General features: G+C 71.8%; 111 protein-coding genes, 1 tRNA gene and 1 pseudogene (2 of these 113 only partly in view). 63 read left to right on the top strand and 50 right to left on the bottom strand.

Going from position 1 to position 111212, the window contains the following annotated elements:
• The 7 genes in view from rfbD to BLW32_RS21655 are tightly spaced (at most 31 nt apart) and all read left to right on the top strand, a layout consistent with a single transcriptional unit that may run on beyond the window.
• Positions 1-58, top strand: the end of a protein-coding gene (gene rfbD / locus BLW32_RS21685) for a dTDP-4-dehydrorhamnose reductase (protein WP_139286283.1). The gene continues 851 nt to the left of window position 1, outside the view; only the last 58 of its 909 coding nucleotides appear in the window; the start codon falls outside the window, past its left edge; it ends in the stop codon at positions 56-58.
• A gap of 9 nt (positions 59-67) precedes the next feature.
• The gene (locus BLW32_RS21680) at positions 68-961 is read left to right on the top strand and encodes a glycosyltransferase family 2 protein (protein ID WP_082791553.1); all 894 of its coding nucleotides are present in this window, start codon (positions 68-70) and stop codon (positions 959-961) included.
• Complete coding sequence (gene manB / locus BLW32_RS21675) at positions 961-2064, top strand: mannose-1-phosphate guanylyltransferase (RefSeq protein ID WP_068742957.1); 1104 nt, start codon at positions 961-963, stop codon at positions 2062-2064. Before BLW32_RS21680 ends, manB begins: the two co-directional genes overlap by 1 nt.
• A 12-nt stretch (positions 2065-2076) precedes the next feature.
• A complete protein-coding gene (locus BLW32_RS21670; protein WP_068522248.1) occupies positions 2077-2883 on the top strand; it encodes an SGNH/GDSL hydrolase family protein in 807 nt (268 codons plus the stop codon).
• A 31-nt stretch (positions 2884-2914) separates the two neighbouring features.
• The gene (locus tag BLW32_RS21665; RefSeq protein ID WP_068522246.1) at positions 2915-3121 is read left to right on the top strand and encodes a hypothetical protein; all 207 of its coding nucleotides are present in this window, start codon (positions 2915-2917) and stop codon (positions 3119-3121) included.
• Positions 3122-3541, top strand: a complete 420-nt coding sequence (locus BLW32_RS21660) for a type II toxin-antitoxin system VapC family toxin (RefSeq protein WP_068742956.1) — start codon at positions 3122-3124, stop codon at positions 3539-3541. It abuts the gene before it with no gap.
• Entirely contained in the window at positions 3538-4500 is a 963-nt protein-coding gene (locus BLW32_RS21655) for an aminoglycoside phosphotransferase family protein (RefSeq protein ID WP_414929967.1), read from the top strand. The genes BLW32_RS21660 and BLW32_RS21655 overlap by 4 nt, the downstream gene beginning before the upstream one ends.
• 4 nt (positions 4501-4504) lie before the next feature.
• Here the strand turns inward: BLW32_RS21655 and BLW32_RS21650 are convergent, their stop codons facing one another.
• Positions 4505-5158: an O-methyltransferase gene (locus BLW32_RS21650; protein ID WP_068626415.1), complete on the bottom strand. Its 654-nt coding sequence runs from the start codon at positions 5156-5158 to the stop codon at positions 4505-4507.
• A gap of 242 nt (positions 5159-5400) precedes the next feature.
• Here BLW32_RS21650 and sigE point away from each other — a divergent pair, with 242 nt between their 5' ends.
• The 5 genes from sigE (at position 5401) to BLW32_RS21625 (ending at position 9784) form a co-directional block, all read left to right on the top strand.
• Positions 5401-6054 (top strand): RNA polymerase sigma factor SigE, encoded by a 654-nt coding sequence (gene sigE / locus BLW32_RS21645; RefSeq protein WP_068522235.1) that lies wholly within the window; start codon positions 5401-5403, stop codon positions 6052-6054.
• Positions 6055-6174: 120 nt separating this feature from the next.
• Positions 6175-6555, top strand: coding sequence for a hypothetical protein (locus BLW32_RS21640; protein WP_068522232.1), 381 nt, complete (start codon positions 6175-6177; stop codon positions 6553-6555).
• Between the two features lie 73 nt (positions 6556-6628).
• Positions 6629-8038 carry a S1C family serine protease gene (locus BLW32_RS21635; RefSeq protein ID WP_068742955.1) on the top strand — a complete coding sequence of 470 codons (1410 nt, stop codon included), beginning with the start codon at positions 6629-6631 and terminating at the stop codon, positions 8036-8038.
• Positions 8039-8123: 85 nt separating this feature from the next.
• A complete protein-coding gene (gene tatB / locus BLW32_RS21630; RefSeq protein ID WP_068742954.1) occupies positions 8124-8624 on the top strand; it encodes a Sec-independent protein translocase protein TatB in 501 nt (166 codons plus the stop codon).
• Positions 8625-8863: 239 nt separating this feature from the next.
• Positions 8864-9784 (top strand): type IV toxin-antitoxin system AbiEi family antitoxin domain-containing protein, encoded by a 921-nt coding sequence (locus tag BLW32_RS21625; protein ID WP_074851054.1) that lies wholly within the window; start codon positions 8864-8866, stop codon positions 9782-9784.
• 196 nt (positions 9785-9980) lie between these two features.
• On the opposite strand, the gene BLW32_RS21620 is transcribed toward BLW32_RS21625, so the two are convergent.
• The 3 genes from BLW32_RS21620 to BLW32_RS21610 form a co-directional block, all read right to left on the bottom strand.
• Positions 9981-11117 carry an Mrp/NBP35 family ATP-binding protein gene (locus tag BLW32_RS21620; protein WP_068626410.1) on the bottom strand — a complete coding sequence of 379 codons (1137 nt, stop codon included), beginning with the start codon at positions 11115-11117 and terminating at the stop codon, positions 9981-9983.
• A 45-nt stretch (positions 11118-11162) separates the two neighbouring features.
• On the bottom strand, positions 11163-12494 hold the full coding sequence (locus BLW32_RS27240) for a lytic transglycosylase domain-containing protein (RefSeq protein ID WP_068742952.1): 1332 nt from the start codon (positions 12492-12494) through the stop codon (positions 11163-11165).
• Positions 12495-12594: 100 nt separating this feature from the next.
• Positions 12595-13233, bottom strand: a complete 639-nt coding sequence (locus BLW32_RS21610; protein ID WP_068522216.1) for a dTMP kinase — start codon at positions 13231-13233, stop codon at positions 12595-12597.
• A gap of 52 nt (positions 13234-13285) precedes the next feature.
• Here BLW32_RS21610 and mtrA point away from each other — a divergent pair, with 52 nt between their 5' ends.
• The 4 genes from mtrA to BLW32_RS21590 all read left to right on the top strand — a co-directional run bounded on the left by mtrA (position 13286) and on the right by BLW32_RS21590 (position 18192).
• Positions 13286-13972 (top strand): MtrAB system response regulator MtrA, encoded by a 687-nt coding sequence (gene mtrA / locus BLW32_RS21605; protein WP_068522213.1) that lies wholly within the window; start codon positions 13286-13288, stop codon positions 13970-13972.
• A gap of 94 nt (positions 13973-14066) precedes the next feature.
• Positions 14067-15677: an MtrAB system histidine kinase MtrB gene (gene mtrB / locus BLW32_RS21600; protein ID WP_225535710.1), complete on the top strand. Its 1611-nt coding sequence runs from the start codon at positions 14067-14069 to the stop codon at positions 15675-15677.
• A complete protein-coding gene (gene lpqB, locus BLW32_RS21595) occupies positions 15670-17466 on the top strand; it encodes an MtrAB system accessory lipoprotein LpqB (protein ID WP_068522210.1) in 1797 nt (598 codons plus the stop codon). The genes mtrB and lpqB overlap by 8 nt, the downstream gene beginning before the upstream one ends.
• 45 nt (positions 17467-17511) lie before the next feature.
• Positions 17512-18192, top strand: coding sequence for a ComF family protein (locus tag BLW32_RS21590; protein WP_225535588.1), 681 nt, complete (start codon positions 17512-17514; stop codon positions 18190-18192).
• Between the two features lie 101 nt (positions 18193-18293).
• Here the strand turns inward: BLW32_RS21590 and BLW32_RS21585 are convergent, their stop codons facing one another.
• Complete coding sequence (locus BLW32_RS21585; RefSeq protein ID WP_225535587.1) at positions 18294-18686, bottom strand: type II toxin-antitoxin system VapC family toxin; 393 nt, start codon at positions 18684-18686, stop codon at positions 18294-18296.
• Entirely contained in the window at positions 18680-18934 is a 255-nt protein-coding gene (locus BLW32_RS21580) for a hypothetical protein (protein WP_068522207.1), read from the bottom strand. Before BLW32_RS21580 ends, BLW32_RS21585 begins: the two co-directional genes overlap by 7 nt.
• Positions 18935-19211: 277 nt before the next feature.
• On the opposite strand from BLW32_RS21580, the gene hpf reads away from it, so the two are divergent.
• Both hpf and secA read left to right on the top strand, forming a co-directional pair.
• Entirely contained in the window at positions 19212-19937 is a 726-nt protein-coding gene (gene hpf / locus BLW32_RS21575) for a ribosome hibernation-promoting factor, HPF/YfiA family (protein WP_068522205.1), read from the top strand.
• A 79-nt stretch (positions 19938-20016) separates the two neighbouring features.
• Positions 20017-22770, top strand: coding sequence for a preprotein translocase subunit SecA (secA, locus tag BLW32_RS21570; RefSeq protein ID WP_074850757.1), 2754 nt, complete (start codon positions 20017-20019; stop codon positions 22768-22770).
• A 28-nt stretch (positions 22771-22798) separates the two neighbouring features.
• Here the strand turns inward: secA and BLW32_RS21565 are convergent, their stop codons facing one another.
• The 3 genes from BLW32_RS21565 to BLW32_RS21555 form a co-directional block, all read right to left on the bottom strand.
• Complete coding sequence (locus tag BLW32_RS21565) at positions 22799-23470, bottom strand: hypothetical protein (protein ID WP_068742951.1); 672 nt, start codon at positions 23468-23470, stop codon at positions 22799-22801.
• Between the two features lie 4 nt (positions 23471-23474).
• The gene (locus BLW32_RS21560; protein ID WP_068742950.1) at positions 23475-24155 is read right to left on the bottom strand and encodes a lysophospholipid acyltransferase family protein; all 681 of its coding nucleotides are present in this window, start codon (positions 24153-24155) and stop codon (positions 23475-23477) included.
• Between the two features lie 66 nt (positions 24156-24221).
• On the bottom strand, positions 24222-24785 hold the full coding sequence (locus BLW32_RS21555; RefSeq protein WP_068522198.1) for an Rv3235 family protein: 564 nt from the start codon (positions 24783-24785) through the stop codon (positions 24222-24224).
• A 108-nt stretch (positions 24786-24893) separates the two neighbouring features.
• On the opposite strand from BLW32_RS21555, the gene BLW32_RS21550 reads away from it, so the two are divergent.
• The 5 genes from BLW32_RS21550 (at position 24894) to BLW32_RS21530 (ending at position 29949) form a co-directional block, all read left to right on the top strand.
• On the top strand, positions 24894-26297 hold the full coding sequence (locus tag BLW32_RS21550; protein ID WP_068742987.1) for a WS/DGAT/MGAT family O-acyltransferase: 1404 nt from the start codon (positions 24894-24896) through the stop codon (positions 26295-26297).
• Positions 26298-26840: a DUF6912 family protein gene (locus BLW32_RS21545; RefSeq protein WP_068742949.1), complete on the top strand. Its 543-nt coding sequence runs from the start codon at positions 26298-26300 to the stop codon at positions 26838-26840. It begins immediately after the preceding gene.
• A 31-nt stretch (positions 26841-26871) separates the two neighbouring features.
• Positions 26872-27306 (top strand): META domain-containing protein, encoded by a 435-nt coding sequence (locus tag BLW32_RS21540; RefSeq protein WP_082791552.1) that lies wholly within the window; start codon positions 26872-26874, stop codon positions 27304-27306.
• Positions 27307-27376: 70 nt separating this feature from the next.
• Complete coding sequence (locus tag BLW32_RS21535; protein ID WP_068742947.1) at positions 27377-28522, top strand: ferredoxin reductase; 1146 nt, start codon at positions 27377-27379, stop codon at positions 28520-28522.
• 164 nt (positions 28523-28686) lie between these two features.
• The gene (locus BLW32_RS21530; protein ID WP_068742946.1) at positions 28687-29949 is read left to right on the top strand and encodes a fatty acid desaturase family protein; all 1263 of its coding nucleotides are present in this window, start codon (positions 28687-28689) and stop codon (positions 29947-29949) included.
• A 78-nt stretch (positions 29950-30027) separates the two neighbouring features.
• Here BLW32_RS21530 and BLW32_RS27235 read toward each other — a convergent pair whose 3' ends face one another.
• The gene (locus BLW32_RS27235) at positions 30028-30369 is read right to left on the bottom strand and encodes a hypothetical protein (RefSeq protein ID WP_139286282.1); all 342 of its coding nucleotides are present in this window, start codon (positions 30367-30369) and stop codon (positions 30028-30030) included.
• Positions 30370-30626: 257 nt separating this feature from the next.
• Here BLW32_RS27235 and BLW32_RS21520 point away from each other — a divergent pair, with 257 nt between their 5' ends.
• The 3 genes and pseudogenes from BLW32_RS21520 to BLW32_RS28475 form a co-directional block, all read left to right on the top strand.
• Positions 30627-31913, top strand: a complete 1287-nt coding sequence (locus tag BLW32_RS21520) for a fatty acid desaturase family protein (protein ID WP_068522184.1) — start codon at positions 30627-30629, stop codon at positions 31911-31913.
• 33 nt (positions 31914-31946) lie between these two features.
• Positions 31947-33365, top strand: a complete 1419-nt coding sequence (locus tag BLW32_RS21515; protein WP_068742945.1) for a fatty acid desaturase family protein — start codon at positions 31947-31949, stop codon at positions 33363-33365.
• A gap of 60 nt (positions 33366-33425) precedes the next feature.
• Positions 33426-33899: pseudogene (locus tag BLW32_RS28475) on the top strand (NAD(P)-binding protein); the annotation flags it as partial.
• 906 nt (positions 33900-34805) lie between these two features.
• Here BLW32_RS28475 and BLW32_RS21505 read toward each other — a convergent pair.
• Entirely contained in the window at positions 34806-36362 is a 1557-nt protein-coding gene (locus BLW32_RS21505) for a carboxylesterase/lipase family protein (protein ID WP_068742943.1), read from the bottom strand.
• Positions 36363-36397: 35 nt separating this feature from the next.
• On the opposite strand from BLW32_RS21505, the gene BLW32_RS21500 reads away from it, so the two are divergent.
• Positions 36398-36877 (top strand): GNAT family N-acetyltransferase, encoded by a 480-nt coding sequence (locus BLW32_RS21500; protein WP_068522173.1) that lies wholly within the window; start codon positions 36398-36400, stop codon positions 36875-36877.
• Positions 36878-36939: 62 nt separating this feature from the next.
• Positions 36940-37476 carry a peptide-methionine (S)-S-oxide reductase MsrA gene (msrA, locus tag BLW32_RS21495; RefSeq protein WP_068742942.1) on the top strand — a complete coding sequence of 179 codons (537 nt, stop codon included), beginning with the start codon at positions 36940-36942 and terminating at the stop codon, positions 37474-37476.
• A 1-nt stretch (position 37477) separates the two neighbouring features.
• On the opposite strand, the gene rsgA is transcribed toward msrA, so the two are convergent.
• Positions 37478-38470 carry a ribosome small subunit-dependent GTPase A gene (gene rsgA, locus BLW32_RS21490; protein WP_068742941.1) on the bottom strand — a complete coding sequence of 331 codons (993 nt, stop codon included), beginning with the start codon at positions 38468-38470 and terminating at the stop codon, positions 37478-37480.
• A gap of 3 nt (positions 38471-38473) precedes the next feature.
• Positions 38474-39763, bottom strand: a complete 1290-nt coding sequence (aroA, locus tag BLW32_RS21485; RefSeq protein WP_068522163.1) for a 3-phosphoshikimate 1-carboxyvinyltransferase — start codon at positions 39761-39763, stop codon at positions 38474-38476.
• 71 nt (positions 39764-39834) lie between these two features.
• On the opposite strand from aroA, the gene BLW32_RS21480 reads away from it, so the two are divergent.
• From BLW32_RS21480 to BLW32_RS21470, 3 genes are read left to right on the top strand one after another with little or no spacing between them, the layout of a single operon-like run.
• Positions 39835-40710 (top strand): hypothetical protein, encoded by an 876-nt coding sequence (locus BLW32_RS21480; RefSeq protein ID WP_068742940.1) that lies wholly within the window; start codon positions 39835-39837, stop codon positions 40708-40710.
• 33 nt (positions 40711-40743) lie between these two features.
• Positions 40744-41196: a redox-sensitive transcriptional activator SoxR gene (gene soxR / locus BLW32_RS21475; protein WP_068522157.1), complete on the top strand. Its 453-nt coding sequence runs from the start codon at positions 40744-40746 to the stop codon at positions 41194-41196.
• Between the two features lie 44 nt (positions 41197-41240).
• Positions 41241-41999, top strand: coding sequence for an SOS response-associated peptidase (locus BLW32_RS21470; RefSeq protein WP_068742939.1), 759 nt, complete (start codon positions 41241-41243; stop codon positions 41997-41999).
• A gap of 8 nt (positions 42000-42007) precedes the next feature.
• On the opposite strand, the gene BLW32_RS21465 is transcribed toward BLW32_RS21470, so the two are convergent.
• The 4 genes from BLW32_RS21465 to BLW32_RS21450 all read right to left on the bottom strand — a co-directional run bounded on the left by BLW32_RS21465 (position 42008) and on the right by BLW32_RS21450 (position 44987).
• Positions 42008-42487 (bottom strand): FAS1-like dehydratase domain-containing protein, encoded by a 480-nt coding sequence (locus tag BLW32_RS21465; RefSeq protein WP_068522151.1) that lies wholly within the window; start codon positions 42485-42487, stop codon positions 42008-42010.
• A 169-nt stretch (positions 42488-42656) separates the two neighbouring features.
• A complete protein-coding gene (locus tag BLW32_RS21460) occupies positions 42657-43016 on the bottom strand; it encodes a hypothetical protein (RefSeq protein ID WP_068742938.1) in 360 nt (119 codons plus the stop codon).
• 134 nt (positions 43017-43150) lie between these two features.
• On the bottom strand, positions 43151-44503 hold the full coding sequence (locus tag BLW32_RS21455; RefSeq protein ID WP_068522145.1) for an NAD-dependent succinate-semialdehyde dehydrogenase: 1353 nt from the start codon (positions 44501-44503) through the stop codon (positions 43151-43153).
• A gap of 91 nt (positions 44504-44594) precedes the next feature.
• Positions 44595-44987, bottom strand: coding sequence for a VOC family protein (locus BLW32_RS21450; RefSeq protein ID WP_068522143.1), 393 nt, complete (start codon positions 44985-44987; stop codon positions 44595-44597).
• Positions 44988-45047: 60 nt separating this feature from the next.
• On the opposite strand from BLW32_RS21450, the gene BLW32_RS21445 reads away from it, so the two are divergent.
• Positions 45048-45701, top strand: a complete 654-nt coding sequence (locus BLW32_RS21445) for a helix-turn-helix domain-containing protein (protein ID WP_068742937.1) — start codon at positions 45048-45050, stop codon at positions 45699-45701.
• On the opposite strand, the gene BLW32_RS21440 is transcribed toward BLW32_RS21445, so the two are convergent.
• Positions 45691-47802: an SDR family oxidoreductase gene (locus BLW32_RS21440; protein WP_068522138.1), complete on the bottom strand. Its 2112-nt coding sequence runs from the start codon at positions 47800-47802 to the stop codon at positions 45691-45693. The two genes, BLW32_RS21445 and BLW32_RS21440, sit on opposite strands and share 11 nt — an antisense overlap.
• 67 nt (positions 47803-47869) lie before the next feature.
• Complete coding sequence (ybaK, locus tag BLW32_RS21435; RefSeq protein ID WP_068522136.1) at positions 47870-48358, bottom strand: Cys-tRNA(Pro) deacylase; 489 nt, start codon at positions 48356-48358, stop codon at positions 47870-47872.
• 50 nt (positions 48359-48408) lie between these two features.
• Between ybaK and BLW32_RS21430 the strand changes: the two genes are divergently transcribed.
• The 3 genes from BLW32_RS21430 (at position 48409) to rsrA (ending at position 49931) form a co-directional block, all read left to right on the top strand.
• Positions 48409-48876: a nitroreductase family deazaflavin-dependent oxidoreductase gene (locus BLW32_RS21430; protein WP_068523245.1), complete on the top strand. Its 468-nt coding sequence runs from the start codon at positions 48409-48411 to the stop codon at positions 48874-48876.
• 102 nt (positions 48877-48978) lie between these two features.
• On the top strand, positions 48979-49653 hold the full coding sequence (locus BLW32_RS21425) for a sigma-70 family RNA polymerase sigma factor (protein WP_068522133.1): 675 nt from the start codon (positions 48979-48981) through the stop codon (positions 49651-49653).
• A complete protein-coding gene (gene rsrA, locus BLW32_RS21420; protein ID WP_074850750.1) occupies positions 49650-49931 on the top strand; it encodes a mycothiol system anti-sigma-R factor in 282 nt (93 codons plus the stop codon). Before BLW32_RS21425 ends, rsrA begins: the two co-directional genes overlap by 4 nt.
• Before the next feature lie 103 nt (positions 49932-50034).
• Here rsrA and BLW32_RS28470 read toward each other — a convergent pair whose 3' ends face one another.
• Positions 50035-50109, bottom strand: coding sequence for a 50S ribosomal protein bL37 (locus tag BLW32_RS28470; protein WP_372456759.1), 75 nt, complete (start codon positions 50107-50109; stop codon positions 50035-50037).
• 86 nt (positions 50110-50195) lie between these two features.
• Between BLW32_RS28470 and BLW32_RS21415 the strand changes: the two genes are divergently transcribed.
• Entirely contained in the window at positions 50196-51689 is a 1494-nt protein-coding gene (locus BLW32_RS21415; RefSeq protein ID WP_068742936.1) for a sensor histidine kinase, read from the top strand.
• Between the two features lie 74 nt (positions 51690-51763).
• On the opposite strand, the gene BLW32_RS21410 is transcribed toward BLW32_RS21415, so the two are convergent.
• The gene (locus BLW32_RS21410) at positions 51764-52018 is read right to left on the bottom strand and encodes a WhiB family transcriptional regulator (protein WP_013125780.1); all 255 of its coding nucleotides are present in this window, start codon (positions 52016-52018) and stop codon (positions 51764-51766) included.
• Positions 52019-52391: 373 nt separating this feature from the next.
• Positions 52392-53387, bottom strand: coding sequence for a diacylglycerol/lipid kinase family protein (locus tag BLW32_RS21405; RefSeq protein ID WP_068522126.1), 996 nt, complete (start codon positions 53385-53387; stop codon positions 52392-52394).
• A gap of 40 nt (positions 53388-53427) precedes the next feature.
• Between BLW32_RS21405 and BLW32_RS21400 the strand changes: the two genes are divergently transcribed.
• On the top strand, positions 53428-53898 hold the full coding sequence (locus BLW32_RS21400) for a hypothetical protein (protein ID WP_068522123.1): 471 nt from the start codon (positions 53428-53430) through the stop codon (positions 53896-53898).
• A 6-nt stretch (positions 53899-53904) separates the two neighbouring features.
• On the opposite strand, the gene BLW32_RS21395 is transcribed toward BLW32_RS21400, so the two are convergent.
• A complete protein-coding gene (locus tag BLW32_RS21395; RefSeq protein ID WP_068742935.1) occupies positions 53905-54519 on the bottom strand; it encodes an acid phosphatase in 615 nt (204 codons plus the stop codon).
• Between the two features lie 37 nt (positions 54520-54556).
• Between BLW32_RS21395 and BLW32_RS21390 the strand changes: the two genes are divergently transcribed.
• Complete coding sequence (locus BLW32_RS21390) at positions 54557-55360, top strand: ParA family protein (RefSeq protein WP_068522118.1); 804 nt, start codon at positions 54557-54559, stop codon at positions 55358-55360.
• A gap of 10 nt (positions 55361-55370) precedes the next feature.
• Here the strand turns inward: BLW32_RS21390 and BLW32_RS21385 are convergent, their stop codons facing one another.
• From BLW32_RS21385 to BLW32_RS21375, 3 genes are all read right to left on the bottom strand, one after another.
• Positions 55371-56609 carry an Rv3212 family protein gene (locus BLW32_RS21385; protein ID WP_068742934.1) on the bottom strand — a complete coding sequence of 413 codons (1239 nt, stop codon included), beginning with the start codon at positions 56607-56609 and terminating at the stop codon, positions 55371-55373.
• 36 nt (positions 56610-56645) lie between these two features.
• A complete protein-coding gene (locus tag BLW32_RS21380) occupies positions 56646-56873 on the bottom strand; it encodes a DUF3107 domain-containing protein (RefSeq protein ID WP_068522112.1) in 228 nt (75 codons plus the stop codon).
• Between the two features lie 65 nt (positions 56874-56938).
• On the bottom strand, positions 56939-57610 hold the full coding sequence (locus BLW32_RS21375) for a ferritin-like fold-containing protein (RefSeq protein WP_082791558.1): 672 nt from the start codon (positions 57608-57610) through the stop codon (positions 56939-56941).
• 204 nt (positions 57611-57814) lie between these two features.
• On the opposite strand from BLW32_RS21375, the gene BLW32_RS21370 reads away from it, so the two are divergent.
• Complete coding sequence (locus tag BLW32_RS21370; protein ID WP_068742986.1) at positions 57815-59431, top strand: DEAD/DEAH box helicase; 1617 nt, start codon at positions 57815-57817, stop codon at positions 59429-59431.
• 89 nt (positions 59432-59520) lie between these two features.
• Positions 59521-60684, top strand: coding sequence for a DUF418 domain-containing protein (locus BLW32_RS21365; RefSeq protein WP_068742985.1), 1164 nt, complete (start codon positions 59521-59523; stop codon positions 60682-60684).
• A gap of 18 nt (positions 60685-60702) precedes the next feature.
• Here the strand turns inward: BLW32_RS21365 and fasR are convergent, their stop codons facing one another.
• Entirely contained in the window at positions 60703-61374 is a 672-nt protein-coding gene (gene fasR / locus BLW32_RS21360) for an HTH-type transcriptional activator FasR (protein WP_102103370.1), read from the bottom strand.
• Positions 61375-61477: 103 nt separating this feature from the next.
• Between fasR and BLW32_RS21355 the strand changes: the two genes are divergently transcribed.
• The 3 genes from BLW32_RS21355 to moeZ all read left to right on the top strand — a co-directional run bounded on the left by BLW32_RS21355 (position 61478) and on the right by moeZ (position 64788).
• Entirely contained in the window at positions 61478-62437 is a 960-nt protein-coding gene (locus BLW32_RS21355) for an alpha/beta fold hydrolase (RefSeq protein ID WP_068742932.1), read from the top strand.
• 60 nt (positions 62438-62497) lie between these two features.
• Complete coding sequence (locus BLW32_RS21350) at positions 62498-63511, top strand: DUF3152 domain-containing protein (RefSeq protein ID WP_068522100.1); 1014 nt, start codon at positions 62498-62500, stop codon at positions 63509-63511.
• Between the two features lie 95 nt (positions 63512-63606).
• On the top strand, positions 63607-64788 hold the full coding sequence (gene moeZ / locus BLW32_RS21345; RefSeq protein ID WP_173677395.1) for an adenylyltransferase/sulfurtransferase MoeZ: 1182 nt from the start codon (positions 63607-63609) through the stop codon (positions 64786-64788).
• Here moeZ and BLW32_RS21340 read toward each other — a convergent pair whose 3' ends face one another.
• Both BLW32_RS21340 and BLW32_RS21335 read right to left on the bottom strand, forming a co-directional pair.
• On the bottom strand, positions 64789-66315 hold the full coding sequence (locus tag BLW32_RS21340) for an acyl-CoA synthetase (protein ID WP_068742931.1): 1527 nt from the start codon (positions 66313-66315) through the stop codon (positions 64789-64791).
• Between the two features lie 133 nt (positions 66316-66448).
• The gene (locus BLW32_RS21335; RefSeq protein ID WP_139286281.1) at positions 66449-67036 is read right to left on the bottom strand and encodes a hypothetical protein; all 588 of its coding nucleotides are present in this window, start codon (positions 67034-67036) and stop codon (positions 66449-66451) included.
• A 38-nt stretch (positions 67037-67074) separates the two neighbouring features.
• Between BLW32_RS21335 and BLW32_RS21330 the strand changes: the two genes are divergently transcribed.
• Genes BLW32_RS21330 through BLW32_RS21320 form a run of 3 tightly spaced genes read left to right on the top strand, consistent with a single transcriptional unit; the run spans position 67075 to position 69080 of the window.
• Complete coding sequence (locus BLW32_RS21330; protein WP_068522088.1) at positions 67075-67515, top strand: nitroreductase/quinone reductase family protein; 441 nt, start codon at positions 67075-67077, stop codon at positions 67513-67515.
• 36 nt (positions 67516-67551) lie between these two features.
• Positions 67552-68406, top strand: a complete 855-nt coding sequence (locus BLW32_RS21325) for a TIGR02569 family protein (RefSeq protein WP_068522085.1) — start codon at positions 67552-67554, stop codon at positions 68404-68406.
• The gene (locus BLW32_RS21320) at positions 68394-69080 is read left to right on the top strand and encodes a sirohydrochlorin chelatase (protein ID WP_082791550.1); all 687 of its coding nucleotides are present in this window, start codon (positions 68394-68396) and stop codon (positions 69078-69080) included. The genes BLW32_RS21325 and BLW32_RS21320 overlap by 13 nt, the downstream gene beginning before the upstream one ends.
• On the opposite strand, the gene BLW32_RS21315 is transcribed toward BLW32_RS21320, so the two are convergent.
• Together BLW32_RS21315 and BLW32_RS21310 are read right to left on the bottom strand one after the other, a co-directional pair.
• Entirely contained in the window at positions 69068-69358 is a 291-nt protein-coding gene (locus BLW32_RS21315; protein ID WP_068522080.1) for an MGMT family protein, read from the bottom strand. The genes BLW32_RS21320 and BLW32_RS21315 overlap by 13 nt on opposite strands.
• Positions 69359-69362: 4 nt before the next feature.
• Complete coding sequence (locus BLW32_RS21310; protein ID WP_068523239.1) at positions 69363-70124, bottom strand: alpha/beta hydrolase; 762 nt, start codon at positions 70122-70124, stop codon at positions 69363-69365.
• Between the two features lie 88 nt (positions 70125-70212).
• Between BLW32_RS21310 and BLW32_RS21305 the strand changes: the two genes are divergently transcribed.
• Together BLW32_RS21305 and BLW32_RS21300 are read left to right on the top strand one after the other, a co-directional pair.
• On the top strand, positions 70213-73509 hold the full coding sequence (locus BLW32_RS21305; protein ID WP_068742984.1) for an ATP-dependent helicase: 3297 nt from the start codon (positions 70213-70215) through the stop codon (positions 73507-73509).
• A 53-nt stretch (positions 73510-73562) separates the two neighbouring features.
• Positions 73563-76904, top strand: coding sequence for an ATP-dependent DNA helicase (locus BLW32_RS21300; RefSeq protein ID WP_068742929.1), 3342 nt, complete (start codon positions 73563-73565; stop codon positions 76902-76904).
• On the opposite strand, the gene BLW32_RS21295 is transcribed toward BLW32_RS21300, so the two are convergent.
• On the bottom strand, positions 76901-77308 hold the full coding sequence (locus tag BLW32_RS21295; RefSeq protein ID WP_068522074.1) for a DoxX family protein: 408 nt from the start codon (positions 77306-77308) through the stop codon (positions 76901-76903). The genes BLW32_RS21300 and BLW32_RS21295 overlap by 4 nt on opposite strands.
• A gap of 96 nt (positions 77309-77404) precedes the next feature.
• Between BLW32_RS21295 and BLW32_RS21290 the strand changes: the two genes are divergently transcribed.
• Complete coding sequence (locus BLW32_RS21290) at positions 77405-78508, top strand: potassium channel family protein (RefSeq protein ID WP_068522071.1); 1104 nt, start codon at positions 77405-77407, stop codon at positions 78506-78508.
• Here BLW32_RS21290 and BLW32_RS21285 read toward each other — a convergent pair.
• From BLW32_RS21285 to BLW32_RS21275, 3 genes are read right to left on the bottom strand one after another with little or no spacing between them, the layout of a single operon-like run.
• Positions 78505-79374 (bottom strand): TIGR03621 family F420-dependent LLM class oxidoreductase, encoded by an 870-nt coding sequence (locus BLW32_RS21285; RefSeq protein ID WP_068742928.1) that lies wholly within the window; start codon positions 79372-79374, stop codon positions 78505-78507. The genes BLW32_RS21290 and BLW32_RS21285 overlap by 4 nt on opposite strands.
• Positions 79375-79434: 60 nt before the next feature.
• Positions 79435-79857, bottom strand: a complete 423-nt coding sequence (locus tag BLW32_RS21280) for a hypothetical protein (protein ID WP_068742927.1) — start codon at positions 79855-79857, stop codon at positions 79435-79437.
• A gap of 2 nt (positions 79858-79859) precedes the next feature.
• On the bottom strand, positions 79860-80654 hold the full coding sequence (locus BLW32_RS21275; RefSeq protein WP_068742926.1) for a sulfurtransferase: 795 nt from the start codon (positions 80652-80654) through the stop codon (positions 79860-79862).
• A 14-nt stretch (positions 80655-80668) separates the two neighbouring features.
• Between BLW32_RS21275 and nudC the strand changes: the two genes are divergently transcribed.
• Complete coding sequence (gene nudC / locus BLW32_RS21270; RefSeq protein ID WP_068742925.1) at positions 80669-81571, top strand: NAD(+) diphosphatase; 903 nt, start codon at positions 80669-80671, stop codon at positions 81569-81571.
• A 246-nt stretch (positions 81572-81817) separates the two neighbouring features.
• Here the strand turns inward: nudC and BLW32_RS21265 are convergent, their stop codons facing one another.
• On the bottom strand, positions 81818-82057 hold the full coding sequence (locus tag BLW32_RS21265) for a mycoredoxin (protein ID WP_068522052.1): 240 nt from the start codon (positions 82055-82057) through the stop codon (positions 81818-81820).
• Positions 82058-82134: 77 nt separating this feature from the next.
• Here BLW32_RS21265 and BLW32_RS21260 point away from each other — a divergent pair, with 77 nt between their 5' ends.
• Positions 82135-84225, top strand: coding sequence for an ATP-dependent DNA helicase UvrD2 (locus BLW32_RS21260; RefSeq protein ID WP_068742924.1), 2091 nt, complete (start codon positions 82135-82137; stop codon positions 84223-84225).
• Positions 84226-84249: 24 nt separating this feature from the next.
• Here BLW32_RS21260 and BLW32_RS21255 read toward each other — a convergent pair whose 3' ends face one another.
• Positions 84250-85092: a siderophore-interacting protein gene (locus tag BLW32_RS21255; protein ID WP_068742923.1), complete on the bottom strand. Its 843-nt coding sequence runs from the start codon at positions 85090-85092 to the stop codon at positions 84250-84252.
• 223 nt (positions 85093-85315) lie between these two features.
• Here BLW32_RS21255 and BLW32_RS27230 point away from each other — a divergent pair, with 223 nt between their 5' ends.
• From BLW32_RS27230 to BLW32_RS21240, 4 genes are all read left to right on the top strand, one after another.
• Positions 85316-85519, top strand: a complete 204-nt coding sequence (locus BLW32_RS27230) for a hypothetical protein (RefSeq protein ID WP_139286280.1) — start codon at positions 85316-85318, stop codon at positions 85517-85519.
• 216 nt (positions 85520-85735) lie between these two features.
• The gene (locus BLW32_RS21250) at positions 85736-86032 is read left to right on the top strand and encodes a WhiB family transcriptional regulator (RefSeq protein ID WP_082791557.1); all 297 of its coding nucleotides are present in this window, start codon (positions 85736-85738) and stop codon (positions 86030-86032) included.
• A gap of 213 nt (positions 86033-86245) precedes the next feature.
• Complete coding sequence (locus tag BLW32_RS21245) at positions 86246-87454, top strand: acyl-CoA dehydrogenase family protein (protein ID WP_068742922.1); 1209 nt, start codon at positions 86246-86248, stop codon at positions 87452-87454.
• A gap of 113 nt (positions 87455-87567) precedes the next feature.
• Positions 87568-89547, top strand: coding sequence for an acyl CoA:acetate/3-ketoacid CoA transferase (locus BLW32_RS21240; RefSeq protein WP_068522044.1), 1980 nt, complete (start codon positions 87568-87570; stop codon positions 89545-89547).
• 4 nt (positions 89548-89551) lie between these two features.
• Here the strand turns inward: BLW32_RS21240 and BLW32_RS21235 are convergent, their stop codons facing one another.
• Positions 89552-89908, bottom strand: coding sequence for a VOC family protein (locus BLW32_RS21235; protein WP_068522042.1), 357 nt, complete (start codon positions 89906-89908; stop codon positions 89552-89554).
• Positions 89909-89958: 50 nt separating this feature from the next.
• Between BLW32_RS21235 and BLW32_RS21230 the strand changes: the two genes are divergently transcribed.
• The gene (locus tag BLW32_RS21230; RefSeq protein WP_068742921.1) at positions 89959-90378 is read left to right on the top strand and encodes a MarR family winged helix-turn-helix transcriptional regulator; all 420 of its coding nucleotides are present in this window, start codon (positions 89959-89961) and stop codon (positions 90376-90378) included.
• Positions 90379-90387: 9 nt separating this feature from the next.
• Here BLW32_RS21230 and BLW32_RS21225 read toward each other — a convergent pair whose 3' ends face one another.
• The 3 genes from BLW32_RS21225 to BLW32_RS21215 all read right to left on the bottom strand — a co-directional run bounded on the left by BLW32_RS21225 (position 90388) and on the right by BLW32_RS21215 (position 94013).
• Positions 90388-91704 carry an ABC1 kinase family protein gene (locus BLW32_RS21225; protein ID WP_068522036.1) on the bottom strand — a complete coding sequence of 439 codons (1317 nt, stop codon included), beginning with the start codon at positions 91702-91704 and terminating at the stop codon, positions 90388-90390.
• Between the two features lie 14 nt (positions 91705-91718).
• Positions 91719-92564, bottom strand: coding sequence for a hypothetical protein (locus BLW32_RS21220; protein ID WP_068522033.1), 846 nt, complete (start codon positions 92562-92564; stop codon positions 91719-91721).
• 102 nt (positions 92565-92666) lie between these two features.
• On the bottom strand, positions 92667-94013 hold the full coding sequence (locus BLW32_RS21215) for a zinc-dependent metalloprotease (protein WP_068742920.1): 1347 nt from the start codon (positions 94011-94013) through the stop codon (positions 92667-92669).
• An 83-nt stretch (positions 94014-94096) separates the two neighbouring features.
• Here BLW32_RS21215 and BLW32_RS21210 point away from each other — a divergent pair, with 83 nt between their 5' ends.
• The gene (locus BLW32_RS21210) at positions 94097-95140 is read left to right on the top strand and encodes a YlbL family protein (RefSeq protein WP_139286279.1); all 1044 of its coding nucleotides are present in this window, start codon (positions 94097-94099) and stop codon (positions 95138-95140) included.
• Between the two features lie 40 nt (positions 95141-95180).
• Here BLW32_RS21210 and BLW32_RS21205 read toward each other — a convergent pair whose 3' ends face one another.
• The gene (locus tag BLW32_RS21205; protein ID WP_068522021.1) at positions 95181-95777 is read right to left on the bottom strand and encodes a PPA1309 family protein; all 597 of its coding nucleotides are present in this window, start codon (positions 95775-95777) and stop codon (positions 95181-95183) included.
• 89 nt (positions 95778-95866) lie between these two features.
• Here BLW32_RS21205 and BLW32_RS21200 point away from each other — a divergent pair, with 89 nt between their 5' ends.
• From BLW32_RS21200 to BLW32_RS21190, 3 genes are all read left to right on the top strand, one after another.
• On the top strand, positions 95867-98827 hold the full coding sequence (locus BLW32_RS21200; RefSeq protein ID WP_068626399.1) for a UPF0182 family membrane protein: 2961 nt from the start codon (positions 95867-95869) through the stop codon (positions 98825-98827).
• A 111-nt stretch (positions 98828-98938) separates the two neighbouring features.
• Positions 98939-99012, top strand: a tRNA-Met gene (locus tag BLW32_RS21195).
• A gap of 102 nt (positions 99013-99114) precedes the next feature.
• The gene (locus BLW32_RS21190) at positions 99115-99660 is read left to right on the top strand and encodes a sugar O-acetyltransferase (RefSeq protein WP_068742919.1); all 546 of its coding nucleotides are present in this window, start codon (positions 99115-99117) and stop codon (positions 99658-99660) included.
• Here the strand turns inward: BLW32_RS21190 and BLW32_RS21185 are convergent, their stop codons facing one another.
• Positions 99661-100554, bottom strand: a complete 894-nt coding sequence (locus BLW32_RS21185) for an LLM class flavin-dependent oxidoreductase (protein WP_068742918.1) — start codon at positions 100552-100554, stop codon at positions 99661-99663.
• A 28-nt stretch (positions 100555-100582) separates the two neighbouring features.
• On the bottom strand, positions 100583-100972 hold the full coding sequence (locus tag BLW32_RS21180; protein ID WP_068742917.1) for a DUF3060 domain-containing protein: 390 nt from the start codon (positions 100970-100972) through the stop codon (positions 100583-100585).
• 160 nt (positions 100973-101132) lie between these two features.
• Between BLW32_RS21180 and BLW32_RS21175 the strand changes: the two genes are divergently transcribed.
• Positions 101133-102086 (top strand): sulfite exporter TauE/SafE family protein, encoded by a 954-nt coding sequence (locus tag BLW32_RS21175; RefSeq protein ID WP_068522008.1) that lies wholly within the window; start codon positions 101133-101135, stop codon positions 102084-102086.
• An 87-nt stretch (positions 102087-102173) separates the two neighbouring features.
• Complete coding sequence (locus BLW32_RS21170; protein WP_068742916.1) at positions 102174-102650, top strand: GNAT family N-acetyltransferase; 477 nt, start codon at positions 102174-102176, stop codon at positions 102648-102650.
• Here BLW32_RS21170 and BLW32_RS21165 read toward each other — a convergent pair.
• The 5 genes from BLW32_RS21165 to BLW32_RS21145 form a co-directional block, all read right to left on the bottom strand.
• Positions 102613-103848, bottom strand: coding sequence for an MFS transporter (locus BLW32_RS21165; protein ID WP_068742915.1), 1236 nt, complete (start codon positions 103846-103848; stop codon positions 102613-102615). The two genes, BLW32_RS21170 and BLW32_RS21165, sit on opposite strands and share 38 nt — an antisense overlap.
• Positions 103849-103981: 133 nt before the next feature.
• Positions 103982-104305, bottom strand: a complete 324-nt coding sequence (locus tag BLW32_RS21160; protein ID WP_068522003.1) for a transglycosylase family protein — start codon at positions 104303-104305, stop codon at positions 103982-103984.
• A 566-nt stretch (positions 104306-104871) separates the two neighbouring features.
• Positions 104872-107337, bottom strand: a complete 2466-nt coding sequence (locus tag BLW32_RS21155; protein WP_068742913.1) for a tRNA-guanine transglycosylase — start codon at positions 107335-107337, stop codon at positions 104872-104874.
• 57 nt (positions 107338-107394) lie between these two features.
• Entirely contained in the window at positions 107395-108720 is a 1326-nt protein-coding gene (locus tag BLW32_RS21150) for an ISL3-like element ISPfr2 family transposase (RefSeq protein ID WP_068568956.1), read from the bottom strand.
• 628 nt (positions 108721-109348) lie between these two features.
• Complete coding sequence (locus BLW32_RS21145; protein WP_003941073.1) at positions 109349-109660, bottom strand: putative quinol monooxygenase; 312 nt, start codon at positions 109658-109660, stop codon at positions 109349-109351.
• 108 nt (positions 109661-109768) lie between these two features.
• Here BLW32_RS21145 and BLW32_RS21140 point away from each other — a divergent pair, with 108 nt between their 5' ends.
• A complete protein-coding gene (locus BLW32_RS21140; RefSeq protein WP_068568955.1) occupies positions 109769-110710 on the top strand; it encodes a GlxA family transcriptional regulator in 942 nt (313 codons plus the stop codon).
• 378 nt (positions 110711-111088) lie between these two features.
• Here BLW32_RS21140 and BLW32_RS21130 read toward each other — a convergent pair whose 3' ends face one another.
• Positions 111089-111212 carry the 3' end of an MMPL family transporter gene (locus tag BLW32_RS21130; protein WP_068739652.1) on the bottom strand. It continues 923 nt past the right edge of the window, so the window shows 124 of its 1047 coding nt (coding positions 924-1047); the start codon falls outside the window, past its right edge — the gene reads right to left on this strand; the stop codon is at positions 111089-111091.

Below are 111212 nucleotides of genomic sequence, written 5' to 3'. Positions count from 1 at the left end.
GGACTGGCGCGACGCACTGGACCGGGCGCTGGCCGCACCCGCACAGCCCGCCCGGTAACCTGGCCGCGTGCCCGGAACCGACAAAGCGCTGCCCACGCTCGCCGTGGTCACCGTCACCTATTCGCCGGGTGAACACCTCGAGAACTTCCTGACCAGCATCGACGGTGCCTTCTCCGGCGCCGCGCCGCGCGTCCTCATGGCCGACAACGGCTCCGTCGACGGGTCCCCCGAGGCGGCCGAGGCCGCCCACCCGGAGGCCGAGCTGCTCCGCACCGGAGCGAACCTCGGCTACGGCGGCGCGATCAACTACGCCGTCGCGCGCCTGGACCTCGGCGCGCTCGACTGGTTGCTCATCAGCAACCCGGACGTCGTCTTCGGCCCGGGATCGATCGACGCCCTCATCGAGGCGGCCGCGCGGCACCCCCGCGCCGGATCGCTGGGCCCGCTGATCCGCGACCCCGACGGCACCGTCTACCCGTCGGCCCGGAACGTGCCCAGCATGCGGTTCGGGATCGGGCACGCGCTGCTCGGCACCGTCTGGAAGTCGAACCCGTGGACCCGGGCCTACCAGCAGTCGCAGGCCGAGGTGGCCGAGCGCGAGGCCGGCTGGCTCTCGGGCTCCTGCCTGCTGGTGCGGCCGGAGGCCTTCGCGGAGATCGGCGGCTTCGACGACCGCTACTTCATGTACATGGAGGACGTCGACTTCGGCGACCGGCTCGCCCGCGCCGGCTGGAGCAACGTCTACGTCCCGACGGCGGAGATCGTGCACGCCAAGGGCCACGCGGCGGGAAAGGTGCCGGAGCTCATGCTCCCCGCGCACCACGCCTCCGCGTACCGGTTCTTCGCCGACCGGCACCCCGGTCCGGCGGCCGCGCCCTTGCGCGCGGCGATGAAGGTGGGGCTGGCCGCGCGCTCGCGGATCAGTGTTCTCGCGGCGACGCGGAGACGAAAAGGGGAATGATGACCTCGGTGGATCAGGACGCCGGTGTGGACCTCAGTGACGTGGAGGCCGTGATCCTGGTGGGCGGCAAGGGCACACGCCTGCGCCCGCTCACCCTGTCGGCGCCCAAGCCGATGCTGCCCACGGCGGGCAAGCCCTTCCTCACCCACCTGCTCTCGCGGATCCGCGACGCCGGGATCCGCCGCGTGGTCCTGGGCACCTCCTTCAAGGCGGAGGTCTTCGAGGAGTACTTCGGCGACGGCTCCGAGTTGGGGCTCGAGCTCTCGTACGTCGTCGAGACCGAGCCGCTCGGCACCGGCGGCGGCATCCGCAACGTGCTGTCCGCGGTCAAGGCCGACACCGTGCTGGTCTTCAACGGCGACGTGCTCGGCGGCTCCGACATCCGCGCCGTCGTGAACACGCACCGCGAGAAGGACGCCGACGTCACGATGCACCTCGTGCGCGTGCCCGACCCCCGCGCCTTCGGCTGCGTGCCGACCGACGCCACCGGCCGGGTCACCGCCTTCCTCGAGAAGACCCAGGATCCGCCGACCGACCAGATCAACGCCGGCTGCTACGTCTTCAAGCGCTCGGTGATCGAGGAGATCCCCGCGGGCCGGCCGGTCTCGGTCGAGCGCGAGGTCTTCCCGGCCCTGCTCAACGGTGGCAGCCGCCTCTACGGCCACGTCGACTACGGCTACTGGCGCGACATGGGTACGCCCGAGGACTTCGTCGCCGGCAGCTCCGACCTGGTGCGCGGCATCGCCCCGTCGGCCGCCCTCGACGGTGGGCGCGGCGAGTGCCTCATCCACCCCGGCGCCTCCGTGGCGCCGGGCGCGCTGGTGATCGGCGGCTCCGTCGTCGGGCGCGGCGCGGAGATCGGCGCCGGCGCCCGGCTCGACGGCGCCGTCGTCTTCGACGGGGTGCGGATCGAGGCCGGCGCGATCGTCGAGCGGTCGATCATCGGCTTCGGCGCGCACATCGGGCCGCGGGCCCGCATCCGCGAGGCCGTCATCGGCGACGGTGCCTCCGTCGGCGCCCGGTGCGAACTGCTGCACGGAGCGCGCGTGTGGCCGGGCGTCGAGCTGCCCGACGGCGGCGTGCGGTTCTCGACGGACGTATAGAGGGGCATCGCGGTGGCTGACTTCCTGCGGTACGTGGCGATCGGGGACTCGTTCACCGAGGGCGTCGGCGATCCCGATCCGACGGGGACGCACGAGTACCGGGGCTGGTCCGACCGGGTCGCCGAGGTGCTGGCCTCGCGCTCCGCGGACTTCGGGTACGCGAACCTGGCGATCCGCGGCAAGAAGATGGACCAGATCGTCGCCGAGCAACTGGATCCCTGCCTGGAGCTGGCCCCGGATCTCGTGACCGTATACGCCGGGGCGAACGACCTGATCCGGCCGTCGGTGGACGTCGACGCGGTGGTCGCGGCCTACGACGCGTTGCTGTCGCGGCTCGCGGACTCCGGCGCGACGGTGGTGGTGTGGACCGCCGCCGACACCCACGGCAGCGGGATCTTCGGCGCGCTCCGAGGCCGCTTCGCCATCTACAACGAGCTGGTCCGCGAGATCGCCGCCGAGCGGGGGCTGCTGCTGCTCGACTACTGGCGGATGAAGGAGTACCGAGACCTGCGGATGTGGGAGTTCGACCGGATCCACATGTCGCAGCCCGGGCATCTGCGGATGGCGATCGAGGTGCTCGACGTGCTGGGCGTGCCACACGCGCTCGAGGTCCCGGACCTGGGACCGGAGCCCGTGATCACCCCGGCCGAGGACCGCGCGATCAAGAAGCGCTGGCGTCGCGAGTTCGCCTACCCGTGGATCTCCCGCCGCGTGCGCGGCATCTCCACCGGCGACGGCCTGCCGCCGAAGTACCCCACGCTGCTGCGGCCCGTCGGGGTGGACGCCGGCGAGCCGGAACCAGCAGGCGAGCAGTCCTGATCCGCGCGGCCGTCGAGCTACCATCGGAAGTATGAGCGCGGATCGGGACGAGTTGAGGCGCCTGGTGGACGAGATGCCGGACGCCGACGTCGCGCACGTGCTGACCGAGGTGAAGCGCCACCTCGCGCCTGTGCCCCGCGGGACGTGGCCGCCTGCGTGGTTCGGGTCCATCGAGGGCGACGGGACCGCCGTCGGGGCGCGCGCCGACGAGTTTCTGGCCGAGGGCTTCGGACGGTAGATGGTCATATGCGATACGGGCCCGTTGGTCGCGGCCGCGATCGTCAGTGACCCCGACTACCGACCGTGCGTCGACATGTTCGCTGGGATGCATATGGCCCGGCGGCCGATCGTCATCCCCGCACCGGTGGTCGCGGAAGTCGGATACCTGCTGGGCACGCGGGGAAATCCCAGGATCGAGGCATCGTTCCTGACATCATTGGCCGACGGGACCTTTCGCGTCGAGAGCCTCACTGACCAGGACTATCGTCGGGCCGCCGAGCTGGTCGAGCAGTACGGTGACTTGCCTCTCGGCACGACCGACGCGGCGGTCGTCGCCGTGGCCGAGCGTCTGAACGTGGTCGAGGTTGCGACCCTTGATCACCGTCACTTCACGGTGGTACGCCCGAACCACGTGGCAGCGCTGACCCTTCTGCCGTGAGACCCGAGCACGAGCGGTCCCGCGGCGGCGCGCACCGACCGGGCGGCGTGGACATCCCGGCCGAGCTCGACGCGCGGCGCCGGCTCGGGCCGGACTGGGAGGGGTGGCTCGACCGGTTGCCGCGTCTCGCCGACGATGTGCTCGCCGAATGGCGGCTGGCACCGTCGGGGGAAGTGCGGGCCGGGCGCGCTTCGCTGGTCGTCCCGGTCCGCGGGCCGGACGGCGAGGCCGTCCTCAAGCTCGCCTTCGACGGTGCGGAGGAGACCGCACAGGAGCACCTGGCCCTGCAGCACTGGGGCGGCGACGGTGCCGTGCGCCTGATGCGCGCCGACCCCGCGCGGCGCGCGCTGCTGCTCGAGAAGCTCGGCAAGCGGGACCTGACGCAGGAGTGGGACCTGGAGGCGTGCGAGATCGTCGCGGGCCTGTACGGGCGGCTGCACCGGCTGGCTCCGGGGCGGCTGCGCCCGCTCACCGGAGTCCTGCGCGCGGGGCTCGACGCGCTCGAGGCGGACCGTCGGCACGTGCCGGTCCCGCCGCGGCTCGTCGACCTGGCGCTGGCCCGCGGCCGGGCGTTCGTCGACGACCCGGAATCGGTCGGGCGGATCGTCCACGGCGATCTGCACTTCGCGAACGTCCTCGCGGCGGACCGGGCTCCCTGGCTGGCGATCGCCCCGCGCCCGACGTCGGGCGATCCGCACTACGAGGTCGCGCCGCTGCTGTGGCACCGCTGGGAGGAGATGTCGGGCTACGTGCGCGAGTCCATCCAGCGCCGGTTCTACACCGTGGTCGAGGCGGCGGGATTCGACGAGGACCGCGCCCGGGACTGGGTGATCGTCCGGATGATCCTGGGTGCGCACCGGGCGGTGGAGGGCGCGCGCCGCAGGGACCGAGCGCTCGACGCGGACGAACGGGACCGGATCACGCGGTGCGTCACCGTCGCCAAGGCGGTGCAGCGGTAGCGGCCTACTGCTCCGGGGGGACGAAGGCCTTCGCGGCGGCGACGAGTCCGCCGCCCAGGGGGAGGATGACGGGGAGCAGGTTCTCGTCGGCGGCGATGATGCGGGTGGCCTCGCGGGCGGCGAAGGCCTCGTCGTCGTAGGCCTCCGGATCGGGGATGCGGTAGCCCGCGTCGCCGAGGTTCACCACGACGACGCCGCCGGGGCGGAGCAGGCGCACCGCGTCGATCACGTAGCGCGGGTGATCGACGGGCTCGCCGTCGAGGAAGATGAGATCGTAGGCGGCGTCGGCGAGGCGGGGCAGCACGTCGAGGGCGTGGCCGTTGATGAGACGCGTGCGGTTCGCGGCGACGCCCGCCTGCTGGAAGCCGATCTTCGCGGCGGCCTGGAACTCCTGCTCCGAGTCGATCGTCGTGAGCACCGAATCGGGGCGCATGCCCGAGAGCAGCCACAGGCCGCTGATCCCGGCTCCCGTCCCGACCTCGACCACGGACTTCGCGCCGCCCGCCGCGGCGAACACCGACAGCAGGGCACCCACCGACGGGGAGACGGCGTCGACGCCCAGGTCGGCGGCGCGCTCGCGGGCGGAGGACATCGCCTCGTCCTCGACGATGGCGTTCTCGGCGTACGTGACGAGGGCGGATGCGGCGGAGTCAGACACGCCGCAATGGTAGCCCGTCGCCCACCGGTCACCCTCTCGTGACGCGATCGTTAGCAATCGCGATGCATGCACAGGCAACACTCAGGGAGGAATCAGCGCTCCCACACCGCGGCAGGGAAAGGTATCGGACAGTGAAGAACGCCCGACGTGGAATTGCCGATCGTGGGAACAAAACGGTCGCCCCGGGAGTTCTGCAGTAGTAAGAGCGCCCCGCCGAGCGGCGGTGGCACGAGGAGGAGCGCATGGCCCTGGCCCGCAAGGCCGGACCCCGGCAGGAGCCGCAGCCCCAGGCTGCGTACGCGACGTTCGACGACGAGCGCGCTGCCGAACCCGCGGGTACCGCCGCATTCGATGCGTCGGGCGACCGTGCTGACATGCCCACCTGGGACGAACTCGTCCGCGAGCACGCCGACCGCGTGTACCGCCTCGCCTACCGCCTCTCCGGCAACGCGCAGGACGCCGAGGACCTCACCCAGGAGACCTTCATCCGCGTCTTCCGCAGCCTCCAGAGCTACGAGCCCGGCACCTTCGAGGGCTGGCTGCACCGCATCACCACGAACCTGTTCCTCGACATGGTCCGCCGCCGCAACCGCATCCGCATGGAGGCGCTGCCGGAGGACTACGAACGCGTACCGTCGAGCGACCCGGACCCCGGCCAGATCTACGCGGACGCCAACCTCGGCCCGCAGCTGCAGAACGCGCTCGACGCGCTGGCGCCGGAGTTCCGCGCCGCCGTCGTCCTCGCCGACATCGAGGGCCTCTCCTACGAGGAGGTCGCGGCCACCCTGGGTGTGAAGCTCGGCACGGTACGCTCGCGCATCCATCGCGGTCGCAAGTCCATCCGCGAGGCACTGGCGAATCAGGGGCTGACCAGCAGCGCCGCGCTCGCCTACTGAGCGCGCCCCCGGCACCGTCGGGAACTCCCGAGCGACTCCGGTCGTTGAACCCAGGAGTGCAGGTACTGTGGCGGTAGAACCGCGGTACGCCCATCGGACCGAGCAGAGGAGGGGAGCGGCGTGGAGCACCTCAGTGGCAGTTTCAAGCGCGCCTTCTCGCGCCGCCCGGGCGAGTTCTCGTCCACCGAGCACCTCGCGTACGAGGCGGTCGTCGCGTTCGTCGACGGCGAGCTGCGGATGAACGCGCACCTGCGCGCCGGCACCCACATCGCCGAGTGCGCCGTCTGCGCGGCCGAGGTCGACGCGCAGCGCCAGGTGCGCACCGCGCTCCGCGAATCCGGCGAGATCACCGTGCCGCACCACCTGCTGGGCCAGCTCGCGCAGATCCCCACGGACTGCCACGGCGGCCGGCCGCCGTTCGACGGCTTCCCGACCTTCACGCCCGAGTCCTCGCGACGCAACGAGCGCGACAAGCGCGGCCGGCGGCGGAACGCTCGGTAGATTCGACTCCGTGACCTCCGAACCCGACACTCGGCGTCCGCGCCTGGAGCCGCGCCCCACATACCGTCCCTCGGTGTCCGAGGGCGAGCAGGTCGTCTTCGGCAGGCCGGAGGGGGTCGACGGTGCCTTCGCGCCCGAGTCCGTCCGCAGCGCCACTGGACGCGGGCCGCAGCCGCAGGCCGCCGCGCCCGATCCCGTCCTCACCGAGGCCTTCTCGCGCCCGCCGGGTGCGACCGACGCGCTGCAGCGCGATCCGTACGCCGGGCCGCTCGTCCCGGAGCCGGAACCCGAGCCCGAGGACCCGTGGCGCGACACCGAGTCGCTCGCCGGGATCGGTGAGCCCGGCCTGAAGGCGCCCCCGCGGGCCGTGCCGCAGCCCGATCCCGAGCAGCTCGGCGTCCGCGACGTCCTGTTCGGCCGCCGCGTCTCCGTCCGCGCCCTGGCCGTCCTCGGTGTGCTGGCACTGGTCATCGGCCTGCTCGGCGGCGCCATCGGCCGGATCACCGGCACCACGATCGAGAAGCTCACCGACTCGCGGGTCTCGCTGCCGGCGGCCGAGGGCAAGCCCGCCGAGGCCGGCGCCGTCGCCTCCATGGTCGGGAAGGTCGGGGCGAGCGTCGTCACCATCGAGGTGCGCACCAAGACCTCCGGCGAGACCGGGTCCGGCTCTGTCATCGACGCCGAGCGCGGCTACATCATGACGAACAACCACGTCGTCGAGACCGCGTCCACCAACAAGGACGCCAAGATCGAGGTCGTCTTCTTCAACGGCACCCGGACCCCGGCGCAGCTCGTCGGGACGGATCCGTACACCGACGTGGCCGTCGTCAAGGTCTCCGTCGACGGGCTGCAGCAGATCGCCCGCGGCGACTCCGGCGAGCTCGTCGCCGGGCAGCAGGTCGTGGCCATCGGCTCCCCGTTGGGCCTGCGCCGCACCGTCACCTCCGGCGTGGTGTCCGCGACGCACCGTCCCGTCCAGGGGCCCGCGAGCGGTCCGAACCCGCCCGCGACCTTCGACTCGGTGCAGACCGACGCCGCGATCAACCCCGGCAACTCCGGCGGCCCCCTGCTGGATCTGCAGGGCCGGCAGATCGGGATCAACACCCTCGGGCTCTCGCCCGGAGGCGGCGGCTCGATCGGCCTGAACTTCGCCATCGCCTCCAACGTCGCCTGGCCGATCGCCGAGTCGATCATCCGCGGCCAGAAGGTGGTCCACGCCGACCTCGGCATCAACGGTCGCGAGGTCAGCAACGAGGCCGCGTCCGGCGTGCGCGTGGAGAACGTGAAGAAGGGCGGCGCCGCCGAGAAGGCGGGCATCCGCGAGGGCGACGTCATCACCAAGGTCGGCGACACCGAGGTGGCGGAGGCCGCCGACGTCATCGTCGCCATCCGCGCCGCCGGTGTGGGCAAGGAGACGACGGTGACCGTCGCCCGCGACGGGCGGCAGGTCCCCATCAAGGTCACGCCCGAACCGCTGAGCTGAGCCGCTGAGCCGGGCCGCCGCGCCGAGGCGCCGGGTGCGCCGCCGCGGGGTGCGGTCGGTGCTGAGCTTCCCGTAGCATGGCGGGGTGTTCTCGAATCTCGGCATGGGGGAGATCCTCATGCTGGTCGTCGTGGGTCTGGTGATCCTGGGGCCGGAGCGACTCCCGGGCGCGGTCAACTGGTTCTTCACGTCGCTGCGGCAGGTGCGCGACTACGCCACCGGCGCGACCCAGCAGCTCAAGGACGACATGGGCGGCGACTTCGACGCGATCCGCGAGCCCCTGCAGCAGATCCAGAACCTGCGCGGCATGACACCCACCGCCATCGTCACCAAGCACCTGCTGAGCGGCGACGACACCGTGATCCGCGAGATGAGCGAGCAGGTGCGCTCCACCGCCGACGCGCTGAACCTGCGCAAGGCGGTCGACGCGGCCGCGCCCGTCGCACCCGTCGCCTCGCTGGAGAAGGGCACGTCGCTGGAGAAGACGCAGCCCGAGGTCCCGGCCGGGCCGATGCCGACGATGCCGCGGATGCACAAGCCGCTCGCTCCCGAGGAGCGCCCACCCTTCGACGTCGACGCGACGTAGCCCGCCGCCCCTCAGCTGATCCTCGAGACTGCCGGCAGTCGCGCTCGCGCTGCCGATATCTCCGAACGCTGCCGAGTACTGGCAGCGCCCACGGCTTTCGGCATCGTTCCGCATCGCGAGCGTGGTAGCGAGACGGCGGAGACCCCGGGTGATGTGGGCCGGCTGTGGATAACGCCGAACCTGTGGATGAACGCCCGCGGATCGGTCGGCGCGGGGGCGTGGCGGTGTTCACTTGCCTCATGGGGGAGATCTGGACACGACAGCAGCTCGCGGCCATGGGATGGAGCGATGCGCGGATCGTGCGGGCCACCGAGGAGAAGATCCAGCGCCTCGCGCACGGCGTCTACGGTGAGCGCAACGACGACGCTCCGCCGTGGGTGACAGACCGCGACCGGGTGCGCGCGACGGCGCTGACCTGCGACGGTGTCGTCAGTCACGAAAGTGCTGCGGCCCTCCACGGAATCCCCTTCCTGCGGCCCGAACGGAAGTACGTCCATTTCACGATCGATCGCACGAGCGGTGGGTACCGACGACGCACGCTTCACGTGCACGCGCGGCCGCTGCCCGCGCAACACGTGATGGTCCTCGACGGCGTGTTCGTGACCTCACGGTGTCGCACCGCGGTGGATGCCGCCATGACCGGCGGGCTCGAACGCGCGGTGGTCGCCTTCGACGCCGTCCGGCTGGTACCGCGGTTCGCGCAGCCGGACGAACCGGCCCCGGTGCCGTTGGCGGAGTTGGAGGACTGCATCTCGGTGCTGGGCCGCTGCCGGGGTGCCGCGCTCGCACGTCGGGCGCTGGCGTTGTCCGTGGAGTGCAGCGAGTCGGCGGGCGAGTCGTTGTCGCGCATGCAGATGCTCTCGGCCGGCCTTCCGGCGCCGCGCCTGCAGGTACCGCGGGTCCTCGGCGACGAGCTCTTCTACGCCGATTTCGATTGGGGCACGATGACCGGCGAGTTCGACGGCCGGGGCAAGTACGGCGACGAGCCCGCGGACGTCGATGCGGCGATGGCCGAGGAGAAGCGACGTCACGAGTTGTTCGCGGACGCGGGGATCGAGGTCGTCCGCTGGCGCTGGCGCGTGCTCAACGCGAACGACGGTCTGCGACGGTTGCTCCTCCCCGCGATGGCGCGCAATGGCATCGTCCAGTCGGTCGCGTGATCGTGCGCGGCCTGAACTCCATCCGCTGCCGGTGTTCGCTATCGCGCTGCCGGTAACTCCGAACGCTGCCGAGTACTGGCAGCGCCCACGACTTTCGGCAGCGGACGTTCGGATCGTCACCCGCCGCATCGTCACCCGCCGCATCGTTACCCGCCCCATCGCTACCCGCGGCGCGGGCGGGCGGCGGACCGTCGGGCTACAGGTGGCGGGTGGTGTCGATGCCCAGCGACATGCCGGCCAGGCCGCGCTTGCGGACGGCGAGCTTGTCGGCGATGGCGCGGAGGGCGGCGCCGGTGGGGGAATCCGGCGCGGAGAGCACCACCGGGGTCCCGGAGTCGCCGGCTTCGCGGAGCTGCGGGTCCAGCGGGATCTGGCCGAGGAGGGGCACGTCGGCGCCCACGGCGCGGGTGAGGCGCGCCGCGACCTGCTCGCCGCCGCCGGAGCCGAAGACGTCCATCACGGTCCCGTCGGGCAGCGTGAGCCCCGACATGTTCTCGATGACGCCGGCCACGCGCTGGCGGGTCTGCAGCGCGATGGCGCCGGCCCGCTCGGCGACCTCGGCGGCCGCGGTCTGCGGGGTCGTGACCACGAGGATCTCGGCGCCGGGGATGAGCTGGGCGATGGAGATCGCGACGTCACCGGTGCCGGGCGGAAGGTCGAGGAGCAGCACGTCGAGGTCGCCCCAGAAGACGTCGGCGAGGAACTGCTGCAGCGCGCGGTGCAGCATCGGGCCGCGCCACACGACGGGGGTGTTGCCGGTGGTGAACATGGCCACCGAGATGACCTTCACGCCGTGCGCCTGCGGCGGCATGATCATCGAGTCGACCTGCGTGGGCCGCGCGTCGGTACCCATCATGCGGGGCACGGAGTGCCCGTAGATGTCGGCGTCGAGCACGCCCACGGACAGCCCGCGCGCGGCCAGCGACGCCGCGAGGTTCACGGTGACGGAGCTCTTGCCCACGCCGCCCTTGCCCGACGCGACGGCGTACACGCGGGTCAGCGAGCCGGGCTGGGCGAACGGGATCACGGGCTCGGCCTTGTCACCGCGCACGGTCTTGCGCAGCTCGGCGCGCTGCTCGTCGTTCATCACGTCCAGCTCGACGCGCACCTCACCGGTGCCGGGCACGTCGGCGACGGCCGTCTGCACGCGGTCCACGATCTGGGTGCGCATGGGGCACGCGGACGTGGTCAGGTACACCTCGACGTCGACCGACGAATCGGCCTGCACCGCGACCGACTTCACCATCCCCAGATCGGTGATCGGCTTGCCGATCTCGGGGTCGTTCACGGTGGCCAGGGCCGACCGGATCGCGTCTTCCGTAACCGCACTCATAACGCCCACCATCGTATCCGCAGGCCCGGGCGCGGGAAATCCGCCTTACCGCGGGGGACGGGGCACCGTCGGCGAGGAGGACGGAACGGGCCTGCTCGACGGTGCCGGGCGCACCGAGGGCGCCGCGGGACGGACGGCGGCCGGGGGAACGGGACGGGTGGTCGACGGTCCGCCCGAGGGGATCGCGAGCGCGCCGCCGGGGCCGGGTTCGCCCGCAGGCGCGGGGCCGGGCGGAAGCGGGCGTGACGGGCCCGACGGAGCGGCGGGCGTGCTCGGCCCGCTCGGCGGCGGCGTCGCGCAGTCGGTCATGGTGGTGGGCAGCGGCTTGCCGTCGGGACCACGCGCCGCGCTCGACGGCGCGGCCGGACCCGACAGCTTTCCGGACGGCTTCGCCGAGGTCGTCGCGACGCCCGGCTTCGCCGACGGCCCGGCCGGGGAGGAGACGGCCGCCGACGGGACGGCCGAGGGCCTCCCGGGGCCGGACGGTGCCGCCGGGCCCGAGGCCGCGGCCGGGCGGGACGGCGCACCGTCGGGCATCCCGCACCCGACGACGACCACCTGCCCGGGCGGCAGCGGCTTGGGCAGCTGCGTGGGCGGCGCGATGGGCGCGGTCATGTCGGGGATGCCGCCGACGGGGATGGCCCGGTCGCGGTAGGCCTTCGACCAGGCCACGACGTTGTCGACGTAGGAGTTCGACTGGTTGTAGGCGAACACCGCGACGCGCTGCGCGGGCTCGGCCTGCAGCCCCGTCGCGCTGGAGCAGAGGTAGCGGGCGGCGCCGTACGCGGCGTCGCGGACGTTGTCGACGTCGGCCTTCCCGTCGCCGGAGTTGTCGCCGCCGAACAGCGACCAGGTGGTGGTGAGGAACTGCATGGGGCCGAGCGCGCGGGCGAAGCCCTCGCCGTCGCGGATCACGGCGTTCCCCGCGAGCGAGCCGTCGAGGACGGGGCCCTGGATCGGGGTGAGCGTGTTGCCCGCGGCGTCGACGTTGCCGCCGTCGGCGTGCCCCGACTCGATCCGGCCGATCGCCGCAACGAGGTTCCACTCGATGCCGCAGGCCGGCGCCTCCAGGGCCATCCGGTCGGCGGCGCCGCGGTACGCGGCGTACGCGGCGCCGGGGATGCCCAGTGGGCCGGGCGCGACCTTCACGGCCTCGGGGCGCGGCGGGATCGGTACGTGCCGCGGCGCGGGCGCGGCCGGGGCGTCCGACGGTGCCGGCGGCCGCAGATCCGCCAGGCCGATCGCGGCCTGGGCGACCAGCTCGGGGCCGGGGGAGCGGTGCTGGTCGGGGACTCCGGGCACGGCGGTGTCGGCGCCCGCGACGCCGAGCAGCAGCGCTGCGGCGCCGGCCGCGGCGGTGGCCCCGAGGATCCGCACGATCGTCCCTCCCGGTTACTGACGAGTCAGTTTCGTGGCGCACGTTACTGCGCCACAGCACCGGTGCGGGTGGGACTTCAGTGAATAACAGACCTGTTCTTCAGGAAAGTGCTGCGATCGCGTCGGCCAGCAGCTCCGGGGCGTCGTCCACGCCGTGCACCCGCCACGGCGACACCCACGCCGCCGCGGCCAGCCCGGTGTAGACCGCGCCCGTCCGGGCCTGGAGGTCGCCGTCGCGCTCGTACGCGTCGCGCTCGCGCGCCGCGTCGGCCGCCTCCCGCGATCGCGCGCGTTCCGCGGCGAGCGACGTCGGCACGTCGAGGTACACCTGCAGGTCGGGCACCGGGAGCCCGAACCGGCCGAACTCGAGCTCGCGCACCCACGTCGCCACGGCGCCGTCGGCGGCCTCGCCCAGGCGGGCAGCGCTGTACGCCGCCGAGGAGGCGACGTACCGGTCGAGCAGCACCACGTCGTGCGCGGCGAGGGCGGCGCGGATGTCCGGCGCCGCGGCCTGCCGGTCGAAGGCGAACAGCAGGCCCATGCCGTAGACGGACTCCGCCACGTCGCCGTTGCCGCCGCGCAGCGCCTCGGCGGCGAGGTCCGCGAACTGCGTGCCGTACCGCGGGAAGGCGAGCGCGGCCACCGTCAGCCCGCGGCCGGTGAGCCGCGCCGTGACCGCCCGCGTGAGCGTGTTCTTGCCGGCCCCGTCGAGGCCCTCGATCGCGACGAGTCGTCCCATGGGGAGGATCGTAAGGTGTCGTAAGAGCAGGAACGCCGCCCGCAGTGACAATATGGACAGCATGAAACCCCGGATCCTGGTGATCGACGACGATCCCGCGCTGGCGGAGATGCTCACCATCGTCCTGCGCAACGAGGGCTTCGACTCGACGGTGGTGGGCGACGGCACGCAGGCGCTGAGCGCCGCCCGCGAGTTCCGCCCCGACCTCGTGCTCCTCGACCTCATGCTCCCCGGCATGAACGGCATCGACGTGTGCCGCGTGCTGCGCGCCGATTCGTCGGTACCGATCGTGATGCTCACGGCGAAGGCCGACACGGTCGACGTGGTGCTGGGCCTGGAGTCCGGCGCCGACGACTACGTGATCAAGCCCTTCAAGCCGAAGGAGCTCGTCGCGCGCGTGCGCGCCCGGCTGCGCCGCACCGACGACGAACCGAGCGAGCTGCTGTCGATCGGCAACGTCATCATCGACGTCCCGGCGCACAAGGTGACCCGCGACGGCGAGGTCGTCTCGCTCACGCCCACCGAGTTCGACCTGCTGGTCACCATGGCCCGCAAGCCGCGGCAGGTGTTCACGCGCGACGTGCTGCTCGAGCAGGTGTGGGGCTACCGGCACCCGGCGGACACGCGCCTGGTGAACGTCCATATCCAGCGCCTGCGCGCGAAGATCGAGAAGGATCCGGAGAACCCGGAGATCGTGCTCACGCTGCGCGGCGTCGGCTACAAGGCGGGGCCGGCGTGAGCGGGCCGATCGGATCGTGATCGACCGGGCCCGGGCGGCCCGCCTGGCGGACTGGGGGCGCGAGGCCGTGCACGCCGTCCGCACCGACCCCGCGGTGGTGCTGCGCGACGGTGCGCGGTACGCCGGGATGGGCCTGTCCTACGCGGGCAGGGTGTGGCGCCGCTCGCTGCAGCTGCGGGTGGTCACGCAGACCCTCGTGCTCAGCCTCACCGTGCTGCTCCTGCTGGGCTTCGTGCTCACCTCGCAGATCGCGAACCAGCTGATCGACGCGAAGCTGACCGCGGGCAAGGAGGAGACCGCCCGCGTGAAGCAGAGCGTCGAGCTCTCGCTCAGCCGCGCCGAGACCCGCACCGAGGGCGTCGAGGCGGTGCTGCGCGGCATCCGCGGGAGCCTCGTGAGCCAGGGCCTCGACGTGGGGCCGACGGCCGCGCGGTCCGGCAACTACGACCCGGTCCTGATCGTGCCCCACGGCGCCGGCCGCCCGCCGATCGTGATCGGCAGCGAGAGCGAGGTCCCGCAGTCGCTGCAGACCTTCGTCCGCGGCGGCCAGACCGCCTTCCAGCACGCGACGGTCACCGACAGCACCGGCCGCTACGGCAAGGTGCTGGTGATCGGCACGCCCGTGCAGTCGACGATCGCGGGCCTCGAGCTGTACCTGGTGTTCCCGCTGACCCAGGAGGAGAACACCCTCAACCTCATGCAGGGGACGCTCTACACCGGCGGCGCGGTGCTGCTGATCCTCCTGGCCGCGGTGAGCCTGCTCGTCGCTCGCCAGGTGGTGCTGCCCGTGCGGTCGGCGGCGCGGATCGCCGTGCGCTTCGCGGAGGGCCGGCTCAAGGAGCGCATGCCGGTGCGCGGCGAGGACGACATCGCGCGGCTGGCGATGAGCTTCAACGACATGGCCGAGTCCCTCTCCAAACAGATCGGCCAGCTCGAGGAGTTCGGCAACCTCCAGCGGCAGTTCACCTCCGACGTCTCGCACGAGCTGCGGACCCCGCTGACCACGGTGCGGATGGCGGCCGACATGATCGCCGATTCCGCCGACGAGCTGGACCCGGGCCTGCGCCGCACCACCGAGCTGATGCAGAAGGAGCTCGACCGCTTCGAGACGCTCCTCGCCGAGCTGCTGGAGATCTCCCGGCACGACGCGGGCGTCGCGGAGCTGCACTCCGAGCAGATCGACATCGAGGTGCCGATCGTTTCCGCGATGGCGACCGTCCGGCACCTCGCGGAGCAGTCCGAGACCGAACTGATCCTCGACATGCCCGACGACCCCGTCATCGTCGAGGCCGACACCCGGCGCGTCGAGCGCGTGCTGCGCAACCTGCTCGCCAACGCCATCGACCACAGCGAGGGCAAACCCGTGATCCTCACCATGCGCGCCGACGACGACGCCGTGGCCATCACCGTCCGCGACTACGGCGTGGGCCTGCGGCCGGGCGAGGAGAAGCTCGTCTTCAACCGGTTCTGGCGCTCGGACCCGTCGCGGGTGCGGCGCTCCGGCGGCACGGGGCTGGGCCTCGCGATCAGCATCGAGGACGCGCGGCTGCACAGTGGGCGCCTCGAGGCGTGGGGCGAGCCCGGGAGCGGTTCCTGCTTCCGGCTCACCCTGCCCCGCGTCCGCGGCGGACGGGTCACCGTCAGTCCCCTGCCCCTGAAGTCGATGGCGCGGCGCAGCCCGGACGGGGGTTCCGACGATGCCTAGGACGATCCGCACGCCCGTCGGGAAGGCGCTGGTGATCCTGCTCGCCGCGCTGGTCGCGCTCACCGGCTGCGCCAACATCCCCGAGTCCACGAGCCCGCGGGTCATCGGCGACCTGGGCGGCGAGACGGCGGCGCCCGATAAGGGCCTGGCGCCGCGCCGCGACACGCAGCCCGAGGTGATCGTCCGCGACTTCCTCAAGGCGAACGCGGTCGCCGACGGCAACTACGCCGCGTCCCGCAAGTTCCTCACGCCCAACGCGAACTGGCAGGTGCCCAAGCAGTCCGTCGTGGTCAAGGACATCGACGTGCTGCCCACCGAGCGCTCCGCGAACTTCATGAAGGCGACGATCCGCGCGCAGGCGACGGGCTTCCTCGGCGCCGACGGGACGTTCGAGCCGGCGGGCCAGTCGATCACGCAGAACGTCCAGCTCGTGCAGGTCGACGGGCAGTGGCGCGTGCAGGGCCTGAGTTCCGTCGGGGACACCCCGATGCTGGTGATCGACACCGAGCAGTTCCGCACCGTCTACCGCCGGTACCTGCTGTACTTCCCGGACCCGACGGGCCGCACGCTGGTGCCGGACGCCCGGTGGCTCGCCGGCCCGCGCTCCAAGCTGGCCTCCGACCTGCTGATGCTGCTGATCCGCGGCCCCCGCGCGACGCTGGCGGACGCCGTCTTCAATCCCTTCGGCACGAACGCCGCCGTCCGCGGCGCCGTCACGAACGCGCAGGGCGATCAACGTGATCCGGGCGTCGGCTTCGCCGGCGTGCGCGTGGACCTCACGGGCCTGCCGCGGATCGAGCCCGACGTGGCGCGGCTCATCGCCGGGCAGGTCGTGTGGAGTCTCGCCGGCGCCGACGTGCAGGGCCCGTACGTGATCACGGTCGACGGCTCTCCGCTCGACGACAAGCACCAGTCCGGCTGGAACCCGAACGACGTCGCGTCCATCAGCCCGAACGCCTCGTCGGATCTGGCGGTCGGCCTGCACGGCGTGCTCGACGGCAAGTTCGTCAAGATCACCGGCAGCCAGGTCACCGACGTCGCGGGCCCGCTCGGCGCGTCGAACTCGATCCGTTCCATCGGGCTGTCGGGGTCGGGGCGGCAGGTCGCGGCGGTGCTCGACGCGGGCGCCCGCGGCGGCCCCGGGACGGCGCTCGCGCTCGCCCCGTACGGCGGTGTCCCCACGCAGGTGCTCACGGCCGGATCGATGACGCGGCCCTCGTGGACGCCCGACGACGCCGGCGTGTGGACGGTGCTCGACGGGACGCGCGTGGTCCGGGTCCGGCAGGACCAGACCACGGGCGAGGTCTCGACCGTCGACGTCGACGCGGGCGAGGTCGCGGCGGCCGCGCCGGGCCCGATCACGGAGCTGCGGCTCTCGCGCGACGGTGTGCGGGTGGCCCTGGTCGTGGGCGGGCGGGTGCTGGTCGGCGTGGTGCAGACCGCGCCGAACGGGCGGATCAAGATCGCCCACCTGGCGTCCGTGGTCACCGACCGGGAGCTGGTCGCCTCGTCGGTGGACTGGCAGACCGGCGACACGATCTTCATCGGCCGCACCACCTCCGATTCGCCGGTGCTGTCGGTGCGCTACGACTCCGGTGAGGTCACGGCCGTGCCGAGCCGCAACCTCTCGCCGCCTGTCTACAACGTCGCGGTGTCGACGACCGCGGTGTACGCCACCGACTCCTCGGGGGTGTGGCAGATCGGCATCGGCCCCGACAGCGACGAGCAATACTGGAGCCAGGTGGATCGCCTGGCGGGGGGCCGGGCGAACCCGGTGCTGCCGGGCTAGGGCCCGGCGCTCCCGGGGGAGGAGCGCACCTGGAGCGGGGGAGCCGTGCGCGTCGTGCGGAGCGTGGTCCGCGGGGTGGCCGGTGGGGTCGACGACCTCGTCGAACTGGCCGTGCCCCGCACCTGCGGGGGCTGCGGCTTCCCGCGGGTGCGCTGGTGCGCCCGCTGCGAGGCCGCGCTGCACGACGTCCCCGCGCTGATCCGCACCACGGTCCCCGTCGGGGTGCCCGTGTGGACGCTCGGGAGGTACGACGGTGCGCGGCGCCGCGCCGTCCTGCAACTCAAGGAGCGCGGGCGGGGCGATCTCGCCGTCCCGTTGGGCCGTGGCCTCGCGCACGCCGTGCTGCGGCTGCGCGCGTGGGGCGAGGTCGACGGTCCGCTGGTCCTGATTCCCGCACCGACCACGGCGTGGGCCGCCCGCCGTCGCGGCGGCGACGTGGTGACCGCGGTGTGCCGCGCCGCCGCCCGCACCGCGGAGCCGGTGTGCGCGGTGACCGTCGCGCCGGTCCTGCGGTCGGTGGGCGCCGCGGAGTCCGTCGGCCTGAGCGCGTCGGCCCGCGCCGCGAACGTGCGCGGCACCGTCCGCGTGCGCGGTGTGCCGCCCGCGGGCACCGTCGTCCTGGTGGACGACGTGGTGACCACCGGGGCCACCCTGGCCGAGTCCGTCGCCGCCCTGGCCCGACGGGGCGTGGCCGTCGCCGCGGCCCTCACCTTCGCCGCGGCGTAGTACCACCGGAGTGATGAGCGTCTCGAGTGCTGAAGTCAGAGCATGCTATCGGGCTTCGGATGGCTGTACGCGAGCGTCACGAAGAGCCTCGCCCGGTCGACTCAGTACGGCGGTTCGAGCCCGTCGAACATCGGGAAATGCTTGACGTTGCGGGTCCAGAGATCGGCACCGGCGACTGCGGCGGTCGCCGCGATCACGTAGTCAGCGATGTCGATCCCGGAGTGCGACGCGCGGTACCGGCGGGCCAGAGACCCCGCGGCGTCGGCGATCTCCTCTGAGACGTCGATCCACTCGAAGACCGCGAGGAGGGCGGCGGTGGACGACTTCTCGGAGGCGCGCATACCGCCGAGGACCTCGGTGCGGGTGAGGACCGACGCGACGAGGCGCCGTCCCTCCCGGCGCGCATCCGACAGGCGGTCCCGAGCCTCCCTCCGCCCGCGGAGGGTATCGATGAAGATCGACGTGTCGAGGAGGATCGGTGGGCCCGTTACCACCGGGCGAACCGATCAATCCGTGCAGGTCGGATCGCCTCTACGAACTCTTCGCCGTCGGGCCCGTCGGATCCCCATGTCCCGAAGCTCTGGTCGAGTGCCGCGTCGAACGCGTCCGCGTCGGTTCCGCCGTAGGTCAGATCGACGGCGCGGCGGATCAGTTCGGCCAGCCCGAGCCCGGACGCGCGGGACTCCGCGAGGAGGCGAACGTACTGCGCATCCTCGAGCGTGATCTGCGTCCGATGGCTCATGATGTAAGGCTACATCGTGTGCGCGGTCCGCGCTCCGTGCGCGGGTGACACGTCCGTGAACTCACAGTGGCCAAATCCTGGCGGGATTCGAGAACCGGGGCTATCTTCGGGGGTACCTTTCCCGGTTCGAGAAAGAGGAGGTGATGGCACACCTTCCCTAGCGGCGGGCAGTCCGCCCGCCGTTCGAATCTGAGCCTGCTCCCACGCGCGCTGACCGAGTGACGGATTGGTGATCCGTACGAGCGCAAGGGATCCGGGCCTGCATGAAAGGTTCCACATGACCCTTCTGTCCCCGCGCGACACGAATCGCGCCCACGCGACCCCCAACGTCGAGGTCGACCCCTTCCGCGAACCCAGCCACGTGACTGACGAGCGCGACAAGGACTACCTCACTCCCAACGCCCCCGTGGCCATCGACGGCCGCAACGTGGAGGTGCCCGAGCACTTCCGCGTCTACCTGGGAGACAAGCTGGCGCGGCTCGAGAAGTTCCGCACCACCATCACCCTGTTCGAGGTCAGCCTCTTCCACGAACCGAACCCGCGACAGTCCAAGCAGTGCCAGCGCCTGGAGCTGACCGTGCGCGGCAAGGGCGGCGTCGCCCGCGCCGAGGCGGCGGCGGAGAACTTCTACGCCGCGTTCGAAACGGCGCTCTCCCGCCTGCAGAGCCGCCTGCGCAAGGCCTCCGACCGCAAGAAGGTGCACTACGGGAACCGCACCCCGGTCTCGGTGGCGGAGGCGACGGCACCGTCGGCCCTGCCCGACGCACCGGCTGCGTCCGAGGCGGACGACGATCCGTACGCCGCGCTCGTCGAGGACCACCTGCCCGGCCAGATCGTCCGCATCAAGGACCATCCGGGCACGCCGATGACGGTGGACGACGCCCTGTCGCAGATGGAACTGGTCGGCCACGACTTCTTCCTCTTCTTCGACAAGGAGGCCGAGAAGCCGTCCGTGGTCTATCGACGGAAGGCTTTCGACTACGGCCTCCTCCGGCTGACCTGACGTTTCGCCTACCATGGATCCCGGCCGCCGCAGAGGCGGCCGGGATTCTTAGCTGTATTCACGGGATTGAGGTTGCTCAGTGGTTCTCTCCAAGGTGCTGCGGTTCGGCGAAGGCCGGATGGTCAAGCGGCTCGACGGCCTGGCCTCCTACGTGGAGAGCCTGAACGACGAGTACGAAGCGCTCTCGGACGAGAAGCTGCAGGCCAAGACCGAGATCTTCAAGAAGCGCCTGGAGAAGGGCGAGACCCTCGACGAGATCCTCCCCGAGGCGTTCGCCACCGCCCGCGAGGCCGCGTGGCGCGTGCTGGGGCAGAAGCCGTACCACGTGCAGATCATGGGCGCCGGCGCGCTGCACCAGGGCGACATCGCCGAGATGAAGACCGGTGAGGGCAAGACCCTGACCTCGGTCATGGCGGCCTACGCCAACGCGCTCACCGGCAAGGGCGTGCACCTGGTCACCACCAACGACTACCTCGCCAAGCGCGACGCGGACTGGATGGGCCGCGTGCACCGCTTCCTCGGGCTCGAGGTGGACTGCATCCTCGCCGGGCAGGACCCGGACCGTCGCCGCACCGCCTACAGCGCCGACATCACGTACGGCACCAACAACGAGTTCGGCTTCGACTACCTGCGCGACAACATGGCGCACAGCGAAGAGGAACTGGTGCAGCGCGGCCACAACTACGCGATCGTCGACGAGGTCGACTCGATCCTCATCGACGAGGCCCGCACGCCGCTCATCATCTCGGGCCCGGCCGACGCCTCGTCGAAGTGGTACACGGAGTTCGCGCGCATCGTCCCGCTGATGGAGAAGGACGTCCACTACGAAGTGGACATCCGCAAGAAGACCATCGGCGTCAACGAGGCCGGCGTCGAGCTGGTCGAGGACCAGCTGGGCATCGAGAACCTGTACGACGCGACCAACTCGCTCCTGGTCAGCTACCTGAACAACGCCATCAAGGCGAAGGAGCTCTACGAGCGCGACAAGGACTACATCGTCCGCTCGGGCGAGGTCCTCATCGTCGACGAGTTCACCGGCCGCGTGCTCGCCGGCCGCCGCTTCAACGAGGGCATGCACCAGGCCCTGGAGGCGAAGGAGAACGTCGAGATCCAGGCCGAGAACCAGACCCTCGCCACGATCACGCTGCAGAACTACTTCCGCCTCTACGACAAGCTCTCCGGCATGACCGGTACCGCCGAGACCGAGGCCGCCGAGCTGCACCAGATCTACAAGCTGGGCGTCATCCCGATCCCGACGAACAAGCCGATGATCCGCAAGGACCAGACGGACCTCATCTACAAGACGGAGGAGGCGAAGTTCGCCGCCATCGTCGAGGACATCGCCGAGCGCCACGAGGCCGGCCAGCCCGTCCTCATCGGCACCACCTCGGTCGAGCGGTCCGAGTACCTCTCGCGCCAGCTCGAGCGCAAGAAGATCCCGCACACCGTGCTCAACGCCAAGTTCCACGAGCAGGAGGCGGCGATCATCGCCAAGGCGGGCACGCCCGGCGCCGTCACCGTCGCGACCAACATGGCCGGCCGCGGCACCGACGTCGTGCTCGGCGGCAACCCCGACATCCTCGCCGACCTCGCGCTGCGCGAGCGCGGCCTCGATCCCGTGACCACGCCCGAGGAGTACGAGGCGGCATGGGACGAGACCATCGAGCAGGTCAAGAAGGAGTCGAAGGACGCGGGCGACGACGTGCGCGACGCCGGCGGCCTCTACGTCCTCGGCACCGAGCGGCACGAGTCGCGGCGCATCGACAACCAGCTCCGAGGCCGCTCCGGTCGCCAGGGTGACCCGGGCGAGTCCCGCTTCTACCTCTCGCTGGGCGACGAGTTGATGCGGCGCTTCAACGGCGCGCAGATCGAGGCGTGGATGAACCGCGTCAACCTCCCCGACGACGTGCCGATCGACAACAAGTTCGTCTCCCGCGCCATCCGCAGCGCGCAGACCCAGGTCGAGCAGCAGAACTTCGAGATCCGCAAGAACGTCCTCAAGTACGACGACGTGCAGAACGAGCAGCGCAAGGTCATCTACGACGAGCGCCGCAAGATCCTCCGCGGCGAGGACCTCTTCGACCAGGTCAACCACATGACCGACGACGTGGTCTCGGCGTACGTCGACGCCGCCACGTCCACCGGCTACGTGGAGGACTGGGACCTCGACGAGCTGTGGACCGCGCTCAAGACGCTGTACCCGATCGAGCTGGACTGGAAGCAGGTCGTCGGCGAGGACGAGAACGGCGATCGCGACGAGATCACCAGCGGCGAGCTCAAGGACGTCCTGCTCAAGGACATCCACGCGGCGTACGACAAGCACCAGGAGGGCATCGAGAAGGCCGCCGGCGAGGGCACCATGCGCCAGGTCGAGCGGTCCGTGCTGCTGTCGGTGCTGGACCAGAAGTGGCGCGAGCACCTCTACGAGATGGACTACCTCAAGGAGGGCATCGGCCTGCGGCAGATCGCCCAGCGCGATCCCGTGGTCGAGTACCAGCGCGAGGGCTACGACATGTTCAACGGCATGCTCGAGGGCCTCAAGGAGGAGTCGGTCGCCACGCTGTTCAAGGTGCAGGTCCAGGAGCCCGAGGAGGGCGCCCCCGCCGCAGACGGTGCCGAGGCCCCCGCACAGGCGCAGGTCAGCAGCCCCGTCGCCGAGCCGGATCCCGAGAAGATCACCCTCTCCGGTCCGTCGGAGCAGGGCGACCTCACCGAGATCTCGCAGAACGCCGACGAGCCGCAGGGCTCCCGGTCGAAGCGTCGCGCGGCCAAGCGCGAGGCCGACAAGGCCGCGCAGAAGGCCGCCGCTGCGCGCGGCAAGCACCGCCGGTAGTCGCCGCCGGAACGGCGCGCGGCGGGCCCTACGCGGGGTCCGCCGGTGCCGCCCCGCGCGCCGTGCGCACAGCGAGCGCCCGGCCGGCCGCGAGGGTCGCCGCCACCACGGCGAGGGCCGCGATGACGGCGCGGATCCAGGTGGCGGTCGTCGTCGAGAAGTCCGTCGTCGCCGCTGCCGCGACACCTGCTGCCGTGGCCAGCGCCGCGCCGAGCGGGAGCGCCCACGCGAGGGTGCGCACCGTCGCGCGGACGTGCGCGTCGCCGAGCGCCCGGAGCGCCCTGCCGACCGCCGCCAGGGCGGCGCCGTACGCGAGCAGCCCGCCGGCCGCGTAGATCGCGAGGATCACCGGGGTCGACGGTGCCGATACCGCGCCCGCGAACGAGAAGCCGACGAACGCCAGGACGGGCGACAGCCCGACGGCCGCGCCCAGCAGCCCGGCGAGCGCGACGGTCCCGATCCGGTCGTCCTCCCGGCCCCGGGGACGGACGCCGACCGCCCACAGCACCAGCCCCGTCACCGCGCCCGCGGCGGCGCCGATGACGCCGGCCCGGGTGTGGCCGCCGGAGACGAGCCACCCGTCGGCGGCGAGGTAGGTGCCGTCCTCGAGCGACCACGCCCCGCCCGAGTCCGTCGCGCCCAGGAGCGCCACGGCCGCGCCGAGGAGCGCGAACCAGAACGCCTGTCGCAGCGCGGACATGCGGCTACTTGCCGCCCTTCTTCGCGTACTCGGGCACGCGCGTCTGGCCGGTGTGCTCGCCGATCACGTCCATCAGCCGATCGGTGGCGCGGCGGATCGACTCCTGGTCGTCGAGGCTCGCGTCGCTCAGGTCCAGCGGCGGTAGCACGTCGACCGTGACGCGGCTCTTCCAGAAGTTCTTCCGCGTCCGGTTGTCGGTGCGGCCCAGGGCGATCGGGATGATCGGGGTGCCGGTGGCGAGCGCCACGCGGACCGCGCCGGTCTTGCCCTTGTACAGCCGGCCGTCGGGGGAGCGGGTGCCCTCGGGGTGGATGCCCCAGGCGCCGCCGTCCTCGACGATCTTCGTCGCCGCCTCGAGAGCGGGCGCCGAGACGGAGCCGCCGCGCCGGTCCACCGGGATCTGCCCCATGCCGGAGAAGAAGACCTTCTTGAACTTCCCCTTCAGCCCGGGCTCGGTGAAGTAGTCCGCCTTCGCGAGGAAGCTGACGGGCCGCCGCGCACTCTGCACCACGTAGAAGGAGTCCGAGATCGCGAGGTGATTCGCGGCGAGGATCACCGGTCCGTTGCGCGGAATGTTCTCCAGCCCCGTGTATTCGGGGCGGCCCCACGCCCACAGGGCGGGGCCGATCAGGAGGTGGCGGGCCACCCGGTATCGGAACGCGGCACGCAGCGAGCTCAGCGACATGTCCCTTGTGTACCGCCCTTCCGCGCCGGGCGCCCGCGATTCGCGCAAACACCGCCGTAACCCGCGTCACGCGGCCGTCGTGAACGCAACCCACCGCCACCGTCCGGCCGCGGCCTCGACCCGCCCCGCCGCCGCGAGCACCCGCTCCCCGCGGGTGTAGGTCAGGAAGATCTCGGCGCCGACCTCCGGGCCGCGCGGGCGCCGACGGGCCCGCTGCGCCAGGGCGCGCGGCGTCCCGACGTGCACGTTCCCCCACCCGGAGACCGTGCCCGCGGGCCCCGTCTCCGCCAGGGTCCGCAGCACGTCGACGACGGTCGCCGTGGCGATCGCCGTGAGGTGCTTCGCGGGGCGGCGCCGGTCCAGCACCTCGAAGACGGGCCGCAGCGTGGAGAGCACGAAGCGATGCGCGTCGGGGTGGACCGCGGCCACGGGCCCGGGGAGGGCGACCGGTTCCGGCGGGGCCGGGTCCGACGGTGCCGGCAGCGGCGGTGCGGCCCGTGCCGCCCGGACGAGCGACAGTGGCCGCGCCGGTGGTTCGGCGTCCGGCGCGCGCAGCACGACGAAGCCCGGTTCCGGTGTGCGCGGCGCGCGGGCCCGTGCCCCGTCGGCCGCGAGAATGATCGCCCCCATACTGATTAGACGCATCAGGAAGCCGTTCGGATCCCATCTACTCGGCCGGGTCGCGGTCCGCCGATCCCGTATGCTGACGCCGAAGATCGGTCCCCGGGGGAGGTGCAGGTGAAGGGCAGGCTCGGCCAGTCCGACGCGGAGTTCTACGCGTTGGAGAATTCCACCACCCCCACGCACGTCGGCTCGCTCGTCATCCTGGGCCGGCCCGACGAGGGGCTGGAGTACGAACGTCTGCTCGCCACCATCGAGGAGCGGCTCGCCGAGGTGCCCCGGTACCGGCAGAAGGTGCGCACCGTCCCGCTCGGCATCGCCCGCCCCGTCTGGGTCGAGGACCGCGACTTCGACATCACCTATCACGTGCGGGTGTCCGCGCTGCCGCAGCCGGGCAGCGACGATCAGCTGCACGACCTGGTCGCCCGGCTGAACTCCCGGCCGCTGGATCGCGAGCGGCCGCTGTGGGAGGTCTACCTCATCGAGGGCCTCGCGGACGACCGGCTCGCGGTGTTCTCCAAGACCCACCTCGCCCTGGTCGACGGTCGCGCCAACGTCGACCTGATGCAGCTGCTGCTCACGGACTCCCCGCACACGCCGGAGCCGCCCGAGGACCTGTGGATGGGGCAGCACGAGCCGAGCGACGGCGAGCTGGTGATGGGCGCCGTCATCGACATGCTCTCGCGCCCCAAGCGCACCGCTGCGATGATCCAGGGCGTCGTCGGCGAGGTCGCCGAATCGATCACGGGCCTGCAGGAGGACGCGGCCAACGTCATCGAGCGAGCGTCATCGCTGGTGCGGGCCCGCACGGCGGTCACGCCGGTCCGCTCCCTCAACGTGCCCATCTCGCGGAGCCGCCGGTTCGCCGTCGCGCGGATGGACCTCGACGAGTTCCGCCGGCTGCGCGCCGCGTACGGCTGCACCGTCAACGACCTGCTGCTGTCGGTGATCGCGGGCGGACTGCGCACCTGGCTGATCTCGCGCGGGGAGCCGATCAGCGCCGGCACCGAAGTGCGGGTGCTCGAGCCGATCGCCGTCGACGACGTGGGTCTCGGCGTGGGGGAGCAGGTGCGCGCGTACATCGTGCGGCTGCCCGTCGCCGAGAGCAACGCGGTGGTCCGCATGCGCCAGATCGCGCACGGCGCCGCCGCGCAGGTGGACCGGAACCGGCAGGTGGCGGCACGGGCGCTGGCCGCGAGTGGCGGCTTCACCCCGCCGACGCTGCACGCCCTGGGCGCGCGCACCGCGATGAGCGTGTCGCCGCGGTCCTTCAACACGCTGGTCACCAACGCGCCCGGCCCACAGGCGCCGGTGTACCTGTCGGGCATCGAGGTCCAGCAGGTCTATCCGGTGCCGCCGCTCATCGCGAACCAGGTCGTGTCCATCGGCATCACGTCGTACAACGGCACGGTGTACATCGGGCTCAACGCCGACCGCGACGGCATGTGGGACGTGATCTCGATGACGGAGTTCCTGTACGAAGCTTTGGACGAGATCGCCGCGTCCGCGAAGGGGGAGTAGATGACGGTCCGCGTGTACGTGCCGAGCACCTTGGCGGGGCTGCAGGTCCTGCAGCGCGATGGCGAGCTGTTCCCGTTGGGCGGCACCGTCTTCGGTGTCACCCCCGCGTTGCGTGAGGCGTACACGTCGGGCGACGACGAGGAGCTCGCCGAGGCGGCCATGCGGCAGGCGGCGCGCGCCTCGCTGCGTCTGCTCGCCGTCGAGGAGCCGGACCCGGCCGACGGCGCCGGGGCCGAGGGCGACGGTGCCGCACCGGATCCCGTGCGGCGCGTGGTGATCACCGCCGACGTCCCCGCCGCCAAGGAGCGCCCCGACCTCGACGACGCCGTGCTGAAGGTGACCGAGCCGATCCGGCTCACGAACGTACTCGCCGTACACGTCGACGTCTCCGAGGCCGAGCGGGCGGTGACCCGCGCCGCGCAGGTGGTCGACGCCGCCGACCTCGGCGACGAGGACGCCGAGCTCGCCGTCGGCGACGCCGAGGACCACGATCTGGCCTGGTACGCAACGCAGGAACTGCCCTTCCTCCTCGAACTGCTCTGACCGCGGTCGCGAGCGGGGTTACGGTGGGGGAATGACAGTGCGCGGTGCCCGGTACGCAGCGGCCCTCCTGGTGGGGGCGGGCGTCGCGGCGTCGGCACCTGCGGCGTCGGCGGCCCCGGTGCCCCTGATCGGCACGCAGTGGCGGTTCGAGTCGAGCGGCGTCGCACGGACGGCGCCGGTGAAGTACACCGGATCGCCCGCGTATTTCAGCATCGACGGCACGCGGGGCGGCGGCAACGACGGCTGCAACGTCTTCGGCATGAACGTGGAGGTCAAGGGCGACCGCGCGACCTTCAGCGGCCTCTTCTCGACCCTCCGGATGTGTTACGTCCCCGGTGCCGGCGTCCAGTTCGGCAAGGCCTTCGCCGGTCCGCGCACCGTCACCGTCACCGGGAACCGCCTGCGCGTCTCCGACGGTCCCCGCGGCTACTGGAACTTCGTCGCGAACGGCCCGGCGAAGAAGTAGCCGCCCGCCGTGCGTAGGACAACCTCACAGAAATTGTCCCAACAGGTTACGGCACCGTAGGCTCACCCCCATGAGCAACTCCTTCCGCGCATTCCGTGATTGGCTCGAGGCCCCGGCCAAGAACGTCTCCGCCGAGCATCCCCGCACCAACCTGGTGCGCGGCGCGGTCGCGCGGCTCACCACGCCGCTGCTGCCGGACGACTACCTCCACCTGATCAACCCGCTGTGGTCGGCGCGCGAGCTGCGCGGCAAGATCGTGCGCGTCCAGCAGGAGACCGACGAATCGGTCACGCTCACCATCGAGACCGGCTGGGGCTTCAACACCAAGTACGAGGCGGGCCAGTACGTGGGCATCGGCGTCCTCGTCGGCGGCAAGTGGACGTGGCGCTCCTACTCGCTCACCTCCGTCCCGGACATGGGCCACGGCCGCGCCCCGCGCGAGGTGTCGATCACCGTCAAGGCGATGAACGAGGGCTTCCTCTCGAACCACCTCGTCACCGGCGTGCAGGAGGGCACCATCGTGCGCCTGCAGGCACCGTCGGGCGACTTCACGCTCCCGAACCCGCTGCCGCCCAAGGTCCTCTTCCTCACCGCGGGCAGCGGCATCACGCCCGTCATGGCGATGCTGCGCACGCTGGAGCGGCGCGGCATCCCCGCCTCCACCGACATCGTGGCCGTGCACTCCGCGCCGAACGCCGACTCCGCGCTGTTCCGCGACGAGCTCGAGGCCTTCGACGCCAACCACGACAACGTCTCGGTGCAGCTGCGCTACACCCGCGACGCGGGCCGCCTGACGCCCGCCAACCTCGACGACGCCGTGCCGGACTGGCAGGAGCGGCAGACCTGGATCTGCGGTCCCGGCGTCTTCCTCAACGACATGGAGAAGGCCTGGAAGGACCGCGGCATCGAGTCGCGCCTGCACCAGGAGCGGTTCACCGTCGAGCGCGCGGACGTCTCCGCGAGCGGCGGCGACGTCACCTTCCTCAAGGCCGGCAAGACCACCGAGGTCGACGGTGCCACCACCCTCCTCGAGGCGGGCGAGGCCGCCGGCGTGCAGATGCCGTTCGGCTGCCGCATGGGCATCTGCCAGACCTGCGTCGTGCAGCTCGCCGACGGCCAGGTCCGCGACCTGCGCAGCGGCGACCTGCACACCGAGGGCGAGCGGATCCAGACCTGCATCAGCGTGGCGGTGGGGGACTGCACGCTCGACGTGTAGGTCCGGAGCCGTCCCCCTTGCATCTCCGGGCGGTGGGGGACTGCACGCTCGACGTCTGACCAGGTCGCTCCGCCCCTGGCTCGTCTCCGATTGACACCTACGAGGCCGTAACTTACGGTTGCGTAGGTTAGATGATCCGAGACCACCACGGAGGGCGGCCCCGCATGGCGATCACCGACATCCCCGAGTACGCGCACCTCACCGAGGCCGACGTCGAGACGCTCGGCGCGGAGCTGGACGCGATCCGGCGCGACATCGAGGCCGTCCGCGGCGAGTCGGACGTGCAGTACCTGCAGCGCACCATCGCCGCCCAGCGCGGGCTCGAGGTGGCCGGCCGCCTGATGCTGCTCGGCGCGCACAAGCGCGGCTTCTGGTGGGGCTCGGCGGCCACGCTGGGGCTGGCGAAGATCATCGAGAACATGGAGCTCGGGCACAACATCATGCACGGGCAGTGGGATTGGATGAACGATCCCGAGGTGCACTCCACGACGTGGGAGTGGGACAACGCCGGCACGTCGCGGCTGTGGAAGCACACGCACAACTACGTGCACCACAAGTACACGAACGTCCTCGACATGGACGACGACGTGGGCTACAAGACCCTCCGCGTGACCCGCGACCAGCCGTGGACCCCGTTCAACTCGGGGAACCTGGTCTACAACACGATCCTCATGCTGCTCTTCGAGTACGGCGTGGCCATCCAGCACCTCGAGCTCGGCCGCGCGGCCACCAAGTGGAAGAAGTCGTGGTTCGACCGCGAGGGATTCAAGGCGGACGCCTCCGACGTCGGCCGCAAGATCGGCCGGCAGGTGCTCAAGGACTACGTCGCGGCCCCGCTGGTCGGCGTGCCGTTCGGTGGCAAGCGCGGCTGGCGCAAGGCGCTCACCGCGATGATCACCGCCAACGTGATCCGCAACATCTGGACCAACGCCGTCATCTTCTGCGGGCACTTCCCCGACGGTGCCGAGAAGTTCACCAAGCAGGACGTCGACAACGAGACCCAGGCCGAGTGGTACCTGCGGCAGATGCTCGGCAGCGCCAACCTCTCCGGCGGCCCCGTCATCGACTTCCTGTCGGGCAACCTGAGCTACCAGATCGAGCACCACCTGTTCCCCGACCTGCCGTCGAACCGCCTCGCCGAGATCGGCGTCCGCGTGCGCGCGCTGTGCGAGAAGTACGACCTGCCGTACACGATCGGCCCGCTGCACGTGCAGTACTACAAGTCGTGGCGGACCATCGCCAAGCTGTCGCTGCCGGACAAGTACCTGCGCGACACCGCCGACGACGCCCCCGAGACCGCGTCCGAGGCGATGTTCGCCGGCACCGAGTACGCCGAGCCGCGCATCGACGAGCGCAGTGGCCGCCGCTTCGGGCTCAAGGCCGCCCGCGCCGCCGTCCATGCGCGCCGGGGCAGCCGCCGCCCCTGACGCATCCGCCGCGACCACGTCGCAGCGACCGCGCCGCCGCCCCCGTCGTTCGGGTGCGGCGGCGTCGGCGATCCCGGTCTACTTCCCCCCGAACTTCGCCTCGAGTGCGGCGATGTCCGCCTGTGCGGAGCCCCCCGCGCGGGTGCCCGAGTCCGTGTTGACCAGCGCCTTGCGCTGCGCGAGCGTGAGCCCGGGTTCCGTGAACGGGTCGACGGGCAGGCAGGCGTTCGGGCGGTCCGGCTTCGGGGTGCCGTCGGCGTTGATGAACGCGGTGCACTTCTGCAACGTGCTCGGATCGATGCCCGGGGCCGCGCTCGCGGTGCCCGCCAGTGCGAGGCCGCCCAGGACGGCGCCCGCGGCGACGGCGGTGCCCGCCGCGGCGGTGAGGATCCGGTGACGGCGAGTGATGCTCGTGTTCATGGTCTGCTCCATATCGGGTCGGTCGTGCCGCCGGTGGTGGCGACAGGACCCACGTTGCGATCCGAATGTCGCGGGACCGTCGCAACGGCGCCCCAGACGGCCTTTGATCCGGTACCGGTACCGGTCGATCGGCGCCGGCGTGTGACATGCGCCCCAGGTGGAACAAGATCGGTGACTTTGTTCCATCCCGCTGCTACAGTGGAATCGTTCTGTTCTTGAGGCCGCGGCATGCGGTCATACCGATTGGGGATCGCCTCGTGGCTATCACTGACATCGCGGAGTACGCGCACCTCACCGACGCCGACATCGAGGCGCTCGGAGCCGAGTTGGATGCGCTGCGTCGCGAGATCGAGGAGAGCCGCGGCGAGGAGGATGCCAAGTACATCCGTCGCGTGATCAAGAGCCAGCGCATCGCCGAGACCGCGGGCCGCGTCTTCGGCCTCGGCGCCGGCATGAAGGGCTGGAAGGGCAAGGCCGCCTGGGCCGCCTCCGCCGCGTGCCTCTCGTACGCGAAGGTGATCGAGAACAACGAGCTCGGCCACAACATCATGCACGGCCAGTGGGACTGGATGAACGATCCGGAGATCCACTCCACCAACTGGGAGTGGGACAGCGCTTCGGACGGCAAGTTCTGGCGCCACACCCACAACTACATGCACCACAAGTACACCAACGTCACCGACATGGACGACGACATCGGCTACGGCATCCTGCGCGTCACGCGCGACCAGCCGTGGGAGCCGTACATGCTGTTCAACCCGATCTACAACTTCACCCTGATGATCGGCTTCCAGTACGGCAAGGCCGTGCAGCACCTCGAGCTCATGAACGCCATGAAGGCGGCGCTCAACGGCGGCGAGCAGTACGCGAACTACGACTGGGAGGAGTTCCGCAGCCGGCTCAAGGTGGTCCTCACCAAGATCGCCAAGCAGACCGCGAAGGACTACGTCCTCTTCCCCGCGATGGCCGTGCCCTTCACCGGCGCCCGCGGCTACAAGAAGGCCGCCTCGGCCAACTACGTCGCCAACACCGTGCGCGACGTGTGGGACCACATGACCATCTTCTGCGGCCACTTCCCGGACGACGCCGAGAAGTTCACCATCGAGGACATCGAGAACGAGACGCTCCCCGAGTGGTACCTGCGCCAGATGCTGGGCACCGCGAACTTCGAGGGCAGCGACGCGCTGCACTTCATCACCGGTCACCTGGGCCGCCAGATCGAGCACCACCTGTACCCGGACCTGCCCTCGAACCGGTACAACTACATCAACTCGCGCCTCGTCGAGATCTGCGAGAAGTACGACCTGCCCTACAACAGCGGGCCGATGTGGAAGCAGTACGCCGAGTCGTGGCGCACCATCATCAAGCTCTCGCTGCCGGACAAGTACCTCAAGGCCACCGTCGACGACGCTCCCGAGACGCACTCGAACAAGCGCTTCTACGACGAGAACGGCAAGACCACGGTGGTCAAGGGCGAGATCGATGCAGATGGCAACCGTCGCGGCCTGCGCTCGCACGTCGAGGAGCTGGCGGCCGCGAAGTAACGCGGCCGGTCGAACTGCGCGTAGCCTGAAGACGTGGCTATCACTGATGTCGGCGAATACGCCCATCTCGACGACGCCGACATCGAGCACCTCGCGCTGGAACTGGACGCGATCCGTGCCGAGGTCGAGGCGTCGCGCGGCGAACGGGACGCGCGGTACATCCGTGGCGTGATCCGGGCGCAGCGCGCCCTCGAGGCGGCGGGTCGGCTCACGATCCTCGGCTCCAAGAGCCGCTGGTTCTGGGCCGCGGGCGCGGGCATGCTCGGGGTCGCCAAGATCATCGAGAACATGGAGCTCGGGCACAACGTCATGCACGGGCAGTGGGATTGGATGAACGATCCCGAGATCCACTCCACCACGTGGGAGTGGGACATGGCCTGCCCGGGCGCGCACTGGAAGCACTCGCACAACTTCTTGCACCACAAGTACACCAACGTCGTGGGCAAGGACCTGGACGTGGGCTACGGGGTGCTCCGGGTGACCCGCGACGAGCAGTGGCAGGCGAAGCGGTCCGCGCAGTTCCTCAACAACCTCTTCCTGGGGCTCACCTTCGAGTGGGGCATCGCCCTGCACGACATCGAGCTGGCCGAGGCGATCGCCGGCAACAAGCCGTGGCCGCAGACGCGCAAGCAGCTCCGTGAGCTGGGCGTGAAGGCATCGCGGCAGCTGGGCAAGGATTTCCTGCTCTACCCCGCGATCAGCAAGGCCGTCGGCGGTTCCTTCGGCCGCACGCTGTCGGCGAACCTCACCGCCAACGTGGTCCGCAACATCTGGACCTACGTGGTGATCTTCTGCGGGCACTTCCCCGACGGTGCGGAGAAGTTCACCACCGAGTCGATCGTCGACGAGACGCCCGGCGAGTGGTACCTGCGACAGATGCTGGGCAGCGCGAACATTTCCGGCGGTCCCGCCATGGACTTCATGACGGGCAACCTGAGCTACCAGATCGAGCACCACATGTTCCCAGACCTGCCGTCGAACCGGCTGTCCGAGATCGCCGTGAAGGTCCGCGTGATCTGCGAGAAGTACGACATCCCCTACACCGAGGGCCCGCTGCTGCGGCAGTACTACCTCTCGCAGCGCACCATCGCCAAGCTCTCCCTGCCGGACCGCTGGCTGCGCGCCACCTCCGACGACGCGCCGGAGACCGCCTCCGAGCTGCGCTTCTCCGCGGTGCGCGAGCGCCTGCAGCACGCGCAGGAGGCCGCGCAGGACCGGCTGGCCCTCGCGCAGGAGGCCGCGCACGACCGGCTCGCCCACGCGCAGGAGAACGCGCACGAGCGGCTGGTGCACGCCCGCGAGGCCGCGCACGCCGCGCAGGAGGAGGTCGAGCGCGTCGGCCTGCGGTCCGCGATCGCCGAGGCCGCGCGGCACAAGGTCGAGCAGAAGCGGCTCGAGGTGGAGGCCAAGCGGTCGCGTCGCGCGCGTCGTCGCCGCTCGGGTGTGGCGTAGACTTCGTACTTTGGGCAGCCTAAGAAGACTGCCGCGCCGTCCGTTTCGGGAGTGTTGTTGATGAAGCCCTTGCGCGTCGCCATCGTGGGTTCCGGGCCGTCCGGATTCTTCGCCGCCGGCAATCTGCTGGAGCAGGACGACATCGAGGTCCAGGTCGACGTCTTCGACCGGCTGCCCACGCCCTTCGGCCTGGTCCGCTACGGCGTCGCGCCCGATCATCCCGCGATCAAGTCGGTCACCAAGATCTTCGACCGCACCGCGCAGCACGAGAACTTCCGCTACTTCGGCAACGTCGAGGTGGCCACCGACATCCAGGCCTCCGAGCTGGCGCAGTGGTACGACGCCGTGATCTACGCGATCGGGGCGTCGGGCGGCCGCCGCCTCGAGGTCGACGGTGCCTGGCTCCCCGGGAACCACCCGTCGAGCGACTTCGTGGGCTGGTACAACGGCCACCCCGACCGCCGCGACCTCGACGTCGACCTCGGTGTCGAGCGCGCCGTCGTCATCGGCAACGGCAACGTCGCGCTCGACGCGGCCCGCATCCTCGTCACCGACACCGACAAGCTCTCCGGCACCGACATGGCCGAGCACGCGCTCGACGCGCTGCACGGCTCGTCAGTGCGGGAGGTCGTCGTGCTGGGTCGCCGCGGCGCGGAGCAGGCCGCGTTCACGCCCTCCGAGGTCGCCGAGTTGGGCAAGCTGCCCGGCGTCGACGTGATCGTGGACCCCGCCGACGTGCCCGCCGAGGACAAGGAGCGCGACAAGGCCCGCCCGCCCGTCGAGCGCAACAACCTCAAGCAGCTGCGCAAGCTGGCCGCCCAGGAGCCCACCGGCGCGGACCGCCGGATCGTGCTGAAGTTCCTGCGCTCGGTGGTGGGCATCGGCGGCGACGACCGCGTGCGCACCGTCTCCGTCGCCACCAACGAGCTCGTCGCGGGCGACGACGGCTGTGTCGAGGCGCAGCCCACCGGCACCGTCGCCGAGCACCGGGCCGGCCTCGTCATCCACGCCGTCGGATACCACGGCACGCCCATCCCCGGCATCCCGTTCGACACCGAGCGGGGCGTCTTCCGCAACGCCGACAGTCGGATCGTCGGCTACGACGGTGCGCCCCTGCCGGGCCATTACGTGGTCGGCTGGATCAAGCGCGGACCGTCGGGCGTCATCCCCACCAACCGCGACTGCGCGCGCGACACCGTCTCGGTGCTGCTCGCCGACGTCGCCGCGGGCAAGCTGGCCCGCAGCCAGTTCGACGGCGCGCAGGTCGAGAAGCTCATCGTCGACCGGGTGCCGAACCTCGTCGAGTACGACGGCTGGATGGCCATCGACGCGCACGAGACCGCCCTCGCCGAAGAGGACGACCGGCCGCGGGTGAAGCTGACCAGCGTCGACGCGATGATCGACGCGGCGCAGGCCGCCGCCGAATGAGCCGCTCCTGACCTACCTCGCCTCACCGGCAGAGGTGCGGGGCACCGCGTGCCGCGAGTGCGTGAGCAGCGGCCGGGCGGACGCGTAGGCGTCGGGCACGTCGCGGACCGGCACGTCGAAGACGCGGCTGATCGGCGCGGTCGCGGTGCTCGCGGGCCAGCCCGGCGCACCGTCGGTGACGAAGGTGACGGCGGCGCCGTGCACCTGGTCCGCGAGGGCCTGCGGCGGCCGGGGGCCGGCGAGCGGCTCGATCGCCGGGCCGTCGAGGCAGTCGAAGAAGAACGGCACGTCCAAGCAGTGGCCCGCGATGCCTGAGGGACCCGACGTCCAACTGAACCGGTAGGTCCAGATCGGGGCGGCGCCGGGCGTGGCCGCGCGGAAGTCCGCGATGCGCGGGACGGTGACCCGGAACATCGCGTCGCTGAGCAGCCGCCCGGCGAGCGCGCCCCTGCCGCGCGCGAGCACGTCGGGGTTGGCCGTGAGGTAGTCCGCGCGCAGCGCCCGCGGGACCGCCAGGAGGGCGAGGATCGCCGCCGTCGGGAGCAGGGGCATCAGGTACTTCAGCGGCGCATCGACGAACAGGCGGGTGAACTCGTCGTCGGTGGCGCCGATCAGCACGGGCTTGTCGGCGCCGACGCCGGAGCGCAGGGCGGCGATGGTGCCCTGCGGCAGGAGGTCGCCGTCCACGGTGGGCCCGAGCGGAAGGCCGTGCGTGAACGCCGCGCGCAGGCCGGGCAGGTCGATCGAGGTGGCCTTGCGCTGCAGGCGGAGCAGTCGTTCCTCCGGCACCGTCGCCATCCCCGCCAGAGTCGGGTCGACGCCCGCCCGGCGGGCGACGTCGCGGCCGAACGCCTCCGCGCGGTCCGAGGAGGCCGCGGCGAGGACCCCGGACATCACGATCGCCCGGCTGAACAGGTGCTGCGCGGCCTCCATCCCCAGCAGGGTGAGCACGGCGCCGCCGCCCGCGGACTGGCCCGCGAGGGTGACCCGTGCCGGGTCGCCGCCGAACGCGGCGATGTTGCGCTGCACCCAGTCCAGGGCGAGCAGCCAGTCGCGGACGCCGCGGTTCGACGGGGCGTCCTCGATCCACCCGAATCCGTCGAAGCCCAGCCGGTACGAGACGGTCACGGTCACGACGCCGTCGCGATTGAAGTTGCGCCCGTCGTACCAGGGGCTCGCCGGTGAGCCCGCGAAGTAGCCGCCGCCGTGGATCCAGACCAGCACGGGCAGGCCGGCACCGTCGGAGTGTTCCGGCGAGGGCGTGAACACGTTGACGTTGAGCGTGCCGTCGCCGGGGATCGACGGCTCGGGGATCAGCACCACGCCGGGGTCGCCGCGCTGCGCGGTCGCGCCGTACGCCCCCGCGTCGAGCACGCCGTCCCAGGGGGACCGGGGGACCGGGGCGCCGAACCGCAGCCCGCCCACCGGTGCCTCCGCGAACGGGATGCCCAGGAACTCCGCCGACCTCGTCGCGCTCACCCCGGCCGGCCCTCCCACGGTCGGCCGCCAGCGGCCCCACACCACGCCCGTGTCGATCCTGACCTCGGGCCGCTCCTCCGCCACCGACATGCACCGAGTCTGTCACCGGGTACGGTCGGATCGTCATGGACACGTCGATCACCCGCGCCGACTTCGCGGACCCCGCGCTCGCCGCGTTCCTCGCCGCGCATCACGCCGATATGGCGCCCACCGCGCCGCCGGAGAGTCAGCACGCCCTCGGACTGGAGGAGCTGCGCGCGCCGCACGTCCGGCTGTGGACGCTGCACGACGACGGTGCGCTCGTCGGCACCGTCGCGCTGGCGGAGGTGGAACCCGGGCACGAGGAACTCAAGTCGATGCGCACCGCGCCGAAAGCGCGCGGTCGGGGGATCGGCCGCCGCCTCCTGACGCACGCCCTCGACGACGCCCTCGCCCGCGGCGTGCAGCGGATCTCGCTGGAGACGGGCAGCCAGGACTTCTTCGCACCGGCCAGGGCGCTCTACGCCGCGCACGGCTTCGTGCCGTGCCCGCCGTTCGGGCACTACGTCGACGACCCGAACAGCACCTACCTCACCCGGACGGTGGGGGTACCGTCGGAATCGTGACGCTTCTCGGCGTGTTGAAACGACTAGCGGGAGCACTGGTCTCCCGGCGGAAGGAGCTGCGCATGACTGACAACGGCACCATCACCACGGTCCCCGGCCGCGAGACCGCGGTCCTGGCGGGCGGATGTTTCTGGGGCATGCAGGACCTGATCCGCAAGCAGCCGGGCATCGAGGAGACGCGCGTCGGCTACACGGGCGGCGCGAACGACCACGCGACGTACCGCAACCATCCGGGTCACGCGGAGGCCGTCGAGATCGTCTTCGACCCCGCGAAGACCAGCTATCGGGACGTGCTGGAGTTCTTCTTCCAGATCCACGACCCGTCCACCAAGGACCGGCAGGGCAACGACGTGGGCTCGAGCTATCGCTCGGCGATCTTCCCGCTCAGCGACGAGCAGGAGCGGGTCGCGCGCGACACCATCGCCGACGTCGACGCGTCGGGCCTCTGGCCCGGCAAGGCCGTGACGACGATCGAGGCGGCGGCGCCGTTCTGGCAGGCCGAGCCCGAGCACCAGGACTACCTGGAGAAGTACCCGGACGGCTACACCTGCCACTTCCCGCGCCCGGGCTGGAAGCTGCCCAAGCGGGCGTCCGCGTAACTCAGGCCCAGTCGGGCGTGGCGGTCAGGTCGGTCAGCAGGCCGCGGACCGCCATCGCCCGACGGTGGGCCGTCCCGTCCAGCCGGTCCAGGGCGCACTCGGGGTCGGCGGGCGGCCCCAGGTGGGTGCAGCCGCGGGGGCAGTCCTGCACGGCGTCGTCGAGGTCGGGGAACGCGGCGATCACGTCGTCGGTGGAGATGTGCGCGAGGCCGAAGCTGCGGATGCCGGGGGTGTCGACGACCCAGCCGCCGTCGGGCAGCCACAGCGCCACGGACTGGGTGGACGTGTGCCGGCCCTTGCCGACGCCGGAGACCACGCCGGTGGCGCGATTGGCGTCGGGGACGAGCCGGTTGACCAGCGTGGACTTGCCGACGCCGCTGTGCCCGATGAGCGCGGTGAGGCGGCCGGTGAGCAGCTCGTGCGCCTCGTCGAGGGGGTCGCCGCGGCCCGCGGAGATGACGGTCAGGTCGAGGTCGGCGAAGGCGGCGGTGAACTCCGCCGCGTCGGCGAGGTCGCCCTTGGTCAGGCACAGCACGGGCGTGAGGCCGCCGGCGTAGGCGGCGATGAGGGTGCGTTCGACGAAGCCGGTCCGCGGCGGGGGATCGGCCAGCGCCGTGACGATGAGCAGCTGTTGCGCGTTCGCGACCACGATCCGCTCGTACGGGTCGGTGTCGTCGGCGGTGCGGCGCAGCACGGTCTTCCGTTCGTCGACCCGGACGATCCGCGCGAGGGTGTCCTTGCGGCCCGTCAGGTCGCCGACGACGCCCACGGAATCGCCCACGACGATGGGGGACCGGCCCAGCTCGCGGGCGCGCATGGCGACGATGATCCGTTCGGGGTCGCCGTCGAGGGCGCAGCCCCAGCGGCCGCGGTCGACCGAGACGACCATGGCCGTCGCGGCGTCGCTGTGATCAGGCCGGTTCTTGGTGCGTGGCCGACTGCTCTTGCCCGGGCGCACCCGGACATCGGTCTCGTCGTACTCGCGCTTACCCAAGGCTCACGATCCGCCGCCGAGCAGCGCGTGCCACAGCGCGGGGAAGTCCGGCATGGTCTTGGAGGTGGCCGCGATGTCCTCGACCTGGACGCCCGCGGTGACCAGGCCGAGGATCGCGCCGGCGGTCGACATCCGGTGGTCGGCGTAGCTGTGCCAGACGCCGCCGTGCAGCGTCGCGGGCTCGATCCGCAGGCCGTCCTCGGTCTCGGCGCAGCGCCCGCCGAGGGCGGTGATCTCGGCCGTCAGCGCGGCGAGCCGGTCGGTCTCGTGGCCGCGCAGATGAGCGATGCCGCGCAGGTGCGACGGGGTGTCCGCGAGGGCGGCCAGCGCCGCGACGGTGGGGGTGAGCTCGCCGATGTCGCGCAGGTCCCAGTCGACGCCCTGCAGGGCCCCGGTTCCGCGGGCGGTGAGCGCACCGTCGGCGTGCGAGACCTCGGCGCCCATCGCCGACAGGATGTCGGCGAACTGCACACCCGGCTGCGTGGACTGCGGGTTCCAGTGCGGCACGGTCACCGCGCCGCCGGTGACCGCGGCCGCGGCGAGGAAGACGGTGGCGTTCGACAGGTCCGGCTCGACGGTCCAGTCGTGCGCGCGGAGCCCGCCCGGCGCGACCCGCCACGTGTTCGCCTCGGAGGTGTCGACCTCGGCGCCCGCGGCGCGCAGCATGTCGACGGTCATCTCGATGTGCGGCATCGACGGCACGGGCTTCCCGTCGTGGTGCACCGTGACGCCCTCGGCGAAGCCGGGGCCACTGAGCAGTAGGCCGGAGACGAACTGCGAGCTCGCGGACGCGTCGATGGTGACGGTGCCGCCGCGGATCGGGCCGTCGCCGTGCACGGTGAAGGGCAGGCCGTCGCCGTCGATGCGGGCGCCGAGCCCGCGCAGCGCGTCGAGCACGGTGCCCAGGGGCCGGGCCCGGGCCTGCGGGTCACCGTCGAAGGCGACGGTGCCGCGCGCCCCGGCGGCGAGCGGCGGGAGGAAGCGCATGACGGTGCCGGCGAGGCCGCAGTCGACGTCGCCGCCGTGCAGGTCGCCGCCGGTCACCGCAACCGTGGTGTCGGTAAGGAAGTCGACGCGCGCGCCGAGGGTCTCGAGGGCCCGTGCCATGAGGTCGGTGTCGCGGCTGCGGAGGGCGTTCGTCAGCGTGGACCGCGACGGGGCCTGTGCCGCAAGGACGTACGCGCGATTGGTGATCGATTTCGAGCCGGGGAGCGCGACGGTGCCCGTCACCGGACCTGCGGCGAAGGGCGCGGGCCATAGCTCCAACTGCTCCACGCGCACATCCTTGCACATGAGGGTGGCCTCACCGCGTGCTACCTTGCTGGACGGAACAGGTCAGGTCATCACCGCCGGGAGATCTTTCGATGAAGCGCACTCGTACGTTCGTGGGCAGGGCCGTCGTGTCCGCCGCCACCGTCGCCACCCTCGCGACCACCGTGGGCGTACTCGCCCCCGCCGCGTCGGCCGACCCGAAGCCCGCCGATCCGAAGCCGGCGGCGGCCCCGACCAATCGGGCGGGCGAGCTGGTCATCGGCTCGGGCAACCTCCCCGACGACATGAACTTCGGCGGCGCGGTGCTCTCCGGCGCCGCCGCGGGCTGGAACGGTGCGTGGGCGTCGCTGAACCGCGCGGCCGTCACGCCCGCCGAGTGCAAGGTCCTGTACGCGGGTCTGCCCATCCCCAAGGGCACCGACACCGCGCAGACCAACGGCTCCGCCCGCGGCGTGAACTGGTCGATGGTGGTCTCGAAGTTCGCGATGGACGTCGCCCCGCTGCGCGCGGCCCTGCCCAAGTGCGGCACGTTCAAAGCCGTCCGCGACGGGGCCACCTCCGAGATCAGCGTGCGCTCGATCGCCGTCACGGGCGCCCCCGACGGCCTGGGCCTGGAGTTCACCACCAAGACCAAGCGCGGCAACCAGACGGAGTACATGCAGTCGCGGCAGTACACCGCGGTCGTCAACGGGGTCACCATGTCGCTGCGCGGCGGCCGCCAGTCGCGCGAGGCCGCGCCGTTCGTCGGCGCCGACGATCAGCTGGCCGTCGACCTGCTCGGCGTGCAGATCGCGATCCTGAAGAACCCGCCGAAGCCCACGACAGCCCCGGCTCCCGCGGCGAGCGCCTCCGCCAAGCCGGCCGCCCCGGCCGCGTCCGCGAAGCCGGGCGCCCCGTCGGCGAAGCCCGCGGCCCCGGCCACCAAGCCGGCTGCTGCGGCGTCGTCCTCGGCGAAGCCCGCGCGCTGATCCCTGAACTAACGTTCAGGTAGTCTCGACGGGGTGGAGACCACCCGGGAGTTCAGCGTCGGTCAGTTGTCCGCGCGCAGCGGCGTGGCGGTGTCGGCGCTGCACTTCTACGAGCGCGAGGGCCTGATTTCCGCGCGGCGTACCTCCGGCAACCAGCGGCGGTACCCGCGCGAGATGCTGCGCCGCGTCGCGTTCATCCGGATCAGCCATCGCGTGGGGATTCCGCTCGCCACGATCCGTGAGGCCCTGGCGACGCTGCCCGACGGCCGCACGCCGACGAAGGCGGACTGGGAGCGGCTGTCGCGGTACTGGCACGACGATCTGTCGCACCGGATCGACGAGCTCACCCGTCTGCGCGACAACCTCACCGACTGCATCGGCTGCGGCTGCCTGTCGATGGCGTCCTGCGCCCTCGCGAACCCGCACGACGCCCTCGCGACCACCGGCGCCGGCCCGCGTCGCGTCTTCGACGAGTTCGAGGCCTAGCCGCTCCGGCGGTACCTGTCGGTGCGGCGTCGTACCCTGAGGGCATGTGCGGACGCTACGCGGTGACCACGGACCCGGCGCTGTTGGCGGCGGAGATCGACGCGGAGGATGAGACCGAGGGTACGGCGCTGGACGTGCCGGGGTTCAACGTCGCGCCCACCACGAACATCGTCGCCGTCGTCTCGCGGCATTCGCGGGAGTCGCCGGACGATCCCGCCACCCGGCGGCTGCGTGCGATGCGGTGGGGGCTGCTCCCGCACTGGCAGAAGACGCTGAGCGGCCCGCCGCTGTTCAACGCCCGCGCGGAGTCCGTCGACGAGAAGCCCGCCTTCCGCACCGCGATCAAGTCCAAGCGCTGCCTCATCCCGATGGACGGCTGGTACGAGTGGCAGGTGCTCGATCCGGACGCGAAGAAGCCGCGTAAGCAGCCCACGTACCTCACCCCGGTCGACGGGACGCGCATGTACATCGCGGGCCTGTGGTCGGTGTGGCGGCCCGCCGGGGCCGGTCTGGAGGTGCCGCCCACCCTGTCGGCGACGGTGCTGACCACCGACGCGGTCGGCCCGCTCCGCGCCGTGCACGACCGGATGCCGCTGGTCCTCACCCCCGACGTCTTCGACGAGTGGCTGAACCCGGACGGACCGGTCGACCCGGCGCTGCTGCGCCCGCCCGCGCTCGACGTGGCCGAGCGGATCGAGATCCGGCCCGTGTCCGCCCTGGTCAACGCCGTCGCCAACACCGGGCCGGAGCTGATCGCGCGCGTCGATCCCGGTAGCGAGCCGGGCCAGCTGAGCCTGCTGTAGCGAACGGCTCAGGTCAGCTGCTGGGTGAGCGGGCCCGTCCCGAACAGCATCACGTTCTCGACCAGTGCCTCCTCGAGCGCCGGCCCCTCGACGGCGTCGCCGAGGTACACGATCTGACTGGTCCCGACGATCCGGGTCTCGCCGTCGACGACGGCACCGCTCTCGACGGTGAAGAAGTCCGCGCCGCCGCGCTGGGTCTGGTCGCTGATCCGCGCGCCGATGTCGATGCGTTCGCCGATGACGGGGTGCCGTTCGTAGCGGTAGGACTGACCGGCATGCAGGATCCGGGACATGTTCGGGCTGCTGATCGATGCCGCGACGAGCGCGGCGACCGCGTGGAGCATCGGTGCGGCGAGCAGCGTCGCCGGGACGGGCGTGCCCGCCGGCGGCACGCCGAGGCTCTCCCACGGGGTGTGCCAGCACCGCGTCGCGCGCCCGAAGCTCCGCACGCCCTCGGTGGTGACCTCGAAGGCGCTGGGGTACCACACATCCCATCGATCGTGAGAGTGAAGTCCTTGGTGTCTATCAGTCACTCACTGTTTGTAGCGGAAACCTCGACGCACGTTCAATTCGAGCGCGGCGATCCGTGTTCAAGGACACAGAGGCCCCGGCATGGTCGGGACCGGTGCGCGCGGCCTCGGCCCGCCGGGGCCGGGGTCAGAGCAGTCGCACGACGAGGCCGGTCACGGCCGCGAAGAACGCTCCGAGTCCGTACGCGTGGAACAGGGCCCCGCGGCCCAGGGGGCCGGCATCGAATCGGCCCGCCCAGTGCTCGGATCTGGCCCATCCGACCAGCGCGATCAGGGAGTAGGCGAGGATGCCGAGCGGCAGGAGGAAGGACATCTGCTGCGCGGCGGTCGCGATCCCCGCGAGCACGCCGGCGGCGAACCCGGCCCACGCGCTCCAGCCGGGCAGCCGGGCGCGGAGGAGGCCGAGGGAGGGGGCCACGATCGCCGTCACCGCGAAGACCATCACCGCGCTCGTGGTCGGGACGAAGAAGCCGCTGCCGGAACCCATCTTTGCCTCCTCGCATGATCAGGGTGTACTTCACTGATCATACGGATCGCTAACAGCAATTGCGTTGTGAGGAGGCCCGCATCCGCAGAGGTGGGGGTGGTTCCTCGGCCCGGCCGGGGAACCACCCCGTCGAGCTACGCGATCGTGCGGATCAGCTTCTTGTTGAGGAACTCCTCGATGCCCAGCGGGCCCATCTCACGGCCGAACCCCGAGCGCTTCACCCCGCCGAAGGGCAGCTCGGCGCCCTCGGCGAGGACGCCGTTGACGAAGACCATGCCGGCCTGGATGCCGTCCGCGACGCGGGCGGCCTGCTCCGGGTCGGTGGTGAAGACGTACGAGCCGAGGCCGAACGGCGTGTCGTTCGCGAGCGCGAGGGCCTCGCCCTCGCCCTCCACCCGGTAGACGGTGGCGACGGGCCCGAACAGCTCCTGCCGGAACGCCGGGTTGTCCTCCGTGACGTTCGTGAGCACGGCGGGCGGGAAGAAGGCACCGTCGCGCCGCCCCTCGATGGCGAGGCTCGCGCCGGCCTCCACCGCCTGGTTGACCTGCTGCTCCAATCCGATCGCCGCGCGCTCCGAGGAGAGCGGCGCGATCCCGTCACCCGCCGCGAGCAGCTTGCCGGTGAACTTCGCGAGGAAGTCGTCGTAGAGGTCCGCGGCCACGATGAAGCGCTTCGCCGCGTTGCAGGACTGGCCGGTGTTGTCGAGGCGGCCGGCGACGGCGGCGTCGACGGTCGCGTCCAGGTCGTCGGTCGAGAGCACGATGAACGGGTCGGAACCGCCCAGCTCGAGGACGCACTTCTTGAGGTTCCGGCCGGCGACCTCCGCGACGGCGGCGCCAGCCCGCTCCGAGCCGGTCAGGGAGACCGCGGCGACCCGCGGGTCGGCGATGATCTCCGCCGCCTGCTCGTTGCTGACGCGGATGTTGACGTAGGCGCCGGACGGCAGGCCCGCCTCCTCGAAGATCAGCTGCATCGCCTCCGCCGACTCGGGGCACTGCGGCGCGTGCTTGAGCAGGATCGTGTTGCCCGCGGCCAGGTTCGGGCCGGCGAACCGCGCCACCTGGTAGTACGGGAAGTTCCACGGCATGATCCCGAACAGCACGCCGATGGGGGAGCGGCGGATCACCGCGGTGCCGTCACCCTCGAGCAGTTCGAGCGGCTGGTCCGCGAGGAGCTTCTCCGCGTTGTCGGCGTAGTAGGTGTAGATCGCGGCGGAGAAGTCGACCTCGCCGAGTGCGTCTTCGAGCGGCTTGCCCATCTCCCGCTGGATGATCCCCGCGAGCATCTCGCGGCGCTCGGTGTGCAGCTCCGCGACGCGGCGCACCAGCGCGGCCCGCTCCGCGACCGTCGACTGCTGCGGCCACGTCCGCGCGGCGCGTGAGGCCGCCTCGATCGCCGCCTCGACCTCGGCGGGCTCGGCGGTCGGATAGGTCTGCAGCACCTCGCCGGTGGCGGGGTCGGTCACCGCGTACTGGATGTCGGGCATCGTCGGATCTCCTTGTGGGGGACGGGAACGGTTCGCCTCCCACGATAGGCACGTTCGACGGTGCCCGCGCCCGGACCGCGACTACTCGCGGCTACTGCTGGGCGAAGAGCTGCACCTGGTACCCGTCGGGGTCGAGCACGCCCGCGTACCGCTGCCCCCAGGGCGCGTCGAACGGGGCCATCGCGCTCGGGCTGCCCGCGGCGACCAGCTCGGCGTGCACCTCGTCGACGACCGCGGGCGAGGCGCACTTCACGCACAGCGTCGCGTTCTGGCCCGGCTGCTTGACCCAGTCGGGTTCCATGGAGCGGATCACGGCGACCGAGTCCCACATCAGTCGCATCCCTCCCGGCAGCTCCGCCTCCACGTGCGGTTGGTCCTCGGCGCCCTCGGGGATCTCCAGGCCCAGTCGCCGGTAGAAGGCGAGGGCGGCGGGCAGGTCCTCGGTCACCATGCCGATCGCATCGAAGCGCAGTCGCTGTGTCATGCGGCCACGGTATGCCGCGGCCGGCGCCCGCGTCTTGAACGTTTCGGACATACTCGAAGCGTGTACAGCGAGTGGCCGTCCTCGGTCCCCGGCGCGATCCGGTGGACCTCGGTGGGCGGCGCGGGCCCGGCGCTGATCCTGCCCGACGGGTGCATGGACGTCATCGTCGTCGACGGTGCCGCGATCGTCGCGGGCCCGGACGCCGTCGCGGCGCGCGTCGCCGGGTTCGACGGTGCGCGGCTCGACGGCCTGCGCTTCCCCTCGGGGATGTTGCCGCAGCTGCTGGGAATCGCCGCCGACGAGCTGACCGGCCGGCGGGTCGCCCTTGCGGACGTGCTGCCGCACAGGCGGATTCCGCGTGCGACCGACCCCGAGGCGATCGCGGTGGCTCTCCTCGACGGGGTGGACCTGGACGGGCGGATCGGCGCCGTCGCCGCGCGGCTCGGGGCGGGGCGCACCGTCGGGCAGATCGCGGCCGAGTCCGGGCTCGGGGAGCGGGCCCTGCACAGACTGGCCCGGCGGTCCTTCGGTTACGGCCCCAAGACGCTCGCGCGGATCCAGCGCTTCCAGCGGGCCGTCGGGCCGATCCGTGCGGGCCGGGCGCTGGCGGACGTCGCCGCCGCGGTCGGCTACGCCGACCAGGCCCACCTGACCAGGGAGGTGCGGGCGCTCGCGGGCTCTCCGCCCACCGCGCTGCGCGCGGCTACCAGTTGATGCCGGGCAGCCGGTTGAGGGTCTTGCGGGCGAGGCGCCGGAGGCCCTGATCGCCGGAGATGCCGAACAGCGGGCTGACGGCGGCGGAGGAGATGTCCTTCGACAGGTCCTTCGTGGCGGCGCCCGCCGCGGCGAGCCGGCCGCGCGGCGAGTCCACCTCGGCCACATCGACTTCGACGACCTTGGCCGCGCCCTCGGAATCGCCCTCGGGCTCCGGGAACAGCAGGTAGCCCTGGTGCTGCGCCGCGGCGGCGATGCGCGGGGAGAGGAACTGTCCGAACTGCGCCAGGGTGCCGAGCGGGGTGTCGATGCGGCGGGGCCGCTCGACGATGGCGCGCACCACGATCTGGCCCGCCTTCTCCACCGAGAGCGCCATCGCGTTGTCGTAGGCGTCGGTCGGCTCGATCATCCGCGTGCGGGTGAGCGGCATGTGGATGTTGGTGAAAGTGACGTGGTCCGACATGGTCTCGGCCGCCGTGATGTCGCTGAACGCCTCCAGTGCCGACTTCGAGGCGATGTACGCCGCGAACCGCGGGCCGCGCACCTGCACGCCGATCGACGAGACGTTGACCACGTGCCCCGACTTGCGCGCGACCATGTGCGGCAACAGCTCCAGGATCAGGTAGACGGCGCCGAAGTAGTTCACCGCCATGGTGCGCTGGTAGTCGTGCGCGCGGTCCACCGAGTCGACGGTCGCGCGGCGGATGGACCGGCCGGCGCTGTTGACCAGCACGTCCACGTGGCCGTGCTCGGCGAGGATCTGGGCGACGGTGGTGCGCACGGCCTCCGGGTCGGTGACATCGCACTGGTACGCGCGGACGATGCCCTTGGGCACGCCGGGCATCCCGGGCTCGGCCTCGATCCGCTGGACCGCGTCCGCGAGGTCCTCGGGCTTGCGGGCGACGATGAAGACGTTGGCGCCCTTGAGGACCGCCTGCTTCGCGGCCTCGCGGCCGATGCCGGACGAGCCGCCCGTCAGCAGGATGTGCTTGCCCACCAGCGGGCCGCGCGGATCGTCGCGCCGGTTGCGCGACGGGTCGAGGTGCTCGGCCCAGTAGCGGAACAGGCGCGGGCCGTACGACTTCAGGCGCGGCAGCGCCACCCCGTACCGGCTCAGCACGCGGTGCGTGGCCTCCGAGTCGAACCGGGTGTTGTAGAAGGGGTGGTCCAGGAGCGACGGCGGGATCCCGAGCTGGCGCGCGATCGTGTCGCGCAGCGCCCGCACCTCGCCCCGGCGGCCGATCCTCGCTGCGAACTCGCCCAGCGGTGCGCTGGGCACCGGCAGGGTCTTCGGGCCGGAGAAGGCGGGCGCGATCGCGTCGTAGATCGTCGCCATGCTCTGGCCCTTGGGATCGGCCAGGTGGAAGACGGTGCCCGGCGCCGGCGGCGCGGTGACCAGCGCGGCGAGCGCGGCCGCCACGAAGTCCACCGGCACGATGTTCGTGTAGCCCAGGTTTGCGAAGGGCACGTGCAGGTGGTGCGGGATGGTCCCCATGAGGCGCAGGAACGGGAAGAAGTAGTAGGGGCCGTCGATCTTGTCGATCGCGCCCGTCATCGAATCGCCCACCACGATGGACGGCCGGTAGATCTGCCAGGGCACCGTCGACTCGCGGACGAGGCGCTCGGACTCGTACTTGGTGCGGTGGTAGGGCGTGGGGAAGAACTGCGCGACGTCGAAGTCGGATTCCGCGAACCAGCCCTCGTGGTTGCCGGCCACCGCCAGCGAGGAGACGTGGTGCATCGTGGCGCCGAGCCGGCCCGCGAGCTCCAGGACGTTGCGGGTGCCCCCGACGTTGGTCAGCTCCTGCAGTTCCTCGGGGGCCTCCATGTCGTAGACCGCCGCGAGGTGGATCACGTGGTCGACGTGGTCGGGGAGGTCGCCGGGCGTGATCCCGAGGCCCGGCTCGGTGACGTCGCCCGCGACGGGCACCACCTGCGGCGCGAGCTCGTGCCCCAGATCGGCGATGAGCCGCTCGAACCGGGGGAGGGAGGCGTCGCGCACCAGCAGGTAGATCGTGCTGTCGCGATCCGCGGCGGCGAGCCGCGCCACGACGGCGCGGCCGATGAAGCCCGTCCCGCCCGTGACGAAGTAGCTGGCCATACCACGAACCTACTTTCCGCTGCGTCCGCCGCCAAACCCGGGCGGGCCGCTGGTCACCCCCTGAGTATCACGGCGCGGCGAGCGGCGCCACCGTCGCCGACGTCGCGGCCACCAGGTCCGACGGTGCCACCTCGACCTCCAGGCCCCGTCGGCCGGCCGAACAGAAGACGGTCTCGAAGCCGAGCGCGGACTCGTCGATCGCGGTCGGCAGGCGCTTGCGCTGCCCCAGCGGGGAGACGCCGCCGAGCACGTACCCGGTGACCCGCCGGACGTCGGCGGGGTCGGCCATCGCCGGGCGGTGCAGGCCCAGCGCGGCGCCCGCGGCCTTGAGGCTGAGCTTGCCCGAGGTGGGCACGATCGCGACCGCGAGCTGCTTCCCGTCGCCGATGACCAGCGTCTTGAACACCCGCGCCGGGTCGTGGCCCAGCGCCTCCGCGGCCTCGCCCCCGAAGGACTCCGCGCGCGGATCGTGGGCGTACTCGTGCACGCGGAACGCGATCCCCGCGGCCTGCAGCGCCGCGATCGCCGGCGTCGCCGCTGCGTTCTTCTTCGCCATCGCGCCAGTCAATCAGACCGGGCAGGGCGCGGCGTACCGTCGGGTCGGTGATGCCGATCCTGGAGAACCTCACTCCCACCGCGCTCGCGGCGCGTGCGCTGCGGACGCGCGGCCTGGTGCGGGCGCCCATCTGGCTGTTCCGGCACGGGCTGGGCGCGGCGCTGGGGCCACGGATGGTGATGATCGAGCACACCGGGCGGAAGTCCGGCGAGCCGCGCTACGTCGTGCTCGAGGTCGTCGACCGGCCGGACGCCGACACGGTCGTGGTCTGCAGCGGCTTCGGGGAGACCGCGCAGTGGTACCGCAACCTGCGCGCGCAGCCGGAGTGCCGGGTCACCGTCGGGCGGCGCGAGCGGGCGGCGCGGGCCGACCTGCTGGACGCCGAGGCCTCCGCCGCGGTGCTCGACCGCTACCGCGCCGCGCACCCGGCGGCCTGGGAGCGCCTGCGCGGCGCCATCGAGCACGCGGTCGGGCACACCGTCGACGGTCTGCCCATGGTCCGGCTCCGCCTGCGTTGAACCGGACTCCGCGGGAACAAGCCGACGCACTGTGCTGTTGCAGAGGTCGTGAGTGCAGGTAGCGGCGCAGCGGTCCTCGAGCGACCGGTAGCCTTCGACGGTATGACGGACGGGGACATCACGCACGTAGCGGATCTGGACTCGGCCCCCGACGAGGTGACCGAGACGCCGGAGCAGCTCACGGCCCGCTTCGAGGCCGAGGCGCTGCCGCTGCTCGACCAGCTGTACGGCGCCGCGCTGCGGATGACCCGCAATCCCGCGGATGCGGAGGACCTGGTCCAGGAGACCTACGTGAAGGCCTACAGCGCCTTCCGCAGCTTCAAGAAGGGCACCAACCTCAAGGCGTGGCTGTACCGGATCCTCACGAACACCTACATCAACGGCTACCGGAAGAAGCAGCGGCAGCCCGCGCAGTACCCCACTGACGAGATCACCGACTGGCAGCTCGCGGCCACGGCGGAGCACAGCTCCACCGGCCTGCGCTCCGCGGAGATCGAGGCGCTGGATGCACTGCCCGACGATGAGATCAAGCAGGCTCTCGCGAAGCTCCCCGAGGAGTTCCGCATGGCGGTGTACTACGCCGACGTGGAGGGATTCCCCTACAAGGAGATCGCCGAGATCATGGGTACCCCGATCGGCACGGTCATGTCGCGGCTGCACCGCGGCCGGCGGCAGCTCCGCGCCGAGCTCGAGGGCGTCGCGCGGGAGCGCGGCTTCCTCCGGGGGCAGGATTCCGACGGTGCCGACGGCGCCGCCGCTCAGGAGGTCGAGAAGTGACGTACTCGTCGGACGGTAACCCGGATCTGGAGCTCGACTGCTCCGCCGTGATGGCGGACATCTGGCTGCTCCTGGACAACGAGTGCGACTCGGCCGCGAAGGAGCGCCTCAAGGCGCACATCGACGGCTGTTCGCAGTGCCTGTCGCACTACGGCATCGAGCAGCAGATCAAGTCGCTGGTGAACCGCAAGTGCGGCGGCGAGCGCGCGCCCGAGGGGCTCCGCGAGCGGCTGACCATCAGCATCCGGCACACCGAGGTGCGTTTCCGACCGGAGTAGCCGGCGCAGCGGATCGGCGCCCCCGGGCGCCACGGACAGGACGAGGGCCCGTCGACGCGATGTCGACGGGCCCTCGTGCGCAAGTCACATGAAACCTGAGGGATCAGGAGTTCGGGCGCTTGCCGTGGTTCGCAGCGTTCTTCTTCCGCGAGCGCTTCTTACGTCCACGCTTTCCCATGGCGGTCTCCTTCCTGTCCGTCAAGCTCATACGCAGTACCGGCTATTGTTTCACGACGGCACCGACGACGACAAAAAGGCGGTCCCATGGCCTCCCTCGCCGACCTCCTGGCGATCCACACCGACCTCCCGGGGCGGGCCGCCCGGCACCTGCAGCGCATCGCCGGCGAGTGGCAGCTGTTGGCCGACCTCTCGTTCGCCGACCTGCGGCTGTGGGTCCGGAACGACCCGGAGGGCGACACCACCGACCCCGCGTACATCTGCATCGCGCAGTGCCGGCCCAACACCACCTCCACCGTCTACGACTCCGACGGTGTCGGCGTCGTCGTCCCGCCGTGGGAGGCGCCCACGCTGCACGCCGCGTTCGAGGGCGGCGTGGTGGTGCGCGGGGTGACCCCGGCCTGGACGGGGCCGGCCCGGGTGCGCCGCGAGGCCGTCCCGGTGCCCTCGGACGGCGAGGTCGTCGCGGTCCTCACCCGCGACTTCAACGTCACCCACCCGCGCACCCCCAGCCCCCTGGAGGTGGCGTACACCGAGTGCGCCGACGACCTGTGCACGATGGTCGCCGAGGGCACCTTCCCCGAGCGCGAGGAACTGCCCACGGGCGAGGCGGAGCCGCGCGCCGGCGACGGCTTCATCCGGCTCGACGGTGCCGGCCGCGTCGCCTTCGCGAGCCCCAACGCGCAGTCCGCGTACCGCAGGATGGGCGCGCACACCGACCTGGAGGGCAGCGAGCTCGCCGAGGCCACCGCCGAGCTCGTGGGCGACAGCTTCGAGTCCGAGGATCTCGCCACCGCCCTGGACGGCGCGCTGCTCCGCGGCGAGGGCTCGCGGATCGAGCTCACGAAGGGCGGCGTCACCGTCGTCCTGCGGGTCCTGGGCCTGCATCCGGGCGGCAGGCACGACGGTGCGGTGGTCCTGCTCCGCGACGTCACCGAGCTCAAGCGCCGCGATCGCGCCCTCATCTCCAAAGATGCGACCATCCGTGAGATCCACCACCGGGTGAAGAACAATCTGCAGTCGGTCTCGGCGCTGCTGCGCCTGCAGGCCCGCCGCACCCGCAACGACGAGGCCAAGCGCGCCCTGCTCGAGTCGGTGCGGCGCGTGGCGTCCATCGCGCTGGTCCACGAGACCCTGTCGATGAGCGTCGACGAGCACGTCGACATCGACGAGGTCATCGACCGGCTCATCCCGATCATGGGCGACGTCACCCCGGCCGGCGGCTCGGCGGCGGTCACCCTGGTCCGGCGGGGCGACGTCGGGCTGCTCGACGCGGACCGCGCGATGCCGCTGGTCATGGTCGTCACGGAGCTGATCCAGAACGCGATGGAGCACGCCTACGAGCCGGGGGAGACCGGCACCATCGAGCTGCTCGCGCACCGGTCGACACGGACGCTCGAGGTGACGGTCCGGGACGACGGTGCCGGATTGCCGCCCGGCTTCAGCCTCGAGGGCTCGGATCGGCTGGGGCTGCAGATCGTGCAGACGCTGGTGCGATCGGAGCTGGGGGGCACGCTGAGCCTCTCCTCGCGCGACGATGGCACCGACGCGGTGCTCCACGTGCCACTGCAGCCCGTCTGAGCCGCACGGCTCCGCGCACGACGAAGGCCCGGTGGAAGATCCACCGGGCCTTCGTCGAAAGCGGTACGTGTGTCTTACACAGCGGTGCGCGTGCGGGTCCGCGCGTTGCGGCGCTTCAGCGCGCGACGCTCGTCCTCGCTCATGCCGCCCCACACGCCGGCGTCCTGGCCGGACTCGAGGGCCCAGGACAGGCACTCGGCGGTCACGGGGCAGCGGTTGCAGACCAGCTTGGCGTCCGCGATCTGCGCGATGGCCGGACCGCTGTTGCCCACGGGGAAGAACAGCTCGGGATCCTCGTCGCGACAGATGGCCTTATGGCGCCAATCCATGTCAGTACACTCCTTCAGGCACGCGGGCGCGCCACTCATCGCAGGTGCCGATCAGGCACCGAATTTCCAGGCTGTTAACGCGGAGGGAACCGAACTGTTTCCGCGCTGTTACGTCATGAATATTTCCACGTTCCCAGCGAGAGTCAATAGATTCCGACTCAGAGGTGGGGGATCTCACAGCGGGGGCGGTGAGGACCCGGGTCCGAGGGGTGTACTACACTCCTGCCGGTTCAGCGGCGTGCCCGCAAGAATATCCTCACACGCTGCAGGTTTGCAATAGGTTTCTGCAGGGTCGTGACGAATCGCTCAATCCGCCCGGTCGATCGCATCAGCCCGAGTCGGCGGGAAGCGGCTGCTGCGAAGGGGGCCGGCGTCAGCGCACGCGCGGCAGCGGCGGCAGGTCGGCCACCACGCGGATCCGCTCCGGCGAGTACCAGAAGCGCACCTCCGTGCGGTCGCCCAGATGGTCGCCGTCGACCTGCGCGGGCACCGGGACGGCGCTGCTCACGCGCAGTTCGGCCAGGTCGTCGTGGCGGAGGAGGTGGCGCACCGTCGGGCCCTTGGTACGTCGGGCCGAGAGCATCTGCCGCACGAGCATGAGGTTCGGGATCGTCCGCATCGACCGCGACGCGAACACCCCCAGCCCGGTGCCGTAATCGGTCCCCGGGTTGGTGAACACCGCGCGATTGTTGAGGAAGGTCCACGGGCTCGCGTTCGAGACGAAGGCGAAGTGCACCCCGTCGACGTCCTGCCACGTGCCAGGCTCCTCGCCGGGCAGGTGCACGGTGAGCTGCGGCTCGCGCCGCGCGGCGGAGAAGAAGGTGCGGACGGCGGTGCGCACGTACCGCGACGGGGTGGCGGCCTTGCCCTTGTCGCGCAGCGCCTCCATGTTGGCGATCACCTCGGCGTCCACGCCCACGCCGGCGTTGAACAGGAAGTAGCGTTCGTCGGCGCAGCCGAGGCCGATGGTGCGGAAACTGCGGCGCGCCAACAGGTCCGTGAGGTGGACGGTGGCCTGCAGCGGGTCGCGGGGCACCGCGAGGGAGCGGGCGAAGACGTTCGCGCTGCCGCCGGGGATGACCGCCACGGCGGGGAGGGTGTCGGGGTGGACGGGGGTGGCGCCGCCCGGCAGGCCCTCCCGGCCGAGGATGCCGCACACCACCTCGTTGACGGTGCCGTCGCCGCCGTGGACGATCACCAGCTCGGTGCCGTCGTCGCGCGCCGCGGCGGCCAACTCGGCCGCGTGGCCGCGCCGTTCGGTCTGCGCCAGGGTGACGTCGAGCGTGGACGCCAACGCCATCGCCACGAGGTCTCGGCCCGCTGCGGTGATGGACGTGGCGTTGGGGTTGACGATCAACAGGGCGCGCACACCGAGCAGCCTACCCAGGCGGCCCCGATACCCTGGGGTCGTGACATCGACCAACGGAAGCGGCGGCGAATCCCGCCCGGCCGCCACCCGCTCCCGCACGAAGCGTTCCGGCGAGACCCGGACGGCCGCGCCCGGCACCGTGCGGGCCGCGGGCGTGATCGTCGCGATCGAGGGCCTCGCGGCCCTGGTTCTCGGCGTCGTGGAGCTGATCCGCGGCATCACCGGCTCGGCCGACACCACGACCGGCGCCTACGGCATGGCCTTCTGGATGATCCCCATGGGGCTCGGCGTGCTCGCGGGCGGCGCCGCCCTGTTCCGCGGCAAGCGCTGGGGCCGCACCGTCGGCGTGCTGACCAACCTCCTGCTCGGCTTCGCCGGCATCAGCGGCGCCGTCTCGCAGGGCCGCCCCGAGCTGTTCATCCCGCTCATCGTGGTGTCGGTCGCGGCGCTCGGGCTGCTGTTCAGCCCGCAGACGGTGGCCTGGCTCGAGGGCGAGTACCGCCGGGACTGACCGGGTCTACCGCCCCGTGTAGTGCGCGGCGGCGTAGCCGGTCAGGCCGAAGCGACTGATCTGCGGGACGTCGTCGCGGTCGAAGCCGTACACCGCGGCCGAAGCGGGCAGGATCATCACGTGCCGGCCGAACTCCGCGGGCTGGCCGAGGAATCGCGCGGTGAGCACCCGGCCGAGGTGGCCGTGCGCGACGAGCACGACGTCACCGTCGGCCATGGCGTCCCGCGACCGCGCCAGCACCCGGTCCACCCGCGCACTGACCTGAGCCATCGACTCGCCGCCGGGCGCGCCCGACCGCCACACCGTCCAGCCCGGATCCTCGACGCGGATCTCCGCGCTGGTGCGGCCCTCGTAGTCGCCGTAGTCCCACTCGGCGAGGTCGGGATCGACCGCGGTCACCGTCAGGCCCGCCAGCTCCGCCGTCGCCGCGGCCCGCGCCCGCGGGCTGACCAGCACCGTCGGATCCGACAGTGCCAGGTCCGCGAGAACGGGGCCGAGCGCCTTCGCCTGCTCGATCCCGGTCTCGGTCAGCGGGACGTCGGTGGCGCCGGTGTGGCGTCCCGAGCGCGACCATGCGGTCTCGCCGTGGCGGATGTACACGAGGCGGTGTCCGGTGCTCATCCGTTCATCGTGGTGCATCGGTGGGTACCCTCGCAGCATGACCGGTGACACGCCCTTCGTCCTCGCCGTCGCCAATCAGAAGGGCGGCGTCGCGAAGACCACCACCGTCGCCAGCCTGGGGGCGGCCCTCGTCGAACTCGGCGCGCGCGTGCTCGTCGTCGACCTCGACCCGCAGGGCTGCCTGACCTTCTCCCTCGGTCACAACCCCGACCGCATCGAGCGGAGCGTGCACGACGTGCTGTTGGGGGACAAGACGATCGACGACGTGCTGCTCGAGACGGAGGACGGCGTCACGGTGCTGCCCGCGACGCTCGACCTGGCCGGCGCCGAGGCGCTGCTGCTCATGCGCGCGGGCCGCGAGTACGCGCTCAAGCGGGCCCTCGCCGATGTGGGCGACCGGTTCGACGTGGTGATCATCGACTGCCCGCCCAGCCTGGGCGTGCTCACCCTCAACGGGCTCACCGCCGCCGACGCCGTCGCGATCCCGCTGCAGTGCGAGACCCTCGCGCACCGCGGCGTCGGGCAGCTGCTCAAGACGGTCCGCGACGTGCAGGCGATCACCAACCCCGAGCTGAGCATGCTCGGTGCCATCGCCACCCTCTACGACGCGCGCACCACGCACAGCCGCGACATCCTCTCCGACGTCGCCGACCGCTACGACCTCGCGGTGCTCTCGCCGCCGATCCCGCGCACCGTGCGCTTCGCCGAGGCGAACGCCGCCGGCCGCACCGTGCTCGCGGGCCGGAAGAACAAGGGCGCCACCGCCTACCGCGAGCTGGCGCAGAGCATCAAGGCCCACGTCTCCGACGGTGCGCCCCTGGTCACCTGGGCGTCCGAGTAGCGGGGCGGGGTCAGGCCGCTCGGTAGGCCTGGACCGTCGACCCCCACTGCGCGAGCAGCGTGGTGCCCACCTCGGCGAGCAGGACGGGGCCGTCGGTGTAGCCGGGTTTGGCGATCGCCGTCGAGCGGGTCATGGCGCGCGTGGTCAGGTCGTACGCGGTGAGGGACGTCGGCCCCGGCACCACGAGCTGCCCGCCGACGACGGCGCCCGGCCCGAGGGTGCCCGGGATCACCATCTCCGCCGCCAGCGAGGCGGCGTCGATCACCACGGTCGAGGTGCCGGTGTAGAACGCGGCGATGCCGGCCTCCGTGACGACCGGGACGTCGCGCGGCGCGCCGCCCGGGCCGGTGGTCACGTCCACGGAGCGGAGCGCGCGTCCCTGCGGATCGACGCTGGTCACCCGCGCCGGACGCCCGTCCTGGGCGGGCACGTAGACCACGGCGCCGTTCGCGGTGGCGGTGATGAGCCGGGCGCGCTCGGCGCCCTCGGGGGCCGCGGCACCGAGATCCGGGCTGACCACCGACGAGGTCTCCTGCGGTTCGGCGGCCTCCTTCGGTGAGGCGCCGATGACGGTGAGCCGGGGGAAGGGCTCGGTGGGGCAGGCCTCGAGGACGGCGATCGACGCGCCCGCGGGCAGCGCGGAGCCGATCGTGCACCCGGACCGCGGCTGCACGCCGGGGTTCACGGGAACGTCGGGCTTGCCGTACTCGACGGTGCGCACGAGATCCGACCGGAAGACGTCGACCCGCGTCGGCCCCTGGACGACGGCGTAGTTGCCGTCGCCGGTCAGCGTGACGTCGTGGTCCTCGCGGCCGGTGCGGCTGGCGCGACGGTGCCCGGTGGCCGGGTCGAGCGCCATCACCTCGCCGCAGCCGCGGACGTCGCGGTAGAAGGCGAGCACCAGGCCGGCGTTGTCCATGAGCCCGCAGACGTCGCTCTCGCGCTGGTAGCGCCAGGTGCGCTGCCCCGTCGCGGGGTCATGACCGGCCACCTCGCCGCCCCGGGTGAGCACGAGGGAGCCGTTGAGCGACAACGCGGGCCGGTCGGAGCTCGCGGTCCAGGCCTCGCGGAGCGCGGCGGGCAGCTCGACGAGGGAGGCCGGCACCGTCGACGGCGCGGGCGCGGTCTCGCTGACCGCTTTGCTCGCGGAGCCGACGTTCCACGCCACGAAGCCCGCGACGACGACCGCGACGAGGATCGCCGCCGACACCGCGAGATCGACGCGGGTCCTGCGTTCGGGTTTCACCACGCGCCCGAGCCTACTGGCGCGCGGTGCGGAGGTCCGTCAGCTGGCGTTGAAGCCGACCGAGCGGCTCTCGTTCGTGCCGACCTCGACGTAGGAGACGCGGGCGGCGGGCACCAGGTACTGCTTGCCCTTCTCGTCCGTCAGCTCCAGCAGCTCCGTGCGCCCGGCCAGCGCGTCGGCGACGGCCTTCTTGACCGTGTCGACCTCGTCCTTGCTCTGCACCACGAGTTCGCGGTTCGAGTCCGCGATACCGATCTTGATCTCCATGCCACGAGGCTATCCGCCGGTGCCGGAGTGGCGCGGGGCGAGGGCGCTGTTTCTGCTGAGGGCAGTCAGCCCAGGCCGAGCGTGGCCATCCGCTCGGCGTGGCGGGTCTGCAGCGATTCGAAGAACTGCGCCACGCCCGGCAGGTCGCCGGAGTGCTCGAACAGCAGCGCGGCCAGCTCGTCGCGCGTCGCGAGCACTTCCTGTGCCTGCGTGATGGCCTCGGACAGCAGCCGGCGGCCCCACAGCGTGAGCGGCGAGCGCAGCGCCGGGTTGGCGGTGACGGCCGCGCGCACCCGCTCCACCGCGAAGTCGGATTCGCGCGTGTCGGAGAGCACCGCCGCGACCACCGCGGCCGGCTCGGCGGGGAGCGCGCGGGCGACCTCGGAGTAGAAGTCGGCGGCGAGGCCGTCGCCGATGTACGCCTTGACCAGGGACTCGTTCCAGTTCCGCGGCGTCGTGCGCTCGTGGTAGCGGGTGATCACCGGCGCGAAGGGCGCGGTCGCGGGCGCGACGTCCTGCCCGCGACGGTCGAGTTCCGTCTCCAGCAGCTCGAAGTTGCGCATCTGCGCCGCGGCCATCGAGGAGACCGCGATCCGGCCGCGCAGGTCCGGCGCCATCTCGGCCTCCTTGGCGAGCCGCTCGAAGGCGGCGAGCTCGCCGTACGCCAGCACCGCGAACAGGGCCGCGACGCCCGGGTGCTCGGCGGTGATTCCCCGGTCCTGCGGCTGTTCGCTCATGGTGCACATGCTAGTGCGGGCCGCTCCGCGGGGTACGATGGTCTGCAGCGATCGACTTCGGTCGCCGGTAGTTGTGCGCGCACTCCGCCCCACCGCCTGACGGCGAGGGCGTCGAGGCGACGATGACGGTCCGAGACACGGGCCGGGGATTCATTGGCCGGAACAGTGCGCGCGTGAGACATGAACGCGACGCATTCGCCGCCGATGAAAGGCAGAACCATCACCACCGCGAACAACGACATCCATACCGAGCCCGCCACCGAAGAGGGCATGCCCGACGTCCACGTGATCGGCGACGACCACGTCTCGCCCAGCTTCGCCGAGCTCGGCGTCGACCAGGGCATCGTCGACGCCCTCGGCAAGCGCGGCATCGAGCGCACCTTCGCCATCCAGGAACTGACGCTCCCGCTCGCGCTCGCCGGCAACGACCTCATCGGCCAGGCCCGCACGGGCATGGGCAAGACCTACGGCTTCGGCGTCCCGCTGCTCAACCGCCTCATCACGCAGGCCCGCGCCGACGTGGGCGAGGACGGTCTCCGCGCTCTCGACGGCACCCCGCGCGCCCTCATCATCGTCCCGACCCGCGAGCTGTGTGTGCAGGTCACCGAGGACCTGGAGCGCGCCTCCGACGGCGTCCGCGTGCAGACCACCAAGGGCGAGCGCGACCTGAAGATCACCTCGATCTACGGCGGCCGTCCCTACGAGGCGCAGATCGAGGCGCTGCAGAAGGGCGTCGACGTGGTCGTCGGCACCCCCGGCCGCCTGCTCGACCTCGCCAAGCAGGGCCACCTCGTGCTCGGCAAGATCCAGATCCTCGTACTCGATGAGGCCGACGAGATGCTGGACCTGGGCTTCCTGCCCGACATCGAGCGCATCCTGACGATGGTCCCCACCGACCGGCAGACGATGCTGTTCTCGGCCACGATGCCCGGCCCGATCATCACGCTGGCCCGCACCTTCCTCAACCAGCCGACGCACGTGCGCGCCGAGCACCACGACGACTCCGCCGTGCACGAGCGCACCACGCAGTACGTCTACCGCGCGCACGCCCTCGACAAGGTCGAGCTCGTGGCGAAGGTGCTGCAGGCCGAGGGCCGCGGCGCGACCATGATCTTCACCCGCACCAAGCGCACCGCGCAGAAGGTGGCCGACGAGCTGGCCGAGCGCGGCTTCAAGGTCGGCGCCGTGCACGGCGACCTGGGGCAGGTCGCGCGCGAGAAGGCGCTCGGCAAATTCCGCGACGGCTCGATCGACGTACTGGTCGCGACCGATGTGGCCGCCCGCGGCATCGACATCGACGACGTCACGCACGTCATCAACTTCCAGTGCCCCGAGGACGACAAGACCTACGTGCACCGCATCGGCCGCACCGGCCGCGCGGGTAAGACCGGTATCGCCGTCACCCTGGTCGACTGGGACGAGCTGCACCGCTGGCAGCTGATCGACAAGGCGCTCGGACTCGGCCGGCCCGAGCCCGTCGAGACCTACAGCTCCAGCGAGCACCTGTTCACCGACCTGGGCATCGACCCGAAGGTCAAGGGCAGCCTCCCCGGCGTGCGCAAGCGCGCCGAGGGCGAGGTCGTCGAGCGCAAGCCGCGCGAGAAGCGCGAGAGCACCCGCACCCGGTCGCGCACGCGCACCCGCGGCGGCCAGAAGGTCGACGGCACCCCCGCCGAGGCCAAGCCCGCGACCGCCGCGCCCGACGCGCAGGCACCGTCGAACGACGGTGCCGAGGGCGACGCCCCGGCCCGCAAGCGCCGCCGTCGCCGCCGCTCCGGCGCCGCCAAGGCGGAGGGCGCCGCGCCCGCCTCGGCGGAGTAGTACGACCCGGGGAGTCCCCCGAACGACGGACCCCGCGACAGCCACATGACTGTCGCGGGGTCCGCGCGTTCCGCGGGAGGGTGGGTGCCATGACCTCGACCCCCGCTCCGGCCGGCACCACCGGCACCCCGGCGCCCACGACGCGACGCATCGCCGCGCTCGACACGGCGCGCGGCATCGCGATCCTCGGCACGTTCGGCACGAACGTCTGGATCTTCACCGAGCCCCACGGCATGGTGGGCTACCTGGACACCGTCGGCGCGGAATCGCTGCCGATCCGGGTGCTCCAGACCTTTGCGCAGGGCAAGTTCCTCGGGCTGCTGAGCCTGATGTTCGGCGTCGGCCTCGCGATCCAGCAGGCGTCCGCGGCGCGGCACGACCGCCCGTGGCCGGGCCGGTACTGGCGGCGCGCGCTGGTGCTCTTCCTCGACGGGCTCGTGCACTTCCTACTCGTCGCCGAGTTCGACGTGCTCATGGGCTACGCCCTGGTGTCCTTCGCGGTCTCGGCGATGCTGATCCTGCGACCCCGGGTGCGACTGCGCTGGGCCGTCGGATGCGCCGCGCTGCACCTGTCGGTGGTGGCGCTGGTCTCGGTCGGGATGGTGCTCTCGCAGTCCGGCATGGGTACCGGCCCGGCGACGGCGCGCGCGAACCCGTACGCCGACGGCTCGTTCTGGGACCTCGTGGTGTTTCGCGCGGACCACGCCCTGCTCTTCCGCGTGGAGACGATCTTCATGATCCCGCTGACCGTCGCGATGTTTCTCACCGGCGCGGCCCTGTTCCAGGGCGGGCTCTTCGCCGCCGAGGGCGCGGCGCTCCGTCGCCGGATGATGTGGATCGGCGGCATCGCGGCGCCGCTCGACCTCGCGATCGGCATCGCCGGTGCGCCGCTCGGGCTCGCGGGTCCGGCCGTCTTCGTCGGACGGTACGCCGTGGCCCCGCTGGTCGCGCTGGGGCTGCTCGCGCTCGTCGCGGAGTTCTACCAGCGGCGCGCGGTGGGTCGCATCGGCGGTGCCCTGAGCAACGTCGGGAAGACCGCCCTGAGCTGCTACGTCCTGCAGAACGTGATCGCCTCGGTGCTCTGTTACGGCTGGGGCCTCGGGCTCGCGGCGCGCTACGGCGCCGAGCACCGGCTCGCGTTCACGGTCGCCGTCTACGTGGCGGTGATGGCCTGCCTGCTCGCCGTCTCGGCGCTGTGGACGCGCCGCTTCTCCCGTGGGCCGATCGAGATGCTCATGCACCGCGCGGCCTGAGCCGCGGGACCGACGGAACTACTGGGCGCGGCGCTGGGCCTGCAGCGGCACGTGGCTCAGCCCGCCCCAGAGCAGCTCGACGGTGGTCGCCACCGCCTCCTCCTTGGGGATGGGGCGGTCGGCGTACAGCCAGTACCGGGCGCTGACCTGGCTCGCGCCCACCAGGCCCACGGCGAGCATCCGCGCGCGGTACGGGTCGAGTCCCGAATCCTCGGAGACCAGGTCGTAGACGGCGTCGACGCACGCATCGACGGCGCCCTCGACGCGTTCCTGCACGACGGGCTCGAGCACGTCGGACTCGAAGATCAGCTTGTAGCCCATGCTGTCCCGGTCGACGAAGTCGAAGAAGGAGCGGACCGCGCCGATCACGCGCTCGTGGTTGTTCGTGGAGCTGCTCAGCGCCGCGCGGACGCCGGTGACCAGCGCCTCGCTGTGGGAGTTCAGGACCGCGATGTACAGCTCGAGCTTGCCGGGGAAGTGCTGGTACAGCACCGGCTTGCTGACGCCGGCCCGCACGGCGATCTCGTCCATGCCGGCGGAGTGGTAGCCCAGGTCGACGAAGACGCTGCTCGCGGCCTCCAGCAGCTGGATGCGTCGCGCGCTCCGCGGCAGGCGGGCAGTCCGGCGCGGCGCAGGATTCGGCCCGCCGCGGGTATCGCCCGCCGCGGTCGTCGCGCCCAGGTCCGCCATGTGCTCCACCTCATCGTTTCCCAGGACCGCGCTCGGCCCTGACCCGTCGACAATACTCCCGACCGCCGCGCCGACCTCCGCTTGCTCTGGCAAGCTGCCCGGTGTGTCGGCACTCGCACAGGTGAATCGGACCAGTGACGTCTGGCCCGGGGAGTTCCTCACCCTCCGCGGGCGACGGGTGTTCGCGCGCCACGTCGACGCGGCGGCGGCGATCACCGCGCCGCCGGATCCGCGGCCCACCGCCGTGATGATCCACGGGCTCGGCGGCTCGTCGATCAACTGGACCGACCTCGGACAAGTGCTCGCCCCGGTGGCCGCCTCCTACGCGCTCGACCTGCCCGGATTCGGCCTCTCGGACCCGCCGGCCGACGGCGACTACTCGATCGACGAGTTCGCGGAGACTGTCATCGCCTACCTGGAGACGCTCGTCGCGGTGCGGGGCAGGGGAGTGCACCTCCTGGGCAATTCCCTCGGCGGCGCGATCGCCGTGCGGGTGGCGATGCTCCGCCCCGACCTGCTGCGCTCGCTGACCCTGATCTCCCCGGCGTTCCCCGACCTGCGGCCCCGGGTGCGGCGCCTGCAGTTCCTCCCGCTGTCGCTGGTGCGGCTCCCCGGCATCGGCCCGGCCGGGTTCCGGCTCATCGCGAGCGCCTATCCGGAGCGGCAGGTCGATCAGACGTTCCGGGAGATCCTCGTCGACCCGCGGGTGATGGGGCCGATCCGGCGGCAGCAGGCCGTCGACCAAGCAGCGGCGCGCGCGTCGATGACCTGGGCGCCCGACGCGCTCGCGGCGAGCTTCAACGCGCTGGTCCGCAGCTGGATCGTCGACCTCGGCGCCACGCACTGGGCGGCGGCCCGCTCGGTGTCGGTGCCCACCGCAGTGGTGTGGGGCGCGCGGGACCTGCTCGTGAGCGTCGGGGTCGCGCCGAAGGTGGTGCGCCACATCCGCGGCAGCACGTTGACGGTGTTCGAGGACGTCGGCCACGTCGCGCAGATGGAGAAGCCCGCGGAGACCGCGCGGATCGTCGCGGATCTCATCGCCGCCGCCGAGGAACCGCGCTGACCGGGCGCTGGCGCGTGTCGGTTCCACTCCGTGGGCGTTGATCGTGGAATTGTTGACGACGTGAGTAGTCCTTCGAACCCGAGGCGTCCCCGTCCGGACGGGCGTGCGCCGCTTCGGGCCGAGTGGGATCCGATCAACTCCTCCACCGCCACGTCGGGCGATCACCGCAACCGTCCGCCGCGCGAGCGGGTGTACGCCAAACAGGGCCGGCTGGGCCGCCTGTTGCGCACCTACGGCTGGCGCGCCTACGCGGTGCCGGTGCTCGCCGTGCTCACCGTGGTGGCGCTGGTCCTGACCTTCGGCGGCGACACGTTCGGGACCAAGCAGACGACGGAGACCTCGCCCGAGGGGCAGCTCTCCCGCAACCCGACGCCCGGCAAGACGATCGTCGGCGCACCGTCGAAGACGGTGCCGGGCCCGGTGCCCCCGGCCGGCATGCTGCCCGAGGGCGGGCCGTTCACGGAGAAGGGGCAGGGCATCTGGCACGTCGTCCCCGGTTCCACGCCCCGCATCGGCAAGCAGGACGAGGGCAAGCAGCAGCTCTTCACCTACATGATCGCCGTCGAGGACGGCGTCGACATGGGCGCCCTCGGCGGCGACCAGCCCTTCGCCACGATGATCGACCGCACCCTGGCCGACCCCCGCAGCTGGATCCACGACCCCGCCGTCGCCTTCCAGCGCATCGACAAGGGCACGCCCACCTTCACCATCTCGCTGACCTCGCCGATGACCACCCGCTCGGCCTGCGGCTACACCATCCAGCTGGAGTCGTCGTGCTACAACGGCGAGCTCGGCCGCGTGGTCCTCAATCTGGCCCGCTGGGTGCGCGGCGCCAACGCCTTCGAGGGCGACCTCACCGGCTACCGGCAGTACGCCATCAACCACGAGGTCGGCCACGCCATCGGCTACCCGCAGCACGTCCCGTGCCCCGCGCAGGGCGCGCTCGCGCCGATCATGATGCAGCAGTCCTTCGGCGTGAAGAACCGCGACATCTTCGACCTCGACAAGTCCGAGGGCTTCGGCAACGACCTGGCCTGCCGGCCGAACGCCTGGGTCGCGCCCGTCCTCAAGTGACGGCCCGCCCGGTCCGACGGTGACCACCCGCTCGCGCCCGGCGGGCCGCCGGGAATGGTGGCGGGCGGACCGTCGTTGAGCAGTGTGTGAGCACGCTGCCCCCGCTTGTGGAACCCGCCGCCGACCTGACCCGCGACGAGGTCGCGCGCTACTCGCGGCACCTCATCATCCCCGAGATGGGGGTCACGGGGCAGAAACGCCTGAAGAACGCGAAGGTGCTGGTCATCGGCGCCGGCGGCCTCGGCAGTCCCGCGCTGCTGTACCTCGCCGCCGCGGGCGTCGGCACGATCGGCATCGTCGAGTTCGACGAGGTCGACGAGTCCAACCTGCAGCGCCAGGTGATCCACGGCGTCTCCGACCTCGGCCGGCCCAAGGGGGAGAGCGCGCGCGACTCCATCGCCGAGATCAACCCGCTGGTCACCGTGAACCTGCACCCGATCCGGCTCGAGCCCGAGAACGCGGTCGAGCTGTTCGAGCAGTACGACCTGATCCTCGACGGCACCGACAACTTCGCCACCCGCTACCTCGTCAACGACGCCGCGGTCCTGGCCCACAAGCCGTACGTGTGGGGCTCGATCTTCCGGTTCGAGGGCCAGGTGTCGGTCTTCTGGGAGGACGCGCCCGACGGCCCGAACGGCGAGAAGCAGGGCCTGAACTACCGCGACCTGTACCCCGTGGCGCCCCCGCCCGGCATGGTGCCGTCGTGCGCCGAGGGCGGCGTCCTGGGCATCCTCTGCGCCTCGATCGGTTCGATCATGGGTACCGAGGCGGTCAAGCTCATCACCGGCATCGGCGAGTCCCTGCTCGGCCGGCTCATGGTGTACGACGCCCTCGAGATGAGCTACCGCACCCTGTCGATCCGCAAGGACCCGGCCGCCCCGCGGATCACCGGGCTCATCGACTACGACGAGTTCTGCGGGGTCGTCTCCGACGAGGCCGAGCGCGCCGCCGCCGGCAGCACCATCACGCCGAAGGAGCTGGTGGAGATGGGGTCCGCCGGCGTCGACTACGAGCTGGTGGACGTCCGCGAGCCCGTCGAGTGGGAGATCGTCCACCTCGACGGCGCGAAGCTGGTGCCCAAGGGCGCCTTCGAGACCGGAGAGGGCCTCGCGCAGGTCTCCGCCGATAAGAAGCTGGTCCTGTACTGCAAGACCGGCATCCGCTCCGCGGAGGTCCTCGCCGCCGTGCAGGGCGCGGGCTACCGCGACGCCGTGCACCTGCAGGGCGGCATCACCGCCTACGCCCGGCAGGTCGACCCGTCGCTGCCCGTCTACTGATCAGAGGCTGATCAGGCGCTTGACCAGCTTGCCGGTGGGCGTGCGGGGCAGGGAGTCGACGAAGCGCACGGCGCGGGGGAGCTTGTAGCGGGCCAGGTCCCGGCCCGCGTAGTCGATCAGCTCCTGCGCCAGCGCGTCCGACGGTGCCGTGCCCGGCGCCAACTGCACGCAGGCGAGCGCGGTCTCGCCGAGCTCGTCGTCGGGCACGCCGATCACCGCGACGTCGGCGACCGCGGGGTGCATGATGAGCGCGCTCTCGGACTCCTGCGGGTACACGTTCACCCCGCCGGTGATGATCATGAAGTCCTTGCGGTCGGTGAGGTACAGGTAGCCGTCCTCGTCGAGGTAGCCGACGTCGCCCGTGGTGGCCCAGTTCTCGTGGTCGGGATGCTGTGCGGCGCGGGTCTTCTCGGGCGCGTTGTGGTACGCGAAGGGCATCTGCTCGCGCTCGAAGTAGATCGTGCCCACCTCGCCCGTGGGGAGGACGGCACCGTCGTCCCCGCAGATCCGGGCGACGCCCAGCCCGGCACGCCCCACGGACCCGGGGCGCTCCAGCGCTTCCTGCGGGCTGATGAAGGTGGCGCCGGCCGCCTCGGTGGAGGCGTAGTACTCGTGGATCACCGGCCCCCACCAGGCGAGCATCGATTGCTTCACCTCGGCGGGGCACGGCGCGGCGGCGTGGATCGCGACCCTGAGGCTGCTCGTGTCGTAGTGCGCCCGCGTCTCCTCGGGCAGCTTGAGCATCCGCACGAACATCGTCGGCACCCACTGGCTGTGGGTCACGCGGTACTTCGCGATGAGCGCCAGCGCCTCCTCCGGGTCGAAGCGGTGCATCATGATCACGGTGCCGCCCACGGACATGGTCACGCCGCAGAAGCGCAGCGGCGCAGCGTGGTACAGCGGAGCGGGGGAGAGGTAGACGGTGTCGGCGTCCATGCCGTACATCGGCGCGAAGATGGCGGTGTAGGCGTCCGGGGCCTCGTCCACCTGCCCCTCGGGGAGCGGGATCCGGATGCCCTTCGGACGGCCGGTGGTGCCCGACGAGTAGAGCATGTCGGTGCCGCGCGGCTGGTCCGTGAGCGGGGTGGCATCGGCCTCCGCGAGCACCGCGTCGTAGTCGGCGAAGCCCGGGATCGTTCCGCCCCAGGCGATCGCGTGTCCGGGCGCGGCGAGCGCGGGCAGTTGCAGCGCCTCCGAGACCGCCTCGGCCACATCGGCGCCCGCGAACAGCGCCTCGGCCTCGCAGTCCTCGAGGATGTAGTTCACCTCGCCGGGCGTGAGGTGGTGGTTCACCGCGGTCACGTACAGCCCGCTGCGGATGGCGGCGGCGTAGGCGGTGAAGATGCGCAGATCGTTCCCGGCCACGATCGCGACGGTGTCGCCGCGCCGCAGTCCCAGCGCGCGCAGGTGGTGCGCGAGCCGCGTGGACTCCTCGTTCAGGCGGGAGTGGCTCAGGATCTCGCCGGTGGCGGCGTCGATCGCAGCGGGCTTGCCGGGGGAGAGCTCTGCGAAGGCTCCTGGGAACATGAGAGAACCGCCTTTAACTTCGAGGTGTTCTCACGGTAGCGGGACTTCGGGCGCGGGCCGCCTGCTTTGCGGCGATTCTGCGATCGTGATCCGGCACGTCGTCGCCGATGCGTACCGAGGATCACGGCGGGCGTCACTGCGGAGGGTGCGCCGTGAGCCAGCCCGCGTAGTCGTTCAGCAGCGCCACCAGGGGCAGGGCGTCGACGGTGCCGACGGGCTCGCCCCGCAGGGCGGCGCGGATGCCCGGCATGCGGGCGGCGATGCGGGAGCGCTCGGACAGCTCGTGATGGCTCAGGCCCTCCTGCTCGCCCAGCACGATCCGCCGCGAATGCGCGGCGCGCAACGAGTCCGCGAGCGCCGCGAATTCGTCGCGGTCCAGCGCCGGCAGGTGCACCGAGAAGCTCATGACCGGGCCGGGTTCGGCGTCGTCGCGGTCCTCGGACTCCTCCAGCCAGTCCGCGTACTCCTGGCTGAGGTCGTCGAGGGCCTCCTCGTCGCCGAACGAGAGTTTCCGGCCCTCCACGACCGCCCGGAGCGCCGAGACCAGCGCGCGGACGGTCTCCGGGTCCGAGGCCGCCGCGTACCACCGGTGCGCCTCGTGCGGCACCACGATCCGGCCCGGCCGGCCCGCGACGAGGCGGGAGCGGACACCGTCGAACTCGGCGACGGAGAGGTCGGGGAACTGGACGGAGACGGTCACGACCGGGCGGGAGTCTGGCACGCCCTCCATTGTCCCGAAGTTCGTTCTAGGGTGGGGGCATGGCCCTCGAAGGTGAATACGCAACCGAGAAGGCCGGCTGGGTCTCGGACCAGCTGGCGAAGATCGACGAGACCGGCACCACCGCCTCGGTGGACGTCGCGGGGATGGCGGTGGTGGTCTTCACCTACCGCGGCCCCAAGTCCGGCAAGCTCTACCGACGCCCTCTGATGCGGGTCGAGCACGACGGGGTGTACGCGGCGTTCGCGTCGAAGGGCGGCGCGCCCGAGAACCCCGTCTGGTACTCCGCGCTGCTCGCCAACGACGAGGTCGAGGTGCAGGACGGCACCACCGTGGTCTCCGGTCCGGTGCGCGAGATCCACGGCGCCGAGCGCGACGAGTGGTGGGCGCGCGGCGTCGCCGCCTACCCTCCGTACGCCGAGTACCAGGAGAAGACGGACCGCCTGATCCCGGTCCTCCTCGTCGAGCCGGGCCGCGCCTAGCGGCCCCATCGCCCGCGCGCGGGTAGATTTCATGAGGTGAGCCCTGTCGAACCTCCCGCGCACGTCCTGTCCACCTTCGGCCTGGACGAGACCGAGCCGATCGCGCTGGGCGCCGAGTGGGACGGCGGCTGGCGCTGCGGCGAAGTGGTGCTCTCGCTCATCGCCGACCACGCCCGCGCGGCGTGGTCCGCGAAGGTGCGTGAGGACCTCTACGTCGAAGGCATGCGTCTGGCCCGGCCGTTCCGCGCCACCGACGGCCGTTACGTCGTCTCGAGCTGGCGCGCCGACACCTTCATCGCCGGCTCGGCCGAGCCGCGGTTCGACGAGATCATCTCCATGGCGAACCGGCTGCACGAGGTCACGGCGAAGCTCGAGCGGCCCAGGTTCCTCGCCTCGCCCACCGTCGCGCCGTTCACCGACGTCGACTACTTCGGCTTCGCCGACCGCGCTGCCTGGGAAGACAAGCCGCTCGCCATGGCCCGCAAGCTCGGCGCGCTCGACGAGACCGTCGAGCACCGTCGGCGGGCCGTCGAGCTGGTGAACGAGCTCGCGGCGCTGCGCACGCCCGTGGAGGCAACGCCCCAGCTGGTCCACGGCGACCTCGCCAGCTCCGTGCTGTTCGCCGGAGCCGCCGCGCCCGGCATCACCGACTTCACGCCGTACTGGCGCCCGCCGACGTGGGCAGCGGCGGTCGTCGCCGTCGACGGCCTGTCCTGGGGCGGCGCCGACGACGGGCTTCTCATGCGCTGGGGCGACCTGCCCGAGTGGCCGCAGATGGTGCTGCGCGCCCTCATCTTCCGGCTCGCCGTGCACGCGGTGCACCCGCGCTCCGAGGCCGAGGCGCTGCCGGGGCTGGAGCACATCGTCGAGATCGGCCGGTGGCTGCTCTGAGCGGTGCCCCGGCGGAGCGGCGGATCCTCGTCGCCCACGGCACCCGCTCGGCGTCCGGCATCGCCACGGTCCACGCGATCGCCGATGCCGTGGCCGCGCGCACCGGTCCGGTCGACACGGCGTTCGTCGACGTGCGGGGGCCGTCACCGTCGGACCTCCTGCGCGAGACGGACCGCCCGACGGTGCTCGTGCCCGCCTTCCTCGCCGCCGGATACCACGTGCGCACCGATGTGCCCCGGCACATCGCCGCCAGTGGACACCCCGCGGTCGCGGTCGCGGCGCCGCTGGGACCGGACCGCGCCCTGGTCGCGGCGCTGCTGCGCCGGCTCCGCGAAGCCGGGTGGCGGCCCGGCGACACCGTCGTTCTCGGTGCGACCGGCTCGTCGGACCCGCACGCCCGCGCCGACGTCCGCACGATGGCGGGATACCTGGGCGAGGCCGTCGGCGACGCGGTCCCGGTGGGCTTCCTCGCCGCCGGCAGCCCGACGGTGGCCGACGCCGTCGCGGCCGCACGCGTGCCGGGCAGGCGGCTGTTCCTCGCCGCGTACCAGTTGGCGGAGGGACTGTTCCACACCAGGCTCGCCGAGGCCGGCGCCGACGGGGCGGCCGCGCCGCTCGGCACCGCGCCCGAGGTGATCGACCTGCTCGTCGACCGGTTCGCTCAGAGCCGGTAGTCCCGCAGCGGGATCCGGTCGCCGTCGGCGAGCACGCCCTCCGCGCGTAGCCGCTCCAGTTGCCGCGTCACGATGTGCGCCGCGGGGCGCCCGCTGGCCGGGACCACGCGGTGCCAGGGCAGGTCGGAGGCGTCGGTGCGCATCACCCAGCCCACGATCCGCGGGGAGCTCAGTCCCAGCTCGCCCGCGATGTCGCCGTAGGTGCGCACCCGGCCGGGCGGGATCGCCTCGATCAGCGCGCGCACCGCCTCGACCTGCTCCTCGGTGACCTTCGCCATCGCGTTATCCGATCAGGCGGCGCGCGTACTCGCCGACGGTCGCCGGGATCTCCTGCGCCACCATGTGATCCGCCGGTACCGCGACCACCTCGACGCCGCCGGGCATCGCCGCCAGTTGCGCGTCGGTGACGAAGTGGGCGCGGTCCGCGCGCAACAGCACCGTCGGCAGGGACGACGGTGCGCCGACCGCCGGGCGGGCCAGCTCGCCCCACAGGGCCGCGACGGCGGCGCAGCTGATGTCCCACTCCCACCGGCCGGAGTCGCGGCGCACCAGGTGCTCGGCGATCTCGTCGTCGATCACGGCCTCGGGGACCTGCGCCCACGCCCCGGAGCGCTTCTCCTGCTTCGCCTCCTCGGGCGAAGCGAAGTCGAAGAACTCGATGGTCTGGTCGGCGATCGTCCCGCACATCTCGGGGTCCAGCTCCTGTGCCGGGTCGATCAGGAGGAGCGCGCGCACCAGGTCGGGGCGGGTCGCGGCCAGGCGGCACGCCAGTGCGCCGCCGAGCGAGTGGCCGATCACTGTGACCGGGCCGCCGCCGTGCCGCTCGATCACCTCGACGAGGTCGGCCACGTGCTGCTCCAGGTGCCAGGGCGGTGCCCACGTGGAGCGGGCGTGGCCGCGCAGGTCCGGGGCCAGCACGCGGACGCCCGGCAGCTCGTCGTCCGCGAACCGGCGCCAGCGGGCGCCGTGGCCGGTGACGCCGTGGATCGCGAGCACGGTGGGCGCCCCGGGTGCGTCCGGGCCGTAGACGTGGGTGTTGAGCATGTCCCCGATCATGCCCTGTGCGGTGCCGCCGCGAGGCTGTCAGTGGCCTGTGATGTGATCGACGGACGCGGTCGGAGAGGGGGTGCGCGTGAACGCCGGAACCGGGAATCGAGGGTCCGACGGTGCGGGGAAGCACCGTCGTCCCCGCCTGCGCCTGCAGTACACGCCCCCGGAGCCGCCCCCCGTGCGCGAATGGGTCGGCCCGATCGCGGCGTTGGCGGCGCCCGCGACCGGGGAACTGCCGCTCGACGTGGGCGGCTGGGCGCCGTACCGGATCCGCGGCGGGCCGGGCACCGGCAAGACCTCGGCCCTCGTCGACATCGCGGTGGCGAAGCTGACCGATCCGTTCGTCGAGCCCGAGTCCGTGCTGCTCCTCACCGGCAACAAGCGGGCCGCGGCCGCGCTGCGCCGCGAGCTGTCCGCGCGGGTCCTGGCGGGGAGCGAGGGGGTGCACGCCTCGGGGGAGCCGCTGGTGCGCACCGTGCACTCGCTGGCGTTCGCGGTCCTGCGGCTGCAGGCCGCCGGCACGGGCAGCCCGCCGCCGCGGCTCATCACCGGCTCGGAGCAGGACGCGGTGGTGCGGGAGCTGCTGCGCGGCAACCTCGAGGACGGCGGCGCCCACTGGCCGGAGCGGCTGCGGCCCGCGCTGGTCACGCACGGCTTCGCGGGGGCGCTGCGCGACCTTTTCGCGCAGGCCGCGCAGCGGGGCGCGGGCCCGGACGAGATCGAGGACCTCGCCCGCCGGTACAACCGCGGGGAGTGGCTCGCCGCGGCGACCGCGCTGCGCGAGTACCAGGAGACCACGCTGCTGCGCGGCTCCGTCGGTCTCGCCGGGGAGCGGGCCGTCGCCCCGGCGGTGGACGCCGCGGAGCTCATCGACGCCGCCGTCACGGCCCTGGCGTCCGACGACGCGCTGCTCGCCCAGCAGCGCGAGCGGATCCGGTTCCTGCTGGTCGACGATGCGCAGAACCTCGATCCGCTGGCCTCGGCGCTGATCCGGCTGCTCGGCACGGGCACGGAGCTCACCGTGATCGCGGGCGACCCGGATCAGGCGGTCAACTCCTTCCGCGGCGCGAGCACCAGGTTCCTGCAGAACCTCGACGTCACGCCGGAACGGGACGTGCTGCTCGAGCGCAGCTTCCGCTTCGGGGAGGAGGTGGCGGGCTCCGTGAACCGCATCTCCGCGCGCCTGCCCCATAGGTTCGGGGCGGTCGCGCCCGAGCGGCCGCGGCCCGGCACCGCGTCCGTCCGGCTGTTCTCGACACCCGCGAAGGAGGCCGACGCGATCGCGGCGATGCTGCGGCGCGAACACGTCCTCGGCGGCGTCCCGTGGGAGGACATGGCCGTCGTCGTGCGATCGGTCTCCGCGTCGATCGCGCCGCTGCGCCGCGCGCTGGCCTACGCGGGCGTGCCGGTCACCGTCCCCGCGGACGACGTCCCGCTCGCGCGGCAGCGCGCCGTGCACGCCCTGCTCCTCGTGCTGCGCGCCGCCGTCGCCCCGGAGGGCCTCGACCCGGCGGAGGCCGTCACGCTGCTGTCCGGCCCCGTCGGCGGCGGTGACCCGCTGACGCTGCGCCGGGTGCGGCGGGCGGTGCGTCGCGCCGATCCCGCGGAGGACCGCGGCTCCGCCGAGATCCTCACCGCGGTGCTCACCGGCGCCGCCGAGTTCGCGCCCTACAAGGCGGTACTCACCGAACTCGAAGCCGAGCCTGTGGAGCGGGTGCTCGCCGCCGTGCGCGCCGCCGGCGCCGCAGCCGAGCACGGCACCGTCGAGGAGGTGCTGTGGGCCGCGTGGGCGGCCACCGGCCTGGCGGCCCGCTGGGGCGCACTCGCGCTCCGCGGCGGCACCCTCGGCGATCAGGCGGACCGCGACCTCGACGCGGTGATGGGCCTGTTCGATTCCGCCGCCGACTTCACCGACACCCTGCCCACTGCCTCCGTGAGCGCCTTCGTCGAATACCTGGAGCAGCTGCAGATCCCGCGGTCCGACCGCGCGCGCGGCCGCAGCGGGCAGGCCACCGTCCCGGGCGTGACGCTGCTGTCGGCGCACAGCACCGTCGGGCGGGAGTGGGACGTCGTCGCCGTCGCCGGCGTGCAGGAGGGGCGCTGGCCGAACCTGCGGCGCCGCGGCGGCCTGCTCGGCACCGACGAACTGCTGGACGCGCTCGACGGGATGGATCCTGCGGCGCTCCCCACGGTCTCGCGGTCGCTGCCGCTGCTCGCGGAGGAGCGGCGGCTCCTGCTCGTCGCCTGCTCGCGGGCCCGGCGCACACTGCTCATCACGGCGGTCGACACCGCGGACGGCGACGGCGACCTCGTGCCCTCCCGGTTCCTGCAGGGCATCGCGCCCTCGGGAGACGAGGACCCGGAGACCTACACGCCCGCGGTCGAGAGCGCACCGTCGGCCTCGCTGGACCTGCGGACCCTCGTCGCCGTCCTCCGCACCGCCGCCTGCGATCCCGAGCGCGAGCCGGAGGAACGCGCCCACGCGGCGCGCCAGCTCGCCCGCCTCGCCGCCGATCGCGTCCCGGGGGCGCACCCCGACAGCTGGTACGGCGTGGCCGGGGCGAGCACCGACGACCCGCTGTGGTCGCCGGAGGACGGGCCGGTGGCGCTGTCCCCGTCGAACGTCGAGTCGCTCTCCGCGTGCGCGCTGCGCTGGATGCTGGAGCGGTTCGGCGGTAGCGACGGCGACTCCGCCAAGCAGGCCACGGGCAACCTCGTGCACACCCTGGTGCAGGCCGTCGCGGGCCGGATCCCGAAGGACGAGGTGACCCGCTCGCTGGAGAAGGTCTGGGACCGCGTGGATCTCGAGGCGGACTGGTTCGCTCAGCGGGAGCTGGCGCGTACCGAGGAGATGCTGGAGTCCTTCCGGTCGTGGCTGGCCGGCAGCCGCGGCGAGCTCACCGAGGCTGGTGTGGAGATCGGCGTCGACGCGGTGATCGAGGGCGGCGGCGAGGAGCCGGACGTGCGGATCCGTGGCCGGATCGACCGGCTCGAACGCGACCCGCTCGGGCGTGCCGTCGTGGTGGACGTGAAGACGGGGCGCACCCTGCCCACGCAGGCCGAGGGGCAGGCGCAGGCGCAGCTGCGCACCTACCAGGTGGCGCTCGCGCACGGCGGGATCGGCGGCGTCCCGGAGACGCCCGGCGGCGGCAAACTGGTGTACGTCGCGAAGGCGCACAACAAGACCGGCGCCACCGTCCGCGAGCAGGACGCGCTCACCCCGACCGACGTGGACGAATGGCTCGGCGTGATCCGCGAGGCCGCGCGCCGCACCCGGGGGCCGGAATTCCCCGCGACGCTGAACGCCTCGTGCCAGTACTGCGCGGTGGCGTCGTGCTGCCCGGTCGTGGACAAGGGGAGGGCAGTGACCGATGATTGACGCGGTGCGGAGGGCGACCGGGATGGCGGGCCGCGGGGAGCGGAGCGTCGTCGATGACTGAGGGATTCCCGCACGCGCCGCTGATCTCGGCGGTGGACCTGGCCCACGAGCTGGGGCAGGCCTTCGCGCCGACGGACGAGCAGCGTGCCGTCATCGAGGCACCGCTCGGCCCGTGCCTCGTCGTCGCCGGCGCGGGCGCGGGCAAGACGGAGACGATGGCCGGTCGCGTCGTGTGGCTCATCGCGAACCGTTACGTCACGCCCGACCAGGTGCTCGGCCTCACCTTCACCCGGAAGGCCGCGCAGCAGTTGATGATCCGCGTGCGCAAGCGGCTCGCCCGGCTGGCCGGGGCGCCCGTCGTGGACCGGATCGACCCGTCGGGCGAGCTGCGGTCGTCGCTGCGCACCGTCGAACCCGAGATCAGCACGTACCACGCCTACGCGGGTCGGTTGCTCGGCGACTACGGCATGCTGCTGCCCGTCGAGCCGTCGGTGCGGCTGGTCTCGGAGACGGAGCGGTGGCAGATCGCGTACGACGTGGTCACCGGGTGGGACGAGGCGCTGGAGCTGGACCGGAACCCGGCGAACCTCACGGAGTGGGTGCTCGGGCTGTCGGGGGCGCTCGCCGACCACCTCGTCACGCCCGATCAGCTGGAGGCCGACGACGACGAGCTGGAGCGGCTCATCGGCCTGCTCCCGCCGGGGCCGCGGCAGCGGGCGGCCCCCAACGCGGCGCTGCTCAAGGCCGCCGAGGTGCAGGAGCAGCGGCGCCGGCTGATCCCGCTGGTGCGGGCCGTGGCCGCGGAGATGCGGGCCCGCGAGGTCCTCGACTTCGGCAGCCAGATGGGGCTGGCCGCGCAGCTGGCGCTCGCCAATCCCGATGTCGCGGGTCTCGAGCGCGCCCGGTTCGGGGCGGTCCTGCTCGACGAGTACCAGGACACCGGGCACGCGCAGCGGATGCTGCTGGCGTCGCTGTTCGGCGGCCCGGCGGGCGCCGCCGCCGTGACCGCGGTGGGCGACCCGATCCAGTCGATCTACGGCTGGCGCGGGGCGTCGGCGGCGAACCTGCCCCGGTTCGCCACGGACTTCCCGCAGGCGGACGGGGCGCCCGCACCGCGCCGCGAACTGCTGACCAGCTGGCGCAATCCGACGAGCGCGCTCAGCCTCGCCAACGCCGTCTCCGAGGACCTGCGCAGCCGCGGCGTCCCCGTCTCCGAGCTCAAGGCGCGGCCCGACGCGCCGGAGGGCGACCTGCGGATCGCCCTGCACTCCACGGTGATCGACGAGCGGGACTGGGTCGCCGACGCGATCGCGGAGCAGTGGCGCGGCCGGATCGAGGCGGGGGAGGAGCCGCCGACGGTCGCGGTGCTCGTGCGCCGCAACGCCGACTCGGCCGGCATCGCCACCGCCCTCGGCGAGCGCGGCGTGCCCGTGGAGGTGGTGGGCCTGGGCGGACTGCTGAGCACCCCCGAGGTGCAGGACGTCGTGGCGCTGCTGCGGCTGGCCGTCGAGCCGCTCGCGGGGACCGCCGCGATGCGGCTGCTCACCGGGCCGCGCTGGCAGCTCGGCGCCGCCGACCTGCGGGCCCTGTGGAACCGCGCGCGCCGGATCGCGCACACGACGGGCCGCGCGGCCGCGGGCGCCGTCGCCACGCCGGAGCAGCTCGACGCCGCCCTCGACGCGACGCTGCCCTCCGAGAGCCTCGACGCCGCCGGGCTCGGCGACGCGATCGCCGACCCCGGGCCGGACTCCGACTACTCCGCCGCGGGCCTGGGGAAGATCCGGTCCCTCGACCGCGAGGTGCGGCACGTCCGCGAACGCCTCGGGCATCCGCTGCCCGAGGTCGTGGCCGAGGCCGAGCGCGTGCTGGGCGTGAGCATCGAGACCCGCATCCGCGCGTCCCGGCAGCTCGGCGGCCGCGCCACCGGCCGCGAGCACCTCGACGCCTTCGCCGACGTGGTCGTCTCGTACGCCGAGCGGCCCACCGCCACCCTGCCCGGCCTGCTCGCCTTCCTCGCCGCCGCGGAGAAGGTGGAGGGCGGCCTCACCCCGGGCGACGTGGAGGTCGCCACCGACCGGGTGCAGGTGCTCACGGTGCACTCCGCGAAGGGCCTCGAATGGGACGTGGTGGCAGTGCCGCACCTGTCCGAGGGCATCTTCCCGTCGAACCGGGCGCTGCCCACCTGGCTCTCGACGCCCGCCGAGCTGCAGCCGAACCTGCGTGGCGACCTGGCAGAGCCCGGCGGCTCCGTTGACGATGGGCCCGCTCGCTCCGCTCCCGGCGCCGGTGACGGCGTGCCCCGCCTCGACCTCGATGGTTGCAACAATCGCAAGGATCTTGAAGACGCCTTGGACGCCCACCGCACGGCGCTCAAGGGCATGAACATGCACGAGGACGAGCGCCTGTTCTACGTCGCCGTCACCCGCACGCAGTCGGTGCTCCTGCTGTCCGGGCACTATTGGAGCGAGGATGTGAAGACGCCGAAGGCGCCGTCGCGCTTCCTCGTCGCGGCGCGCGATCACGCCCCGGACGCGGTGGTGGAGTGGGCCGGGGAGCTCCTCGAGGACGCGCCGAACCCGCTGGAGACCGAGCCGATCCGTCTGCCCTGGCCGCGCGACTTCCTCGGCGCCCACCGCGCGGAGGTGGACGCGGGCGCCGAGCTGGTGCTCGCCGAGCTCGACCGCGGTGCCGCGGAACCCGATCCCGAGGAGCCCGACCCGTACGGCTGGGCCGCGGAGGTCACGGCCCTGCTGGCCGAGCGGGCCCGGCAGGCGCAGGCGGAGCTGGAGGTCGCGGTGCCGCGGGAGGTCTCGGTGAGCCAGCTGGTGGAGCTGCGCCGCAGCCCCGCCACGTTCGCGAGCCGGCTGCGCCGGCCCGTGCCGTTCAAGCCGAACCCGTACGCGCGGCGCGGCACCGCCTTCCACGCCTGGCTCGAGCGCCGGTACGGCGCGTCGCGGCTGCTGGACCTCGACGAACTGCCCGGTGCCGCCGACGGGGATGCCGGCGCCGACGAGAACCTGGCGCTCCTGCAGCGGCGGTTCGAGGAGAGCGAGTGGGCGGCGCGCACCCCCGTCGACATCGAGGTGCCGTTCGAGATCGCGGCCGCCGGCACCGTCGTGCGCGGGCGGATGGACGCCGTCTTCCGCGACCCGGGCGGCGGCTTCACCGTCGTCGATTGGAAGACGGGCGTGCGGCCGACCGAACCCGCGGACGAGCGGGCCGCCGCGGTCCAGCTCGCCGCGTACCGGCTGGCGTGGGCCCGCCTGCGCGACGTGCCCGTCGACGACGTGCGGGCGGCGTTCTTCTACGTCCGCTCCGGGGAGACGGTGGCACCGTCGGACCTGCTCGAGCACCAGGGCCTGGCGGACCTGATCACGAGCGCGGGGGAGGGCTAGGCCGCGTCGCCCTTGTCGCGCGCGATCTTCACGGCGGAGACGACCATCGGCAGCTGCAGCGGCAGGCGCGCGTAGGCGCCCAGCTTCAGCGGCAGGGGCTTGTCCGACCACTGCTGCGCCATGTGGACGTTCGCCGGGAACACCGCGGCGAACAGCGCGGCCGCGGCCACGCCGCCGAGCCGGCGGGTCTTCGGCGCGGCGAGCAGTGCGGCGGTGGTCAGCTCCGCGACGCCCGACAGCTGCGTCGCGCGGCGGGGCGTGAGGCCCAGCGGGAGATTCGGCGGCACGATCGCGTCGAAGGGCTTCGGCGCGACGAAGTGCAGCGCACCCATCCCGGCGAGGGACGCGGCCATGCCGCGGGCGAGCTTGTCGGTACGGCGGGCGGGCCGGTTTGTGGACACCATCTGAAGATTGTGGCAGATTGCACGTCGGCTCCGCCGGACGTGCTAGACCGGACGGGTAACGACCAGCAATTCTCGCGAGGAATCGTCCAGGTAGGTATGTCCGCACGCACCACGTTCCGTAGACGGAGCAAGTCCGAACTGACGGATCTCCCCGACCACGCGCTGGTCAGCGTCCTCCGCATCCCCGCGGGGGACTCCACCAACCCGTGGCGCGCCATCGGCGCCCGGGTCCTGGTCGCGCTGGGCGCGCTGTTCCTGGCGGTGTTCATCGTCTACATCGAGCGCGACGGGTACCGGGACTCCGCGATCGAAGCGGGGCTCGAGGGCAAGACGTCGCTGACCTTCCTCGACTGCCTCTACTACGCCACCGTCTCCCTCTCGACCACGGGCTACGGCGACATCACCCCGGTCACCCAATCCGCGCGCCTGATCAACGTCCTGCTGATCACCCCGCTGCGCATTCTCTTCCTCATCGTCTTGGTCGGAACCACGCTCCAGGTGCTCACGGAGCGGTCCCGCCAGGCGTTCAAGATCCAACGTTGGAGGTCAGCGGTGCACAACCACACGATCGTCGTGGGCTACGGCACGAAGGGCCGGACCGCGGTGAGCGCGATGATCAACGACGGCATCGAGCCGAGCAAGATCGTCGTCGTCGACACCGATCAGGCCGCGCTCGAGGTCGCCGAGATCGACGGCCTCGTCACGGTGCGCGGCGACGCCACGAAGGCCGACGTGCTCCGGCTCGCCGGTGCGCCGCGCGCCGCGTCGATCATCATCGGCGCCAACCGCGACGACGCCGCGGTGATGGTCACCCTGACCGCCCGCGAGCTCGCGCCGCGCGCCAAGATCGTCGCCTCGATCCGCGAGTCCGAGAACACCCACCTGCTGCGCCAGTCCGGCGCCGATTCGGTGGTCGTCTCCTCGGAGACGGCGGGCCGCCTGCTCGGCATGGCGACAACCACCCCGTCGGTCGTGGAGATGATCGAGGACCTGCTCTCGCCCGGCGACGGCTTCAACATCGCCGAGCGCGAGGTGACCCGCGTCGAGGTCGGCCGTTCGCCGCGGCACCTGCCGAACATCGTTCTGGGCGTGGTCCGCAAGGGCAACCTGTACCGCGTCGACTCGCCCGCGGTGTCGGTCGTCGAGGCCGGCGACCGGCTGCTGTTCGTCCGCAACGCCGACGTCAAGGCGTCCGGCTAGCTCCGCAGCAACTCGATGACCGGGGCCATCGCCTCGAGGTTGTGATCGAGCACCGTGAGGTAGCCGATGCCGTGCCGCTCCCGGAGTTCGAGCAGGCGGTCCGCCATGGCGCGCGGGGTGCCGACGAGCAGGCTGATGTACTCCTCGGGCGCCGCCTCGTCCCACATGACGCGCTCGGTGAGCCGCTCCGGCCGGCCCGTGCCCGACGGGAGGAGCGCCTGGATCACCAGGTTGATCTCGACGGTGCCCGCACGCTCGCCGAGCAGGCCGTTCAGGTGCGCGATCCGGCCTACGGCGTCGGCCTCAGTGGTGAGCCGCAGGCGCCCGGCGTCGTCGGTGCGCGCGCCGGTGAGCCCGACGATGGCGGCGTGCCGCGCCGCGACGCCCAGCAGCCGGTCGCCCCACCCGGCGATGAACAGGGGCGGCCCGCCGGGCTGCGCCGGGCGCGGCGTGTGCTGCGGGTCCGCGAAGGCGGCGCGCAGGGCGGCCGCCGTGGCGTCGAGCAGGTCGACGCGCTCGCGCGCCGACGGGAACGGGATGCCGGCGCGCTCGAATTCGGCGGCGGCGTAGCCCGCGCCGAGCCCGAGCTCCACCCGCCCGTCGGTGAGCAGGTCGACGGTGGCGGCCTCGCGCGCGAGGAGCGCAGGGCTGTAGAAGGGGGCGTTGAGCACGAAGGTGTTGAGACGCACCCGCTCCGTGGCCTCCGCCGCGAGCATCATCGCGGGGATGGGCGCGAGCATGCCGAGGTGGTCGGGAACGCCGATCACGTCGAAGCCGAGCCCCTCCGCGCGCCGACAGCGCTCCACCCACGCCGCACGGGACGTCGAGGCGCCGAGCGCCGCACCGAACCGGAAATCCTGGGCCATGCGGACATTGAACCAGCGAGCGACGTCCCCCGCCGCGCGTCAGTCCCCGGTTGCGGCGGGTCAGGTGGTGAAGAGCTGCAGGACACCGTTGACGGTGCCCGCCGTGGTCGTGGAGTCGATCTTCAGGTCGCGGACCAGCGAACCGAAGGTCGGCGTCTGGACGCGGTCCTGAACCCAATAGCCCGTCGACCCGACCGAGCCGCGTTCGCGACTGCGGTCCATGCCCATACGCTGCACGAGGGTGGCAACGCTCGCGGGCCCGGCCTCGATGGAGAACCGGGAGCCCATATCGAGGCCGCAATCCGAACTCAGTTGGACGAGTCGCACCCCCATCTGCTCGGCGTCGGCCGGAACCCGCGCTTCCGACAGCAGCTTCGGCCCGTCGTCGGTGAGACAGTGGCGCTGGACGACCGGCTCGCCGCCGGGCCACGAACACCCTCCGACGAGGACCGCGACGGTCGCCAGGGCGAGTCGGGCCCGCACGGTCAGGCGCCCGTCGCGGCGGGCCGGTCGGTGGCCGCGTACTGCGACCACGAACCCGGGTAGAGGCGGCCGCCGGGGAAGCCGGCGTGCTCCGAGCTGAGCAGGTCGTGGCAGGCGGTGACGCCGGAGCCGCAGTAGGCGATGAAGTCCTCGCCCGGCCGCAGGCCGGCCTGCTCGAACCGCGCTCGGAGGGTCGCGCGGGGGAGCAGCGCACCGTCGGACACGTTCTCCCGGCACGGCACGCTGACCGCGCCGGGGATGTGGCCCGCGCGCGGGTCGACGGTCTCGTTCTCGCCGCGGAACCGTTCCGCGGGGCGCGCGTCGATCACGGGGACTGCGCCCGCCGCTGCTTCGTCGATCGACGCCAGGCGGCCCGCGGGCCACGGACGCGGGGTGAAGGTCGCGGGCGCGGGCACGACGGTGCCGGTCTCGTCGAGCGGGCCGAGCGGGCCGTCGAGCAGCGCGGCCGATTCGCCGAGGGCGCGCAGCAGCCAGACCAGGCGCGCGGCCATGACGCCGCCGGCGTCGTCGTAGGCGACCACCGTCGCGCCGTCGCCGATGCCCGCGGCGGAGAGCCCGGCCGCGAAGGCCTCAGGTGTGGGCAGCGGGTGCCGGCCCTCGGCGAGCGAGGGCTCGGCGGCGAGGTAGCCGTCGAGGTCGACGTACACCGCGCCGGGGAGGTGTCCGGCGTCGTAAGCCTCGCGGGTGGACCGCCCGTCGAGGTAGCAGCGGGTGTCGGCGAGGATCACGCCGGGGTTGGCCCGCACCCACGCGGCGTCCACGAACGGTTCGATCATGCGGTCAGCCTACGATGATGAGCGTGGCGAAGCTCAGTCTGACCGTGCCCCCGCTCCTCTCGCGCTATCACGTCGACCGCGCCGACGAACTGCGCGCCGATGACGCCGCACTCGACGCGGCCTGGGCGACCGCCAAGGTGCTGCGCCTCGACCCGCGCGGCCGCTTCGACCTCGACGGCACCGACCTCGTCTTCGCCCGCGGGCACGAGGTCGCGCCGTCGCGCCCGGCCGACGCGGTGCTGCTGGGCCGGGTCGACGGGGCGATCGTCTTCGCGCTGCGCGTCGAGAAGTTCGACGGCGCCGACCTCCGGATGCGCGGCCACCTGCTCTCGCCGGTCGACTCCGCGCTGCTCGCGCAGGCCCTCGGCATCCTCAACTGGCACGCCACCGCCGGGTTCTCGCCCGTCGACGGTGCGCCGACGCTCCCCGGGAAGGCCGGCTGGGTGCGCACCACCGCCGACGGCCGCGAGGAGTTCCCCCGCACCGACGGCGCGATGATCACCCTGGTGCACGACGGTGCCGACCACGTCCTGCTCGGCCGCCAGCACCAGTGGCCGGAGCGGCTCTTCTCCCTGTTCGCCGGGTTCGTCGAGCCGGGCGAATCGCTGGAGCAGTGCGTCGCGCGGGAGCTGCGCGAGGAGGCGGGGATCGAGGTCGACGAGATCACCTACGTCGCCAGCCAGCCCTGGCCCTTCCCGCGCTCGCTGATGCTGGGCTTCACCGCCCGCGCGTCCCGCGACGCGGTCGTGGACTTCCGTGACGGCGAGATCGCCGAGGCGCACTGGTTCAGCCGGACGCAGGTGCGCGACGCGCTCGCCGCGGGCGACTGGAGCACCGACGCCCCCGACGCCCCGCTGCTGCTGCCCAACTCCATCTCCATCGCCCGCGCGATCACCGAGGCCTGGGCGGAGGCGTAGAGGCCGGTTCACGGTGCCGCCGAGTGGTGACCGCCGCCGGTCGCGCGCTTCCGAAAGTCGTGGGCGCTGCCGACCCCCGGCAGCGTTCGTCTATCTCGGCAGCGTCGGCGCGGACTCGACGCGTGTGGTGGAGATGCCGAGCGGCGGGCCTTCTCGCGGCGGTGTGATAGCCGAAACGAGAAAGTCCGGTCATCGGTCTCAACGATCGCTGAGACGGATGACCGGACATTCGTCGGGTCGGAGGCGTCAGACGCCCAGCTTGCGCTTCACGTCGGCGAGGGAGGGGTTGGTGGCGGTGGAGCCGTCCTCGTACTTGACGGTGGGCACCGTCTGATTGCCGCCGTTGACGCCCTCCACGAACTGGGCGGCCGCGGGATCCTCCTCGATGTTGATCTCGGTCCACTCGATCCCGTTGGCCTTGAGGCCCGTCTTGAGGCGGTTGCAGTAACCGCACCACGTGGTGGTGTACATCGTCAGCTGGCTCATGCCTTGACTCAACCACGCCGCGCCCGCACTTCTTCCCCGGCCCCGACCTGTCGGACCCGGCTGGAATACTCGACGGTGTGATCGAAGCACTGGACCCGGAACAGCAAGAGGCGGTTCTCGCGCCGCGCGGACCGGTGTGCCTGCTGGCGGGCGCGGGCACGGGCAAGACCCGCACCATCACGCACCGCATCGCGCACCAGGTGTCCACGGGGCACGTCGCCGCAGGTCAGGTTCTCGCCGTCACGTTCACCTCGCGCGCCGCGGGGGAGATGCGGGCGCGGCTGCGCAGCCTGGGCATCGGCGGGGGCGACGGGCAGCCGGGCGTCCAGGCCGTCACCTTCCACGCCGCCGCGATGCGGCAGCTGCGCTACTTCTGGCCCCGCGCCATCGGAGACACCCGCTGGGAGCTGCTCGACAACAAGTTCCCCGTGATCGGCCGCGCCGCCCGCGACTGCGACCTGCGGCCCGAGACCGACACCATCCGCGACCTGCTCAGCGAGATCGACTGGGCGAAGGCCTCGCTCGTCACGCCCGAGACCTACGCGAAGGCCGTCGAGGACGCGGGCCGCACCGCCCCCATGGCACCGGGCACCGTCGCCGACGTCTACGCGGCCTACGAGCGGCGCAAGACCGACCAGGACGGCAACCGCCTGCTCGACTTCGACGACCTGATCCTGGTCACGGCCGCGATCCTCGAGGACAACCACGTGGTCGCGGAGGAGTTCCGCGACCGCTACCGCAGCTTCGTCGTCGACGAGTACCAGGACGTCACGCCCCTGCAGCAGCAGCTCCTCAACGCCTGGCTCGGCGACCGCGACGACCTCACGGTGGTGGGGGACGCGAACCAGACCATCTATTCGTTCACCGGCGCCACCCCGAACTACCTGCTCGACTTCACGCGCCGCTTCGAGGACGCCACCATCGTCCGGCTGCAGCGCGACTACCGCTCCACTCCGCAGGTCGTGGCGCTCGCCAACAAGGTGATCGGTGCTGCGCAGGGCCGCGTCGCCGGCACGCGCCTCGAGCTCATCGGACAGCGTCCCGACGGGCCGGCGCCGATCTACGCCGAGGTCGACGACGAGCCGGCGGAGGCGAAGCTCGTCGCCAAGCGCATCCGCGAACTGCTTGCCAAGGGCGTCCCCGCCAGCGAGATCGCCATCCTCTACCGGATCAACGCCCAGTCGGCCGTGCACGAAGCCGCGCTCACCGAGGCCGGCATCCCGTACCAGGTGCGCGGGGGCAGCGCCTTCTTCGAGCGGCCCGAGATCGGCCAGGCCGTGCGCGCGCTCATGGAGCGCGCGGGCCAGTTCGGCGGCGTGGCGGGCGACGAGCTGCTGTCCCTGGTCAAGGGTGCCCTGGAGCCGCTCGGCCTCACCCCGGAGGCGCCCGACGGTGCCCGTGCCCTCGAGCGGTGGCAGGCGCTCGGCGCGCTGGTCGAGCTGACCGCTGACCTGGCGAAGGAGCGGCCGGGGCTCACGCTGGCCGAGCTCATCGGCGAGCTCCGAGCCCGCGCCGAGGCCAAGCATCCGCCCACGATGCAGGGCGTCACGCTGTCGTCGCTGCACGCGGCGAAGGGCCTGGAGTGGGACGCGGTCTTCCTCGTCGGCCTGACCGAGGGCTCCGTGCCGATCTCGCAGGCCATCGCCAAGGGCGATCCGGAGCCGATCGAGGAGGAGCGCCGCCTGCTCTACGTGGGCGTCACCCGTGCCCGGGAGCACCTGCACCTGTCGTGGGCGCTCGCCCGCAACGAGGGCGGCCGCAAGACGCGCAAGCGCACCCGGTTCCTCGACGTCGTCGCCGGCCAGGCCGACGCCGGGAGGCCGCGCGTCGACTCCGGGCCCAGCAAGGGCAAGCGCCGCTCGTCGGACATCTGCCGCGTCTGCGGCGGCATCCTCGACACCCGTGAGGAGAAGCTCCGGTCGCGCTGCGAGGACTGCCCGTCGGATCTCAACGACGAGCTCGTCGAGGCCCTGAAGATCTGGCGGACCGGCCAGGCCCGCGACCAGCAGGTCCCGCCGTACACGATCTTCTCCAACGCGACGCTGTTCGCCATCGCCGAGCACCAGCCGCGCACCCGCGCCCAGCTGGTGCGGATCAACGGCATCGGCTCGACGAAGGTGGACAAGTACGGCGACGAGGTGCTCGCGCTCGTCTCCGAGCACGCCTGACGCGCAGAGCGTCCGGGCCGCGGCTCAGATGTCGAGGTCGTCGACCTCGGCGAAGGACTCGCCGCGCTCCATGAGCACGCCGAAGTGCGCCAGCCGCCGCTTGTCCACCGCCGTCGAATCCGTCGCGGCCTGCCAGTAGCCGTAGGGGCGCACCGCACCGCGCGGCAGGCCGCGCTCGCGCCGGAAGTGGTCGCGGATCGCCCGCATCTCGGTCCGTTCGCCGGCCGCCCACAGCGTCGTGCCCGACGGGGCCTCCCGCGCCGCGTCGAGCAGCGGGCCGTCGACGCGGATCACCTCGACGTCCGCGGGCGCGTCGAGCTCGTCGATCACGGCCTGCTCCGCGGTGCGCACGTACGCGACGCCGCGGGCACCGTCGGGCCACTGGCGGAAGATGGAGTAGAGCGCGGCCACGGCGGAGTCGTCGGCGAGGAGCAGCGCGGGGCGCCCGGACTCGTGGTGGGGGACGAAGTGCGGCCGAGGCCCGACGAGCGGCACGACGTCGCCCGGACGGACCTCCTCGATCCAGCGCATCATGGGGGAGTCGTGGCCGTGCCGCAGCACGTCGAGCTCGATGGTCTCGGTGGCCGGGTCGAAGGTGCGGACGGTGTAGATCCGGGACGCCGGATCGCCGCCGTCGAGCGCCGGGACGGTGAGGCGCACCGCGAGGTTGGGCAGGGTCCAATCCGCGTGGACGACGGTGCCGCGCAGCGCGCCCCGGATCCGGACGAACGGGCCGGCGGCCTCGGTGACGGCGAGCACGGTCAGGGTGAGCGCCTGGATCTCGCGGGTGGCGTGGCCCTCACTGGCGAGCACCGCGCGGGCCCGCTCCTCGGTCAGGTCGCCGGTGTCCGTGGGGCGGTCCGTCATCGTGGGTCCTCTCGTCGTGGTCGAGCTTCGAAAGAAAGGTTACCCTAACCAATTTCGATAGTCCGCACACGTATCCGGGAGAACCGGAAAGACGCAGGTCAAAAATAACTTGTGCGAAAAGTTTCGTCCGCATACTGTGGAACACGACCGCACGGGATGACGCGCGAGGTACTGCCTCGCCGCCGGAACGTGATTGACCAGCGCGCGAAAGGAGGCAAACGAAATGAACAACGCAATCATCAACGCAAGCAAGCAGTTCACCGCAGCAGAGGGTGGAGTGTTCGCAGCCGTAGCGGTTCGTATCGAGGCCTCCCACGCCCTGCCCGGCATGTCGCCGCGTCTCTGGCGACTGCGCCAGGAGCAGGCGACGTACGCCGTCGATCACGAACCGCTCACGCGCCCCGTGTGTCTTTCGCAACGAGGTTAGGTCTCAAGACCCACCTCTTCGCATTCACCACGGGACCCGCCGCCGCGCGGAACCCGTGGATTCGCGGTCTCTCGTAACCCCCGCCCCGTCGGGGATCGAGGACCGCCACACGGTTCGCGCACCCACCCGGAAGAAACATCCCGTGCGCCTGACCGGGCGCCGCTACCGAGGCCACCTGAACCGCAGGTGGAATGGTGACCAGAAGTGCCGACCATCATGGACGAACGACCCGTCGTCCGCACCATCGATTCCATCAGTATCACCCGACCGACCAGCGTCGAGAGCCGCGTGCCCTGCCGGGCCGGGGATCCCGACCTGTGGTTCGCCGAGGCCCCGTCGGACCTCGAGCGGGCCAAGACCCTCTGCGAGACCTGCCCCCTCCAGCGTGCCTGCCTGGCCGCCGCCCTCGAGCGCGGCGAGCCCTGGGGCGTGTGGGGCGGCCAGATCTTCGAGCAGGGCGTCGTCATTGCGCGCAAGCGCCCGCGCGGCCGGCCGCGGAAGAATGCGGCCTGAGCGCAGTGAGCCCCGATCCGAGAGGATCGGGGCTCACTCGTTTCCGGGGGTGCTGGTCGGCGCCGCACGGCGATGATCGCAGGTGGTCCGCCGCCCGTCGCTGTGACCGGTGAGCCGAAACTCGCTCCGGCGTTGTCCGCGAAACCATTGCGACCGCACAGTGACGCGGCGCACAGTTGATCCACGCGCATCGACTGAGAGTGAGGACGCCCGATGACGGACCAGACCACCGAGGCCCTGGCGGAGGGCATCGCCCGCTCCCGCGACACCGACTACCTGGACATGGAGGCGCTGCTCTCCGACGAGGAGAAGGACCTGCTGGTCAAGGTTCGCAAGTTCGGCGACAAGGAGCTGTTGCCGATCGTGAACGACTACTGGGAGCGCGGGGAGTTCCCCTTCGAGATCGTGCCGAAGCTGCGCGAGCTCAAGATCGTCGGCGACACCATGACCGGCTACGGCATCACGCCCATGACCGCGGTCGGGCAGGGCCTCGTCTCCTACGAGCTGGGCCGCATCGACGGCAGCATCGCCACCTTCCTCGGCGTGCACGTCGGCCTCGCGATGCAGTCGATCTACATCCTCGGCTCCGAGGAGCAGCGCCAGCGCTGGCTGCCGGCGATGGCGAACCTCGACAGGATCGGCGCCTTCGCCCTCACCGAACCCGACCACGGCTCCGACTCCGTCGCGCTGGAGGCCACGGCCACCCGCGACGGGAGCGACTGGATCCTCAACGGCCTCAAGCGCTGGCCCGGCAACGCGACGTGGTGCGACATCATCGTCGTCTTCGCCCGTGACACCGGCGACGGCAAGGTCAAGGCCTTCGTCGTGGAGAAGGGCGACCCCGGATACAGTGCCACCAAGATCGGCGGCAAGGTCTCGCTGCGCATGGTGCAGAACGCCGACATCGTGCTCGACGACGTGCGCGTGCCGGACGACCGCCGCCTCGTGAACTGCAACGGCTTCCCCGACGTCTCCAAGGTTCTGATGGGCACCCGCAACGCGGTCGCCTGGTCGTCGACGGGGCACGCCGTGGCCGCCTACGAGATCGCGCTGACCTATGCGCAGCGCCGCACCCAGTTCGGCAAGCCGATCGCGGCCACGCAGAGCGTGCAGAGCAAGCTCGTCGAGATGCTCGCCGACGTCACGTCGATGCAGCTCTACTGCATCCGGCTCGGCCGCCTGCTCGACGAGGGCGCGGTCACCGACACCATGGCCGCGCTCGCCAAGTACCACTGCAGCGTCAAGGCCCGGCACGTGTGCCGCATGGCCCGCGATGTGCTGGGCGGCAACGGGATCACCCTCGACTTCCATGTCATGCGGCACCTGTGCGACATGGAGGCGCTGGTCACCTACGAGGGCACCGCGGAGATCCAATCACTGCTCGTGGGCCGCGAGGTCACCGGCAAGAGCGCCTTCGTCTGACCGCTCTCGCGGAATCCCGCGAACGCCGCCGCGCAGCGTGATACACATCACAATGCGATCGCACAACGCGGTCACGGCCCCGCCGCGCGGGGGCGAGCGAGAGGCGGCACGCGATGTCCATCGACCCGATCCTGATGCCCACGGCCACGTCCCCGATCCGCGACAAGGTGGTCACCGCGAAGGAGGCGGTGCGGCTGGTCCGGGACGGTGATCACCTGGTGCTCGAGGGCTTCGCCGGGCAGGGCTTCGCGGAGGAGCTCGTGCTCGCGCTCGAGGAGCGCTTCCTCGCGACGGGATCGCCCAAGGACATGTCGCTGGTCTTCACCGTGGCGCAGGGCGACCGGGGCGAGCGCGGCACCGTCCACCTGTGCCACGACGGAATGCTCAAGCGCGCCATGGGCGGCCACTACGGGATGTCCCCGGCGCTGCAGAAGCTCGCGCTGTCGGGCGAGATCGAGGCGTACAACCTGCCGCAGGGCGTGATCGCGCAGCTGCTGCGCGACACCGGCGCCGGGAAGCCGGGGCTACTGACGCACGTCGGCCTCGGCACCTTCGCCGATCCCCGCCTGGGCGGCGGCAAGGTCAACGACGCCACCACGGAGGACCGGGTCCGGCTCATGGAGATCGACGGTCGCGAGTACCTCTTCTACAAGGCCTTCGAGCGGCTCGACGTCGCCTTCCTCCGCGGCACCACCGCGGACCCGAGCGGCAACGTGACGATGGAGAAGGAGGCGCTCACGCTCGAGGCGCTCGAGACGGCGATCGCGGTGCACAACAAGGGCGGCCTCGTGATCGTGCAGGTCGAGCGCATCGCCGAACGCGGCTCGCTGAACCCGCGCGACGTGAAGATCCCCGGAGCCCTGGTGGACTGCGTCGTCGTCGCGAGCACGCCCGCCCACCACACGCAGTCGTGGGGCTCGCAGTACAACCCGGCGATGAGCGGCGAGATCCGCCAGCCCATGAGCTGGATCGATCCGATGCCGCTCGACCCGCGCAAGGTGATCGCGCGCCGCGCCGCCCTCGAGCTGCGCCCGAACTCCGTGGTCAACCTCGGCATCGGCGTCCCCGAGGGCGTCGCGGCCGTCGCCGCGGAGGAGGGCGTCCTCGAGTACCTCACGCTCACCGCCGAGCCGGGCGTCATCGGCGGCATGCCCGCGGGCGGCACCGATTTCGGCTCCGCCATCAACGCCGACGCGATCCTCGCGCAGCCCTCGCAGTTCGACTTCTACGACGGCGGCGGGCTCGACGCCGCCTTCCTCGGCATGGCGCAGGCCGACGGTGCCGGCAACGTCAACGTCAGCCGCTTCGGGCCCCGCCTCGCGGGGGCGGGCGGCTTCATCAACATCAGCCAGAACGCGAAGTCGGTCTACTTCCTGGGCACCTTCCTCGCGCCGGCGCGCACCGAGGTCGTCGACGGTGCGATCGTCACCTCGGACGGTCCCGCCGCCCCGAAGTTCGTCGCGGCCGTCGACCAGCGCACCTTCTCCGGCGAGTACGCGCACGCGTCCGGACAGCCCGTCATGTACATCACCGAGCGGTGCGTCTTCCGGCTCTCCGAGCGCGGCATGGAGCTCATCGAGATCGCACCCGGCGTCGACCTGCAGCGCGACGTGCTGGACCTGCTGGGCTTCGAGCCGATCATGGACACGCCGCCCGCGATCATGGACCCGCGGATCTTCCGCGACGACCCGATGGGGCTGCGCGAGGACCTGCTGTCGGTGCCGCTCGAGGCGCGGTTCAGCTACGACGAGAAGCGGAACCTCTTCTTCATGAACTTCGAGGGCGTCGCGGTGCGCACGGAGGAGGAGGTGGAGCGCGCCGGGGTGGAGATCGAGCGGCGGCTCGCGGAGATCGGGCGGCCCGTCAACGTGGTGATCAACTACGACAACTTCGTCCTGGGCCCCGACCTCGTCGACGAGTACGCCGCTCGGGTCCGCCGGATGGGCAAGTACTACGAGTCGGTGACGCGGTACACGACGTCGGCGTTCCTGCGGCTCAAGCTCGCCGATCACCTCGCCGACCGCGGTCTCGCGCCGCACCTCTACGAGAGCAGGACGGAGGCCGTCGCCGCGTCGAAGGAGGACCTCGACTGAGCGATCACGCGGGCGGAGTTGCCTGCGACAGGCAGACGAGATGCCCGTCGGCGTCGCGCACGACGGCCATCCGCTCGCCCCACGGGCGTTCCTCGGGCGGGTCCACGACGGCGCCGCCCCGCGCGGTCCACGTCCCGACGACGCCGTCCAGGTCCGCGACGGCGAAGCCGATCGCGACGGCGGTGTCGCTGGGGGTCGCCGGCCGCTCGTGCAGCATGACCTCGACGCCGTCGGCGGTGGCGAGTCGTGCGAGCTCGCCCGCGGCGGCGGTGCGCCGCAGACCGAGGAGGCCCTCGTAGAAGGCGAGCGCGGGGTCCAGCGCGGAGACGGAGACGACGAGGCGGGAGATCGACGCGGTCATGGTCGCGACGCTACGATCACCGACAGGTACCTGTCAATAAGGGGGCGCGAATGGACCGCTCGCAACTGCTCACCGAACTGGTCGACGAGGTCTTCCGGGTGAACGCGGCACTGCTCGCGGAGGGCGACGCGCTCGCCGCCGGCATCGGCACGACCGCTGCCGGGTGGCGCGTGCTGGGGCTGCTGTCCGACGGTGCCGCCACCGTCGCCGACATCGCCCGGCGCCGCGGCCTGCGCCGGCAGAGCGTGCGGGAGACCGTCGAGCGGCTCGAGCGCGACGGCCTGGTCGCGCGGGAGCCGAACCCGGCGGACCGCCGGGCACCGCTCGTCGCACTGACGGCCCGGGGCGGAGCCGCGCTCCGGGACATCGAACCGGCCCGGGCCGACTGGGCCGCCCGCCGCTCCGCGGACCTCGACCCCGCGGACCTCGTCGCCGCCCTGCGCCTGCTCAGGAGGCTGCGTGCGGATTGAGTGCGGCGGTCAGTCGTCGCCGTCGAGCAGCGGGATCCAGTGCTCGACGATGGCGCGGTACGGCGCGTCCGCCTCCATCTGCGAGCAGATGCCCACCATGCCGAGCAGCACGCGGAAGAGCATCACGTACTCGGGTGGCAGCGCGAGCTTGCGGCCCGTCTGGAACTGCTCGCCGCGCACGTCGGTCGCGGTGTACGCGGCCTTCATCAGCCACTTGCGGGTGAAGTGGAAGCTCTCCGACCGCAGCGGGTCGACGTACGGCGCGAGGTAGCTGCGGATCTCCTCGGGCGTGATGTCGAGCCGCGGCGGGATGAACCCCTGGCTGCGCAGCAGCGGGAACAGGGCCTCGTAGTCCTCGTCGCGCGCGAGCCGCAGGATCTTGCCCACGGCCGGCGGGATGCCGCCGGGGTACTCGGCGACGGCGCCGAAATCGAGGGCGACCAGGCGCCCGTCCGGCGCGATCATGAAGTTGCCGGGGTGCGGATCGCCGTGCAGCAGTCCCGTGCGGGCGGGTGCGCTGACCTCGAACTCGGTGAGCTTGAGCGCGGCGTCGTTGCGCTCCTCCTGCGTGCCGTTCGCGATCACGTCGCGCAGCGGCCGGCCGGTGACCCACTCGCTGATGATGACGGTCGGCGAGCTCGCGAACACCTTCGGCACCTGGACGTTCGGGTCGCCGTCGAAGGCCTTGGCGAACTTGCGCTGGTTGGTCGCCTCGTACCGGTAGTCGAGCTCGGCCTCGGTGCGGTCGGTGAGCTCCTGGACCAGTGACTTCACGTCGGCGCCCGGCGTGAGCGGCTTGAGCACCGAGCTGAGCCGGCCCAGGGCCTTGAGATCGGCGCGCAGGGCCTCGTCGGCGCCGGGGTACTGGACCTTCACCGCGACCTCGCGGCCGTCGGACCAGACGCCGCGGTGCACCTGCCCGATGGAGGCCGACGCGGCGGCCTCGTCGTCGAAGGAACTGAACCGGTCGCGCCACCCCGTGCCCAGCTGCTGGTCGAGCACCTTGTGCACCGTGGCGGCCGGCATCGGCGGCGCCTCGTTCTGCAGCTTGGCGAGTGCGTCGCGGTAGGGGGCCGCGTACTCCGGCGGCACGGCCGCCTCCATCACGCTCATGGCCTGGCCGAGCTTCATCGCGCCGCCCTTGAGCTGACCCAGGACCTCGAAGAGCTGCTCGGCCGCCTTGGCCTGCAGTTCCGCGTTCACGTCGTCCTTGTCGGCGCCGGCGAGCCGCTTGCCCCAGCCCACCGCGGTGCGGCTGGCCATTCCCAGCGGCAGCCCCGCGAGCTTGGCCGTGCGCTTCGCGCTGCCACGGGTGATCTCGGACACCTGGCCCCCTGAAGTCAACCTGCAGCCTCGGCCGCGGGGGCGGGGACCCCGCATCCGCACCCGGGGTGCATGAACCATCGTCGGACGGCGATCGCGCTGCCCTCGACCTCCAAAGTACAGCCGAGGACGTCCGGCGGGTCCGCCGCGTCCCACCGTCCCGCGGCGACGGCCGCCACCTGTTGCGCCGCCACCGCCGCGGTCATCCGCAGGATCTGCGCCGACGCGCGACCCGCCCGGCCGAACAGCTGGCAGGCCAGCGTCGGCCAGCCCGGATCGGCGTCGGCCCGGGCGCGGTCCAGGCACCGCAGGCACGGGCCCGCGCCGGGCAGCACCAGCGGCCCGACGATTCCCGCACCGTCGCGCAGGACCACCGGCAGGTGCGGCACCCGCTCCCGCATCAGCCGCGCCACCAGCACGGGATCGGGGGAGAGGGCATCGGCGAGCACGACGAGGTCGACGCCGCGCCCGCTCGGCGACCAGCTGCGCGCGGTCCCGGCGGTCACGCGGACGGCGTCGAGCGCGGCGAGTTCGCCGAGCATCGTGTCGGAGACCGGCCCCTTCCCGTGCAGGTGCACCTGGAGTGGCGAGCGGGGCGGCTCGGACTCGAGCAGGCCGTGGCCGCGGAGCGCATCGAGAAGTTCGCCGACGTCGGCGGCCGTCATGCCGATGTCGGCGGCGCGGCGCTCCAGCTCGCGCGGGGTGCGGAAGGTCTGCAGCCAGCGCAGCAGGCCCGCGGTCGTGTCGGGTGCGAGCCACGGCGGCGGTCGCAGGACGGGCGCGCCGGTCGCCGAGGCGCCCAGTTGGACCAGCGTGGGCGGGCGCACCACGACGGTGAGGTACGGGTTCAGACGGTGCCGCATGGCTCCAGTCGATCACGCCGGTGCGCGCCGAGAACGCGGAAAGGCTCGGTTATCCACAGGGGATGACCGGGCCTGACCAGGCGTGATGCGCGCCCGAGCGGACTACTCCTCGCCGGACTCGCGGCCCAGCCGCTCGATCGCGGCGATCGGGTCGTCGAGGTCCGACGGGTCCGCGCCGGACGCGTCGCCCAGCATGCGGTCGATGAAGGCCGCGGGCGCGTCCAGGTCGGAGGCGTCCGGGATGAGGTCCGGGTGCGCCCAGACCCCGTCGCGCTCCTCCATCGAGGTCGCGTTCAGGATCCGCTCCCACAGGTCGGCGGCTTCGCGCACCTTGCGGGGGCGCAGCTCCAAGCCGACGAGCGTGGCGAAGGTCTGCTCCGCCGGGCCGCCCGAAGCGCGGCGACGGCGCATCGTCTCGCGCAGCGCGGCGGCGCTCGGCAGCCGATCGGCGATCGCCGCGTGCACGACGGTCTCGACCCAGCCCTCGATGAGGGCCAGCAGCGTCTCGAGGCGCTCGAGCGCGGCGGTCTGCTCCGGCGTGGCCTTGGGCTGCAGCGCGGCGCCCTGCGCGGCCATCAGCTCCTCGAGCTTCGCCGGGTCCTGCAGCGCGGTCGGGTCCAGGTTGCGGGAGAGCTCCTCGATGCCCGACATGTCGATGGTGATGCCCCGGGCGTACTGCTCGACGGTGTCGAGCACGCGGGCACGCAGCCACGGCACGTGGGCGAACAGCCGCTGGTGCGCGGCCTCGCGCGCGGCGAGGTACACCAGGATCTCCTGGTCCTTGATGTCCAGGTCCTTGCCGAAGGCCTCGATCGCCTCGGGCAGCAGCGCCGCGGTGTCCTCCGGCCCCAGCGGCAGGCCGATGTCGGTGCTGGTGAGCACCTCCTTCGACAGCGAGCCGAGCGCCTGGCCCAACTGGGTGCCGAAGGACATCGAGCCGATCTGGCTGAACATGCCCATCATCGGCGCGGCCATCTCGCGCGCCTCCTCGGGCATGCTCTGCATCCACGAGCCGGAGATCTTCTCCGCGACCGGGTTCACCAGCCGCTTCCACGTGGGCAGGGTCTTCTCCTGCCAGTCGACGGGGGTCCACGCCGCCGTCTTCTGCGGGCCCGCCGGGAGCACCGTGGCACCGTCGAGCCAGAGCTGCGCGAGGTGCGTCGACTCCTCGACGGCCGTGCGCTGGCCCTCGGAGACGGGCTCGTGCTTGCCGAGCGTCTGGCGCGCGAGCTGCGCGGCGATCGTGTAGTTGACGGGCTCGCCGGTGCCGGCGCCCGGGCCGGTCATGCCGGAACCCATGCCGGAGATCATCTGGCCGAGTTGGCTCAGCATGTCGCCCAGCTGCGACATGTCGAAGGGCTGACCGGCGCCGAAGGGCTGGTCCCGTCGGCCTTTGCCGTCGTCACCGCCGTCGTCGCCGGAGGAGAATCCGAAGGGCAGGTCATTCATGACTCCACGGTACTGCCCCGGTCCACCCGGGGCCGCCCCGTGCGTCACGCTCTGCGCGAACAGCGGCGGCTACGCTGTGGCCCGTGACGGAACGCAGGATCACGACAGCTCTCGCCGCTCTGGTGCCGCTCCTGGTGCTCGTGTTGCTGGGAATGTTCGTGACGGTGCCGTACGTCGCGGTCGGCGCGGGCGACACCGCTGACACGCTCACCACCTACGCGGAGCGCGACGCCGACGGCAAGGTCACCGACCGCAAGGTCATCACGATCGACGGGCTGCCCGTGCACCAGCCCGCCGGGCAGCTGCGCTTCACGACGATCGCCGTGACCGACGGACTCAACCTCTACGGCGCCCTCGGCAAGTGGATCAGCGGCGAGCAGATCGCGCCCCGCGACGCCTACTACCCGCCCGGCGCCACCCGCGAGCAGATCGAGGCGGGCAACCGGGAACAGTTCACCGGCTCCGAGTCCTCCGCCACCATCGCCGCGCTGCGGTACCTGAAGATCCCGACCGCGACCGGCGTCGTCGGCCTCAGCGAGGGCGGGCCGGCGCAGGGCAAGCTGCGCGAGGGCGACGTCCTCGAGTCCGTCGACGGTGCCCCCGTCGCCGCCCCCGACCAGGTCGCCAAGGGCCTCGAGGGGAAGAAGAAGGGCGACGTCGTGACCGTCGCGGTCCGCCGCGCCGACGGTGTCGCGCAGGTCCCCGTCACGCTCGGCGAGTCCGAGGGCAAGCCGCGACTCGGGATCGTCGTGGGGCAGGTGCCCGCGGACCCGAAGATCCGGATCGGCTTCGGGGTGCAGAAGGTCGGCGGACCGTCGGCGGGCCTGATGCTCTCCCTCGGCATCGTCGACCTGGTCGAGCCGGGCGACCTCACGGGCGGGAAGAACGTCGCCGGGACCGGGGAGATCGCCTCCGACGGCAGGGTCGGGCCCATCGGCGGCATCGAGCACAAGCTCCAGGGCGCCAAGCGCGACGGTGCCTCCGTCTTCCTCGTGCCCGCCGCCAACTGCGACGCCGCGAAGTCGTCGCCGCCCGCGGGCCTGCAGCTGGTCAAGGTCGAGTCGCTCGACGGTGCCGTCCAGGCCCTGGCCGACGTCCGCGAGGGCCGCCCCGCGCCGTCCTGCTGACCGCCGCACCGCCCTCAGGCGGAGGCCCTCAGGGGCGGGGTCAGTCCTCGTCGAAGGTGGCGAGCAAGCCCTGGATCAGGCCGGGCGCGAGCTGGTCGGCGCGCAGCAGCTCGGCGTCCGCGAAGGGATCGTCGTCGTCGGGCTGCAGCATGAGCAGGGTGATCCGGTGGCCGTCGCGCAGGACGGCGGCGACCATCCGCGCGGTGCGCCGCTCCGGGTGGTTCTCGGCGGCGGCGCGGCCGGCCCGATCCGCGGCGTCGACATCGGCGAGGTGCGGCTCGAGCGCGCCGTCGAGGTCGGCCTCGGCGTTCGGCGGCAGCACGATGATCTCCTGCACCAGCGCGCAGCCGACCACCTCGTCGGGCCAGGTCGTGGTGGCGAGCACGTGATTGAGTTCGGTGCTCCCGCCCTGCGGGTCGCCGGGCAGCGGCTCCTGCTCGATGACGGTCAGCGAGGCACCGTCGTCGAGGATGTCGGCCCACTCGGGCTGGCTGGTGGCGAGCAGGGAGGTCGGGACCAGGCCGAACAGCTGGGGCGGCTGGCCCCAGCCCTGCGGTTCCACGAACTCGATGGCCTCGCGGGCCGCGCGGCCGAGGGCCGCCTCGTCGAATACCTGCTCCGGCTCGTCGTAGGTCACGCGCCCATGATCGCATCTCCCGCCGCGCGCGGTACCACGCCGGTGAGCACACGTCGGGCCGATCTCGGGCAATCCGTACAGTGGTTGTCGTGACGACACCTCGTGCCGCGGGCATTCCCACACTGTCCCGCCGGGCAAAGATCCTCATCGCGTTGGCCGTGGTCCTGCTCGCGCTGCTGCTCATCGGGCCGCGGGTGGTGGACGTGATCACCGCCTTCCTCTGGTACGGCTCGCTCGGCCACGCCGGCGTGCTGCGGACGGTACTGCTCTCGCGCTTCGGCCTCTTCGTGATCACGGGCGTGGTGCTGGCCCTGTTCACCTTCGCCGGCATGTGGTTGGCGTACCGCGTGCGGCCTGCCTTCCTGCCCTCGCCCACGGACGACCCGGTGGTGCGCTACCGCGCCGTGGTGACCAGCAAGCTGAAGACCTTCGCGATCGTGCCCTCGCTGCTGATCGGGCTCATCGCCGGCATCTTCGGGCAGTCGGCCTGGCAGCAGGTGCTGCTCTTCTTCAACCGCCAGCCGTTCGGCGAGACCGACGCCGAGTTCGGCATGGACATCGGCTTCTACGCCTTCACCCTGCCCTTCATCGAGTTCGTCCTCGGCTTCCTGTTCGCCGGCCTGATCGTCATGTTCCTGGCGAACCTGGTGGCGCACTACGTCTTCGGCGGCATCCGCCTCGCCGGTCGCGAGGGCTCGCTGTCGCGCGGCGCGCGGATCCAGCTCGCCGCGATCGCGGGCGTCTTCCTGCTGACGAAGGCCGTCGCATACTGGTTCGACCGGTACGCGCTCGTGTACTCGAACCGGTCGCCGATGTTCACCGGCGCGAACTACACCGACATCCACGCCATGCTCCCCGCGAAGGCGATCCTCACGGGCATCGCGATCATCTGCGCCGCAGCCTTCTTCTTCGGCATCGTGCTCCGGGACCTGCGGGTCCCCGCGATCGCGACCGTCCTCATGCTGTTCTCCTCGCTGGTCGTCGGCGTCGGCTGGCCGACCGCGGTGCAGACCTTCTCGGTCGGCCCCAACGCGGAGAAGGAGCTGCCCTACATCGCGCGGAACATCGCGGCGACGCAGGAGGCCTACGGCCTCGCGAGCGCCAAGTACGAGAAATCCGATCCGAAGGCGTCACCGGAGGCGCTGCAGACGCTCACCGCCAAGGACGCGCCGTCGCTGCAGAACGTGCGCCTGCTCGACCCGAACGTGGTCTCCCAGGCCTTCTCCAACTTCGGCGGCCTCAAGGACTACTACCGGCTCTCGGGCAAGCTGTCGGTGGACCGCTACGAGGTGGGCGGCAACCAGACGAACGTGCTGCTCGCGCCGATCGAGCTGGACCCGAGCAAGACCCCGTCGGACTGGACCTCGCGGCACATGGTCTACACGCACGGCAACGGGCTCATCACCGCGCCGGCCGGCCAGGTCGACCAGGTGGTCAGCGAGAGCGGCCGCGACGCCGTGAACAACAACAACGCGGGCGGCCAGCCCGTGTTCACGCGCAACGGCGTGGCAGGCAGCAAGGCCGTCACACAGCCGCGGATCTACTACGGCGAGATCATCGGTTCCGACCCCGGCTTCTACTCCGTCGTGGGCAGCACGGGCGATCCGCGCGAGCTCGACAGCGACACCGAGCGCTCGCGCTACGAGGGCGACGGCGGCGTCGGCATCGGCAACTGGTTCACCCGGCTGGCCTACGCGATCAAGTTCACCGAGCGGAACATCCTGCTCAACGGGAACATCGGCCCGGACTCGAAGATCATCTACCAGCGCGACCCGCGCGACCGGGTCAAGCAGCTCGCGCCGTTCCTCACGGTGGACACCAAGACCTACCCGATGGTCGACTCGCGGACCGGCCGGATCCTGTGGGTCGTCGACGGCTACACCACGCTGCCGAAGTACCCGTACGCGCAGCAGACCTCGCTGTCGGACGCCACGGGCTCGCGCCAGCAGACGACGCCCGGCCAGCAGGCGCAGCGCCGCCAGGTGGACGAGAAGGTGGGCTACATCCGCAACTCGGTGAAGGCCACCGTCGACGCCTACGACGGTTCCGTGCACCTGTACCAGGTCGACGACGACGATCCCGTCCTCAACGCCTGGAAGAACGTCTTCCCCGGCGTGGTCGAGCCGAAGAGCGCCGTGCCCGCGGAGGTCGCGCAGCACTTCCGGTACCCGCAGGACCTGTTCGAGGTCCAGCGCTTCCTGCTGCAGAAGTACCACACGTCGGACCCCGACACCTTCCGTCGCCAGAACGACGTCTGGCAGGCCGCCGCGGCGCCGAACGAGACGCCCGACAAGGACGGCCTGCAGTCGCCGTACTACTCCGTGGGCGCGGCACCCGGCGGCGGACCGGCGCAGTTCCAGCTGTCGTCGATCCTGCAGGCGAAGGACCAGCCGTACCTCGCGGGGCTCGTCTCCGTGTCGTCGGAGGGCGAGGACGCGGGCCGGCTGCTGGTGCGCGACATGCGTGAGCTGCCTGGGCGCCGGACCCCCGGCCCCATGCAGGCTGCCGACCTGATCAAGGGCGCACCGCCGGTCGTGGCCGACAACGCCAACATCCAGGCGCTCAACCCGCGCTTCGGCAATCTCCAGGCGATCGCGCTCGCGAACGGCGGCCTGACCTACGTGTGGCCGATGTACGCGCAGTCGACGGGGGAGAGGGCCGCGCCGAAGCTGATCAAGGTGCTGAGCCTCAACCCGGTCACGGGTGGCGCGGGCTACCGCACGACGGTCGCGGCTTCGCTCACCGACGCCGGCTACAAGGGCGTCGACGCGGCCCTCGCGACGGCCGCGACGGGCGTCTCCGGCCCCACCCAGGGCCAGACGGTGCCCGGCGGGCAGGACCCGGCGCAGCCGCCCACGCAGGCGACGGTGCCCGGCGGCGACACCCCCGAGGTGCAGGCTGCGGTGAAGGCCGTCTCCGACGCCTGGGGTTCGGTGCTCTCGGCGCAGCGCTCCGGCGACCAGGTCGCCGTCGGCCAGGCGATGAAGCAGCTCGGTGACGCGATCACCAAGCTGCAGGCGGCCGAGTCAAAGGCGCGGGGCGGCAACTGATCTCAGCTCTCGGGCCGGGACGGCGACCCCCGTCCCGGCCCGAGAGACGAGCGTCACGTTCAACTGATTTGCACATCGTGAGCGCATTCCAGTAACGTGGTGTTCACCCGACGCGGGGTGGAGCAGCTCGGTAGCTCGCTGGGCTCATAACCCAGAGGTCGCAGGTTCAAATCCTGTCCCCGCTACTAGGTCGAAGGCCCCCGGAGAAATCCGGGGGCCTTTCGCATTCCCGGGGAGAGCGGCACAGCCGCCGGTACGGTCGGTCTGTGGCCACCGAACTCCAGCGGATGCTCGCGGGCGAGCGCTACCGCGACAGCGATCCCGAACTCGTGGCGATGCGGAAGTCGTGCGGCCGGTTGCTCGACCGGTTCAACACCACCACCGCCGACGACGACGTGGCGCGCTCTCAGATCCTCCAGGAGCTTCTCGGCGGCATCGGGGAGGGTTCCTGGGTCATGCCGCGGTTCCAGTGCGACTACGGCGCCCACACCACCATCGGCGCGAACAGCTTCCTCAACTACGACGCGATCCTCATGGACTGCGCGCCCATCACGATCGGCGACGACTGCTCGATCGGGCCCCGCGTGCAGCTGCTCACCGCGCTGCACCCCCTCGAGGATCACGCGGCCCGCAGGGCGCGCTGGGAGACCGCGGCGCCGATCACGATCGGCGACAACGTCTGGTTCGGCGGCGGCGTCATCGTGTGTCCGGGCGTCACGATCGGCCGCAACACCGTCATCGGCGCCGGCAGCGTGGTGACCCGCGACGTCCCGGACCACGTCGCCGCCGTCGGCAACCCGTGCCGCGTGGTGCGCTCGCTCCCGACCGAATAGCTACCTGCTCGCGCGCACCTCGGCGACGCGGCGGCGGACGCGCGGCGCGACGTCCTCGACGAACCGGCGGCACTGCTCGTAGTCGTCGTCCTGCGCGCCGAAGACGAAGGTGTCCATGCCCGTGTCCACGACGAGGCCGGTCAGCCGATCCGTCCACTGCTCGACGGTGCCGTGGAAGGGCTCGTCCGACGGGGCGTCGTCGATCGACCCGAAGATGTTGTAGACCCGCCGGATCGCCGCGGGATCGCGTCCGGCGGCGCGCGCACCGTCGTCGATGGCGGCGTGCCTCTCGGGCAGGGTCGGGGGCGGGAAGAAGGAGTTCGACGGTGCCCACCCGTCCGCGTGTCCGCCGAGGAAGCGCAGCAGCTTGGGCCCGCCGACGCCGAGCCAGACGCCGATGTCGTGCGCGGGGCGAGGGCCGGGGTGCACCCCGTCGAGCCGGTAGTGCTCGCCGTGGAAGCGCACGGACCGCTCGCCGGACCACATCAGGCGGATCACCTCGACCGCCTCCTTGAGCGCGCCGGCGGCCTCGCCCGGGGTGTGCTCGGGGCCGCCCATCGCGGCGATCGCGGGCCAGAACGCGCCCGCGCCGAGGCCCAGTTCGAACCTGCCCTCGGACAGCACGTCGAGTGTGGCGGCGGCCTGCGCCATGACCGCGGGCGGCCGGAGCGGGAGATTGGCGACGTCGGGGAAGACCCGGACCTCCTCGGTCCGGTCCAGCAGTGCGCCGATCAGCGTGAACGTGTCGACGAAGGCCTGTTGGTACGGGTGGTCCTGCACCCCGAGGAGCTCGACCTTCCCGTCCGCGAGCTGGGCGAGCGCGAAGCAGTTGTCGAGCGCCGCGGCGGCCGGGGTGACGAACAGTCCGAACTCGACGGGACGCAGGTAGTCCATGTCGTCAGCCTAGGCTCCGCGGGCGCGATCAGCAGCGGTACGAGTTGTCCGCTCCGACGGACTTCACGGCGGGCTTCCGCCCGCCGGTGCAGGTGATCGTGTTGTCGTGGCCGCTCACGTCGACGGACGACGCCGAGCCGAGCACGATCGAGTTGCCGCTGCCGATCACGCGCAGCGTGGTGACGTCGCGCAGCGTCAGGGTGTTGTCGTGGCCGTTGACCTCGACCCGCTTACAGGCGGAGGTGAAGACGAGTGCGTTGTCGGAGCCGACGAGCTTCACGTCGTCGTTGCAAGCGAGCCTGCGCACCTGGTCGTGCCCGAACAGGTCGATCGTGGCGGAGGCGGTGGGCACCGCGAGCGAGCCGGCGAGTACGGCGGCGGCCGCGACGGCGGCGGAGCGGGCGAGGGGCTTGCGCATGTCAGTCGTCCTTCTACAACGTGTCCATCTGGGCGAATCGGACAGTACCGGGTTCGGATCACGCTGATCGGGACGGTTCCGATCCTGTGACGCGGTCGGCAGAGTCTCCTGTCATGCCCGGACGAGTCCCCTCGTCCGCCTCAGTCCGCAGGAGAGAACCATGCCCACCCTCGTCATCGTCGCCTTCGTCGGTCTGCTCGGGCAGCTCGTCGACGGGAGCCTCGGGATGGCCTTCGGCGTGACCGCGACGACCTTCCTCGTCGCGCTCACCACACTCTCACCCGCCGCCATCAGCGCGACGATCCACCTCGCCGAGATCGGCACGAGCGCCGTCTCCGGCGCCTCGCACTGGCGCTTCGGCAATGTCGACTGGAAGGTCGTGCGCCGCATCGGCATCCCGGGCGCGATCGGCGCCTTCATCGGCGCGTCGGTGCTGTCGAACCTCTCCACCGAGGTCGCGAAGCCGTTGATGTCGACCATCCTGCTGCTGCTCGGCCTGTACGTGCTGCTGCGCTTCACCTTCCGCGGCATCGACACCAAGAACCTGGGCAAGCCGCTCAAGTCGCGCTTCCTGGCGCCGCTGGGACTGTTCGGCGGTTTCGTCGACGCCACGGGCGGCGGCGGTTGGGGTCCCGTCGGAACGCCGGCGCTTCTCGCCTCGGGCCGGATGGAGCCGCGCAAGGTGGTCGGCACCATCGACACCAGTGAGTTCCTCATCGCGCTGGCCGCCTCGCTCGGCTTCCTGGCGAACCTGGGCGGCGAGGGCGTCAACTTCGCCTACGCCGGCGCCATCCTGCTGGGCGGCGTCATCGCAGCGCCCTTCGCGGCCTGGCTCGTGCGGCACTTCCCGCCGCGTCTCCTCGGCGCCTCGGTGGGCGGCCTGATCATCCTCACGAACGCGAAGACCCTCATGGGCAAGAGCGGCCTCGCCCTCGACCCGGGCACCCAGCGCGCGGTGTACATCCTCATCGTCGCGGGCTGGATCGCCGCTTTCGCCTACTCCTTCGTGCAGTACCGGCGCGACGCGGTTCTCGAATCCGCCGACTCCATCGCCGATCTGGCGGCGCGCAACGCGAGCACCGCCGGCGAGGCGAAGGAGACCGTCCCCGCCTGATCCGTCACTTCCGGCGCGGTGGATCGTGCTCGCTCAGCGGGCACGAGCCACCGCGCTGCGTCGTTCGCGGGTCCGTAGGCTGACGGCATGGAGGTCTGGATCGCCGACCCGGTCCGTGACGCCGCCCGCGTCGCGACGCTGCGCTACGCCTGGGCCCGCACCTCCGGTGCGACCACCGAGCCCCAGGACGACGACTTCGTGGACGCGGTCCGCGACTGGTGGATCCGCGACGGGCGCGCCGTCTTCCTGGCGGGCGAGTCTTCTCCTACGGGAGGCGCAGCGGCCGGCATGGTGACCCTGCACGAGTACCGCCGGATGCCGATGCCCGGCGCCGATCCGTCCGCCTGGGGCTACCTCGGCCATCTGTTCGTCCTCCCCGCGGCACGGCGGGAGGGCGCCGGCCGGCTCCTGGTGGAGGCGGTACAGCGCGCCGCCCGCGACCGCGGCTACCGCCGCCTGGTGCTCTCGCCCAGCGCGGAATCGGTTCCGCTGTACCGCAGCACGGGTTTCCGTGCGGCGGACGAGCTCATGGTGTGGGAGCCGGACGCCGCGTCCACGTCGTGATCGCCGCCGGTCCGCGGCCGCGGTCGAGGCCGCGCACCAGCACCGCGCAGCCGAGTCCCGAGAGCACCATCCCGATGGTGAACGCCGCCGAGTAACCGAGCACGTCGCCCACGGCGGCGCCGGCGAAACCGGCGAGCCCCTGCGTCGCCACCACGGCGCTCGCGAGCAGCGTGTAGTCCGCACCCGCGTCGTCGCGCTCGCACGCGTCCATCATCAAGGTGCACAGCGCCACCAGCGCGGCGCCGCCGAAGACGTGCTCGAGCACCGTCGCCGAGATCACCATGGCGCCGCCGCCGATCCCGAGGGCCGCGGCGACGTACAGCCCCACGGCCAGGGTCTGGCTGACACCGCCGAACAGCAACGCCGAGCGGCGCCCGTAGCGGAAGGCCAGCCAGCCGCCGAGCGCCGAGCCGGCGAGGGCGCCCGCGGAGCTCAGAGCGCCGCTCACGAGGGCGATCTGGTGCAGCGTGAGTCCGGCGTCGTGCAGGAACGGGCCGGAGATCGACGACGCCATGGCGTTGCCGAACTTGTACGCCGCGAGGAGGCCGATGAGGGGGATCACCCCGGGGCGGCGCAGGCGGTGCCACCACGCCGTGCCGAGGCCCTCCGTCGGACGGTGGCCGAGGCGGGGCCCACCGTCGGACGACTCGTCCCGGGCGAGGACGACGACGGGGACCGTGCACAGCAGGATCAGACCGCCCAGGGTGATCAGGAGGACGCGCCACCCGCCCTCCGCGTAGATCCACAGCAGGCCGCCGCCACCCGCGATCATGCCGAGCCGGTACGCGCCCGTCTGGATGCCGTTGCCGAGGCCGCGTTCGCGGGGGCCGAGCAGTCTGACGGCGAGGCCGTCGGTCGCGACGTCCTGGGTGGCGGAGAGCAGGTTGATCGCGGCGATGGCGACGAACAGCCACCGCAGCGACCCGGTGAGGTCGGTGGCGGCCAGGGCGAAGGCCACGCCCGCGGAGCCGAGTTGCGTGGCGAGCAGCCACTGCCGGCGGGTGCCGATGCGGTCGACGGCGGGCGCCCACAGGAACTTCAGGCCCCAGGGGAGGTACAGGAAGGAGGTGAGGCTGATCGCGGTGAGCGAGAGGCCGGCGTCGCGCAGCAGGACGGGGATCGCCTGGGTGAAGAAGCCGAACGGCAGCCCCTGGGCGAAGTACAGACCCGTCAGCAGGAGGAGCACGCGCAGTGGCACTCCGAGATTCTGGCAGTCCGCACCGGGGGAGGGGAGTCCAGGTCCCACCAGGCGGGACGCGAAAACGCCTGTGGCGGCCGATTCACGAGGAATCGACCGCCACAGGCGTCAGTTCTTGTGCAGTGCGCGCGACTTAGCCGCGGCTGCCGCAGCTCGGCCACGCGCCGATGCCCTGCGAGGCGAGAACGTTCTCCGCGACGCGGATCTGCTCGGCACGCGACGCGTTGTGCGCGCTGCCGGTGCCGCCGTTGGCGGTCCAGGTCGACTGGCTGAACTGCAGCCCGCCGTAGTAGCCGTTGCCGGTGTTGGTGGCCCAGTTGCCGCCCGACTCGCAGGCAGCGATGGCGTCCCAGTCGACGCTGTCGGCGTTCGCAGCACCGGTGCCGAAGGCAACGGGAGCGGCGACGATCGCGCCGGTGACGGCCATCATGCCCAGGGTCTTACGGATGTTCTTCAAGGTGTTCCTTTCGCCGGTGCGCATGCCAAGACACAGCCCGATTGGGGCGGAGGTGTCGGGGAAAGACATGGACCGCGCCTTCTCTGTCGGGCACGGCAGTGGGCTGAGGACGATCGCTCAACCGGCTTCGGCGACGTGGTGCGTCACGCTGGAAGCGGTCCGGCGCCCGAGGAAGATGCTCTCGTTCGGCGGCGGGCCCACACATACGCGGTGGTTCGTGGATTCAATTGTGTTCCCGTTGACCGGGTCGAGATGAACACTAGGGGCCTATCGGCGCGGTGTCATCCCCGCCGCGAGACGGTCGCGGTTTGATAACGCTTCGGTCACGATCCACTGTGAAGACTGTAAGACCAGGTCACCCGCGCGATCGCTAGCAATAGCTCGCATAGGCAATGACCTGCGGAAAGTGATGGCAATCACAGGAAAAATGTGGCTCCGGTCACGCGCCGCAAGATTACGGAACGGTGTACGTGATGGGGCCGCGGACACCGTCGGGGACCGACGAACGGCGGCGGTGACGGCCTCTCGCCGCCACCGCCGCCGTGGGGCAGCGCCTCTCGTTCCCGCTACGCCGTCGGGACCGTCACCTCGCCGGTGGGGAGCTCGGAGGTCCCGGACTCCGCGGTGAATCGGTGCAGGAAGGCGTCGCGGTACGCGGGATAGCGTCCCTCGCCGATCGCGCGCCGCGCACCGGCGGTGAGCTCCGCGAGGAACCGCAGGTTGTGCCGCGTCACCGACTGCACGGCAGACGGTGCGTCGATCCGGTAGAGGTGGTGCACGTAGGCGCGGATCGCCGACGGCGTCGCACCCTCGCGACCGCCCTCGGCGTCGAGCGGGCGCAGGTCGTCGCGGAAGCGCGGCGTGGACACGGCGATCGGACCGTCGGCCGTCAGCGCGATCCCCCGCGCCGCGAGTTCCTGCGGTGCGGCGGATTCGACCAGGTCGATACCGGCGTCGATGGCGTGCAACAACTCCTCCGGTCCGCGGACGGCGGCGAGGTACCGCGGACGGGCCTCGTCCAGGGCCGCCGTGAGCAGCGCCACGGCGTCGCCGGCCTGCGGATCGCCGGTGGCCTCGACGATCCGGACACCGCCGAACCCCAGCCCGCCCGAGCGGATGTCGTCCTCGTGGCGCGCGAGCAGTTCCCGCAGCGCGGCCCGGTCGTGCGCGAGACGCACGGGAACCGTGGCCCAGAGCGACATCTCGCCGCGCCGCTGGGCCGTCAGCCAGTTGTGCTCGGCCAGGGCGCGCCGCGCGCCGCTCGCGGCCGCCGGAGCGAAGACGATCTCGCCGCCGAGCCGGTACGCCGCGGTGACGGCCGCCTCCGGGTCGGACGACGGCGCCGAGACATCGACGAACAGAGGCACGTTCCAGCCCGCGAAGGAGGCGAGGCCGCCCGCTTCCTCGATGGTCTCGGCCCCGGGATGCACCTTCAGGCGCGCCCCGTCGACGGTGGCCGCACCCGCGCCGAGCGCCGCGGCGGACGCCGGGTCGACGCCCGGGATCGTGGCCAGCGGCGCGGACGCCACGAACGCCGGGGTGGCGACGGCGCCGTGCGCCGTGTGGAGCGTGCCCGCTCGCGCGGTGCCGGCCGTGACGCCGATCTCGAAACGCACCGGGTCGGTGACGGATTCGGCCTGCAGTCGGGCGTGGGCCGAGAGGGAGCGGTAGTCCGACCGCAGCTCGGACAGCTCCGCCACGAGCGCGCGGTTGCTCGCCTTCAGCTCGGCCAGTTCCGCTGTGCCGCGGGAGATGACGCGCGGGGCCGGCCCGGTCCCGACGGGCACGGGCGCGCCGCCGGACGGCGCCGGTGCCATCGGTGCGATCGGTGCCGGGACGGTCCGCCGGGTCGTGCCGGCGTGCAGCACGGGCGCCGCGGCCGGCACGGGTACGGCCGCGGGGACCTGCCCCACCGGGGCGGTGTCCGCCTCCGCATCCGGGCTCTTCTTCTCCCGGAGCCCGTCGCCCTCGACGTCGATGCGGGGGAGCACCTTGTCGAGCCAGCGCGGGATCCACCAGGCGCGTTCGCCGAGCACGGCCATCGCCGTGGGCATGATGATCATCCGCACGAGGAAGGCGTCGAAGACGATGGCCGCCGCCATCGAGAAGCCCATCAGCTTCAGGAAGGTCATGGAGGAGAGGGTGAATCCGGCGAAGACGGAGATCATGATGACCGCCGCGGCGGTCACCACGCGGGCCCCGGACCGGTAGCCGATGCGGATCGCCTCCAGGGCCGGTGCGCCGTGGTGGTGTTCCTCGCGCATCCGGCTGACCAGGAAGACCTGGTAGTCCATGGCGAGGCCGAAGACGATGCCGATGAGGAAGATCGGCATGAACACCAGGATGGGCCCGCGCTCCTCCGGCGCGATCCAGCCGAGCCAGCCGTCCTGGAAGAAGCCGACGGTGACGCCGAAGGTCGCGGCGATCGAGAGCAGGAAGCCCAGCGACGCGATGACGGGGATGATCACCGAGCGGAAGACGATCATCAGCAACAGGATCGCCAGCCCCACCACCACGATGAGGTAGAGCGGCAACTTCGAGGTGAGCGTCTCGGAGAAGTCGGCGTTGATCGCCGCTGCGCCGCCGATGCCGATGTACGTCGACGTGGCGCCGCCCACCGTCTCGGCGCGATCCCGCAGCTCGTCGAGCAGGGTCGCGGTCTGCTTCGTCGACGGACCCGACTCGGGGACGATGACGAACTGCGCCGCATCGCCGGTCGCGTTCGGCACGGGCCCGATCACCCCGTCGTGAGCGATGCCCGGCAGCGTGCGGGCTTCGTCGGCGAACCGCTGGGTGGCGGCCTTGAGATCTCCCTTGCCCTGCGTGTCCACGACGGCGACCAGCGGCGACGACTTGCCCGCGCCGAAGGCCTCGCTCTGCATCTGCACCGCCGCCTTGTCCGACGGTGCCGCGAAGTCCAGGCCGAGCTCGAGCTTCCCGATCGGGATGGCAGCGAGCGCCAGGATCGCGACCGCACCCACGAGGAAGGGGAGCGGCTTGCAGGTGAGGAGCTCGCCGATCCGCTGTCCCATCGGGCGGCGCTCGGTCTGCTCCGGCGTCCACAGCAGCGGCAGCCGGGGCTTGAAGGCTCATCCCAATCGGGGGTGTAGGAGTTGGGGTCTGAAGCCGCCGGTCTCGAGCAGGCTTCGGGCGATGTAGTTGGTCAGGTTGCGGAACCCGAGTGCGGAGCCGCGCAGGTGTTCGAGCCGTCCGTTGAGCGCCTCGGTCGGCCCGTTGCTGGTGCCGGGTCGTTCGAAGTAGGCGAGCACGTCAGCGGCTCGCTTCTTCAGGGTCCGGCTCAGGGTGGTGAGCTCGGTGAGCACCTTGGGGACGCCGGCGCTGAGGTCGGTGATCAGCTTCTCCATGAGCTCGCGGCCACGTTGCCGGTCCTCGTGGCGATAGGCGGCGATCATGCGCTGGTAGACACCCCAGGTCGCCTCGACCTCGACGTGAGCGTCATCAACGAACAGCGCGCGTAGCCTGTCGCTCTGCTTGTCGGTGAGCAGGTCCGCGCCGGTGTGCAGCGTGCGCCGCGACTTGTAGAGCGGGTCGTCCCTGAACCCACGGTGCCCGTGGATCGCGAGTTGGACCCGGCGCCGGCACCTGTCGAGGGCGTCACCGGCCAGGCGCACGACGTGGAAGGGATCCATCACCGTGACCGCGTCCGGGATCTCCTCCGCAGCGGCGGTCTTGAACCCGGTGAAGCCGTCCATCGCGACCACCTCGACCGCGTCACGGAAGGCGTCGTCGCGGTCGGCGAGCCAGGTCTTGAACGCCGCCTTCGACCGGCCCTCGACCATGTCCAGCAGCCTTGCTGGGCCGGCGCCATCGCGGACCGGGGTGAGGTCGATGATCACGGTGACATACTTGTCGCCACGCCTGGTGTGGCGCCAGACGTGCTCATCGACGCCAATGACCTTCACGCCCTCGAACCGCGTGGGGTCGTTGATCAGCAGCCGCTTGCCTTCAGCCAGGACCGCGTTGTTGGCGGTGTCCCACGCGACCCCGAGTCCCTCGGCGACACGGGCGACGGTGAGGTGTGCGACCACGATCCCTTCCAGCGCCCACCGCAGCCCGGTGCGCGAGAGCTTCGCGCGTGGCTCCGCAGCGGCGCTGGTGTCTTGGCGCCACACGTGTCCGCAGTCGGCACAGCGGTAGCGGCGCACTACAACTTCCAGCACGGTCGGTCGCCAGCCCAGCGGCTCGTGGGCCAACCGCCGGATCACGGTGTCACGAGCAGCGCCTTCGCTGCCGCACCGTCGGCACCACTGATCTGGTTCCACCACGCGGCACGCTAGGACCGCACGATCCGGTTCAAGTCGTTGTCCGGTCACGCTCAGACCGAGGCCGTCGAGTCGAGCGAAGGCGGTGAGGTCAGGGCGGCCGAAGCCGGCCGGCGGGGTTGTGTCGGTCACGTCGAGGTCTTTCGGATGGATGGCGTAGGAACCTCCGTCGTCGGGAGACCTCGACGTCTATCTGCGGACCGACGCGCCCGGCCGACCTACACCGGCATCTGAGAAGACCCCTGAAACGTCTTCGACGAAGACGGGACCGGCGAGGAGGAGGGCGCGGTGAGCTAAAAGAATGGAGCTTGCTCGGCTTCGACGCCGCCGCAAGCTCCGGTGAAACGGTCGGTACTAGTCGGTCGTCGTCGGTCACCACCGGATGGCGGCGTCCCCCACGCTCGGCGTTCGCGCAGGTCAGCGGCTCGTTCGCCCAGTGGGCGCATCAGGCGATAGACGCAAAGCCGACGTGATTAGGTCGTCGGTTCGATTCCGACAGGCGGCTCCGGCGAACAGCCCCTGACCTGCGGAAACGTAGGGCAGGGGCGGTTCGGTTCTGATGGTCGCGCGATGCGCTGGCCTCACGGCTCTGCCCGACACCCGACGTCGCTCTCCTCTGCGACGGACCCCTCGCCGGATGAACGCTCGGACATCCTGTCCGTGTGCCGATAGGCCTCGCACCGCTCGGCAACGCAGCGTGGCGCTGCGTCGCGACCTGGCGACGGCTCGGCGGGGCGCGATCGTCTCGTGCGTTGGCGGACTACGGAAGCTTGGACGCGAGGACGTCGGCCGCCAGGATCTCGGGTGCTGCGCCGAGGAGGTGCTGGTTGGCCATCAGGGCTGCGACGATGGCGCCGTTGGCGTGGGCGTCGCGAGCGGCCTCGTCGGGGAATGCATCGAAGATCCAGAAGGTGTCGGCGTGGGTCCTGACCGCGAACCAGACAATCGTTCCTACTTCTTCGTTGGCGAGCGCGACAGCGCCGGCGAGCAGATCGGCGAGCGCGTCGTGCTGTCCATCGGCCGCGACGATCTTGGCGACGAAGGCATACGGAAGTGATGCGGGTGTGGACATGAGGGGTTCTCCTAGGTGTCGAGGTTTCTTGGTGAAGCGAGTTCAGCGTATGACGAGCAAGGGCATGTGAGAAGTGGCGTATACGGCAGTATTGCTATTGTTGGCGCCATGCGTATCGGACTGATCGCGATCGACGGCTGCTTCGGTTCGGCTGTCGCGTCGATCATCGACATCGTGCGGGTGGCCGACGGAGCCCGCAGCGATGTCGACCCGCGGATCGACGCGATCGAACTCGCCATCCTCGGACCGAAACGGCGAGTGACCACGACGGCATCGATGACCCTGTCGGTGGACCACCCGCTGTCGGAGTCCGGAGAGTTCGACGTGGTCGTCGTCCCTGCGCTTGGAACCCTCACGGCCGCCGCGACCCACGACGCCCTCCAGAGCCGAGATGCTCGTTCGGTCATCGCCTCGCTCGGGCGCCTCGACGAGGCGACCACCCGGATCGCCGCGGCGTGCACCGGCGTGTTCGCTGTCGCCGAGACTGGACGGATGCATCATCGGCGGGCGACGACCAGTTGGTTCCTGGGGCCGGAGTTCCTGAAGCGCTATCCGACCGTCGCCCTCGATCTCGACACCATGGTCGTGGTCGACGGGAACCTCGTCACCGCCGGCGCCGCGTTCGCCCACATCGACCTCGCGCTCTCACTCGTGCGATCGATCAGCCCCGACCTGGCCCAACATGTCGCCAAGCTCCTCATCATAGACGAGCGTCCGTCGCAGGCGGCCTTCGTCGCCTACGAACATCTCCGGCACGAGGACCCGATCGTCGTCGAGTTCGAACGCTTCGTGCGCGCCCGCCTGGACGAACCGTTCAACGTCGCCTTCGTCGCGCAGTCGCTCGGCACCAGCCGGCGCACCCTCGAACGACGAGTCCGTGCGGCGCTCAACCTCACTCCGCTCGGCTTCGTCCAACGGCTTCGCATCGAACGAGCTCGGCACCTCTCAGCAACCACGGACCTCACCTCCGCCGAGATCGCGCTACGGGTCGGCTACGCGAACGCCGAGACTCTGCGCTCCCTCCTGCGCAGGGAGCGACGCCGTTCCTGACCTATCGCCATGCCTGTAGCCAGTGTCCTAGCGCTCGGTTGGAACCACCTCTCAGCACGTCGCGTCGACGCTCCTGCGTCGCCCCTGGACGACCCACTCGACACGCCCGCAGCACAGGCCGTGTGACGTGCCCCAGCTTCCCGGACGGTCGGGGTTGGGTGGCTGTGATGTCGCTGCGTTCTCGTCGAGGGGGTCAGCAGACCCGATCAGGGTCGATTGGGATGAGCCGCGAAGGCGGTGAGGTCAGGGCGGCCGAAGCCGGCCGGCGGGGTTGTGTCGGTCACGTCGAGGTCTTTCGGATGGATGGCGTAGGAACCTCCATCGTCGGGAGACCTCGACGTCTATCTGCGGACCGACGCGCCCGACCGACCTACACCCTCATCTGGGAAGAGCCGGCTTGAACACCGCCGACTTGAACAGGCCCAGGAGGGCGGGCAGCACCGTGAGCGCCACCAGCACCGCCAGCGCGACGGTGACCGCGGCGCCGAGACCCATCTGGGAC

It is taken from the genome of Tsukamurella tyrosinosolvens (genome assembly GCF_900104775.1).
Taxonomy (GTDB): domain Bacteria; phylum Actinomycetota; class Actinomycetes; order Mycobacteriales; family Mycobacteriaceae; genus Tsukamurella; species Tsukamurella tyrosinosolvens.
The sequence above is the reverse complement of the archived record's forward strand: the minus strand, read 5'-3'. Positions and strand labels throughout refer to the sequence as shown.

What these genes read in the sequence shown, in the direction of transcription:
- BLW32_RS21375 (WP_082791558.1), bottom strand. Translation starts at nt 57,610, where the DNA reads ATGAGCGAACAGCCGCAGGACCGGGGAATCACCGCCGAGCACCCGGGC.
- BLW32_RS21610 (WP_068522216.1), bottom strand. Translation starts at nt 13,233, where the DNA reads ATGGGACGACTCGTCGCGATCGAGGGCCTCGACGGGGCCGGCAAGAAC.
- BLW32_RS21240 (WP_068522044.1), top strand. Translation starts at nt 87,568, where the DNA reads ATGTCCATCGACCCGATCCTGATGCCCACGGCCACGTCCCCGATCCGC.
- BLW32_RS21620 (WP_068626410.1), bottom strand. Translation starts at nt 11,117, where the DNA reads ATGAGTGCGGTTACGGAAGACGCGATCCGGTCGGCCCTGGCCACCGTG.
- BLW32_RS21565 (WP_068742951.1), bottom strand. Translation starts at nt 23,470, where the DNA reads ATGTCCGCGCTGCGACAGGCGTTCTGGTTCGCGCTCCTCGGCGCGGCC.
- BLW32_RS21470 (WP_068742939.1), top strand. Translation starts at nt 41,241, where the DNA reads ATGTGCGGACGCTACGCGGTGACCACGGACCCGGCGCTGTTGGCGGCG.
- BLW32_RS21430 (WP_068523245.1), top strand. Translation starts at nt 48,409, where the DNA reads ATGCCGATCCTGGAGAACCTCACTCCCACCGCGCTCGCGGCGCGTGCG.
- BLW32_RS21390 (WP_068522118.1), top strand. Translation starts at nt 54,557, where the DNA reads ATGACCGGTGACACGCCCTTCGTCCTCGCCGTCGCCAATCAGAAGGGC.
- hpf (WP_068522205.1), top strand. Translation starts at nt 19,212, where the DNA reads ATGACCCTTCTGTCCCCGCGCGACACGAATCGCGCCCACGCGACCCCC.
- mtrA (WP_068522213.1), top strand. Translation starts at nt 13,286, where the DNA reads ATGGACAGCATGAAACCCCGGATCCTGGTGATCGACGACGATCCCGCG.
- BLW32_RS21410 (WP_013125780.1), bottom strand. Translation starts at nt 52,018, where the DNA reads ATGGATTGGCGCCATAAGGCCATCTGTCGCGACGAGGATCCCGAGCTG.
- fasR (WP_102103370.1), bottom strand. Translation starts at nt 61,374, where the DNA reads ATGGCGGACCTGGGCGCGACGACCGCGGCGGGCGATACCCGCGGCGGG.
- BLW32_RS21545 (WP_068742949.1), top strand. Translation starts at nt 26,298, where the DNA reads ATGACGGTCCGCGTGTACGTGCCGAGCACCTTGGCGGGGCTGCAGGTC.
- BLW32_RS21245 (WP_068742922.1), top strand. Translation starts at nt 86,246, where the DNA reads ATGACGGACCAGACCACCGAGGCCCTGGCGGAGGGCATCGCCCGCTCC.
- BLW32_RS21660 (WP_068742956.1), top strand. Translation starts at nt 3,122, where the DNA reads ATGGTCATATGCGATACGGGCCCGTTGGTCGCGGCCGCGATCGTCAGT.
- BLW32_RS21185 (WP_068742918.1), bottom strand. Translation starts at nt 100,554, where the DNA reads ATGGACTACCTGCGTCCCGTCGAGTTCGGACTGTTCGTCACCCCGGCC.
- BLW32_RS21555 (WP_068522198.1), bottom strand. Translation starts at nt 24,785, where the DNA reads ATGGGGGCGATCATTCTCGCGGCCGACGGGGCACGGGCCCGCGCGCCG.
- sigE (WP_068522235.1), top strand. Translation starts at nt 5,401, where the DNA reads ATGGCCCTGGCCCGCAAGGCCGGACCCCGGCAGGAGCCGCAGCCCCAG.
- BLW32_RS21505 (WP_068742943.1), bottom strand. Translation starts at nt 36,362, where the DNA reads ATGTCGGTGGCGGAGGAGCGGCCCGAGGTCAGGATCGACACGGGCGTG.
- BLW32_RS21540 (WP_082791552.1), top strand. Translation starts at nt 26,872, where the DNA reads ATGACAGTGCGCGGTGCCCGGTACGCAGCGGCCCTCCTGGTGGGGGCG.
- BLW32_RS21180 (WP_068742917.1), bottom strand. Translation starts at nt 100,972, where the DNA reads ATGCGCAAGCCCCTCGCCCGCTCCGCCGCCGTCGCGGCCGCCGCCGTA.
- BLW32_RS21535 (WP_068742947.1), top strand. Translation starts at nt 27,377, where the DNA reads ATGAGCAACTCCTTCCGCGCATTCCGTGATTGGCTCGAGGCCCCGGCC.
- BLW32_RS21370 (WP_068742986.1), top strand. Translation starts at nt 57,815, where the DNA reads ATGAAAGGCAGAACCATCACCACCGCGAACAACGACATCCATACCGAG.
- BLW32_RS21365 (WP_068742985.1), top strand. Translation starts at nt 59,521, where the DNA reads ATGACCTCGACCCCCGCTCCGGCCGGCACCACCGGCACCCCGGCGCCC.
- BLW32_RS21170 (WP_068742916.1), top strand. Translation starts at nt 102,174, where the DNA reads ATGGAGGTCTGGATCGCCGACCCGGTCCGTGACGCCGCCCGCGTCGCG.
- BLW32_RS21290 (WP_068522071.1), top strand. Translation starts at nt 77,405, where the DNA reads ATGTCCGCACGCACCACGTTCCGTAGACGGAGCAAGTCCGAACTGACG.
- BLW32_RS21140 (WP_068568955.1), top strand. Translation starts at nt 109,769, where the DNA reads ATGCGTATCGGACTGATCGCGATCGACGGCTGCTTCGGTTCGGCTGTC.
- BLW32_RS21215 (WP_068742920.1), bottom strand. Translation starts at nt 94,013, where the DNA reads ATGAATGACCTGCCCTTCGGATTCTCCTCCGGCGACGACGGCGGTGAC.
- BLW32_RS21275 (WP_068742926.1), bottom strand. Translation starts at nt 80,654, where the DNA reads ATGATCGAACCGTTCGTGGACGCCGCGTGGGTGCGGGCCAACCCCGGC.
- BLW32_RS21450 (WP_068522143.1), bottom strand. Translation starts at nt 44,987, where the DNA reads ATGACACAGCGACTGCGCTTCGATGCGATCGGCATGGTGACCGAGGAC.
- BLW32_RS21440 (WP_068522138.1), bottom strand. Translation starts at nt 47,802, where the DNA reads ATGGCCAGCTACTTCGTCACGGGCGGGACGGGCTTCATCGGCCGCGCC.
- aroA (WP_068522163.1), bottom strand. Translation starts at nt 39,763, where the DNA reads ATGTGCAAGGATGTGCGCGTGGAGCAGTTGGAGCTATGGCCCGCGCCC.
- BLW32_RS21460 (WP_068742938.1), bottom strand. Translation starts at nt 43,016, where the DNA reads ATGGGTTCCGGCAGCGGCTTCTTCGTCCCGACCACGAGCGCGGTGATG.
- BLW32_RS21255 (WP_068742923.1), bottom strand. Translation starts at nt 85,092, where the DNA reads ATGACGGACCGCCCCACGGACACCGGCGACCTGACCGAGGAGCGGGCC.
- BLW32_RS21500 (WP_068522173.1), top strand. Translation starts at nt 36,398, where the DNA reads ATGGACACGTCGATCACCCGCGCCGACTTCGCGGACCCCGCGCTCGCC.
- BLW32_RS21300 (WP_068742929.1), top strand. Translation starts at nt 73,563, where the DNA reads ATGACTGAGGGATTCCCGCACGCGCCGCTGATCTCGGCGGTGGACCTG.
- nudC (WP_068742925.1), top strand. Translation starts at nt 80,669, where the DNA reads ATGATGAGCGTGGCGAAGCTCAGTCTGACCGTGCCCCCGCTCCTCTCG.
- manB (WP_068742957.1), top strand. Translation starts at nt 961, where the DNA reads ATGACCTCGGTGGATCAGGACGCCGGTGTGGACCTCAGTGACGTGGAG.
- BLW32_RS21220 (WP_068522033.1), bottom strand. Translation starts at nt 92,564, where the DNA reads ATGCGGCACCGTCTGAACCCGTACCTCACCGTCGTGGTGCGCCCGCCC.
- BLW32_RS21175 (WP_068522008.1), top strand. Translation starts at nt 101,133, where the DNA reads ATGCCCACCCTCGTCATCGTCGCCTTCGTCGGTCTGCTCGGGCAGCTC.
- BLW32_RS21230 (WP_068742921.1), top strand. Translation starts at nt 89,959, where the DNA reads ATGGACCGCTCGCAACTGCTCACCGAACTGGTCGACGAGGTCTTCCGG.
- BLW32_RS21330 (WP_068522088.1), top strand. Translation starts at nt 67,075, where the DNA reads ATGGCCCTCGAAGGTGAATACGCAACCGAGAAGGCCGGCTGGGTCTCG.
- BLW32_RS21340 (WP_068742931.1), bottom strand. Translation starts at nt 66,315, where the DNA reads ATGTTCCCAGGAGCCTTCGCAGAGCTCTCCCCCGGCAAGCCCGCTGCG.
- BLW32_RS27230 (WP_139286280.1), top strand. Translation starts at nt 85,316, where the DNA reads ATGAACAACGCAATCATCAACGCAAGCAAGCAGTTCACCGCAGCAGAG.
- BLW32_RS21295 (WP_068522074.1), bottom strand. Translation starts at nt 77,308, where the DNA reads ATGGTGTCCACAAACCGGCCCGCCCGCCGTACCGACAAGCTCGCCCGC.
- BLW32_RS21235 (WP_068522042.1), bottom strand. Translation starts at nt 89,908, where the DNA reads ATGACCGCGTCGATCTCCCGCCTCGTCGTCTCCGTCTCCGCGCTGGAC.
- BLW32_RS21480 (WP_068742940.1), top strand. Translation starts at nt 39,835, where the DNA reads ATGAAGCGCACTCGTACGTTCGTGGGCAGGGCCGTCGTGTCCGCCGCC.
- BLW32_RS21560 (WP_068742950.1), bottom strand. Translation starts at nt 24,155, where the DNA reads ATGTCGCTGAGCTCGCTGCGTGCCGCGTTCCGATACCGGGTGGCCCGC.
- BLW32_RS21190 (WP_068742919.1), top strand. Translation starts at nt 99,115, where the DNA reads ATGCTCGCGGGCGAGCGCTACCGCGACAGCGATCCCGAACTCGTGGCG.
- BLW32_RS21380 (WP_068522112.1), bottom strand. Translation starts at nt 56,873, where the DNA reads ATGGAGATCAAGATCGGTATCGCGGACTCGAACCGCGAACTCGTGGTG.
- BLW32_RS21425 (WP_068522133.1), top strand. Translation starts at nt 48,979, where the DNA reads ATGACGGACGGGGACATCACGCACGTAGCGGATCTGGACTCGGCCCCC.
- BLW32_RS21455 (WP_068522145.1), bottom strand. Translation starts at nt 44,503, where the DNA reads ATGCCCGACATCCAGTACGCGGTGACCGACCCCGCCACCGGCGAGGTG.
- lpqB (WP_068522210.1), top strand. Translation starts at nt 15,670, where the DNA reads ATGCCTAGGACGATCCGCACGCCCGTCGGGAAGGCGCTGGTGATCCTG.
- BLW32_RS21665 (WP_068522246.1), top strand. Translation starts at nt 2,915, where the DNA reads ATGAGCGCGGATCGGGACGAGTTGAGGCGCCTGGTGGACGAGATGCCG.
- BLW32_RS21155 (WP_068742913.1), bottom strand. Translation starts at nt 107,337, where the DNA reads ATGGGACAGCGGATCGGCGAGCTCCTCACCTGCAAGCCGCTCCCCTTC.
- BLW32_RS21265 (WP_068522052.1), bottom strand. Translation starts at nt 82,057, where the DNA reads ATGAGCCAGCTGACGATGTACACCACCACGTGGTGCGGTTACTGCAAC.
- BLW32_RS27235 (WP_139286282.1), bottom strand. Translation starts at nt 30,369, where the DNA reads ATGAACACGAGCATCACTCGCCGTCACCGGATCCTCACCGCCGCGGCG.
- BLW32_RS21145 (WP_003941073.1), bottom strand. Translation starts at nt 109,660, where the DNA reads ATGTCCACACCCGCATCACTTCCGTATGCCTTCGTCGCCAAGATCGTC.
- BLW32_RS21580 (WP_068522207.1), bottom strand. Translation starts at nt 18,934, where the DNA reads ATGAGCCATCGGACGCAGATCACGCTCGAGGATGCGCAGTACGTTCGC.
- BLW32_RS21315 (WP_068522080.1), bottom strand. Translation starts at nt 69,358, where the DNA reads ATGGCGAAGGTCACCGAGGAGCAGGTCGAGGCGGTGCGCGCGCTGATC.
- BLW32_RS21310 (WP_068523239.1), bottom strand. Translation starts at nt 70,124, where the DNA reads ATGCTCAACACCCACGTCTACGGCCCGGACGCACCCGGGGCGCCCACC.
- BLW32_RS21250 (WP_082791557.1), top strand. Translation starts at nt 85,736, where the DNA reads ATGGACGAACGACCCGTCGTCCGCACCATCGATTCCATCAGTATCACC.
- BLW32_RS21530 (WP_068742946.1), top strand. Translation starts at nt 28,687, where the DNA reads ATGGCGATCACCGACATCCCCGAGTACGCGCACCTCACCGAGGCCGAC.
- BLW32_RS21625 (WP_074851054.1), top strand. Translation starts at nt 8,864, where the DNA reads ATGGGGGAGATCTGGACACGACAGCAGCTCGCGGCCATGGGATGGAGC.
- BLW32_RS21285 (WP_068742928.1), bottom strand. Translation starts at nt 79,374, where the DNA reads ATGGCCCAGGATTTCCGGTTCGGTGCGGCGCTCGGCGCCTCGACGTCC.
- msrA (WP_068742942.1), top strand. Translation starts at nt 36,940, where the DNA reads ATGACTGACAACGGCACCATCACCACGGTCCCCGGCCGCGAGACCGCG.
- BLW32_RS21415 (WP_068742936.1), top strand. Translation starts at nt 50,196, where the DNA reads ATGGCCTCCCTCGCCGACCTCCTGGCGATCCACACCGACCTCCCGGGG.
- ybaK (WP_068522136.1), bottom strand. Translation starts at nt 48,358, where the DNA reads ATGGCGAAGAAGAACGCAGCGGCGACGCCGGCGATCGCGGCGCTGCAG.
- BLW32_RS21395 (WP_068742935.1), bottom strand. Translation starts at nt 54,519, where the DNA reads ATGAGCACCGGACACCGCCTCGTGTACATCCGCCACGGCGAGACCGCA.